The organism is Aromatoleum evansii (genome assembly GCF_012910805.1).
GTDB classification, from domain to species: domain Bacteria; phylum Pseudomonadota; class Gammaproteobacteria; order Burkholderiales; family Rhodocyclaceae; genus Aromatoleum; species Aromatoleum evansii.
The window spans coordinates 1-111,171 of the sequence record NZ_WTVK01000014.1 but is presented as its reverse complement, the minus strand read 5'-3'; the positions used below and the strand labels follow the sequence as shown (position 1 = coordinate 111,171).

Annotated in this window: 116 protein-coding genes and 4 tRNA genes (1 of these 120 only partly in view); 93 read left to right on the top strand and 27 right to left on the bottom strand. The window is 66.4% G+C overall.

The annotated features are described in order from the left end of the window. Both GO615_RS09390 and GO615_RS09385 read left to right on the top strand, forming a co-directional pair. Positions 1-888, top strand: the 3' portion of a protein-coding gene (locus GO615_RS09390) for a CaiB/BaiF CoA transferase family protein (protein WP_169127266.1). 279 nt of this gene lie to the left of the window's left edge; only the last 888 of its 1,167 coding nucleotides appear in the window; its start codon lies beyond the left edge, outside the window; it ends in the stop codon at positions 886-888. 65 nt (positions 889-953) lie between these two features. Then, on the top strand, positions 954-1,844 hold the full coding sequence (locus GO615_RS09385) for an AEC family transporter (protein WP_169127264.1): 891 nt from the start codon (positions 954-956) through the stop codon (positions 1,842-1,844). 52 nt (positions 1,845-1,896) lie between these two features. Here the strand turns inward: GO615_RS09385 and GO615_RS09380 are convergent, their stop codons facing one another. The 3 genes from GO615_RS09380 to GO615_RS09370 form a co-directional block, all read right to left on the bottom strand. Next, the gene (locus GO615_RS09380) at positions 1,897-2,334 is read right to left on the bottom strand and encodes a PhaM family polyhydroxyalkanoate granule multifunctional regulatory protein (RefSeq protein WP_169127262.1); all 438 of its coding nucleotides are present in this window, start codon (positions 2,332-2,334) and stop codon (positions 1,897-1,899) included. An 84-nt stretch (positions 2,335-2,418) separates the two neighbouring features. Continuing rightward, positions 2,419-4,344, bottom strand: coding sequence for an ATP-binding protein (locus tag GO615_RS09375; RefSeq protein ID WP_169127260.1), 1,926 nt, complete (start codon positions 4,342-4,344; stop codon positions 2,419-2,421). Then, positions 4,341-5,288: an ABC transporter substrate-binding protein gene (locus GO615_RS09370; protein ID WP_169127258.1), complete on the bottom strand. Its 948-nt coding sequence runs from the start codon at positions 5,286-5,288 to the stop codon at positions 4,341-4,343. The genes GO615_RS09375 and GO615_RS09370 overlap by 4 nt, the downstream gene beginning before the upstream one ends. A 335-nt stretch (positions 5,289-5,623) precedes the next feature. Between GO615_RS09370 and GO615_RS09365 the strand changes: the two genes are divergently transcribed. Beyond that, on the top strand, positions 5,624-6,253 hold the full coding sequence (locus GO615_RS09365) for a response regulator (protein ID WP_169127256.1): 630 nt from the start codon (positions 5,624-5,626) through the stop codon (positions 6,251-6,253). A gap of 33 nt (positions 6,254-6,286) precedes the next feature. Here the strand turns inward: GO615_RS09365 and GO615_RS09360 are convergent, their stop codons facing one another. From GO615_RS09360 to GO615_RS09345, 4 genes are all read right to left on the bottom strand, one after another. Continuing rightward, positions 6,287-6,994, bottom strand: a complete 708-nt coding sequence (locus GO615_RS09360; RefSeq protein ID WP_169127254.1) for a P-loop NTPase family protein — start codon at positions 6,992-6,994, stop codon at positions 6,287-6,289. A 96-nt stretch (positions 6,995-7,090) separates the two neighbouring features. Continuing rightward, positions 7,091-7,846: a class I SAM-dependent methyltransferase gene (locus GO615_RS09355; protein ID WP_169127252.1), complete on the bottom strand. Its 756-nt coding sequence runs from the start codon at positions 7,844-7,846 to the stop codon at positions 7,091-7,093. Between the two features lie 58 nt (positions 7,847-7,904). Next, a complete protein-coding gene (locus GO615_RS09350; protein ID WP_169127228.1) occupies positions 7,905-11,477 on the bottom strand; it encodes an indolepyruvate ferredoxin oxidoreductase family protein in 3,573 nt (1,190 codons plus the stop codon). Between the two features lie 103 nt (positions 11,478-11,580). After that, positions 11,581-12,987 (bottom strand): FAD-binding oxidoreductase, encoded by a 1,407-nt coding sequence (locus GO615_RS09345; protein ID WP_169127226.1) that lies wholly within the window; start codon positions 12,985-12,987, stop codon positions 11,581-11,583. A 175-nt stretch (positions 12,988-13,162) separates the two neighbouring features. Between GO615_RS09345 and GO615_RS09340 the strand changes: the two genes are divergently transcribed. The 47 genes from GO615_RS09340 (at position 13,163) to galE (ending at position 46,324) form a co-directional block, all read left to right on the top strand. After that, a tRNA-Tyr gene (locus GO615_RS09340) sits at positions 13,163-13,247 on the top strand. A gap of 62 nt (positions 13,248-13,309) precedes the next feature. Continuing rightward, positions 13,310-13,383 (top strand) — tRNA-Gly (locus tag GO615_RS09335). 26 nt (positions 13,384-13,409) lie between these two features. Further along, positions 13,410-13,484, top strand: a tRNA-Thr gene (locus GO615_RS09330). Between the two features lie 68 nt (positions 13,485-13,552). Beyond that, positions 13,553-14,743, top strand: a complete 1,191-nt coding sequence (gene tuf, locus GO615_RS09325) for an elongation factor Tu (RefSeq protein WP_169127224.1) — start codon at positions 13,553-13,555, stop codon at positions 14,741-14,743. Positions 14,744-14,817: 74 nt separating this feature from the next. After that, a tRNA-Trp gene (locus GO615_RS09320) sits at positions 14,818-14,893 on the top strand. A 26-nt stretch (positions 14,894-14,919) separates the two neighbouring features. Next, complete coding sequence (secE, locus tag GO615_RS09315; RefSeq protein WP_169127222.1) at positions 14,920-15,267, top strand: preprotein translocase subunit SecE; 348 nt, start codon at positions 14,920-14,922, stop codon at positions 15,265-15,267. A gap of 2 nt (positions 15,268-15,269) precedes the next feature. Continuing rightward, positions 15,270-15,803 carry a transcription termination/antitermination protein NusG gene (nusG, locus tag GO615_RS09310; RefSeq protein ID WP_169127220.1) on the top strand — a complete coding sequence of 178 codons (534 nt, stop codon included), beginning with the start codon at positions 15,270-15,272 and terminating at the stop codon, positions 15,801-15,803. Positions 15,804-15,907: 104 nt separating this feature from the next. Beyond that, positions 15,908-16,339, top strand: a complete 432-nt coding sequence (rplK, locus tag GO615_RS09305) for a 50S ribosomal protein L11 (protein ID WP_018987811.1) — start codon at positions 15,908-15,910, stop codon at positions 16,337-16,339. Between the two features lie 2 nt (positions 16,340-16,341). Beyond that, on the top strand, positions 16,342-17,040 hold the full coding sequence (gene rplA / locus GO615_RS09300; protein ID WP_169127218.1) for a 50S ribosomal protein L1: 699 nt from the start codon (positions 16,342-16,344) through the stop codon (positions 17,038-17,040). A 233-nt stretch (positions 17,041-17,273) separates the two neighbouring features. Then, the gene (gene rplJ / locus GO615_RS09295) at positions 17,274-17,774 is read left to right on the top strand and encodes a 50S ribosomal protein L10 (protein ID WP_018987813.1); all 501 of its coding nucleotides are present in this window, start codon (positions 17,274-17,276) and stop codon (positions 17,772-17,774) included. Between the two features lie 39 nt (positions 17,775-17,813). Continuing rightward, the gene (rplL, locus tag GO615_RS09290) at positions 17,814-18,188 is read left to right on the top strand and encodes a 50S ribosomal protein L7/L12 (RefSeq protein ID WP_169127216.1); all 375 of its coding nucleotides are present in this window, start codon (positions 17,814-17,816) and stop codon (positions 18,186-18,188) included. A 177-nt stretch (positions 18,189-18,365) separates the two neighbouring features. Then, a complete protein-coding gene (gene rpoB, locus GO615_RS09285) occupies positions 18,366-22,499 on the top strand; it encodes a DNA-directed RNA polymerase subunit beta (protein ID WP_169127214.1) in 4,134 nt (1,377 codons plus the stop codon). 41 nt (positions 22,500-22,540) lie between these two features. Beyond that, positions 22,541-26,767 carry a DNA-directed RNA polymerase subunit beta' gene (gene rpoC, locus GO615_RS09280; protein WP_169127212.1) on the top strand — a complete coding sequence of 1,409 codons (4,227 nt, stop codon included), beginning with the start codon at positions 22,541-22,543 and terminating at the stop codon, positions 26,765-26,767. A gap of 131 nt (positions 26,768-26,898) precedes the next feature. Then, positions 26,899-27,276 (top strand): 30S ribosomal protein S12, encoded by a 378-nt coding sequence (gene rpsL, locus GO615_RS09275; RefSeq protein ID WP_018987817.1) that lies wholly within the window; start codon positions 26,899-26,901, stop codon positions 27,274-27,276. Between the two features lie 32 nt (positions 27,277-27,308). Beyond that, complete coding sequence (rpsG, locus tag GO615_RS09270) at positions 27,309-27,779, top strand: 30S ribosomal protein S7 (RefSeq protein ID WP_018987818.1); 471 nt, start codon at positions 27,309-27,311, stop codon at positions 27,777-27,779. A gap of 107 nt (positions 27,780-27,886) precedes the next feature. Further along, positions 27,887-29,986, top strand: coding sequence for an elongation factor G (fusA, locus tag GO615_RS09265; RefSeq protein WP_169127210.1), 2,100 nt, complete (start codon positions 27,887-27,889; stop codon positions 29,984-29,986). 25 nt (positions 29,987-30,011) lie between these two features. Continuing rightward, positions 30,012-31,202, top strand: coding sequence for an elongation factor Tu (gene tuf, locus GO615_RS09260; protein ID WP_169127209.1), 1,191 nt, complete (start codon positions 30,012-30,014; stop codon positions 31,200-31,202). A gap of 62 nt (positions 31,203-31,264) precedes the next feature. Further along, the gene (rpsJ, locus tag GO615_RS09255) at positions 31,265-31,576 is read left to right on the top strand and encodes a 30S ribosomal protein S10 (protein WP_018987821.1); all 312 of its coding nucleotides are present in this window, start codon (positions 31,265-31,267) and stop codon (positions 31,574-31,576) included. A 115-nt stretch (positions 31,577-31,691) separates the two neighbouring features. Next, positions 31,692-32,336: a 50S ribosomal protein L3 gene (gene rplC, locus GO615_RS09250; protein WP_169127207.1), complete on the top strand. Its 645-nt coding sequence runs from the start codon at positions 31,692-31,694 to the stop codon at positions 32,334-32,336. 11 nt (positions 32,337-32,347) lie between these two features. Beyond that, positions 32,348-32,968, top strand: coding sequence for a 50S ribosomal protein L4 (gene rplD / locus GO615_RS09245; RefSeq protein ID WP_169127205.1), 621 nt, complete (start codon positions 32,348-32,350; stop codon positions 32,966-32,968). Then, a complete protein-coding gene (rplW, locus tag GO615_RS09240; RefSeq protein WP_169127203.1) occupies positions 32,965-33,270 on the top strand; it encodes a 50S ribosomal protein L23 in 306 nt (101 codons plus the stop codon). Before rplD ends, rplW begins: the two co-directional genes overlap by 4 nt. A gap of 5 nt (positions 33,271-33,275) precedes the next feature. Further along, complete coding sequence (gene rplB, locus GO615_RS09235; RefSeq protein WP_169127201.1) at positions 33,276-34,103, top strand: 50S ribosomal protein L2; 828 nt, start codon at positions 33,276-33,278, stop codon at positions 34,101-34,103. Between the two features lie 10 nt (positions 34,104-34,113). Then, a complete protein-coding gene (gene rpsS / locus GO615_RS09230) occupies positions 34,114-34,389 on the top strand; it encodes a 30S ribosomal protein S19 (RefSeq protein ID WP_053420931.1) in 276 nt (91 codons plus the stop codon). Positions 34,390-34,398: 9 nt separating this feature from the next. After that, positions 34,399-34,728, top strand: coding sequence for a 50S ribosomal protein L22 (rplV, locus tag GO615_RS09225; protein ID WP_018987827.1), 330 nt, complete (start codon positions 34,399-34,401; stop codon positions 34,726-34,728). Between the two features lie 9 nt (positions 34,729-34,737). Then, positions 34,738-35,532, top strand: coding sequence for a 30S ribosomal protein S3 (gene rpsC / locus GO615_RS09220; protein WP_169127199.1), 795 nt, complete (start codon positions 34,738-34,740; stop codon positions 35,530-35,532). Continuing rightward, the gene (gene rplP / locus GO615_RS09215; RefSeq protein ID WP_050418483.1) at positions 35,532-35,945 is read left to right on the top strand and encodes a 50S ribosomal protein L16; all 414 of its coding nucleotides are present in this window, start codon (positions 35,532-35,534) and stop codon (positions 35,943-35,945) included. The genes rpsC and rplP overlap by 1 nt, the downstream gene beginning before the upstream one ends. 2 nt (positions 35,946-35,947) lie before the next feature. Further along, entirely contained in the window at positions 35,948-36,142 is a 195-nt protein-coding gene (gene rpmC / locus GO615_RS09210; protein ID WP_169127197.1) for a 50S ribosomal protein L29, read from the top strand. Beyond that, the gene (gene rpsQ, locus GO615_RS09205; protein WP_169127195.1) at positions 36,139-36,408 is read left to right on the top strand and encodes a 30S ribosomal protein S17; all 270 of its coding nucleotides are present in this window, start codon (positions 36,139-36,141) and stop codon (positions 36,406-36,408) included. The genes rpmC and rpsQ overlap by 4 nt, the downstream gene beginning before the upstream one ends. 148 nt (positions 36,409-36,556) lie before the next feature. Then, positions 36,557-36,925, top strand: coding sequence for a 50S ribosomal protein L14 (rplN, locus tag GO615_RS09200; RefSeq protein ID WP_121430165.1), 369 nt, complete (start codon positions 36,557-36,559; stop codon positions 36,923-36,925). Positions 36,926-36,937: 12 nt separating this feature from the next. Then, positions 36,938-37,255, top strand: coding sequence for a 50S ribosomal protein L24 (gene rplX / locus GO615_RS09195; RefSeq protein WP_169127193.1), 318 nt, complete (start codon positions 36,938-36,940; stop codon positions 37,253-37,255). Between the two features lie 9 nt (positions 37,256-37,264). Next, positions 37,265-37,804 (top strand): 50S ribosomal protein L5, encoded by a 540-nt coding sequence (gene rplE, locus GO615_RS09190; RefSeq protein ID WP_169127191.1) that lies wholly within the window; start codon positions 37,265-37,267, stop codon positions 37,802-37,804. A 7-nt stretch (positions 37,805-37,811) separates the two neighbouring features. Beyond that, entirely contained in the window at positions 37,812-38,117 is a 306-nt protein-coding gene (gene rpsN, locus GO615_RS09185) for a 30S ribosomal protein S14 (RefSeq protein ID WP_121430162.1), read from the top strand. 12 nt (positions 38,118-38,129) lie between these two features. Next, positions 38,130-38,525, top strand: coding sequence for a 30S ribosomal protein S8 (gene rpsH / locus GO615_RS09180; RefSeq protein ID WP_018987836.1), 396 nt, complete (start codon positions 38,130-38,132; stop codon positions 38,523-38,525). Between the two features lie 9 nt (positions 38,526-38,534). Further along, positions 38,535-39,068, top strand: coding sequence for a 50S ribosomal protein L6 (rplF, locus tag GO615_RS09175; protein ID WP_169127189.1), 534 nt, complete (start codon positions 38,535-38,537; stop codon positions 39,066-39,068). 12 nt (positions 39,069-39,080) lie between these two features. After that, complete coding sequence (gene rplR, locus GO615_RS09170; RefSeq protein WP_050417521.1) at positions 39,081-39,434, top strand: 50S ribosomal protein L18; 354 nt, start codon at positions 39,081-39,083, stop codon at positions 39,432-39,434. A 12-nt stretch (positions 39,435-39,446) separates the two neighbouring features. After that, positions 39,447-39,971: a 30S ribosomal protein S5 gene (rpsE, locus tag GO615_RS09165; protein WP_169127187.1), complete on the top strand. Its 525-nt coding sequence runs from the start codon at positions 39,447-39,449 to the stop codon at positions 39,969-39,971. Between the two features lie 3 nt (positions 39,972-39,974). Next, entirely contained in the window at positions 39,975-40,157 is a 183-nt protein-coding gene (gene rpmD / locus GO615_RS09160; protein WP_015437566.1) for a 50S ribosomal protein L30, read from the top strand. 1 nt (position 40,158) lies between these two features. Then, on the top strand, positions 40,159-40,596 hold the full coding sequence (gene rplO, locus GO615_RS09155) for a 50S ribosomal protein L15 (RefSeq protein ID WP_169127185.1): 438 nt from the start codon (positions 40,159-40,161) through the stop codon (positions 40,594-40,596). A 14-nt stretch (positions 40,597-40,610) separates the two neighbouring features. Beyond that, positions 40,611-41,936: a preprotein translocase subunit SecY gene (gene secY / locus GO615_RS09150; protein ID WP_169127183.1), complete on the top strand. Its 1,326-nt coding sequence runs from the start codon at positions 40,611-40,613 to the stop codon at positions 41,934-41,936. A 3-nt stretch (positions 41,937-41,939) separates the two neighbouring features. Then, positions 41,940-42,158 carry a translation initiation factor IF-1 gene (gene infA / locus GO615_RS09145; RefSeq protein ID WP_015437563.1) on the top strand — a complete coding sequence of 73 codons (219 nt, stop codon included), beginning with the start codon at positions 41,940-41,942 and terminating at the stop codon, positions 42,156-42,158. Positions 42,159-42,179: 21 nt separating this feature from the next. Continuing rightward, the gene (gene rpmJ / locus GO615_RS09140; RefSeq protein WP_076603157.1) at positions 42,180-42,293 is read left to right on the top strand and encodes a 50S ribosomal protein L36; all 114 of its coding nucleotides are present in this window, start codon (positions 42,180-42,182) and stop codon (positions 42,291-42,293) included. A gap of 53 nt (positions 42,294-42,346) precedes the next feature. Then, positions 42,347-42,709 (top strand): 30S ribosomal protein S13, encoded by a 363-nt coding sequence (rpsM, locus tag GO615_RS09135; RefSeq protein ID WP_169127181.1) that lies wholly within the window; start codon positions 42,347-42,349, stop codon positions 42,707-42,709. Between the two features lie 12 nt (positions 42,710-42,721). Then, a complete protein-coding gene (gene rpsK / locus GO615_RS09130; protein WP_011237995.1) occupies positions 42,722-43,111 on the top strand; it encodes a 30S ribosomal protein S11 in 390 nt (129 codons plus the stop codon). Positions 43,112-43,125: 14 nt separating this feature from the next. Next, positions 43,126-43,755, top strand: coding sequence for a 30S ribosomal protein S4 (gene rpsD, locus GO615_RS09125; protein ID WP_169127179.1), 630 nt, complete (start codon positions 43,126-43,128; stop codon positions 43,753-43,755). A 39-nt stretch (positions 43,756-43,794) separates the two neighbouring features. Then, a complete protein-coding gene (locus tag GO615_RS09120) occupies positions 43,795-44,775 on the top strand; it encodes a DNA-directed RNA polymerase subunit alpha (RefSeq protein ID WP_169127171.1) in 981 nt (326 codons plus the stop codon). 27 nt (positions 44,776-44,802) lie between these two features. Beyond that, positions 44,803-45,207, top strand: a complete 405-nt coding sequence (gene rplQ, locus GO615_RS09115; RefSeq protein WP_169127169.1) for a 50S ribosomal protein L17 — start codon at positions 44,803-44,805, stop codon at positions 45,205-45,207. 97 nt (positions 45,208-45,304) lie between these two features. Then, positions 45,305-46,324, top strand: a complete 1,020-nt coding sequence (galE, locus tag GO615_RS09110) for a UDP-glucose 4-epimerase GalE (RefSeq protein WP_169127167.1) — start codon at positions 45,305-45,307, stop codon at positions 46,322-46,324. 41 nt (positions 46,325-46,365) lie between these two features. Here galE and GO615_RS09105 read toward each other — a convergent pair whose 3' ends face one another. Beyond that, positions 46,366-46,665: a hypothetical protein gene (locus GO615_RS09105; protein ID WP_169127165.1), complete on the bottom strand. Its 300-nt coding sequence runs from the start codon at positions 46,663-46,665 to the stop codon at positions 46,366-46,368. 111 nt (positions 46,666-46,776) lie between these two features. Continuing rightward, the gene (gene uvrA / locus GO615_RS09100) at positions 46,777-49,611 is read right to left on the bottom strand and encodes an excinuclease ABC subunit UvrA (protein WP_169127163.1); all 2,835 of its coding nucleotides are present in this window, start codon (positions 49,609-49,611) and stop codon (positions 46,777-46,779) included. A gap of 134 nt (positions 49,612-49,745) precedes the next feature. Here uvrA and GO615_RS09095 point away from each other — a divergent pair, with 134 nt between their 5' ends. The 13 genes from GO615_RS09095 to GO615_RS09035 all read left to right on the top strand — a co-directional run bounded on the left by GO615_RS09095 (position 49,746) and on the right by GO615_RS09035 (position 69,470). Further along, a complete protein-coding gene (locus GO615_RS09095; RefSeq protein WP_169127161.1) occupies positions 49,746-50,930 on the top strand; it encodes an MFS transporter in 1,185 nt (394 codons plus the stop codon). A gap of 24 nt (positions 50,931-50,954) precedes the next feature. Continuing rightward, positions 50,955-51,443, top strand: coding sequence for a single-stranded DNA-binding protein (gene ssb, locus GO615_RS09090; protein ID WP_169127159.1), 489 nt, complete (start codon positions 50,955-50,957; stop codon positions 51,441-51,443). 430 nt (positions 51,444-51,873) lie between these two features. Next, on the top strand, positions 51,874-54,027 hold the full coding sequence (locus GO615_RS09085) for a hydantoinase/oxoprolinase family protein (RefSeq protein WP_169127157.1): 2,154 nt from the start codon (positions 51,874-51,876) through the stop codon (positions 54,025-54,027). Between the two features lie 14 nt (positions 54,028-54,041). Then, positions 54,042-56,366: a hydantoinase B/oxoprolinase family protein gene (locus GO615_RS09080; RefSeq protein ID WP_169127155.1), complete on the top strand. Its 2,325-nt coding sequence runs from the start codon at positions 54,042-54,044 to the stop codon at positions 56,364-56,366. Between the two features lie 23 nt (positions 56,367-56,389). Continuing rightward, positions 56,390-56,896, top strand: coding sequence for an acetone carboxylase subunit gamma (locus GO615_RS09075; protein ID WP_169127153.1), 507 nt, complete (start codon positions 56,390-56,392; stop codon positions 56,894-56,896). 203 nt (positions 56,897-57,099) lie between these two features. Next, positions 57,100-58,119, top strand: a complete 1,020-nt coding sequence (locus GO615_RS09070; RefSeq protein ID WP_169127151.1) for a WD40/YVTN/BNR-like repeat-containing protein — start codon at positions 57,100-57,102, stop codon at positions 58,117-58,119. A 10-nt stretch (positions 58,120-58,129) separates the two neighbouring features. Beyond that, positions 58,130-60,505, top strand: a complete 2,376-nt coding sequence (locus GO615_RS09065) for an efflux RND transporter permease subunit (protein ID WP_169127149.1) — start codon at positions 58,130-58,132, stop codon at positions 60,503-60,505. 85 nt (positions 60,506-60,590) lie between these two features. Beyond that, a complete protein-coding gene (locus GO615_RS09060) occupies positions 60,591-62,210 on the top strand; it encodes a DUF1302 family protein (protein ID WP_211167015.1) in 1,620 nt (539 codons plus the stop codon). A 20-nt stretch (positions 62,211-62,230) separates the two neighbouring features. After that, a complete protein-coding gene (locus GO615_RS09055; RefSeq protein WP_169127147.1) occupies positions 62,231-63,559 on the top strand; it encodes a DUF1329 domain-containing protein in 1,329 nt (442 codons plus the stop codon). Between the two features lie 139 nt (positions 63,560-63,698). Then, positions 63,699-65,687, top strand: coding sequence for an AMP-binding protein (locus GO615_RS09050; RefSeq protein ID WP_169127145.1), 1,989 nt, complete (start codon positions 63,699-63,701; stop codon positions 65,685-65,687). Between the two features lie 26 nt (positions 65,688-65,713). Beyond that, on the top strand, positions 65,714-66,412 hold the full coding sequence (locus GO615_RS09045) for a CoA transferase subunit A (protein ID WP_169127144.1): 699 nt from the start codon (positions 65,714-65,716) through the stop codon (positions 66,410-66,412). Positions 66,413-66,414: 2 nt separating this feature from the next. Further along, positions 66,415-67,062, top strand: a complete 648-nt coding sequence (locus GO615_RS09040; protein ID WP_169127142.1) for a CoA transferase subunit B — start codon at positions 66,415-66,417, stop codon at positions 67,060-67,062. A gap of 362 nt (positions 67,063-67,424) precedes the next feature. Next, entirely contained in the window at positions 67,425-69,470 is a 2,046-nt protein-coding gene (locus GO615_RS09035; protein WP_169127140.1) for a sigma-54-dependent Fis family transcriptional regulator, read from the top strand. Positions 69,471-69,479: 9 nt separating this feature from the next. On the opposite strand, the gene GO615_RS09030 is transcribed toward GO615_RS09035, so the two are convergent. Further along, a complete protein-coding gene (locus GO615_RS09030; RefSeq protein WP_169127138.1) occupies positions 69,480-70,646 on the bottom strand; it encodes a MalY/PatB family protein in 1,167 nt (388 codons plus the stop codon). 115 nt (positions 70,647-70,761) lie between these two features. Between GO615_RS09030 and GO615_RS09025 the strand changes: the two genes are divergently transcribed. Next, entirely contained in the window at positions 70,762-71,727 is a 966-nt protein-coding gene (locus GO615_RS09025; RefSeq protein WP_169127136.1) for an MBL fold metallo-hydrolase, read from the top strand. A gap of 23 nt (positions 71,728-71,750) precedes the next feature. Here GO615_RS09025 and GO615_RS09020 read toward each other — a convergent pair whose 3' ends face one another. Further along, positions 71,751-72,416, bottom strand: a complete 666-nt coding sequence (locus tag GO615_RS09020) for a tetratricopeptide repeat protein (RefSeq protein ID WP_169127134.1) — start codon at positions 72,414-72,416, stop codon at positions 71,751-71,753. 100 nt (positions 72,417-72,516) lie between these two features. On the opposite strand from GO615_RS09020, the gene GO615_RS09015 reads away from it, so the two are divergent. The 6 genes from GO615_RS09015 (at position 72,517) to GO615_RS08990 (ending at position 78,834) form a co-directional block, all read left to right on the top strand. Continuing rightward, positions 72,517-73,338: a tRNA threonylcarbamoyladenosine dehydratase gene (locus tag GO615_RS09015; RefSeq protein ID WP_169127132.1), complete on the top strand. Its 822-nt coding sequence runs from the start codon at positions 72,517-72,519 to the stop codon at positions 73,336-73,338. Then, positions 73,335-73,721 carry a sirohydrochlorin chelatase gene (locus GO615_RS09010; protein ID WP_169127130.1) on the top strand — a complete coding sequence of 129 codons (387 nt, stop codon included), beginning with the start codon at positions 73,335-73,337 and terminating at the stop codon, positions 73,719-73,721. Before GO615_RS09015 ends, GO615_RS09010 begins: the two co-directional genes overlap by 4 nt. A 162-nt stretch (positions 73,722-73,883) precedes the next feature. Next, entirely contained in the window at positions 73,884-74,936 is a 1,053-nt protein-coding gene (locus GO615_RS09005; RefSeq protein ID WP_169127128.1) for an efflux RND transporter periplasmic adaptor subunit, read from the top strand. 12 nt (positions 74,937-74,948) lie between these two features. Then, positions 74,949-78,203 carry an efflux RND transporter permease subunit gene (locus tag GO615_RS09000; protein ID WP_169127126.1) on the top strand — a complete coding sequence of 1,085 codons (3,255 nt, stop codon included), beginning with the start codon at positions 74,949-74,951 and terminating at the stop codon, positions 78,201-78,203. After that, entirely contained in the window at positions 78,200-78,424 is a 225-nt protein-coding gene (locus tag GO615_RS08995; RefSeq protein ID WP_018987870.1) for a YgaP family membrane protein, read from the top strand. Before GO615_RS09000 ends, GO615_RS08995 begins: the two co-directional genes overlap by 4 nt. 98 nt (positions 78,425-78,522) lie before the next feature. After that, on the top strand, positions 78,523-78,834 hold the full coding sequence (locus GO615_RS08990) for a PilZ domain-containing protein (RefSeq protein ID WP_169127124.1): 312 nt from the start codon (positions 78,523-78,525) through the stop codon (positions 78,832-78,834). 21 nt (positions 78,835-78,855) lie between these two features. On the opposite strand, the gene GO615_RS08985 is transcribed toward GO615_RS08990, so the two are convergent. Further along, a complete protein-coding gene (locus GO615_RS08985) occupies positions 78,856-79,362 on the bottom strand; it encodes a disulfide bond formation protein B (protein WP_169127122.1) in 507 nt (168 codons plus the stop codon). 229 nt (positions 79,363-79,591) lie between these two features. On the opposite strand from GO615_RS08985, the gene GO615_RS08980 reads away from it, so the two are divergent. Together GO615_RS08980 and GO615_RS08975 are read left to right on the top strand one after the other, a co-directional pair. After that, positions 79,592-80,191: an FMN-dependent NADH-azoreductase gene (locus GO615_RS08980; protein WP_169127120.1), complete on the top strand. Its 600-nt coding sequence runs from the start codon at positions 79,592-79,594 to the stop codon at positions 80,189-80,191. A gap of 104 nt (positions 80,192-80,295) precedes the next feature. Further along, positions 80,296-81,189, top strand: coding sequence for a pirin family protein (locus tag GO615_RS08975; RefSeq protein ID WP_169127118.1), 894 nt, complete (start codon positions 80,296-80,298; stop codon positions 81,187-81,189). 244 nt (positions 81,190-81,433) lie between these two features. Here the strand turns inward: GO615_RS08975 and ybiB are convergent, their stop codons facing one another. Further along, the gene (ybiB, locus tag GO615_RS08970) at positions 81,434-82,354 is read right to left on the bottom strand and encodes a DNA-binding protein YbiB (RefSeq protein ID WP_169127116.1); all 921 of its coding nucleotides are present in this window, start codon (positions 82,352-82,354) and stop codon (positions 81,434-81,436) included. Positions 82,355-82,403: 49 nt separating this feature from the next. Between ybiB and GO615_RS08965 the strand changes: the two genes are divergently transcribed. Beyond that, a complete protein-coding gene (locus GO615_RS08965) occupies positions 82,404-83,288 on the top strand; it encodes a 2-hydroxy-3-oxopropionate reductase (protein ID WP_169127114.1) in 885 nt (294 codons plus the stop codon). After that, positions 83,288-84,169: an NAD(P)-dependent oxidoreductase gene (locus GO615_RS08960; RefSeq protein ID WP_169127112.1), complete on the top strand. Its 882-nt coding sequence runs from the start codon at positions 83,288-83,290 to the stop codon at positions 84,167-84,169. The genes GO615_RS08965 and GO615_RS08960 overlap by 1 nt, the downstream gene beginning before the upstream one ends. Before the next feature lie 325 nt (positions 84,170-84,494). Here GO615_RS08960 and GO615_RS08955 read toward each other — a convergent pair whose 3' ends face one another. Beyond that, the gene (locus tag GO615_RS08955) at positions 84,495-85,148 is read right to left on the bottom strand and encodes a class II aldolase/adducin family protein (RefSeq protein WP_169127110.1); all 654 of its coding nucleotides are present in this window, start codon (positions 85,146-85,148) and stop codon (positions 84,495-84,497) included. After that, complete coding sequence (mtnA, locus tag GO615_RS08950) at positions 85,145-86,212, bottom strand: S-methyl-5-thioribose-1-phosphate isomerase (RefSeq protein WP_169127108.1); 1,068 nt, start codon at positions 86,210-86,212, stop codon at positions 85,145-85,147. Before mtnA ends, GO615_RS08955 begins: the two co-directional genes overlap by 4 nt. Positions 86,213-86,444: 232 nt before the next feature. Here mtnA and GO615_RS08945 point away from each other — a divergent pair, with 232 nt between their 5' ends. The 8 genes from GO615_RS08945 to GO615_RS08910 all read left to right on the top strand — a co-directional run bounded on the left by GO615_RS08945 (position 86,445) and on the right by GO615_RS08910 (position 92,962). Then, complete coding sequence (locus GO615_RS08945; RefSeq protein WP_169127106.1) at positions 86,445-87,602, top strand: pyridoxal phosphate-dependent aminotransferase; 1,158 nt, start codon at positions 86,445-86,447, stop codon at positions 87,600-87,602. 155 nt (positions 87,603-87,757) lie between these two features. After that, complete coding sequence (locus tag GO615_RS08940) at positions 87,758-88,009, top strand: PP0621 family protein (protein WP_169127104.1); 252 nt, start codon at positions 87,758-87,760, stop codon at positions 88,007-88,009. 2 nt (positions 88,010-88,011) lie between these two features. Next, entirely contained in the window at positions 88,012-89,580 is a 1,569-nt protein-coding gene (locus tag GO615_RS08935) for a sensor histidine kinase (RefSeq protein WP_169127102.1), read from the top strand. After that, positions 89,577-90,971: a sigma-54-dependent transcriptional regulator gene (locus GO615_RS08930; RefSeq protein ID WP_169127100.1), complete on the top strand. Its 1,395-nt coding sequence runs from the start codon at positions 89,577-89,579 to the stop codon at positions 90,969-90,971. Before GO615_RS08935 ends, GO615_RS08930 begins: the two co-directional genes overlap by 4 nt. 198 nt (positions 90,972-91,169) lie before the next feature. Continuing rightward, a complete protein-coding gene (locus GO615_RS08925; protein WP_169127098.1) occupies positions 91,170-91,469 on the top strand; it encodes a nucleotidyltransferase domain-containing protein in 300 nt (99 codons plus the stop codon). Continuing rightward, positions 91,466-91,945: a hypothetical protein gene (locus tag GO615_RS08920; RefSeq protein WP_169127096.1), complete on the top strand. Its 480-nt coding sequence runs from the start codon at positions 91,466-91,468 to the stop codon at positions 91,943-91,945. Before GO615_RS08925 ends, GO615_RS08920 begins: the two co-directional genes overlap by 4 nt. A 295-nt stretch (positions 91,946-92,240) precedes the next feature. Then, entirely contained in the window at positions 92,241-92,540 is a 300-nt protein-coding gene (locus GO615_RS08915) for a nucleotidyltransferase domain-containing protein (protein ID WP_169127094.1), read from the top strand. Next, entirely contained in the window at positions 92,537-92,962 is a 426-nt protein-coding gene (locus GO615_RS08910) for a hypothetical protein (RefSeq protein WP_169127092.1), read from the top strand. Before GO615_RS08915 ends, GO615_RS08910 begins: the two co-directional genes overlap by 4 nt. Positions 92,963-93,039: 77 nt before the next feature. Here the strand turns inward: GO615_RS08910 and GO615_RS08905 are convergent, their stop codons facing one another. Both GO615_RS08905 and GO615_RS08900 read right to left on the bottom strand, forming a co-directional pair. Beyond that, complete coding sequence (locus GO615_RS08905) at positions 93,040-94,143, bottom strand: transposase (protein WP_169127090.1); 1,104 nt, start codon at positions 94,141-94,143, stop codon at positions 93,040-93,042. Positions 94,144-94,391: 248 nt separating this feature from the next. Next, positions 94,392-94,937, bottom strand: coding sequence for a pilin (locus GO615_RS08900; RefSeq protein ID WP_169127088.1), 546 nt, complete (start codon positions 94,935-94,937; stop codon positions 94,392-94,394). A 264-nt stretch (positions 94,938-95,201) separates the two neighbouring features. On the opposite strand from GO615_RS08900, the gene GO615_RS08895 reads away from it, so the two are divergent. The 4 genes from GO615_RS08895 to GO615_RS08880 all read left to right on the top strand — a co-directional run bounded on the left by GO615_RS08895 (position 95,202) and on the right by GO615_RS08880 (position 96,794). Continuing rightward, a complete protein-coding gene (locus GO615_RS08895) occupies positions 95,202-95,501 on the top strand; it encodes a toxin-antitoxin system TumE family protein (protein WP_169127086.1) in 300 nt (99 codons plus the stop codon). After that, positions 95,498-95,872 (top strand): HVO_A0114 family putative DNA-binding protein, encoded by a 375-nt coding sequence (locus GO615_RS08890; RefSeq protein WP_169127084.1) that lies wholly within the window; start codon positions 95,498-95,500, stop codon positions 95,870-95,872. Before GO615_RS08895 ends, GO615_RS08890 begins: the two co-directional genes overlap by 4 nt. Before the next feature lie 146 nt (positions 95,873-96,018). After that, positions 96,019-96,318: a nucleotidyltransferase domain-containing protein gene (locus GO615_RS08885; protein WP_169127082.1), complete on the top strand. Its 300-nt coding sequence runs from the start codon at positions 96,019-96,021 to the stop codon at positions 96,316-96,318. Then, on the top strand, positions 96,315-96,794 hold the full coding sequence (locus tag GO615_RS08880) for a hypothetical protein (RefSeq protein WP_169127080.1): 480 nt from the start codon (positions 96,315-96,317) through the stop codon (positions 96,792-96,794). The genes GO615_RS08885 and GO615_RS08880 overlap by 4 nt, the downstream gene beginning before the upstream one ends. Positions 96,795-96,825: 31 nt before the next feature. Here the strand turns inward: GO615_RS08880 and GO615_RS08875 are convergent, their stop codons facing one another. The 9 genes from GO615_RS08875 to GO615_RS08835 form a co-directional block, all read right to left on the bottom strand. Next, positions 96,826-97,062, bottom strand: coding sequence for a CopG family ribbon-helix-helix protein (locus GO615_RS08875; RefSeq protein WP_169127078.1), 237 nt, complete (start codon positions 97,060-97,062; stop codon positions 96,826-96,828). Then, positions 97,010-97,210, bottom strand: a complete 201-nt coding sequence (locus GO615_RS08870; protein WP_246262210.1) for a HepT-like ribonuclease domain-containing protein — start codon at positions 97,208-97,210, stop codon at positions 97,010-97,012. Before GO615_RS08870 ends, GO615_RS08875 begins: the two co-directional genes overlap by 53 nt. Positions 97,211-97,262: 52 nt before the next feature. Next, a complete protein-coding gene (locus GO615_RS08865) occupies positions 97,263-97,547 on the bottom strand; it encodes a nucleotidyltransferase family protein (protein ID WP_339379992.1) in 285 nt (94 codons plus the stop codon). Positions 97,548-97,769: 222 nt separating this feature from the next. Continuing rightward, the gene (locus tag GO615_RS08860) at positions 97,770-98,318 is read right to left on the bottom strand and encodes a hypothetical protein (RefSeq protein WP_169127072.1); all 549 of its coding nucleotides are present in this window, start codon (positions 98,316-98,318) and stop codon (positions 97,770-97,772) included. After that, complete coding sequence (locus tag GO615_RS08855; RefSeq protein WP_169127070.1) at positions 98,315-98,617, bottom strand: nucleotidyltransferase domain-containing protein; 303 nt, start codon at positions 98,615-98,617, stop codon at positions 98,315-98,317. The genes GO615_RS08860 and GO615_RS08855 overlap by 4 nt, the downstream gene beginning before the upstream one ends. Positions 98,618-98,802: 185 nt before the next feature. After that, positions 98,803-101,973, bottom strand: coding sequence for an efflux RND transporter permease subunit (locus tag GO615_RS08850; RefSeq protein WP_169127068.1), 3,171 nt, complete (start codon positions 101,971-101,973; stop codon positions 98,803-98,805). 158 nt (positions 101,974-102,131) lie between these two features. Then, positions 102,132-103,670, bottom strand: a complete 1,539-nt coding sequence (locus GO615_RS08845) for an efflux RND transporter periplasmic adaptor subunit (protein WP_169127066.1) — start codon at positions 103,668-103,670, stop codon at positions 102,132-102,134. Next, complete coding sequence (locus GO615_RS08840; RefSeq protein WP_169127064.1) at positions 103,667-105,034, bottom strand: TolC family protein; 1,368 nt, start codon at positions 105,032-105,034, stop codon at positions 103,667-103,669. Before GO615_RS08840 ends, GO615_RS08845 begins: the two co-directional genes overlap by 4 nt. A gap of 124 nt (positions 105,035-105,158) precedes the next feature. Then, positions 105,159-105,518: a copper-binding protein gene (locus GO615_RS08835; RefSeq protein WP_169127062.1), complete on the bottom strand. Its 360-nt coding sequence runs from the start codon at positions 105,516-105,518 to the stop codon at positions 105,159-105,161. 156 nt (positions 105,519-105,674) lie between these two features. On the opposite strand from GO615_RS08835, the gene GO615_RS08830 reads away from it, so the two are divergent. The 7 genes from GO615_RS08830 (at position 105,675) to GO615_RS08800 (ending at position 110,244) form a co-directional block, all read left to right on the top strand. Further along, positions 105,675-106,346: a heavy metal response regulator transcription factor gene (locus GO615_RS08830; protein WP_169127060.1), complete on the top strand. Its 672-nt coding sequence runs from the start codon at positions 105,675-105,677 to the stop codon at positions 106,344-106,346. Next, on the top strand, positions 106,346-107,827 hold the full coding sequence (locus GO615_RS08825; RefSeq protein WP_169127058.1) for a heavy metal sensor histidine kinase: 1,482 nt from the start codon (positions 106,346-106,348) through the stop codon (positions 107,825-107,827). Before GO615_RS08830 ends, GO615_RS08825 begins: the two co-directional genes overlap by 1 nt. Before the next feature lie 13 nt (positions 107,828-107,840). Continuing rightward, positions 107,841-108,311, top strand: coding sequence for a DUF411 domain-containing protein (locus GO615_RS08820; RefSeq protein ID WP_169127056.1), 471 nt, complete (start codon positions 107,841-107,843; stop codon positions 108,309-108,311). A 44-nt stretch (positions 108,312-108,355) separates the two neighbouring features. Beyond that, entirely contained in the window at positions 108,356-108,691 is a 336-nt protein-coding gene (locus GO615_RS08815) for a hypothetical protein (protein WP_169127054.1), read from the top strand. Further along, a complete protein-coding gene (locus GO615_RS08810; protein WP_339379991.1) occupies positions 108,681-109,127 on the top strand; it encodes a c-type cytochrome in 447 nt (148 codons plus the stop codon). Before GO615_RS08815 ends, GO615_RS08810 begins: the two co-directional genes overlap by 11 nt. An 89-nt stretch (positions 109,128-109,216) precedes the next feature. Next, positions 109,217-109,924: an AzlC family ABC transporter permease gene (locus GO615_RS08805; RefSeq protein ID WP_169127052.1), complete on the top strand. Its 708-nt coding sequence runs from the start codon at positions 109,217-109,219 to the stop codon at positions 109,922-109,924. Beyond that, a complete protein-coding gene (locus GO615_RS08800; protein WP_169127050.1) occupies positions 109,918-110,244 on the top strand; it encodes an AzlD domain-containing protein in 327 nt (108 codons plus the stop codon). Before GO615_RS08805 ends, GO615_RS08800 begins: the two co-directional genes overlap by 7 nt. A 6-nt stretch (positions 110,245-110,250) precedes the next feature. Here the strand turns inward: GO615_RS08800 and GO615_RS08795 are convergent. Beyond that, a partial coding sequence (locus GO615_RS08795) for a bestrophin family protein (RefSeq protein ID WP_246262207.1) occupies positions 110,251-111,171 on the bottom strand: 921 nt, incomplete at its 5' end.

Genomic DNA, 111,171 nt, shown 5'->3' with positions numbered 1-111,171 from the left:
GTCGAGGGCTTCCGCCCGGGCGTGATGGACAAGCTGGGCCTCGGCTACGACGCGCTCGCCGAGCGCAAGCCGAAGATCGTCGTGTGCAGCATCTCCGGCTACGGCCAGACCGGCCCCTACGCGCTGCGCGCCGGGCACGACATCAACTACATCGGCTACGCCGGCGTGCTCGACCAGATCGGCACCGCGGGCGGCGCGCCGGCGCTTTCCAACCTGCAGATCGGCGACCTCCTCGGCGGCACGATGTCCGCGCTGTTCGGCCTGCTCGTCGCGGTGCTCGACGCACGCGCCAGCGGGCAGGGGCGGCATGTCGACGTCGCCATGACCGACGCAGCGCTGGCGCACGCGATCTTCCCGCTCGCCGAAGTGCTCGCGCACGGCACCGTGCAGCCGCGCGGCGAGGATCTCCTTACCGGCGGCGTGCCGTGCTACGGCGTGTATGAAACCGCGGACGGACGCCACATGGCGGTCGGATCGCTGGAGGAGAAGTTCTGGCACCTCGTGTGCGACACCCTTGGCCGGCCGGACCTCAAGGCCGCGCACCTTGCGACGGGCGAAGAGGGCGCCCGCGCCCGTGGCGAGGTCGCGGCGATCTTCCGCAGCCGCACCCAGGCCGAATGGACGGCGCTCTTCGACGGCGTGGACTGCTGCGTGACGCCCATCCTGCGTCTAGAGGAAAGCCTCGAGAACCCGCAACTGCGCGCGCGGGGCATGGTCACCGAAGTCGACGGCGTGCGCCAGTTCGGTCCGCCCGTGCGCCTGTCCGGTTTCGAGCCCGGGCCGTTTGCGCCGGCGCCGCAGGCCGGCGCGGATAGCGATGCCGTGCTCGAGTCGCTCGGCCTCGACGCCGCGGAGATCGCGCGCCTGCGCGCTGCCGGCGTCATCTGAGCGTTGTCGGCAAGGGGGTAGAAACCGCAGTCGCGACGGCGTCCGGGGCAGGTTAAGCTTCGCCGATGCAAAGCCTGCTCCTGCTGCTCCCCGACTTTTCGCTGATCCTTCTCGGCGCCGTGCTGCGCCGCCACCTCGTCGACGGCGACGCCTTCTGGAGCGGCGTCGAGAAGCTGGTCTACTTCGTGCTCTTCCCCGCGCTGCTGTTCAACGCGCTCGCCACCGCGGACATCGACCCGGGCCGCGCGCTGCCCCTGTTCCTCGCGGGGCTCGGCACGATGTTCGCCGGCTTCGTCCTCGGCTGGCTCGGGCGCGGCCTGATGGGGCTCGATGCAATGGGCTTCGCGTCGCGCCTGCAATGCGCCTATCGCTTCAACACCTACATCGGCATCGCGATCGCCGGCAAGCTGCACGGCGCCGCGGGCATCGCACTGATGGGCGGCCTGTGCGGTGCGATGGTGCCTTTCGCCAACGTGATGGCGGTCGGCATGCTCGCGCGCCACGGCCAGGGCAGCCTGCTGCGCGAACTGTCGCGCAACCCGCTGGTCCTCGCGACCCTCGCTGGCCTGCTGTTCAACCTCGCCGGCTTCGACCTGCCCGCCCCGCTGACGTCCTTCCTCAAGCGCCTCGGCGATGCCGCGGTGGCGCTGGGGCTGCTCGCGGTCGGTGCCGCATTGCGCTGGGAGATGGTGGGTGGGCGCTGGACCGGCTCCGCATGGATCGTCGCGGTGAAACTGCTGTTCCTGCCCGCGGTGGCCTGGCAGATCGGTCGTGCGCTGGGGGTCGAAGGCGTCGCCTTCGACATGCTGGTGCTGTTCGCGGCACTGCCGAGCGCGAGCTCCGCCTACATTCTCGCGATGCGCATGGGGGGCGACGGTGCCGGCGTCGCGTGGTTGATCTCGGCGACGACGCTCCTCGCCGTTCCCTCGCTGACCCTGTGGCTGCACCTACTGTGACGGGCGGCGCAGTGTCCGGGGGCCGCGCCTGCGCGCCAGCCCCCGGGGCGGTTTATTTCTTTTCGCCGGACTTGCGCGCACCCTGGCCCGCATCGCCTCCCGTGGTGGCCGAGGCGGGCTTTGCCGCGCCCGCCGGCGCACCGCCAGCCTGGGTCCCGGCCATCGCCGCCCACGGCCACATCGCGGCCGAAGCGAACGGATTGGTCTGCGCCTCACCCGGTCCCTGAGCGCCCGGCTCGCGCGCCTGCTGGCTCATCGCCTGCACCGCGGCAATCGCCGCGCGCTGCACTTCGAGGCCCTGCGTGGTCATCTGCAGCATGCTGAGGTTCATCTTGAGCCAGTTCTCGACCGCCTTGAGGTCGGCGATGCGCTTGTCCAGTTCGCCCACATCCAGCGTCGGCGTGATCATGCCGGGCAGGGAGAAACCCATGTTGTTCCACATGCCGCGCACGAATTCGAGCGGATCCTTCGCCGAGTTGTCATTCGCCATGCCCCTCTCCCCTCAGATGAATACGTCTTCATATTACTCCTCCCGCGTATGGACGGGACGAGCGCCGATCGGACTGCAGCAAACCTAGTCGTCGCGTCCGGGCAGCCGGTTGAGCAGCGCCCGCAAGCGTGCCGGACGCACCGGCTTGTGCAGCAGGGGCAGCCCTTCCTCCTGTGCCTGACGCAGCGTGTCCGGCCCCGTGTCGCCCGTCACCAGCACCGCCGGGATGTCGGCGGCCTTCCATGCGCGCAGGCTGCGGATCACGTCGATACCGTTGAAACGGCCGTCGAGGCGGAAGTCGCTGATGATCAGTTCCGGGACGGTCCCGTCGCGGTTCAGCTGGTCGACGAGCGATTCCGCGTCGCCCGCCGCCACGACCTTGCAGCCCCAGGACGTGAGCAGGCTCTGCATGCTGCCGCGTGCCAGCGGATCGTCATCCACCAGCGCTACGTGCAGTCCGCCCAGGTCGCCGGGCATGCGCTCGGTCTCGGCCCCGGCGGGGGGCGCTTCGGGCTTGGCGAGCGGGACTTCCACCGCGAACACGGAGCCTCGGCCGGGGCTGGAGCGCAGCGTCAGGCGATGGTGGAGCAACTCGGTCAGACGCCGCACGATGGGCAGGCCGAGTCCCAGCCCCTTGTCGCGCGAGCGCTCGGGGTTATGCAGCTGCACGAACTCCTGGAAGATCGCCTCGTGGGACTCCTCGGGGATGCCGACGCCGTTGTCGCGCACCTCGATGCGCAGTCTGTCGCCGCGCCGGCGGCAGGCCACCAGCACGCGACCTTTGCGCGTGTAGCGCACGGCGTTGCTCACGAGGTTGCTGAGGATGCGTTCGAACAGCACGGGGTCACTGCTGATCCACGCATTGGTGGGCCGCGCCTTCAACTCCAGGTCGCGGGCGTCGGCGCCGGGGCGCTCGTCGGCGGCGATGCGATCGAGCAGCGGCTGCAGGGGGAAGGCGCGCACGTTCGGCTGCACCACATCCGCGTCCAGGCGCGAGATGTCCAGCAGGCTGTCGAGCAGATTCTCCATCGCCGCGGCCGAGGCGGCGATGCGCTCGACGAGCCGCCGCACGTCGGGGGCATGCTCATGCTGCGCCAGTTCCGCGATGAAGAGCCCCAGGGCGTGCATCGGTTGGCGCAAGTCGTGGCTCGCCGCGGCGAGGAAGCGCGACTTCGACAGCGTTGCGCGTTCCGCCTGGTCCTTGCTCTCGCGCAGCTCGGCCGTCGCCTCCGTGATCTGGCGACTCATGTCGTCATGAGCGCTGGCGAGCTGGGCAGCCATCTGGTTCACCCCATCGGTGAGCGTGCGCAGCGTGCCGCCGCCCACGAGCGGAACGCGAGCGGAGAACTGCCCCCTGCCGATGCGCTCCACCGTCACCGCCACCTGGCGGATCGGGCCGGTCACGCCCCGGCTCATGTAGTTCGCCAGCATCATGCTGCCCAGGAGCACCAGCACGATCACGACGCTCCCCGTCAGCAGAAGTTCGCGTTGGCGGTCGTCGAGGCGCGCGCGCGACATGTCGACGATCACCGCGCCCAGCATCGGTGGTGGTGCGGCTGCGGGGCCTGCTCCCGGCGCCTGACTGGACAGATCGTCGTCGAGGTCGAGCGTGCTCGGAACGACCGGTTCGATGATGCGCAGCGTCTGCGGCGTGTCGAGCAGGCGTCGCGCCGGCGCCAGCTGGGAGAGCACCGGTAGCGACTTGTCCAGGTAGCCGCTGCGCGCCAGCGCCTCGCCGCCGCGATCCACGATCAGTACGCCCGTCACGTCGTCCTCGGCCAGCATCGCCGACGCCAGTCGGTGCAGCGTTTCGCGGTTGCCCGAGAACAGCGCGTACTCGCTCGCGGCCGCGAGCTGGCGCGCAAATGCCTGCCCGCGGGCATGGTAGGCCTCCTCGTGGTCCGCGACGCGCGAACGCGTGTAGAAGGCGGTCAGCACGATGGCCAGCACCAGCATCGGCAGCACCGCCACCAGCATCACCCGTGCACGCACGCCCCATGTGTCGATCACGGCTTCACCTCCGGGCGGCCTTCGCGCTGGCGCAGGCGGGCGGCGATGCGCTCCGGCGAGTCCAGTTCGATCGCCAGCGAACGTGCGACATTGGGATTCGTCGCGATCTCGAACTCGCGCGGTGCCTGCGGCGGCGGCAAGCCTCCGCCTTCAAGGACGTGACGCACCGCGTCGGCCGCCTGGCGGGCGATCTGCGCGGGCGTCGAATACAGCGCCAGCAGCGCTCCCGCGCGGACATAGGCGGGCGAAAAGCCCACCAGCGGTGCGCGGTGGCGATAGCTCGTCAGGAGCACGTTCTGGATCGTGTAGCTGTTGAACAGCGTGGCGTCGGGCAAGGCCAGCAGGACGGCGGGTTCGTCGAGCAGGCGTTCCAGCGCAGGGTAGATCTCGTCGACAGAGGATATCTTCTCTATAGTCGCCCGCAGTTGCTGTTCCCGCGCCACCGCAGCCAGTCGGCGCGCAAGTTCGTCCGAGGCGGGGCTCGCGAGCATGGCCACCGCGGGTTTGTGCGGAAGGGCAATGTTCAGCAGCGCGATCTGCCGGTGCACGGGTTGGTCGAGAAAAATCGCGGAATACCGACCCGCGCGTGGTCCGTACTGGATGAGGTCGAACGCGTCGCGCGGGATCAGCGTGTGCAGCACCGGCGCCGAAGGGCTGCGGATCCCCACCGCCTTTGCCGCCTGCGTGCCGATGGTGACGACGATGCGCGCATCGGCCAGGGCCGTGCGTTCGAGGTCGCGCAGGCCGAAAACCGCCACGTCGCCATCGGGAAGATCCTGGGCCAACGCAGTGCGCAGCGCGACGAGGGTTTCCTCATGGGCGCCGCTGCGTTCGGCCGTGACCACCACCACGCGCGAGCCGGCGAATGCGCGACCGCAACAGACCGCAAGGATCGCAAGCGCGAGCACCATGGCGCGCAGGAGACGATCGCTGAACCGCAACATCGGCGCTTCAGCGGGCTCGTCCGGCGAGCGTGGCCTCACTCGCCGGTGCGCGTAAACGACGGGTTGCGCCCGTGCCCGCGGATGTTGCGACAGGCGCCTGCCAAAGTTTGGCTCGATGCCAAATTCGTATGCTCATCGGGTGGTTCTGGTTGTCGTGTGTCCGCCATGACCATGAGTGATGTCCGTTTGGCGTGCGCTAAATTGGGGTTGCCGGCATATAACAAGGTAATTTTCCCCGATTTTTGCGCACGAGGGGGGAAAATGCTCCTATCATTTGCGGCACGCACCGCGTGCTATCCTCACACCTTTGTGATCGCAGCATAGCGGAGCGCCTTGTGACCCGGATTCTCATTGTCGAAGACCATGCCCTTGTCCGTGAAGCCATGGCGCAGACCCTTGCACGCCTTGAGCCCGGCGTCGAGTGTGTGGAGGCGAAGGGTTCTGAGGACGCGCTCGCCAAGCTGGAGGCCGGCGCCGACTGGGATCTGGCCGTCATCGACCTGATGCTGCCGGACCTCAACGGTTTCTCGCTGCTGGGGGTGCTCGCGAAGCGCTTCCCCGACGTTCCCACGATCGTCGTGTCCGCGCTCGACGACCCGGCGTCGATCCGGCGTGCAATGAAGGGCGGGGCGTCCGGCTTCGTCTCCAAGGCCGATTCCGGCGACACGCTGCGCGCAGCGGTGCGTTGCGTTCTGGATGGCGGTGTTTACGCGCCCGACATCGCCACGGACGCCGCCTCCAAGCGCTCGGGTGCTCCCGTGAGCGAACGCTTCGGCTTGACCGCAGGGCAGACTCGCGTGCTCGAGCTCCTTGCCCAAGGAAAGACCAATCGCGAAATCGCCGACCTGCTCGGCCTGTCCGAGGGCACCGTCAAGGTGCACATGTCGGCGATCTTCCGCGCCCTAAACGTCAGCAGCCGCGCCCAGGCGCTGATCGTCATCGCCCGCCACGGCTCGCGGCTCTGACGCGCTGCCGGCCCGCGCCAGCAGCATTTCCGCTCAATGGGGGCGCCGGTTCGCCTGTAGGCGCATCGGCATGTCGGCTGCCGACAGCCGGCCGCTCAGTTGCGGCTCGTCGATGTCGTCCGCTGCCGTTTCCGCATGTTCCATGTCCATGAGTTCGAGCACCTGTCGCGCCAGCGCGCGGCACGCGTTCGCGACCGCGGTTGGCAGGTGTTCCGGAATCTGCTTCTGCAGCAGCAGCTTGGTGCCCGATAGCGCGAGCACCGGATTGAGGATGCGGTGGCGGTACGCCCCCATCAGCTGCGCGACGCTGCGATCGACCGCCTCGCGCTGCCACGCGTTGGTCGGCCACTGCGTCGGCACCGCATAGGCGCGCGGGAACATCTCCAGGTCGCGTACGACGGTGCGAATGTCCTCATGCGACTCGCGGAAGGGCAGCAAGACGATGTCCGACATCGCGTACAGCTTGCGGTCCATCTCCGTGCGGTTGCCGCCGCCGTCGATCACGCCCAGCCAGCCGTCGAGTGAGCGCAGCTTGTCGACGACCTTGGTGAGCGCCTCGCGCGTGCGCGCGTCCGCGGTAATGTAGCGCCGCCCCGCTGGGCTCAGCGGTTCGCGCGACGTGTCGGTCAGCACGCACGCCGCGCGGTGGCCCAACAGGCCCAGCCCCTGCGACAGCATGTGCGAAAGGGTGGTCTTGCCCGTACCGCCCTTGTTACCGATCACACAGATGATTTCAGCCATGCCGGTGTTCCTCACTCGCGGCCCCCACGCCGCACGATTGCATTATCGGTTCGGGAGCTTGCGTGCAAGGGGCGAAAAAGCGCCCGGATACGCCCGCTATTTCGACGCCCGCCTGTCCGTCACGCGATACACGTACAGCCGCGTCGCCCTCCCGTCGCCGACCTCCACGACCTCGTCCGGTCTACGGCCGGGAATCGGAAAACTGTTGCTTACGACGAGCGCGCCGGGTGCGAGTTCCTGCGCTGCCTTGTTCCACACGCGCGCCATCGGGACCGGCGAAAGGAATGCATAGACGACGTCATAGGAGGCCCACGACTCCGCGAAGAAATCCCCGCGCCGGACCGAGATCCGGTCCGCCGCACGGCCGAGCAGGCGGCTCAGCAGCCACGGTGCGGGTGCGGCTTCCACGCCGTCGAAGCGGCCGTCGGGGCGCAGGCGTGCCAGCCCGCGCAGCAGCGAACCCGTGCCACTGCCCAGATCCAGCACGCGCACCGGCCGTCCGGCCGGCAACAACGCCGCCAGTGCGCCGATCGTCGCGTGGTTCGAGAGATAGAGCGGCACCTGCGTGCGGAAGCTCGTCCAGAACACCAGGAGCAGCAGCATGAACGCCGCCAGATACCACGCCGGCGCAATGTCCGCCCGCCCGGCAACGACCAGCAGCGGCGCGAACGCAGCATGGATGAGCAGCCACCAGCGCGCGCTGCGCATCGCCACCGCAGCGACCATCGCGCATAGCGCCTGCGTGCCGGCGAGGGCCCAGATGCCAGGCGGCAGCCACCCTGCGCGAGCCAGCAGGATGGCGCAGGCCCAGCCGGCAAGCTGGGCGAACAGGGCTTTGAGCGCGGGCGGCATGGCGGGGTGGGGGATGGCGCGGGAGCCCGATCATACCGCGCCCCGTGGTGCCGCCCCCTCAGGCCGCCGCGGTGATGGCCGCCTGGCGCGCACCGGTGGGCTCGCGCCAGGCGGCCAGCAGTTCGGTTCGCCTCGCCGCGGCCAGCTCCATGTTGCGCGCCTTCACATGCCCGTATCCGCGGATTTCGTCGGGGATCCGTGCGATCTCCACCGCAGCGGGCAGGCGCAGGAAGGACAGTGTCTCGAGCAGTTCGAGCACGTCGCGCTCGTATTGCACGATCAGCGCCCGCTCGGCACGGCGCTCGGCGCTGTAGCCGAAGATGTCCCACGCCGTGCCGCGCAGGTGCCGCAGCCGCGCCAGCCAGCGGAAGGCCTTCATCATGCCCGGGCCGTAGGCCTTCTTGCGCAGCCTGCCCGTGTTCGGGTCCGGCCGTGCGAGCAGCGGCGGGGCGAGATGGAAGCGCACCTCGTAGTCCCCCTCGAAGGTCGCCTCGACGCGCGCCCAGAAGGTCGGATCGGCGTAGAGGCGCGCGACCTCGTACTCGTCCTTGTATGCCATCAGCTTGAAGAGGCCGCGTGCCACCGCCTCCGTCAGGCGCAGGGGTGCGCGCTCGCCGGCCGCGCGCGCCTCGGCGGTCCGCACGCGCTCGACGAGGCCGCGGTAGCGCGCCGCGTAAGCCGCATCCTGATACGCCGTGAGCGTCTCCTCGTGCACGGCGATCAGTCCGTCGAGCGTCTCCGTCCGGATCGGAACGACCTGCGCCGGCTCCAGCACCCGCGCAACCGTTTCCGGCTCGGCCGCGGCGCGGCGCCCCCACGCGAAGGCCTGCGTGTTCATCGCGACGGCGACCCCGTTGAGCTCGATCGCCCGCAGCAGCGCGGCGCACGTGACGGGCACCATGCCTTTCTGCCATGCATAGCCGAGCAGGAAGGCGTTCGTCGCGATGGCATCGCCCATCAGTGCCGTGGCGATCCGCTGCGCATCGATGAAGTCGGCCGCCGGTTGCGCGGCGCTGTCGCCGACCGCCTCGCGGATCGCGCGCTCCATGCGTTCGATCGGGAAACTCCAGTCGGGATTGCGTGCGAACTCCGAGGTCGGCGTCTCCGCGGTGTTGATGATCGCGCGCGTGCGCCCGGCCGCCATCTTCGCCAGCGCCTCGACGCTCGCCGTCACGACGAGATCGCCGCCGATCACCGCCTGCGCCTCGCCCGCCGCGATGCGCACCGCGTGCAAGTCCTCCGGTCGGTCCGCGACGCGGATGTGGCTGAACACCGAGCCGCCCTTCTGCGCGAGCCCGGTCATGTCCAGCACCGTCACCCCCTTGCCGTCGATGTGTGCCCCCATGCCGATCAGCGCGCCGATCGTCACCACCCCCGTGCCGCCCACGCCGGTCACGAGGATGCCGAAGGGCGCAGTCGTTCCCGGCAGCTCCGGTTGCGGCAGCGCGGCGATCCATGTGTCGTCCGTCGCCTGCGCACTGCCCTTGCGCAAACGCCCGCCCTCGATCGTGATGAAGCTCGGGCAGAAGCCCTTGAGGCACGAGAAGTCCTTGTTGCATGCCGACTGGTCGATCTGGCGCTTGCGCCCGAAGGGGGTCTCGACGGGCACCACTGCCATGCAGTTCGACTGCACCCCGCAGTCGCCGCAGCCCTCGCATACCGCCTCGTTGATGAACACGCGACGTGCCGGATCGGGGTAGGTGCCACGTTTGCGCCGGCGCCGCTTCTCTGCCGCGCAGGTCTGGTCGTAGATCAGCGCCGTGACCCCCGGAGAGGCGCGCAGCTCGCGCTGCACGGCGTCCAATTCGTCGCGGTGACGCAGCGGCACGTGGGGGATGTCCGACGGTCCGTAATGGCGTTCGGTGCCGTCGGTCACCACGACGATGTTGCTCACCCCCTCGGCCTGCAGCTGGCGCACGATCTTCGGCACCGTAAGTCCGCCGTCCAGCGGCTGTCCGCCGGTCATCGCCACCGCGTCGTTGAACAGGATCTTGTAGGTGATATTCACGCCCGCCGCGACCGCCTGGCGGATCGCCAGCAGGCCGGAGTGGAAGTAAGTGCCGTCGCCGAGGTTGGCGAACACGTGCGGCTCGTGCGTGAACGGCGCCTGCCCGACCCACGGCACGCCTTCGCCCCCCATCTGCGTGAAGGTGCCCGTGCGCCGGTCCGGCATCCACGTCGCCATGTAGTGGCAGCCGATGCCGGCCACTGCGCGGCTGCCCTCCGGCACGTTCGTCGACGTGTTGTGCGGGCAGCCGGGGCAGAAGGTCGGCACCCGGTCGATCGCGAAGAAGCGCTCCGACAACGCCTTCTCCTTCTCCTGCAGGAAGGCGAGTCGCGCCTCGATCCGCGCCGACGTGAAGAAGCGTCCCACGCGCGCCGCAATCACCCGCGCGATCATCGCCGGCGTCAATTCGCCCGCGGCCGGGAGCAGCCATTCGCCGTGATCGACGCCCCCGCCTTCCTGGGGGATCATCGCCCACTCGCCCTTCTCGTCGAACTTCCCGACCACCCGCGGGCGCACGTCTTCGCGCCAGTTGTACAGCTCCTCCTTCAGCTGGTACTCCAGCAGCTGGCGCTTCTCCTCGATGACGAGGATCTCGTCCAGTCCCTCCGCGAAGCGCCGCACCCCCTCCGCCTCCAGGGGCCACACCATGCCCACCTTGTACAGGCGGATGCCGATCTCGGCCGCCAGTGCCTCGTCGATGCCCAGGTCGTCGAAGGCCTGGCGCACGTCGAGATACGACTTGCCGCAGGTGATGATGCCCAGCCGCGGCGCCGGCGAGTCGATCACGATGCGGTTGAGCCCGTTGGCGCGGCAGTACGCCAGCGCCGCGTACAGCTTGTAGTGCAGCAGGCGCTTCTCCTGCACCAGCGGCGGATCCGGCCAGCGGATGTTGAGTCCGTCGGGCGGCAGCGCGAAATCGGTGGGGATCGCGACCGCCACGCGGTGCGGATCGACATCCACCGACGCCGAGGTCTCCACCGTGTCGGCGAGCGCCTTGAACGCCACCCAGCAACCCGAATAGCGCGACAGCGCATAGCCGTGCACGCCGAAGTCGACGTACTCCTGCACCCCGGCGGGCGCCAGCACCGGCATCATCACCGCCTTGAAGAAATGGTCGGTCTGGTGCGGCAGCGTCGAGGACTTCGCCGCGTGGTCGTCGCCTGCCACCACCAGCACGCCGCCATGCGGCGAGGTGCCGGCCGCATTTGCATGGCGGAACACGTCTCCGCTGCGATCGACCCCGGGCCCTTTGCCATACCACATCGCGAACACGCCGTCGTACTTCGCCTGCGGCGACAGGTTTACCTGCTGCGTGCCCCACACCGCGGTGGCCGCGAGATCCTCGTTCACGCCCGGCTGGAAGACGATGTCGTGGCTGGAAAGATGCGCCTTCGCCTTCCACAGCGTCTGGTCCAGCCCGCCCAGCGGCGAGCCCCGGTAGCCGGACACGAAGCCCGCGGTCTCCAGTCCCGCGGCCCGGTCGCGTTCCTTCTGGATCATCAGCAGGCGCACCAGCGCCTGATAACCCGTCAGATACACGCGCCCCGAGGTCTGCGTGTACTTGTCCTCGAGGCTGACGTTCCTCACCGTCGCTGCGTCGCTGCGGGGATCGGCTACGGCCATGGCGACTCCTTGCGCAAGAACTGCGTTTCCGGAACACCGCGCGGACAGGTCGCCGCGAACCGGTCCAGCCTAGTCGCTCGCGCCGGGCATGGCAATGGGGTGTTCAGCGCGCGGGCACGACCTTGCCCGGATTCATCAGGTTGTCTGGATCCAGCGACAGCTTCAGTGCCCTCATCGCACCGACTGCGGCGTCGCCATGCTCGGCGACGAGGAAGTCCTGCTTGCCGAAGCCGATGCCATGCTCGCCCGTGCAGGTTCCGTCCATCGCCAGTGCGCGCTCGACGACCTTGCGGTTGAGCGCCTCCGCGCGCGCGATCTCATCCGGACTCTCCGGATCGACCAGGATGACCGTATGGAAGTTGCCGTCCCCGACATGCCCGACGATGGGCGCGATCAGGCCGCTCGCGGCGATGTCCTCGCGTGCGCCGGCGATGCACTCGGCAAGCCGCGAAATCGGCACGCACACGTCGGTGGTGACGCCACGGCAACCGGGACGCAGATTGATCGACGCGAAATACACGTCGTGGCGCGCCGCCCACAGCCGGCTGCGGTCCTCGGGGCGCGTCGCCCACTCGAAATCCTGGCCGCCGTTCTCGCGTGCGATCTCCTGCACCGTCTGCGCCTGCTCCTCGACGCCCGCCGCGGAGCCATGGAACTCGAAGAACAGCATCGGCGCCTCGCGCAGGCTCGTCTTGCTGTAGCGGTTGATCGCCTGCACCGTCAGCGTGTCGAGCAGCTCGATACGCGCCACCGGCACCCCGAGCTGGATCGTCTGGATCACCGTGCGCACCGCATCATCGACGTCCGGGAACGCGCACACCGCCGCCGACACCGCCTCCGGCAGCGGATGCAGGCGCACGGTGAGCTCCGTGATCAGTCCCAGCGTGCCCTCCGAGCCGACCATCAGCGCCGTCAGGTCGTAGCCCGCCGAAGACTTGCGCGCGCGACCGCCGGTGCGGATCACGCGCCCGTCCGCGAGCACCACCTCCAGCGCCAGCACGTTGTCGCGCATCGTCCCGTAACGCACCGCATTCGTCCCCGAGGCGCGCGTCGATGCCATTCCCCCGAGGCTCGCATCGGCGCCGGGGTCGACCGGGAAGAACAGCCCCGTGCCATGCAGCGCCGCGTTGAGCTGCTTGCGCGTGATGCCGGGCTGCACCACCGCATCCATGTCGTCGCCATGCACGGCCAAGACCCGGTTCATCTGCGAGAAATCGACACTGAGTCCGCCATGCAGCGCGAGCACGTGCCCCTCGAGCGAGCTTCCGACCCCGAAGGGCACGACCGGTACGCGATGCGCGTGGCACGCGCGCGCGATCTCCACGACCTCCTCGGTCGTGTGCGGCCACACCACGGCGTCCGGCAGCATGTCCGGGAAGTGCGACTCGTCGTGCCCGTGATGCGCACGCACGGCCGCCGCAGTCGAAAAGCGCTCCCCGAAACGGGCGTGCAGCGCCTCGATGAAACTGGCGGGTAGCGGCGTGTGCGAACCGGGGGCGGGATGCGTCATTGCTTCGACTCCATCAAAAGGATGTGCGCCATCTTCCCCCATTTCCATCTCAGGCGGCACGACGCGTCGCCGCATCGCCACCCGTGCCGGCACGCCCAAACCTTGCCCTCTGAAAAAAAGTTCAAATGATGTTTGACACGCAAGAAATGATCCCCTATAGTGCGCGTCTCCGTTTGGAGGGGTTCCCGAGCGGTCAAAGGGATCAGACTGTAAATCTGACGGCACTGCCTTCGAAGGTTCGAATCCTTCCCCCTCCACCAAGTTTTCGACCGGCTCGAAATTCGAGTCGGTTAGGGTGTAAAGCGTTTCGTCTGCGTTGTATGCGGGTGTAGCTCAATGGTAGAGCAGAAGCCTTCCAAGCTTATGACGAGGGTTCGATTCCCTTCACCCGCTCCAGGCTTGGTGCGCTAAGGTTTTACGGAGCCCATGTAGCTCAGTGGTAGAGCACTCCCTTGGTAAGGGAGAGGCCACGTGTTCAATCCACGTCATGGGCACCACGGTTTTTCGTGTTGTTGTGGTCGATCTGTTCGGTCCGGTTTTCTGAATCTGTCAAAGAGGTACTGGCATGGCTAAGGGTAAGTTTGAGCGGACGAAACCGCACGTAAACGTTGGGACGATCGGCCACGTTGACCATGGCAAGACGACCCTGACCGCAGCGATCACGACGATCCTGTCGTCGAAGTTCGGCGGCGAGGCGAAGGCCTACGACCAGATCGACGCAGCGCCGGAAGAGAAGGCGCGCGGCATCACGATCAACACGGCGCACGTCGAGTACGAGACTGCCACGCGTCACTACGCCCACGTCGACTGCCCGGGTCACGCCGACTACGTCAAGAACATGATTACCGGCGCCGCGCAGATGGACGGCGCGATCCTGGTCGTGTCGGCCGCTGACGGCCCGATGCCGCAGACCCGCGAGCACATCCTGCTTGCCCGTCAGGTCGGCGTGCCGTACATCATCGTGTTCATGAACAAGTGCGACATGGTCGACGACGAGGAGCTGCTCGAGCTCGTCGAGATGGAAGTGCGCGAGCTGCTGTCGAAGTACGACTTCCCGGGTGACGACATTCCCATCGTCAAGGGCTCCGCGCTCAAGGCGATCGAAGGCGACAAGGGCGATCTGGGCGAAGGCGCCATCATGAAGCTGGCTGAGGCGCTGGACAGCTATATCCCGACCCCGGAGCGCGCGATCGACAAGCCCTTCCTGCTGCCGATCGAAGACGTGTTCTCGATCTCGGGTCGTGGCACCGTCGTCACGGGTCGTGTCGAGCGTGGCATCGTCAAGGTTGGTGAAGAAGTCGAAATCGTCGGCATCAAGCCCACGGTCAAGACCATCTGCACCGGCGTCGAAATGTTCCGCAAGCTGCTCGATCAGGGCCAGGCGGGCGACAACGTCGGCGTGCTGCTGCGCGGCACCAAGCGTGAAGATGTGGAGCGTGGTCAGGTCCTGTGCAAGCCGGGCTCGATCAAGCCGCACACCCACTTCACGGGCGAAGTGTATGTGCTGTCGAAGGAAGAGGGTGGCCGTCATACCCCGTTCTTCAACAACTACCGTCCGCAGTTCTACTTCCGTACGACCGACGTGACCGGTTCGATCGCGCTGCCGGAAGGCACCGAGATGGTCATGCCGGGTGACAACGTGTCGATCACGGTCAAGCTGCTGGCCCCGATCGCCATGGAAGAAGGTCTGCGCTTCGCGATCCGCGAAGGTGGTCGTACCGTTGGTGCCGGTGTCGTCGCCAAGATCATCGAGTAATTGCGGCTGAAAACCGAAGCAATTGCCTGATCGAAGGCGTCCTGCGAGTCGGGGCGCCTTGTAGTCTCTGCTGCAGGGGTATAGCTCAATTGGCAGAGCGTCGGTCTCCAAAACCGAAGGTTGGGGGTTCGATTCCCTCTGCCCCTGCCACTCATTTCCGGGTTTTCAATATCTAGATGGCCGATAAGATCAAGTTCGCGCTGGCTCTCGCCCTGCTCGCAGCCGGCGTGGTCGGCTTTTATCTGCTTTCCGAGCAGGCGATGGTGTTGCGCGTGCTGTCGGTGCTTGCCGGCGTGGCTGCAGGTGCGGCTGTCGCGTGGCAGTCCGAGCCGGGGCGCCGTTTTGGCGAATTCGCGCGCGAGGCGATCACCGAGGCGAAGAAGGTCGTATGGCCTTCGCGCAAGGAAACCGTGCAGACGACCGGAATGGTGTTTGCCTTCGCCGTGGTGATGGCAGTTTTTCTGTGGTTGACCGACAAGAGCCTCGAGTGGGTGCTCTACGACCTGATTCTGGGCTGGAAGTGATCATGACGAAGCGCTGGTACGTGGTGCATGCCTATTCGGGCTTCGAGAAGTCTGTCCAACGCGCGCTCGTCGAGCGCATCGCTCGCGCGGGGATGCAGGATTCCTTCGGGCAGATCCTCGTTCCCGTCGAAAAAGTCATCGAGATGAAGAGTGGCCAGAAGAGCATCTCCGAAAGGAAGTTCTTCCCCGGCTACGTGCTCGTCGAGATGGACATGAACGACGAGAGCTGGCATCTGGTCAAGTCCACGCCCAAGGTTACCGGTTTCGTCGGCGGCACCGCGAACAAGCCCACTCCGATTTCCGAAAAGGAAGTCGAGAAGATCATGCAGCAGATGCAGGAAGGCGTCGACAAGCCCCGTCCGAAGGTGCTGTGGGAGATGGGCGAAGTCGTGCGCGTCAAGGAAGGCCCGTTCACCGACTTCCACGGTTCCGTGGAGGACGTCAATTACGACAAGAGCAAGCTGCGCGTGATGGTGACCATCTTCGGTCGCGCCACGCCGGTCGAGCTGGATTTCAGTCAGGTCGAGAAGACCTGATGCAGGTGGGCCGCAAGGCCCGCAGTTGCCCGCTTCGTGCGGGCGAAAGCGAGGAGCGTCGGCTGCGGCCGGCGCGCTTGTACTCATACTAGGAGCTAGCCGCGATGGCAAAGAAAATCATCGGCTATATCAAGCTGCAAGTGCCAGCTGGTAAGGCCAACCCCAGTCCCCCGATCGGCCCTGCGCTTGGTCAGCGCGGTCTGAACATCATGGAATTCTGCAAGGCGTTCAACGCCAAGACCCAGGGCATGGAGCCGGGTCTGCCGATTCCCGTGGTGATCACCGCGTACGCGGACAAGAGCTTCACCTTCATCATGAAGACCCCGCCTGCGACGGTCCTCATCAAGAAGGCTGCCGGCATCAAGTCCGGTTCGGCCAAGCCGCACACCGACAAGGTCGGTTCGATCACGCGTGCGCAGGTCGAAGAGATCGCCAAGGCCAAGATGCCTGACCTCACCGCTGCGAACATGGACGCCGCCGTGCGTACGATCGCCGGTTCCGCACGCAGCATGGGCATCACGGTGGAGGGTCTCTGATCATGGCTAAGCTTTCGAAACGAGTTCAGGCGCTGCGCGCCAAGGTCGACCGCAACCGCGTCTACCCCGTCGCCGAGGCCCTCTCGCTGGTGAAGGAATGTGCGACCGCCAAGTTCGACGAATCGGTCGATATCTCGGTCAACCTCGGCGTCGATGCGCGCAAGTCGGACCAGGTCGTGCGCGGCTCCGTCGTGCTGCCCGCTGGTACCGGCAAGACCGTGCGCGTGGCCGTGTTCGCCCAAGGCGACAAGGCTGAAGCCGCCCGTGCTGCTGGCGCCGATGTCGTCGGTTTCGACGACCTCGCCGAGCAGGTCAAGGGCGGCACGATCGACTTCGACCTCTGCATCGCCACGCCCGACGCCATGCGCGTCGTCGGCCAGCTGGGCCAGATCCTCGGTCCGCGCGGCCTGATGCCGAACCCGAAGGTCGGTACCGTGACCATGGACGTCACCACCGCGGTCAAGAACGCCAAGGCGGGTCAGGTGCAGTACCGCACCGACAAGGCCGGCATCGTGCATGCCACCATCGGCCGCGCATCGTTCTCGATCGAGGCGCTGCAGCAGAACCTCGGCGCACTCGTCGAGGCTCTGCAGAAGGCCAAGCCTGCCGCATCGAAGGGCGTTTACCTGCGCCGCGTCGCCGTGTCGAGCACCATGGGTGCCGGCGTGCGCGTCGAGCCGTCGAGCATCACTGCAGCCTGATCGGGCTGCACAAAGAACTTTGGGACGCCCCGCGCGCAAGTGCGGGGCGGATCGTCAAAGACCGCAGGTGTGGTCGCTTCGGCGACCGCTTAAGCATCCCCGGATGGCCTGCGCAGACGGTGTGCCCAGAACAGGATTCTGGCCGATTCGTCGGCCGCGCTCCTGATCCAGGTCGCCGTGGGTGCGAACCGCGAATTGCGGTTCGTGTGTGGACTTGAAAGGAGGAAAGACCTGTGGGTCTCAATCTCGATGACAAGAAAGCCGTAGTGGCAGAGGTGTCGGCACAGGTGGCCAACGCTCAGACCATCGCGGTGGCCGAGTATCGCGGCATTGAAGTGGGTGATCTCACTGTGCTGCGCGCGAAGGCCCGCGAAGCTGGCGTTTACCTGCGTGTGCTGAAGAACACCCTGGTGCGCCGTGCGATCGCCGAAACCCCGTTCGCCGGGTTGTCGGATCAGCTGACCGGTCCGCTGATCTATGGCATTTCGGAAGATCCGGTTTCCGCAGCCAAGGTGCTGAACGACTTCGCCAAGGGCAACGACAAGCTGGTGCTCAAGGCCGGTTCCTACGCGGGCAAGACGCTCGACAAGGCCGGCGTGCAGGCGCTCGCGTCGATCCCGAGCCGCGAAGAGTTGCTCGCCACGCTGCTGGGCGTCATGCAGGCGCCGGTTTCCGGCTTCGCTTGCGCGATGGCCGCCCTCGCCAAGAAGCGCGAGGAAGAGGCAGCTGCCTGACCGTTTTCCGAAAAAGTTTCGATTTAGGAGTGATTTGACATGGCTATCAGCAAAGAAGACATCCTCGAAGCCGTTGGCTCGATGACCGTTATGGAACTGAACGACCTCGTGAAGGCGTTCGAAGAGAAGTTCGGCGTGTCGGCTGCCGCGATGGCGGTTGCTGCCCCGGCCGGCGGCGCTGCCGCTGCCGTCGTTGAAGAGAAGACCGAATTCGACGTCGTCCTGCTTGCCGCCGGCGACAAGAAGGTCGAAGTGATCAAGGTCGTCCGCGCCGCCACCGGCCTGGGCCTGAAGGAAGCCAAGGACCTCGTCGATGGCGCCCCGAAGACCGTCAAGGAAGGTGCCCCGAAGGCCGACGCCGAGGCGATCAAGAAGCAGCTCGAAGACGCTGGCGCGAAGGTCGAGATCAAGTAATACCGAGTTGTCTCTCGGGGCTGGCGCTCATCCGGGCGCCAGCCCTTTCGTGCTTTGTAAATCCAAGAAGCCAGAACCCAGCGCGAGATATGGTGTCCACTAGCCTATCGCCTGGCCCGACCTCCTCGGGGCGCTGTGTTCTGTCTCTTTGACGTCCGACCTCTACCCGGAGCATCCATGGCGTATTCCTACACCGAAAAGAAACGTATCCGCAAGAGCTTCGCCAAGCGCGCGGCAGTGCTGAACGTACCTTTCCTTCTCGCCACCCAAATCGAGTCGTTCGCCTCGTTCCTGCAGGCTGAAACGCCGCCGATGACGCGCCTGAACCAGGGTCTGCAGGCCGCTTTCACGTCGATCTTCCCGATCGTCAGCCACAGCGGGAACGCGCGGCTGGAGTTCGTGCAGTACATGCTCGGCGAGCCGGCGTTCGATGTGACCGAGTGCCAGCAGCGCGGCCTGACCTTCGCGTCGCCGCTGCGCGCGCGCGTGCGTCTGGTGATTCTCGATCGCGACGCGCCCAAGGAGACGGTGAAGGAAGTCAAGGAACAGGAAGTGTACATGGGCGAGATTCCGCTCATGACCTCCACCGGGTCGTTCGTCATCAACGGCACCGAGCGCGTCATTGTGTCGCAGCTCCACCGTTCCCCCGGCGTGTTCTTCGAGCACGACCGCGGCAAGACGCACTCTTCGGGCAAGCTGCTGTTCTCGGCGCGCATCATCCCCTACCGTGGCTCCTGGCTCGACTTCGAGTTCGACCCGAAGGACTGCCTGTTCTTCCGCGTTGACCGTCGCCGCAAGATGCCCGCGACCATCCTGCTGCGCGCCATCGGCATGACGCCGGAGCAGATCCTCGAGACCTTCCACGATTTCGACACGTTCCATTTCAAGGGTGAGGAGATCGCGTTCGAACTCGTGCCCGATCGCCTGCGCGGCGATGTCGCGAAGTTCGACATCACCGATACCAGCGGCGGGATCATCGTCGCACGCGACAAGCGCATCACCGCCAAGCACATCCGCGAGCTCGAACAGGCCGGCATCAAGACCATGGTCGTGCCTGAGGACTTCATGCTGGGCCGTATCGTCGCGCGCAACGTCGTCGATCCCGAGACCGGCGAACTGCTCGCACGCGCCAACGACGAGATCACCGAAGACCTCCTCGGCAAGCTGCGCGACGCCGGCGTCAAGGATCTGCAGACGCTGTACGTCAACGACCTCGATCGTGGTCCCTACATCTCGCAGACGCTGCGCATCGACGAGACCGCCGACCAGTGGGCGGCGCGCGTCGCGATCTACCGCATGATGCGTCCGGGCGAGCCGCCCACCGAGGAAGCCGTCGAGGCGCTGTTCCAGGGGCTGTTCTACTCGGAAGAGCGCTACGACCTGTCGTCGGTCGGCCGCATGAAGTTCAATCGCCGCGCCTACCCCGAGAAGATCGAGGACAAGGCGCCGGGCTGGCTCAAGCGCTTCTACGAGACCGTTGGTGCCCGCGGTGAAGAAGGTCCCGCAACGCTGTCCAACGAGGACATCCTCGCGGTGATGAGCGTGCTGGTCGAGCTGCGCAACGGGCGTGGTGAAATCGACGACATCGATCACCTCGGCAACCGGCGCGTGCGTTCGGTCGGCGAACTCGCCGAGAACCAGTTCCGCGCCGGTCTCGTGCGCGTCGAGCGCGCCGTCAAGGAGCGCCTGTCGCAGGCCGAATCCGACAACCTGATGCCGCACGACCTGATCAATGCCAAGCCGATCTCGGCCGCGATCAAGGAGTTCTTCGGCTCCAGCCAGTTGTCGCAGTTCATGGACCAGACCAACCCGCTGTCCGAGATCACGCACAAGCGCCGCGTCTCGGCGCTCGGCCCGGGCGGTCTGACGCGCGAGCGTGCCGGCTTCGAGGTGCGCGACGTGCACCCGACGCACTACGGCCGCGTGTGCCCGATCGAGACGCCGGAAGGTCCGAACATCGGCCTGATCAACTCCCTGGCGGTCTACGCGCAGACCAACCGTCACGGCTTCCTCGAGACGCCGTATCGCAAGGTTTCGGACGGCAAGGTGACCGACCAGATCGACTTCCTCTCGGCGATCGAGGAAGGCCAGTACGTGATCGCCCAGGCGAACGCCGATATCGGCGACGACGGCACCCTGCAGGGCGACCTGGTTTCGTGTCGTCACAAGGGTGAATTCACGCTGGCGACTTCCGACCAGGTCCAGTACATGGACGTCGCGCCGGGGCAGATCGTGTCCGTTGCGGCCTCGCTGATCCCGTTCCTCGAGCACGACGACGCGAACCGTGCGCTGATGGGCGCGAACATGCAGCGTCAGGCCGTGCCCTGCCTGCGCCCGGAGAAGCCGCTGGTCGGCACCGGCATCGAGCGCACCGTGGCGGTCGACTCGGGTACGGCCGTGCAGGCGAAGCGTGGCGGCGTGGTCGACTACGTCGACGCCAACCGGATCGTGGTGCGTGTCAATGACGACGAAACGCTCGCGGGCGAAGTCGGCGTCGACATCTACAACATGATCAAGTACACGCGTTCGAACCAGAACACCAACATCAACCAGCGTCCGATCGTCAAGGTCGGCGACCTCATCGGCAAGGGCGACGTCATCGCCGACGGCGCCTCGACCGACCTCGGCGAGCTCGCGCTCGGCCAGAACATGCTGGTCGCCTTCATGCCGTGGAACGGCTACAACTTCGAGGACTCGATCCTCATCTCCGAGCGCGTCGTCGCCGAGGACCGCTTCACCTCGATCCACATCGAGGAGCTGACCGTCGTTGCGCGCGACACCAAGCTCGGGCCCGAAGAGATCACGCGCGACATCGCGTCGCTCGGTGAAGCACAGCTGTCGCGTCTGGACGAGTCGGGCATCGTGTACATCGGTGCCGAAGTGGATGCCGGCGACGTCCTGGTGGGCAAGGTCACGCCCAAGGGCGAGACCCAGCTGACCCCCGAAGAGAAGCTGCTGCGTGCGATCTTCGGCGAGAAGGCTTCCGACGTTAAGGACACCTCGCTGCGCGTGCCGTCCGGCATGAACGGCACCGTCATCGACGTGCAGGTGTTCACCCGCGAGGGCATCGAGCGTGACAAGCGCGCGCAGTCGATCATCGACGACATGCTGCGCAGCTTCAAGACCGACCTTGCCGACCAGATGCGCATCGTCGAGCGCGATGCGTTCGCGCGTATCCGCCGCCTGATCACCGGCCAGAAGGCCAATGGCGGACCGAAGAAGCTCGCCAAGGGTGCCGAGATCACCGCCGAGTACCTCGATTCGCTCGAGTTCTACCACTGGTTCGACATCCGCATGGCGGACGAAGAGCTGGCGACCCAGCTCGAAGCGGTCCGCGAGGGCCTGGAAAAGACCCGCAAGGACTTCGAGCAGGCATTCGAGATCAAGAAGAAGAAGCTCACCCAGGGCGACGAACTGCCCCCGGGCGTGCAGAAGATGGTCAAGGTCTACCTCGCCGTGAAGCGTCGCCTGCAGCCTGGTGACAAGATGGCGGGTCGTCACGGTAACAAGGGTGTGGTGTCGCGCATCGTCCCGGTCGAGGACATGCCGCACATGGCCGACGGCACGCCGGTCGATATCGTGCTGAACCCGCTGGGCGTTCCGTCGCGTATGAACATCGGCCAGATCCTCGAGACCCATCTCGGCTGGGCCGCAAAGGCACTCGGCAACCGGATCGGGCAGATGGTGCGTGCGAACACCGCGGCCGCGGAGATTCGCGATCTGCTCGAGCAGGTCTACAACACCAAGGGCCATCCCGAGGACCTCGCCAGCCTCGACGACAAGGAAGTCGTCGAACTCGCCTCGAACCTGAGCAAGGGCGTGCCGTTCGCGACCCCGGTGTTCGATGGCGCGAAGGAAGAGGAGATCGAGGCCATGTTCGCCCTCGCGGGCATCGAGTCCGGCGGGCAGGTCACGCTGTTCGACGGCCGTACCGGCGAAGCCTTCGACCGCAAGGTGACGGTCGGCTACAAGCACGTGCTGAAGCTGCACCACCTCGTCGATGACAAGATGCACGCACGCTCGACCGGCCCGTACTCCCTCGTTACCCAGCAGCCGCTGGGCGGCAAGGCGCAGTTCGGTGGCCAGCGCTTCGGTGAAATGGAAGTGTGGGCGCTCGAGGCCTACGGTGCGGCCTACACGCTGCAGGAAATGCTCACCGTGAAGTCCGACGACGTCACCGGCCGTACCAAGGTGTACGAAAGCATCGTCAAGGGCGAGCACAAGATCGACGCCGGCATGCCCGAGTCCTTCAACGTGCTGGTGAAGGAAATCCGCTCGCTCGCGATCGACATCGATCTGGACACGTACTGAACCGGGTGAATGCCCACGAAGCCACCCGGACGGAGTGATTTATGAAAAGCCTGCTCGCTGACCTGTTCAAGCAAACCCTGCCGAACGAAGACCAGTTCGACGCGATCACCATCGGCCTCGCATCGCCGGACAAGATCCGCTCGTGGTCCTACGGCGAGGTCAAGAAGCCCGAGACCATCAACTACCGCACCTTCAAGCCCGAGCGCGACGGCCTGTTCTGCGCCAAGATCTTCGGGCCGGTGAAGGATTACGAATGCCTGTGCGGCAAGTACAAGCGTCTCAAGCATCGCGGCGTGATCTGCGAGAAGTGCGGCGTCGAGGTGACGCTGTCGAAGGTGCGCCGCGAGCGCATGGCGCACATCGAACTCGCGAGCCCGACCGCGCACATCTGGTTCCTGAAGAGCCTTCCCAGCCGCCTCGGCATGGTGCTCGACATGACCCTGCGCGACATCGAGCGCGTGCTGTACTTCGAAGCCTTCGTCGTCGTCGAGCCCGGCATGACCCCGCTCAACCGCGCCCAACTGCTCACCGAGGACGACTACCTCGCCAAGGTCGAGGAGTACGGTGACGAGTTCGACGCGCTGATGGGTGCCGAGGGTATCCGCGGCCTGCTGCGTACGCTCGATGTCCAGCTCGAGATCGAGAAGCTGCGCGGCGACCTCGAGACGACCAACTCGGAAGCCAAGATCAAGAAGTTCTCCAAGCGCTTGAAGGTGCTCGAGGCCTTCCAGCAGTCGGGCATCAAACCCGAGTGGATGATTCTCGAGGTTCTGCCGGTGCTGCCGCCGGACCTGCGTCCGCTCGTGCCGCTGGACGGTGGCCGCTTCGCGACCTCCGACCTCAACGACCTGTATCGCCGCGTCATCAACCGCAACAACCGCCTCAAGCGCCTGCTCGAGCTCAAGGCGCCCGAGATCATCGTGCGCAACGAAAAGCGCATGCTGCAGGAAGCCGTCGACTCGCTGCTCGACAACGGCCGCCGCGGCAAGGCGATGACCGGTGCGAACAAGCGTCCGCTGAAGTCCCTCGCCGACATGATCAAGGGCAAGGGCGGCCGCTTCCGTCAGAACCTGCTGGGCAAGCGCGTCGACTACTCGGGCCGTTCGGTCATCGTGGTCGGCCCGCAGCTCAAGCTGCATCAGTGCGGCCTGCCCAAGCTGATGGCGCTCGAGCTGTTCAAGCCCTTCATCTTCAACAAGCTGGAGCTGATGGGTCTGGCGACGACCATCAAGCAGGCGAAGAAGATGGTCGAAAGCCAGGAACCGGTGGTGTGGGACATTCTCGAAGAGGTGATCCGCGAGCATCCGGTCATGCTGAACCGCGCGCCGACCCTGCACCGCCTCGGTATCCAGGCCTTCGAACCGGTGCTGATCGAGGGCAAGGCGATCCAGCTGCACCCGCTCGTCTGCGTCGCGTTCAACGCCGACTTCGACGGTGACCAGATGGCCGTCCACGTACCGCTGTCGCTCGAGGCGCAGATGGAAGCGCGCACGCTGATGCTGGCGTCGAACAACGTGCTCTCGCCCGCCAACGGCGAACCGATCATCGTGCCGTCGCAGGACATCGTTCTCGGTCTCTACTACGCCACCCGCGAAGGCGTGAACGCGCTGGGCGAGGGCATGGCGCTGTCGGATGTCGGCGAGCTCAAGCGCGCCTACGAGTCCAAGCAACTCTCCCTGCATGCCCGCGTGTCGGTGCGCCTGAAGGAAATCGAAGTCGGCGCCGACGGCGAACGCCGCGAGAAGATCACCCGCTACAACACCACTGCGGGCCGCGCGATGCTGTCGGAAATCCTGCCGCCCGGACTGCCGTTCAGCGTGATCGACAAGCCGCTGAAGAAGAAGGAGATCTCGAAGCTCATCAACGCGTCGTTCCGTCGCTGCGGCCTGAAGGAGACGGTCGTGTTCGCGGACAAGCTGATGCAGTTCGGCTTCCGTCTTGCGACCCGTGCCGGCATCTCGATCGCGGTCAAGGACATGCTGGTGCCGACCCTGAAGGACTCGCTGATCCACGCGGCCGAGCAGGAGGTCAAGGAGATTGCCCGCCAGTACACCTCGGGTCTCGTGACGGACGGCGAGCGCTACAACAAGGTCGTCGATATCTGGGGTCGCGCGGGTGACCAGGTCGCCAAGGCGATGATGGACCAGCTCGGCCAGGAAGATGTCGTCAATCGCAAGGGCGATACGGTCAAGCAGGAGTCGTTCAACTCCATCTACATGATGGCGGACTCGGGAGCGCGCGGTTCCGCTGCGCAGATCCGTCAGCTCGCCGGCATGCGCGGCCTGATGGCGAAGCCGGACGGCTCGATTATCGAGACGCCGATCACGACCAACTTCCGCGAAGGCCTGAACGTTCTGCAGTACTTCATCTCGACGCACGGTGCCCGTAAGGGTCTGGCCGACACCGCGCTGAAGACCGCAAACTCCGGTTACCTGACGCGTCGTCTGGTCGACGTCACCCAGGATCTGGTCGTCACCGAAGACGATTGCGGCACGCGCGACGGCTTCGTGATGAAGGCCCTCATCGAGGGCGGCGAAGTGATCGAGCCGCTGCGCGAGCGTATCCTCGGCCGCGTTTGTGCCGAAGATGTCGTAAATCCCGACTCGCAGGAGACGGTGATCGAAGCGGGCACGCTGCTCGACGAGAATGCCGTCGATCTCATCGAGAGCCTCGGCATCGACGAGGTGAAGGTTCGCACCGCGCTGACCTGCGAAACGCGCTACGGCCTGTGCGGCAAGTGCTACGGTCGCGATCTGGGGCGCGGAAACCTCGTGAACGTCGGCGAGGCGGTGGGGGTCATCGCCGCTCAGTCGATCGGCGAGCCGGGCACCCAGCTCACGATGCGTACCTTCCACGTGGGTGGTGCGGCGTCGCGGGCCGCAGCAGCCAGCGGCGTCGAGTCGAAGTCGGCCGGTACCGTCCGTTTCGCCGGCAACATGCGCTACGTTTCGAATGCTAAGGGCGAGAAAGTCATCATCGCCCGCTCCGCGGAGATCGTCGTTGCCGACGACATGGGGCGCGAGCGCGAGCGGCACAAGCTGCCGTACGGCGCGACCCTGCTCGTCGACGATGGCGGCACGATCAAGGCCGGCGTCATGCTCGCGACCTGGGATCCGCACACCCGTCCGATCGTCACGGAATACTCCGGTACCGTGAAGTTCGAGAACGTCGAGGAAGGCGTCACCGTCGCGAAGCAGATCGACGAAGTGACGGGCTTGTCGACCCTGGTCGTGATCGACGGGAAGCGCAAGGCGGGTTCCTCGTCCAAGGGCGTGCGCCCGCAGGTCAAGCTCCTCGACGAAAACGGCGAGGAAGTGAAGATCGCCGGCACCGACCATTCCGTGGCGATCACCTTCCAGGTCGGCTCGCTGATCACCGTCAAGGACGGCCAGATCATCGGCGTCGGCGACATTCTCGCCCGTATTCCCCAGGAATCGGCAAAGACCCGCGACATTACCGGCGGTCTGCCGCGTGTGGCAGAACTCTTCGAAGCCCGTCCGCCGAAGGATGCCGGCGTGCTCGCCGAATACACGGGTACCGTGTCGTTCGGCAAGGACACCAAGGGCAAGCAGCGTCTCGTGATCACCGAAGCCGATGGCACGGCGCACGAGTTCCTGATCCCGAAGGACAAGCACGTGATGGTGCACGATGGCCAGGTCGTCAATAAGGGCGAACTGATCGTCGATGGTCCGGCGGACCCGCACGACATCCTGCGCCTGCAGGGGATTGAGGCGCTGGCGCGCTACATCATCGACGAAGTCCAGGACGTGTATCGTCTGCAGGGCGTGAAGATCAACGACAAGCACATCGAGGTCATCGTTCGTCAGATGCTGCGTCGCGTGGTCATTACCGACGCGGGCGATACCAAGTTCATCCGCGAGGAGCAGGTGGAACGGTCGGAAGTGCTCGACGAAAACGACCGCGTGGAAGGCGAAAGCAAACTCCCGGCGCAGTACCAGAACGTCCTGCTGGGTATCACGAAGGCTTCGCTGTCGACCGATTCGTTCATCTCCGCCGCGTCGTTCCAGGAGACGACGCGCGTGCTGACCGAAGCGGCCATCATGGGCAAGCGTGACGAACTGCGCGGGCTCAAGGAAAACGTCATCGTCGGCCGGCTCATTCCCGCCGGTACCGGTATGGCGTACCACCGCAACCGCCGGGCGCAGTCGGCGGGCGAGGATCTCGCAGCCGAGCATGCATGGGCGGCGATGCAGGAACAACCGTCGGAAGTGCCCGACGGCGTCTCGCAAGATGTGCAAGCCGGTTGACTTTTGCCGGCTTGTCGGGATAACATCCGGCCTCTTTTTGTGGACTGACCAATCGTAGTCAGCCTCAGCCGGAATCAACCGCCCGGGGCGGCCTTTGGGGCCGTCCCGGTATAATGGAAAATTCTCAAGCTATGCCAACAATTAATCAGCTCGTCCGCAAGCCCCGGCAACTTGCAGTCGTCAAGAGCAAAGTGCCGGCGCTCGATGCATGTCCGCAGAAGCGCGGCGTCTGCACTCGCGTCTATACCACCACGCCGAAGAAGCCGAACTCCGCGCTGCGTAAGGTCGCGAAGGTTCGCCTGACCAACGGCTTCGAGGTCATCTCGTACATCGGTGGTGAGGGCCACAACCTCCAGGAGCACTCGGTGGTCCTGATTCGTGGTGGTCGTGTGAAGGACTTGCCGGGTGTGCGCTATCACATCGTGCGCGGTTCGCTGGACCTGCAGGGCGTCAAGGATCGCAAGCAGTCGCGCTCGAAGTATGGCGCCAAGCGTCCGAAGAAATCCTAATTGTCGGCATTCAGAAATAGCTAGAGGTTGTCATGCCCCGTCGTCGCGAAGTACCCAAGCGTGAAATTCTGCCGGATCCGAAGTTCGGCTCGCAGGACGTTTCCAAGTTCATCAACGTGATCATGCAGTCCGGCAAGAAATCGGTTGCCGAGCGCATCGTCTATGGTGCTTTCGAGCACATCTCGGGCAAGGCCGGGAAGGACCCGCTGGAGGTCTTCTCGTCGGCGGTTGCGAACGTCAAGCCGGTGGTCGAGGTCAAGAGCCGTCGCGTTGGTGGTGCAAACTACCAGGTTCCGGTCGAAGTGCGTCCGTCCCGCCGTATGGCGCTGTCGATGCGCTGGCTGCGCGAAGCTGCGCGCAAGCGTGCCGAGAAGTCGATGGCCCAGCGTCTCGCCGGCGAGCTTCTCGAGGCCGCCGAAGGTCGTGGCGCCGCGATGAAGAAGCGCGAGGAAGTGCATCGCATGGCCGAGGCAAACAAGGCCTTCTCGCACTACCGCTTCTAAGCAGATTCGGATGGCGGTTAATCGGGCCCTGGCAAGGGCTCGATTGTTTTGTAACAAGACACTTGGACTTTCGCGCCTGGCGCGAATTCTGGAAGGCAGGATAAACCGTGGCTCGCAAGACTCCCATTGAGCGCTACCGCAACATCGGTATCTCCGCTCACATCGACGCCGGCAAGACAACGACGACCGAGCGCATTCTTTATTACACCGGTGTGAACCACAAGATCGGTGAAGTTCATGATGGCGCTGCGACCATGGACTGGATGGAGCAGGAGCAGGAGCGGGGTATCACCATCACCTCGGCCGCGACGACCTGCTTCTGGAAGGGCATGGACCTGTCGTTCCCCGAGCACCGCTTCAACATCATCGACACCCCGGGACACGTGGATTTCACGATCGAGGTCGAGCGCTCGATGCGCGTCCTCGATGGTGCGTGCATGGTCTACTGCGCGGTCGGTGGTGTTCAGCCGCAGTCCGAGACCGTGTGGCGCCAGGCGACCAAGTACAAGGTGCCGCGTCTCGCGTTCGTGAACAAGATGGATCGCCAGGGTGCGAACTTCTTCAAGGTGTACGAGCAGATGCGTACCCGCCTGAAGGCGAACCCGGTGCCCATCGTGATTCCGATTGGCGCCGAAGAGTCGTTCGCGGGTGTCGTCGACCTCGCTCGGATGAAGGCGATCTACTGGGATGAGGCCAGCCAGGGCATGAAGTTCGAGTACCGCGACATTCCGGCTGAGCTGCAGGCTGATGCCGAAGAGTGGCGTGAGAAGATGGTCGAAGCGGCTGCCGAGGCCAGCGAGGAGCTCATGAACGAGTACCTCGAGAATGGCGATCTGTCGGTCGAGAAGATCAATGCCGGTCTGCGTCAGCGCACCATCGCGTGCGAGATTCAGCCGATGCTGTGCGGCACCGCGTTCAAGAACAAGGGCGTGCAGCGCATGCTCGACGCGGTTATCGAGCTGCTGCCGTCGCCGGTCGACATTCCGCCGGTTGCAGGCACTGATGACGACGAAAAGCCGGTCGTGCGCAAGGCGGATGACTCCGAGAAGTTCTCGGCGCTGGCGTTCAAGCTGATGACCGACCCGTTCGTCGGCCAGCTGACCTTCGTGCGCGTGTACTCCGGTGTTCTGCAGTCGGGCGAGACCGTGCTGAACTCGGTCAAGGGCAAGAAGGAGCGCATCGGTCGCATCCTGCAGATGCACGCCAACGAGCGCCACGAGATCAAGGAAGTGCTCGCCGGCGACATCGCTGCGTGCGTGGGCCTGAAGGAAGTGACCACGGGTGAAACCCTGTGCGACCCGAGCGCGCCGATCATCCTCGAACGCATGGTCTTCCCGGATCCCGTGATTCACGTCGCGGTCGAGCCGAAGACCAAGGGTGACCAGGAAAAGATGGGTATCGCGCTGGGCCGTCTGGCTGCAGAAGACCCGTCCTTCCGTGTCCGTACCGACGAGGAGTCGGGCCAGACCATCATCTCCGGCATGGGCGAGCTGCACCTCGAGATCATCGTCGATCGCATGAAGCGCGAATTCAACGTCGAGGCGAACGTCGGCGCGCCGCAGGTGGCATATCGCGAGGCGATCCGCAAGGCGGTCGAGCAGGAAGGCAAGTTCGTCAAGCAGTCCGGTGGTCGTGGCCAGTTCGGTCACGTCTGGATCAAGCTCGAGCCGAACGAAGCCGGCAAGGGCTACGAATTTGTGGATGCGATCAAGGGTGGTGTGGTTCCGCGCGAATACATCCCGGCGGTCGACAAGGGTTTGCAGGAAACCCTCCCGAACGGCGTGCTGGCCGGCTTCCCGGTCGTCGACGTGAAGGTCACGCTGTTCGATGGCTCGTACCACGACGTCGATTCGAACGAAAACGCGTTCAAGATGGCGGCGTCGATGGCGTTCAAGGACGCGATGCGCAAGGCCAGCCCGGTTCTGCTGGAGCCGATGATGGCGGTTGTGGTCGAGACCCCCGAGGACTACATGGGTAACGTCATGGGCGACCTGTCCGGCCGTCGTGGCATCGTGCAGGGTATGGATGACCTGCCTGGTGGCATGAAGGAAGTGAAGGCAGAGGTGCCGCTGGCCGAGATGTTCGGTTATGCCACCCAGCTGCGTTCGCTGTCGCAGGGGCGCGCGACCTACTCGATGGAATTCAAGCACTACTCCGAGGCGCCCAAGAGCGTTGCGGAGGCAGTGATCAGCAATCGTAGCAAGTAACAGAACTCAAGCGAGGATTCTCACAATGGCTAAAGGCAAGTTTGAGCGGACGAAACCGCACGTAAACGTTGGGACGATCGGCCACGTTGACCATGGCAAGACGACCCTGACCGCAGCGATCACGACGATCCTGTCGTCGAAGTTCGGCGGCGAGGCGAAGGCCTACGACCAGATCGACGCGGCGCCGGAAGAGAAGGCGCGCGGCATCACGATCAACACCGCGCACGTCGAGTACGAGACTGCTACGCGTCACTACGCCCACGTTGACTGCCCGGGCCACGCCGACTACGTGAAGAACATGATCACCGGCGCCGCGCAGATGGACGGCGCGATCCTGGTCGTGTCGGCCGCTGACGGCCCGATGCCGCAGACCCGCGAGCACATCCTGCTTGCCCGTCAGGTTGGTGTGCCGTACATCATCGTGTTCATGAACAAGTGCGACATGGTCGACGACGCCGAGCTGCTCGAGCTCGTCGAGATGGAAGTGCGCGAGCTGCTGTCGAAGTACGACTTCCCGGGCGACGACATCCCCATCGTCAAGGGCTCCGCGCTCAAGGCGATCGAGGGCGACAAGGGCGATCTGGGCGAAGGCGCGATCATGAAGCTGGCCGAGGCACTCGACAGCTACATCCCGACGCCCGAGCGCGCGATCGACAAGCCCTTCCTGCTGCCGATCGAAGACGTGTTCTCGATCTCGGGTCGTGGCACCGTCGTCACGGGTCGTGTCGAGCGCGGCATCGTCAAGGTTGGTGAAGAAGTCGAAATCGTCGGCATCAAGCCCACGGTCAAGACCATCTGCACCGGCGTCGAAATGTTCCGCAAGCTGCTCGACCAGGGCCAGGCGGGTGACAACGTCGGCGTGCTGCTGCGCGGCACCAAGCGTGAAGACGTCGAGCGTGGTCAGGTCCTGTGCAAGCCGGGCTCGATCAAGCCGCATACCCACTTCACGGGCGAAGTGTACGTGCTGTCGAAGGAAGAGGGTGGCCGTCACACCCCGTTCTTCAACAACTACCGTCCGCAGTTCTACTTCCGTACGACCGACGTGACCGGGTCGATCGCGCTGCCGGAAGGCACCGAGATGGTCATGCCGGGTGACAACGTGTCGATCACGGTCAAGCTGCTGGCCCCGATCGCCATGGAAGAAGGTCTGCGCTTCGCGATACGCGAAGGTGGTCGTACCGTTGGCGCCGGTGTCGTCGCCAAGATCATCGAGTAATTTTCCCGCTCAACATCCCCGGGGCGAGTGCCCGGGGTTTTTGCTCTTTTAAGGACTGCAACATGCAAAACCAGAAGATTCGTATCCGCCTCAAGGCTTTCGACTACCGTCTGATCGATCAGTCGGCGCTCGAGATCGTCGACACCGCGAAGCGTACCGGTGCCGTCGTTCGCGGTCCTGTGCCGCTGCCGACCCGGATCGAGCGCTTCGACCTTCTGCGTTCGCCGCACGTCAACAAGACTTCGCGCGACCAGTTCGAAATCCGCACGCACCAGCGCCTGATGGACATCATCGATCCGACCGACAAGACCGTCGATGCGTTGATGAAGCTGGACCTGCCGGCCGGTGTCGACGTCGAGATCAAGCTGCAGTAAGTCTTCCGCGCTTGCGGAGTGTCAAAAAAGGCCGGTATAATCCGGCCTTTGCGCCTTTTGGTGCAATTCATGTGATAGGGCCCGGTCAATCGTAACCGGGGATCAGGAGAAAAAAATGAGTCTAGGCCTTGTAGGACGCAAGGTTGGCATGACTCGCATTTTTGCCGAGGACGGTCGTAGCGTCCCGGTGACGGTGCTTGACGTTGCCAATAATCGCGTTACCCAAGTCAAGACGCCTGAAAGCGACGGCTATGCCGCGGTTCAGGTGGCTTTCGGCAAGCGCCGTGCGAGCCGCGTCAATAAGGCGCTCGCCGGGCATCTCGCCAAGGCTGGCGTCGAAGCCGGTCACACCCTTCGCGAATTCACTGTCGAGCCGGCGCAGCTGGCGAGCCTGAAGGCAGGCGACGTGATCAGCGTGGAGCTCTTTGCGGTCGGTCAGAAGGTCGATGTGACCGGTACCTCGATCGGTAAGGGCTTCTCGGGTGTCATCAAACGTCACAACTTCTCGTCGAACCGTGCCTCGCACGGTAACTCGGTGTCGCACAACACGCCGGGTTCGATCGGTATGGCGCAGGATCCGGGTCGCGTTTTCCCGGGCAAGCGCATGGCCGGTCAGTACGGCAATGTGACCCGCACGACGCAGAGTCTCGAAGTGGTCCGCGTCGATGTCGAGCGTCAGTTGCTCCTGGTCAAGGGGGCTGTGCCGGGTTCGAAGGGCGGCGACGTGATCGTCCGTCCGGCCGTCAAGGCCCGTGGCTGAGCGAGGACGTGATGGAACTTAAAGTATTGAACGATCAGGGTGTGCAGGCGGCGACGCTGCAGGCTTCTGACGCGCTCTTCGGGCGCGACTATAACGAGGCGCTGATCCACCAGGTCGTCGTTGCCTATATGGCCAACGCACGCTCGGGTAATCGTGCGCAGAAGGGGCGCTCCGAGGTTCAGAAGTCGACCCGCAAGCCGTGGCGTCAGAAGGGTACGGGCCGTGCTCGTGCCGGTATGGCGTCGAGCCCGTTGTGGCGCGGCGGTGGTCGTATCTTCCCGAATTCCCCGGAAGAGAATTTCACGCAGAAGCTGAACCGCAAGATGTATCGCGCCGGCGTAGCTTCGATCCTGTCCCAGCTGGCGCGCGAAGACCGTCTGGCAGTGGTCGAGAATTTCAGCGTCGAGGCGCCGAAGACCAAGCTTCTGTCGCAGAAGCTGAAGGGCATGGGGCTGGATTCCGTGCTGGTGATCACGGATCAGTTCGACGAGAACCTGTTCCTGTCGTCGCGCAACCTGCACAAGGTGCTGGTGCTCGAGGTCAGCGAGACGGATCCGGTGGCCCTGGTTCACTACGATCGCGTGATCGTGACCAAGGGTGCGCTGGCCAAGATGGAGGAGGCCTGGCAATGAGCGGATTTAGCCAAGAGCGTCTGATGCAGGTGCTGCTCGCGCCCCAGATCTCCGAAAAGGCGACGTTTATCGCCGACAAGAACGAGCAGGTTGTCTTCAAGGTCGCCTCGTGCGCGACCAAGCCCGAGGTCAAGGCTGCGGTCGAGCTGCTCTTCAAGGTCGAGGTCAAGTCGGTCCAGATCGCGAACGTCAAGGGCAAGGTCAAGCGCTTCGGCAAGACGATGGGTCGCCGCAAGGGCTGGAAGAAGGCATTCGTTTGCCTCAAGCCTGGCCAGGAAATCAACTTCGCGGCCGGGGAGTAATAGTCATGGCACTGGTAAAACTCAAGCCTACGTCTGCCGGCCGTCGCGCGATGGTCAAGGTGGTGAATGCGGATCTCTACAAGGGTCGTCCGCTTGCATCGCTGGTCGAGAAGCAGTCGAAGAACGCCGGTCGTAACAACAACGGCCACATCACCGTTCGGCACAAGGGAGGCGGTCACAAGCAGCACTACCGCCTCGTCGATTTTCGTCGCAACAAGGATGGCATCGCGGCGCGCGTCGAGCGCATCGAATACGATCCGAACCGTTCGGCGAACATCGCCCTGGTCTGCTACGCCGACGGCGAGCGTGCATACATCATCGCCCCCAAGGGTCTGGAAGTCGGTGCTCAGGTGATGAGCGGTGCCGAGGCTCCGATCAAGCCGGGCAATGTCCTGCCGATCCGCAATATTCCTGTCGGTTCGACGATTCACTGCGTCGAGATGATGCCGGGCAAGGGTGCGCAGATCGCGCGCGCTGCCGGCACTTCGGTGCAGCTCCTGGCGCGTGAAGGCGCCTATGCCCAGATTCGTCTGCGCTCCGGCGAGGTTCGCCGCGTGCATGTCGAGTGCCGTGCCGCGATCGGCGTGGTGGGCAACGAAGAGCATGGTCTGCGCAAGATCGGCAAGGCCGGTGCAAACCGCTGGCGTGGTATCCGCCCGACCGTTCGCGGCGTGGCGATGAACCCGGTTGATCACCCGCACGGCGGCGGCGAAGGCCGTACCGGCGAGGGCGGCGTTCCGCGCAGCCCGTGGGGTCAGCCTGCGAAGGGTTATCGCACGCGCAGCAACAAGCGCACCGATACCATGATCGTGCAGCGTCGTCACAAGCGTTAAGGGGTAACAGATGGCACGTTCAATCAAAAAAGGCCCGTTTGTCGACGCGCACCTCCTGAAGAAGGTCGACGCCGTTCGGGCGAGCAACGACAAGCGTCCGATCAAGACGTGGTCGCGCCGTTCCACGGTGCTGCCTGACTTCGTCGGTCTCACGATCGCGGTGCATAACGGCCGCCAGCACGTTCCGGTGTTTGTCTCCGAGAACATGGTCGGCCACAAGCTGGGCGAGTTCGCGCTGACCCGTACGTTCAAGGGTCATGCCGCGAGCAAGAAGGCGAAGAGGTAAGGAGTCACCATGGAAACCAAAGCAATCCTCCGCGGTGTTCGCCTGTCGGCCCAGAAGGGCCGGCTGGTTGCGGACCAAGTGCGGGGCAAGCCGGTTGATCAGGCCCTGAACATTCTCGCCTTCTCGCCGAAGAAGGGTGCGCAGATCATCCGCAAGGTCGTCGAGTCGGCGATCGCGAACGCCGAACACAACGATGGCGCAGACATCGACACCCTCAAGGTGAAGACGATCTACGTCGAGGAAGGTACGTCGCTGAAGCGGTTTACGGCGCGGGCAAAGGGGCGTGGCAATCGCATCCTGAAGCCGACCTGCCATGTCTACGTGACCGTCGGGGAGTAAGGGGTAAATATGGGTCAGAAAATTCATCCGACCGGATTCCGTCTGGCGGTCACCCGTGACTGGAGCTCGCGCTGGTTCGCTTCGAGCCGCGACTACTCCAAGATGCTGCACGAGGACATCAAGGTCCGCGACTTTCTGAAGAAGAAGCTCGCGCACGCGTCGGTTGGTCGCATCGTGATCGAGCGCCCGGCCAAGAACGCGCGAATCACCTTGTTCAGCGCGCGTCCCGGTGTCGTCATCGGCAAGAAGGGCGAAGACATCGAGCTGCTGAAGCGCGAACTGCAGAAGATCATGGGCGTGCCGGTGCACGTCAATATCGAGGAAGTTCGCAAGCCCGAAGTCGACGCGAAGCTCATCGCCGATTCGATCGCCCAGCAGCTCGAGAAGCGCATCATGTTCCGTCGTGCGATGAAGCGCGCGATGCAGAACGCCATGCGCCTCGGTGCCCAGGGCATCAAGATCATGAGCGCGGGCCGTCTGAACGGGGCCGAAATTGCCCGTACCGAGTGGTATCGCGAGGGCCGTGTGCCGCTGCATACGCTGCGTGCCGACATCGATTACGGTGTTTCCGAAGCGAGCACCACGTACGGCATCATCGGCATCAAGGTCTGGGTTTACAAGGGCGAGATGCTGGGCCGCAACGAGCGTCCGGCGGTCGTCGAGAATGAAAACGAGGCTCGCCGTGGCCGTCGCGGTGCGCCGCGCGGTGCCGAAGGTGGCGAGGGCCGTCCCGGTCGCCGTCCCGCTCGTCGCGGTGGCGCTGAGGGCCAGGCCAAGCAGCCGCAAGAAAGCAGGGGTGAATGATGCTTCAGCCGACGAGAAGGAAATACCGTAAGGAGCAGAAGGGCCGCAACACCGGCGTGGCAACGCGCGGTGCGAAGGTCAGCTTCGGCGAATTCGGTCTCAAGGCAATCGGCCGCGGTCGGCTGACTGCCCGACAGATCGAATCGGCACGACGTGCGATGACGCGCCACATCAAGCGGGGTGGTCGCATCTGGATCCGGATCTTCCCGGACAAGCCGATCTCGAAGAAGCCTGCCGAAGTCCGCATGGGTAACGGCAAGGGCAATCCGGAATACTGGGTCGCCGAGATTCAGCCCGGCAAGGTGCTGTACGAGATGGATGGTGTCGATGAGGCGTTGGCGCGCGAAGCGTTCCGCCTTGCAGCTGCGAAGCTGCCGCTCGAGACCGTGTTTGTTCACCGTCAACTGGGGTGATCATGAAAGCGAGCGAACTCCGCGCAAAGAGCGTCGGTGAACTGAATCAGGAAGTGCTTGAGCTGCTGAAGGCGCAGTTCTCGCTGCGTATGCAGCTTGCAACTCAGCAACTCGGCAACACGAGCCAACTCGGGAAGGTGCGCCGCGACATCGCGCGTGCGCGCACCGTTCTGCGTGAAAAGGCAGGGCAGAAATGAGCGAACAAATCGAAAAGGTGCGTCGCGCCCTCGTCGGCCGTGTCGTCAGCGACAAGATGCAGAACACGGTCACCGTGTTGGTCGAGCGTCGCGTCAAGCACGAGCTGTATGGGAAGGTGATTACGCGTTCGGCCAAGTACCACGCGCACGTCGAGGGCGGCCTTGCCGCCGCCGGCGACCTGGTTGAAATCGAGGAATGCCGTCCGATTTCCAAGACCAAGTCCTGGCGCGTTGCGAAGGTGCTTGAAAAAGCGCGCGTAATCTAAGCAGAGTACGGGCTACTGCTGTGGACAGCTTGGCAGGCAACTGCCAAGCTGTTATAATTTTCTTTCTTTGCTTTTCGCTCTTCGGGGCTCCCTACCCGTACGGGTTCCAAGACTGACCGCTGTAGCGGGGCAAGTTGGAGATAAATTCATGATTCAAATGCAGTCCATTCTGGACGTCGCCGACAATACTGGCGCGCGTTCGGTGATGTGCATCAAGGTCCTTGGTGGTTCCAAGCGTCGCTATGCCAGCATTGGCGACATCATCAAGGTTACCGTCAAGGATGCAGCGCCGAGGGGTCGCGTCAAGAAGGGCGACATCTACAGTGCCGTTGTTGTGCGCACCGCGAAGGGTGTGCGTCGTCCCGACGGCTCTCTGGTGAAGTTCGATGGCAATGCGGCCGTCCTGCTGAATAACAAGCTCGAGCCGATCGGCACGCGCATCTTCGGGCCCGTGACGCGCGAGTTGCGTACCGAGCGGTTCATGAAGATCGTCTCGCTGGCGCCTGAAGTGCTCTAAGGAGTTGTCGAGATGAACAAGATCCGCAAAGGTGATGAGGTTGTTGTCCTGACGGGCAAGGATCGCGGTCGTCGCGGTGTCGTGCTGCGTCGGGATGGCGACGAACATCTGGTCGTTGAAGGTGTGAATCGCGCGAAGAAGCACGTGCGTCCGAATCCGCTCAAGGGTGAAGTGGGTGGCATCATCGAGAAGGAGATGCCGCTGCACGTTTCGAACGTTGCGCTGTTCAATCCCGCGACCCAGAAGGGTGATCGCGTGGGTATTCGAGTGCTTGAAGATGGTCGCAAGGTGCGCTTCTTCAAGTCGAATGGCGAACTGGTGAACGCGTAAGGAGTGGCGATGGCGCGCTTGCAGCAGTACTACAAGGAAACGATTGCTCCCGAGCTGCTGAAGCAGTTCGGGTACAAGTCGGCGATGGAAGTGCCCCGCATCACGAAGATCACCCTGAACATGGGTGTCGGCGAGGCGGTTGGCGACAAGAAGATTCTCGAGCATGCCGTTGGCGACATGCAGAAGATCGCCGGTCAGAAGCCGGTGGTGACCAAGGCTCGCAAGTCGATCGCGGGTTTCAAGATCCGTGACGGTTACCCGATCGGCTGCATGGTGACCTTGCGTGGCGAGAAGATGTTTGAATTCCTGGATCGTCTGGTGACGATCGCCATGCCCCGTATCCGCGACTTCCGCGGTATCGCGGGCAAGGGTTTCGATGGTCGCGGCAACTACAACCTGGGCGTCAAAGAGCAGATCATTTTCCCCGAGATCGAGTACGACAAGATCGATGCTCTGCGGGGTATGAACATCAGCATCACGACGACGGCCAAGTCCGATCAGGAAGCTCGCGCTCTGCTCGCGGCGTTCAAGTTCCCGTTCAAGAATTGAGGGTGTTATGGCAAAACTGGCTCTGATCAATAGAGAAGAGAAGCGCCGCAAGACGGTCGAGAAATTCGCCGCCAAGCGTGCCGCGCTGATCGCTCAGATCAACGATTTCAAGTTGCCTGAAGAAGAGCGCATGGCTGCTCGTCTGAAGCTGCAGCAGCTTCCGCGCAACGCAAGCCCCGTTCGCGAGCGCAATCGTTGCGCGCTGACGGGTCGTCCGCGCGGCGTGTTCCGTAAGTTCGGTCTGTGCCGCAACAAGCTGCGTGACCTCGCGTTCCGTGGCGAAGTGCCTGGCATGACCAAGGCGAGCTGGTAAGGAGATTATCGAATGAGTATGTCCGATCCGATCGCCGATATGCTGACCCGCATCCGCAATGGTCAGCAGGCTCAGAAGCAGAGCGTGTCGATGCCCAGCTCCAAGCTGAAGGTGGCGATCGCCAAGGTCCTGCAGGACGAAGGCTACATCGACGGCTATGCCGTCCGCGATGCCGAAGGCAAGGCGCAGCTGGATGTGGTGCTGAAGTACTACGCCGGGCGTCCCGTCATCGAGCGCATCGAGCGTGTCAGCCGCCCCGGTCTGCGTGTTTACAAGGGCAGTGACGATCTGCCGCGCGTTTTGAACGGTCTCGGTGTTGCAATCGTGTCGACGCCGCGGGGCGTCATGACCGACCGTGCGGCACGTGCCGGGCGCGTGGGCGGCGAAGTCATCTGTTACGTCGCTTAAGGGGGTCTCATGTCTCGTGTAGCTAAGAATCCGGTGGCGATCCCCCAGGGCGTGGACGTGACCGTCGCGGGCGGTGAGGTTTCCGTGAAGGGGCCGCTCGGTACCGTGAAGCAGTACATCGGCAATTCCGTGTCGGTTCAGCGTGAAGGCGATGCGCTCGTGTTTGCAGCCGTTGGTGGTGCTGCCAACGGTCGTGCGATGTCGGGTACCGTGCGTGCGCTCGTCAATAACATGGTTACCGGTGTGACGAAGGGTTTCGAGCGCAAGCTCAACCTCGTCGGCGTCGGTTACCGTGCTCAGGCGCAGGGCGACAAGCTCAATCTGACGCTCGGCTTTTCCCATCCTGTCGTGCATCAGATGCCGGCAGGCGTGAAGGTTGAAACGCCGACGCAGACGGAAATCGTCATCAAGGGCATCGACAAGCAGCAAGTCGGTCAGGTCGCTGCCGAAGTGCGTGCATACCGCGCTCCCGAGCCCTACAAGGGCAAGGGCGTCCGCTACTCGGACGAGGTGGTCGTGCTCAAGGAAACCAAGAAGAAGTAAGGGCGGTTCGATATGAACAAGAAAGTGGTTCGTCTGCGTCGCGCTCGTAAAACCCGAGCCAAAATCGCGGAACTGAAGGCGGTTCGTCTGACTGTGTTCCGTTCCAATTCCCACATCTATGCCCAGATCATCGACGGTTCCGGCGCGCGCGTGCTCGCTGCTGCCTCCACGGTCGAGGCGGACGTGCGTTCGCAACTGTCGCATGGCGGTAACAAGGCTGCTGCCGTGATCGTCGGCAAGCTGATTGCCGAGCGTGCGAAGGCCGCGGGTATCGAGTCCGTCGCGTTCGATCGCGCCGGCTTCCAGTATCACGGTCGCGTCCAGGCGCTGGCCGAGGCCGCCCGCGAAGGCGGTCTCAAGTTCTAAGCGAGGAATCGTATGGCTAAGCAACAAAGCAAGCGTCCGCAGGCTTCCGAGGAGCGTGACGACGGCCTGCGCGAGAAGATGGTCGCCATCAACCGCGTGACCAAGGTCGTGAAGGGCGGTCGTATCCTCGGTTTCGCGGCGCTGACGGTGGTTGGCGACGGTGATGGCGGTATCGGCATGGGCAAGGGCAAGTCGCGTGAAGTGCCCGTGGCCGTGCAGAAGGCCATGGACGAGGCTCGCCGCAAGATGGTCAAGGTCTCGCTCAAGAACGGCACGCTGCAGCATTCGGTGATCGGCAAGCATGGTGCCTCGTCGGTCCTCATGCAGCCGGCGCCGAGCGGTACCGGCATCATCGCCGGTGGCCCGATGCGCGCGGTGTTCGAAGTCATGGGCGTGACGGACGTGACCTGCAAGTGCATCGGTTCGTCGAATCCGTACAACGTCGTCCGTGCAACGCTGAACGGTCTCCTGGCGATCAACACGCCGGCCGAGATCGCCGCCAAGCGTGGCAAGAGCGTCGAAGAAATTCTGGGGTAAGCCATGGCCGAGAAAACGATCAAGGTTACGCTGGTCAAGAGCGTGATCGGTACCAAGCAGTCGCACCGTGCGACGGTGCGCGGACTCGGTTTGCGTCGCCTGAACCACACCGTCGAGCTTCAGGACACGCCTGAAGTGCGCGGCATGGTGAACAAGGTGTCGTACCTGGTGAAGTGTGAGGGTTGAGATGCGTCTGAATACGATTAAACCCGCGACTGGTTCGAAGTTCGCAGGCAAGCGCGTCGGACGCGGCATCGGCAGCGGCCTCGGCAAGACCTGCGGTCGCGGTCACAAGGGCCAGAAGTCCCGTGCCGGCGGCTTTCACAAGGTCGGCTTCGAGGGTGGTCAGATGCCGCTGCAGCGTCGCCTGCCGAAGCGTGGTTTCGTCTCGCTGACGGGGTCGCGCAACGCCGAGGTGCGTCTGTCCGAACTGGACAAGCTGCCGGTCGAGGATATCGACCTGCTGGTGCTGAAGCAGGCCGGCGTCGTGGCTGCCGATGCGCTGTCCGCAAAAGTCGTGCTGTCGGGTAGCATCGCTCGCAAGGTCACGCTGCGCGGCGTCGCTGCCACGAAGGGTGCCCTTGCGGCCATCCAGGCGGCCGGCGGTTCGGTCGTTACCGAGTAAGAAGGCAATCCGCTGTGGCCAATCCCGCTGCCACCCTGGGAACGCCCGGTCGTTTTGGCGATCTTAAGCGCCGACTGCTTTTTCTGGTCGGTGCGCTGATCGTCTATCGGATCGGCGCGCATATCCCGGTGCCTGGAATCGATCCGAGTCGGCTGGCTGAGCTGTTCCAGTCGCAGTCGGGCGGAATCCTGGGCGTCTTCAACCTGTTCTCGGGCGGCGCGCTGTCGCGCTTCACGATCTTCGCGCTGGGGATCATGCCGTACATCTCGGCGTCGATCATCATGCAGCTGATGACCGTCGCGGTGCCCACGCTCGAAGCCCTGAAGAAGGAGGGCGAGGCAGGTCGGCGCAAGATCACGCAGTACACGCGCGCCGGTACCCTGGTGCTTGCGCTGGCACAGTCGCTGGGGATCGCGATCGCGCTCGAAGGGCAGGCCGGGCTGGTGCTGGATCCGGGCTTCACCTTCCGCTTCGTGACGGTGGCGACGCTCGTGACGGGTACGATGTTCCTGATGTGGCTGGGTGAGCAGATCACGGAACGCGGGCTCGGCAACGGTATCTCGCTCATCATCTTCGCCGGCATCGCCGCGGGGCTGCCGAGTTCGATCGCCGGTTTGTTCGAGCTGGTGCGTACCGGGGCCATGCATCCCTTCACCGCGCTGCTGATCTGCGTGCTGGTGGTTCTGGTGACGGCGTTCGTGGTCTTCGTCGAGCGTGGGCAGCGCAAGATCCTGGTGAACTACGCCAAGCGTCAGGTCGGCAACAAGATCTACGGTGGGCAAAGCTCGCATCTGCCGCTGAAGCTGAACATGGCAGGGGTGATTCCGCCGATCTTCGCTTCGAGCATCATCCTCTTCCCGGCGACGTTGGGCCAATGGTTCGGCTCGTCGGAAAGCATGATCTGGCTGCGTGACCTGTCGGCCAAGCTGGCGCCGGGGCAGCCGGTCTACGTGATGTTGTACGCGGTGGCGATCGTCTTCTTCTGCTTCTTCTATACCGCGCTCGTGTTCAATGCACGCGAGACCGCGGACAACCTTAAGAAGAGCGGGGCGTTCGTTCCGGGTATCCGGCCGGGTGATCAAACCGCGCGTTACATCGACAAGATCCTGACGCGCCTGACGCTGGTGGGGGCGGTATACATCACCCTCGTCTGCCTGCTGCCGGAATTCCTGATCCTCAAGTGGAATGTGCCGTTCTACTTCGGTGGTACTTCGCTGCTGATCATCGTCGTGGTGACGATGGACTTCATGGCGCAGGTTCAGGCGTACGTGATGTCGCACCAGTACGAGAGTCTGCTGAAAAAGGCGAACTTCAAGGGGGCGGGCCTTCCGATCCGGTAAGTTATGGCGAAGGAAGACGTCATCGAGATGCAGGGTGAGGTTACCGAGAACCTCCCCAATGCAACGTTCCGCGTTCGGCTCGAAAACGGACACATGGTCCTCGGCTACATCTCCGGCAAGATGCGGATGCATTACATCCGCATCCTTCCGGGTGACAAGGTCACCGTGCAGCTGACGCCGTATGACCTGACCAAGGCCCGGATCGTGTTCCGGACCAAGTAATCAAGAAACAGGAGCAAGGAAATGAGAGTTCAGGCTTCGGTTAAGCGGCTCTGCCGCAACTGCAAGATCGTTCGCCGCAAGGGTGTGGTCCGCGTCATCTGCGCGGATCCGCGTCACAAGCAGCGCCAGGGTTGATCTTCGGACAACCTGGGATTAACATTTAATGTTTAGCTTTTTGGGGTAATCGAATGGCCCGTATTGCTGGGGTAAACATTCCCAATCACAAGCATGCCGAGATTGCGCTGACCGCCATCTATGGAATTGGCCGTTCGCGTGCTCAGAAAATCTGTGATTCCGCCAACGTCGCGCGTTCCGTCAAGGTAAAGGATCTCACCGAGTCGGACATGGAGCGTCTGCGTGACGAGGTTGGCAAGTTTGTCGTCGAGGGCGATCTTCGCCGTGAAGTGACGATGAATATCAAGCGCCTGATGGACTTGGGTTGCTATCGTGGTGTCCGTCACCGTCGCGGCCTTCCGCTGCGCGGTCAGAGGACCCGGACTAACGCCCGCACCCGCAAGGGACCGCGCAAGGCGATCGCCGGCAAGAAGTGATAAGGACTGATAATGGCTAAAACTGCTGCGAAAGTTCGCAAGAAGGTCAAAAAGAACGTTGCCGAGGGTATCGCGCACGTTCACGCGAGCTTCAATAACACCATCATTACGATTACCGATCGTCAGGGCAACGCCCTGTCGTGGGCAACGTCGGGCGGCGCGGGCTTCAAGGGCTCGCGCAAGAGCACGCCGTTTGCCGCCCAGGTTGCCGCCGAAGCCGCCGGCAAGGCCGCGCAGGAATGCGGCGTCAAGAACCTGGAAGTGCGCATCAAGGGGCCCGGTCCGGGCCGCGAATCCGCTGTTCGCGCCCTGAACGCGCTGGGTATGAAGATCTCCAGCATTACCGACATCACGCCGATTCCGCATAACGGCTGCCGTCCGCCGAAAAAGCGTCGTATCTGACAAGGAGTTGAAACGTGGCTCGTAATCTGGATCCCAAGTGCCGTCAGTGCCGTCGCGAAGGCGAGAAGCTGTTCCTGAAGGCCGAGAAGTGCTTCACCGACAAGTGCGCGATCGAGCGCCGCTCGTATGCTCCTGGCCAGCATGGCCAGCGTTCCGGACAGCGTCTGTCCGGCTATGGCGTTCAGCTGCGTGAAAAGCAGAAGATCCGTCGCCTGTACGGTGTTCTGGAAGCGCAGTTCCGCAAGGTCTACGCCGAGGCGGACCGCCGTCGCGGCCAGACCGGCGAGAACCTGCTGCAGCTGCTCGAAGGTCGCCTTGATTCCGTCGTCTACCGCATGGGTTTCGGCGGCTCGCGCGCCGAAGCTCGTCAGCTGGTCCGTCACAACAGCATTCTCGTGAATGGCAAGCGCGTCAATATCCCGTCGTACGTCGTGCGTCCGGGCGAGACGGTCGAGCTCACCGAGAGCGCGCGCGGCCAGCTCCGCGTCAAGGCCGCCCTCGAGGCCGCCGCCGCACGTGGTTTCCCCGAGTGGCTGGAAGTCGATGCGAAGGCCGGCAAGGGCGTGTTCAAGGCTTACCCGCAGCGTTCGGAGCTGCCGCCGACGATCAACGAAGGTCTCGTCGTCGAACTGTACTCCCGCTAACGGGCTCGCCTGAAGACTCAAAGATCCGAGGAACTGCTGATGCAAAGCAATTCACTGCTGAAACCCCGCATCATCGACGTCCAGTCCGTGTCGCCCGTTCAGGCGCGCGTGACGATGGAGCCGTTCGAGCGTGGTTTCGGTCATACCTTGGGGAATGCGCTGCGGCGCATCCTCCTTTCCTCGCTGCCGGGCTATGCGCCGACGGAAGTCTCGATTGAGGGCGTGCTGCACGAGTACTCGACCCTGGACGGGGTGCGCGAGGACATCGTCGACCTGTTGCTGAACCTGAAGGGCGTGGTGCTGAAGCTGCACAACCGTGGCGAGGCAACCCTGCGTCTTTCGAAGTCGGGTGACGGTGTGGTCACCGCGCGCGACATCGAAGCGAGCCACGACGTCGAGATCATCAACCCCGATCACGTGATCGCGCATCTTGCACCGGGCGGCAAGCTCGAGATGCACATCAAGGTCGAGGAAGGGCGTGGATATGTGCCGGGCAACGTTCGTCCGGTTGCCGGCGAGAGCAAGAGCATCGGGCACATCGTGCTCGACGCTTCGTTCAGCCCGGTTCGCCGTGTGAGCTATCTCGTCGAAAGCGCCCGCGTCGAGCAGCGTACCGACCTCGATCGCCTGGTTATCGACATCGAGACCAACGGAGCAGTGGACCCCGAAGAGGCGATCCGTTACGCCGCGCGCGTGCTGATGGATCAGCTGTCGGTGTTCGCGGATCTCGAGGGTACGGCGCCGGTGGCGGAAGTGACCGCTGCGCAGGTGATCGGCCCCGTGCTGCTGCGTCCTGTCGATGACCTCGAGCTGACCGTGCGGTCCGCCAACTGCCTGAAGGCCGAGAACATCTACTACATCGGCGATCTGATCCAGCGTACGGAAACCGAGCTGCTGAAGACCCCGAACCTCGGCCGGAAGTCGCTGAACGAAATCAAGGAAGTGTTGGCCTCGCGTGGGCTTACGCTCGGCATGAAACTGGAAAACTGGCCGCCGGCCGGGCTCGAGAAGCTCGGTTGAGTCGGCACAGTTGAGTGAGGAATAAAAATGCGTCACCGCAACGGTCTTCGCAAGCTTAACCGTACCAGCGCGCATCGTCAGGCCATGTTCCGCAACATGGCAAATTCGCTGCTGCGTCACGAAGTCATCAAGACGACCCTGCCCAAGGCCAAGGAACTGCGCCGCGTGGTCGAGCCGCTGATCACCCTGGGCAAGAAGCCCAGCCTGTCGAACCGTCGCCTGGCGTTCAGCCGTCTGCGCGATCGCGACATGGTCGTGAAGCTGTTCGACGAGCTGGGCCCGCGCTTTGCTGCCCGTAACGGCGGCTATCTGCGCATCCTGAAGTTCGGCTTCCGCGACGGCGACAACGCGCCGATGGCGCTGGTCGAACTGCTGGATCGTCCCGCCGAGGGCGATGTGGCTGCTGATGTGCAGGAAGCCGCAGCTGCGTAAGTATTCGCAACGCGACCATCGTGTCATCGAAAATGGGCCGTCTGACGGCCCATTTTTTTTGTGGGTCGGTATGTGATGTGCGTTTGGGAGGATTGCCTTGAGTACGGTGCTGGTGACTGGCGGGGCCGGGTATATCGGCTCGCATACGTGTGTGGCCTTGCTGGAGGCGGGGCACGACGTCGTGGTCGTCGACAATCTGTGCAACAGCAAGCGCGCGGCGCTGGATCGCGTGGAGCGGATTGCAGGCAGGGCCTTGCGCGGGTTTTATTGCTCTGACGTGCGTGATGCGGGCGCATTGGCACGGGTGTTCGCCGAGCAAAGCGTGGATGCCGTGATCCATTTCGCCGCACTGAAGGCCGTGGGTGAGTCCGTGGCGAAGCCGCTCGCGTATTACGAGAACAACATCGGCGGGCTGCTCGTGCTCCTCGAAGCGATGGATGCTGCGGGGGTGCGGCGACTGGTGTTCAGTTCCTCGGCGACCGTTTATGGGGATCCGGCGTCGGTGCCGATCCGGGAGGACTTTCCGGTCGGTGCGACGAACCCGTATGGGCGCACGAAGCTCATGTGCGAGGACGTGTTGAGGGATCTCGTCGCGGCGGATGCGCGCTGGCATGTCGCGCTACTGCGGTATTTCAATCCGGTCGGTGCGCATCACAGCGGGTTGATCGGCGAGGATCCGAACGGGATCCCGAACAACCTCATGCCTTATGTGAGCCAGGTCGCAGTCGGGAAACTGAAGGAGTTGCAGGTGTTCGGCGGGGATTACCCGACGCCTGACGGGACCGGGGTGCGCGACTATATCCATGTCGTCGATCTCGCCGCCGGGCACGTCGCGGCGGTCGAGCGCATGGAAGGGCTGCCCGGGGTGAGTTGTGTGAATCTCGGGACCGGGCGCGGGTACAGCGTCCTGGAGGTTGCGCGGGCATTCGAGCGCGCGTCGGGTCGGACGGTGCCCTTCCGCATCGTGGCGCGTCGGCCGGGCGACGTCGCGGCGTGCTGGGCCGATGCCAGCCAGGCGGAGAAGGTGTTCGGGTGGCGGCCACGATACGATCTCGATGCGATGTGCCGCGACGCCTGGCGGTGGCAGTCGCAGAATCCCGGAGGGTATCCTGGCTGAGGGGCAATCAGGACGTCGGCGCCCGCCGGGAGGGCGCCTGCCTACCAGGATTTGCGCAAGCGATTGCGGTACTGGACGTCGTGCGGAAGGACTTTCTGCATGGGCTCGAGGTGGGCTGCGACGATCTCGCAGGCCTTCGCCAGCGTCTCGGGCGTCAGTTGCGGGAGTTCGCTCGGGCGCGCGGTGAGGCGCACGACCTGGTCGATCGCGCGTTTGCGCTGCTGTTCCTCCGCCGCTTGATAGACGCCCAGGCCGGCGTCCAGAAGGGTCTTGAGGATCTTTACACGACGGTCGATGCGGTCGAGGAAGACGGCCTGGACGTCGTTCGGGACTGCGGGCATGAGCTTCTCCTTGATTTTGCGGGCGGGGCCTCGCGGCGACCGCCGTATTGTCCGGAATACTCTTGGCGGGCTTGCTTCAAATTGTAAGCGCGATCATCGGCGCGTTCGCGTTCAGGTGCATGAAGGCGGGGCGAGCATCCGCTTGAGGTAGCGGCCGGTGTGACTGTCGGGGTGCGCGGCGAGCGCTTCGGGCGGGCCGCTGCACAGGATGCGGCCGCCACGGTCGCCGCCCTCGGGGCCGAGGTCGATGAGCCAGTCGGCGGTCTTGATGACGTCGAGGTTGTGTTCGATGACGACGATGGTGTTGCCGTGGTCGCGCAGGCGGTGGAGCACGCCGAGCAGGAGTTCGATGTCGCGGAAGTGCAGGCCCGTCGTGGGTTCGTCGAGGATGTAGAGGGTGCGGCCGGTGTCGCGCTTGGAGAGCTCCAGCGCAAGTTTGACGCGCTGGGCTTCGCCGCCGGACAGCGTGGTGGCGCTCTGTCCGAGGCGGATGTAGCCGAGGCCGACGTCCATCAGGGTTTCGAGCTTGCGCGCGACCGTCGGAACGGCGCGGAAGAATTCGAGCGCGTTCTCCACCGTCATGTCGAGCACTTCGTAGATGGTCCTGCCCTTGTAGCGGATCTCCAGCGTTTCGCGGTTGTAGCGCTTGCCGTGGCACACGTCGCAGGGGACGTACATGTCGGGCAGGAAGTGCATCTCCACCTTGATCATGCCGTCGCCCTGGCAGGCTTCGCAGCGGCCGCCCTTGACGTTGAAGGAGAAGCGGCCGGGGCCGTAGCCGCGCGCGCGCGCGTCGGGCACGCCGGCGAAGAGCTCGCGCACGGGCGTCAGCAGGCCGGTGTAGGTCGCGGGGTTGGAGCGCGGGGTGCGGCCAATGGGGCTCTGGTCGACGTTGATGACCTTGTCGAAGTGGTCGAGGCCGTGCACGGCCGCGAACGGCGCCGGTTCGGTCGTCGAGCCATAGAGGTGTCTGGCCGCGAGGGCGTACAGGGTGTCGTTGATGAGGGTCGATTTTCCGGAGCCGGAAACGCCGGTGATGCAGGTGAACAGGCCGACCGGAATGGTGAGTTCGACGTTCTTGAGGTTGTTGCCGGTGCAGCCCTCGAGCCGCAGCTGGAGCTCGGCATCCGGGGGGGCTCGGCGTGCCGGGAGGGGAATGGTGTAGCGGCCGGCGAGGTAGGCGCCGGTGAGCGAGGCGTCGCTCGCGACGATCTCGGCCGGGGTGCCGCGCGCGACGATTTCGCCGCCGTGCACGCCGGCGCCGGGACCCATGTCGACGACGTAGTCGGCGCAGCGGATGGCGTCCTCGTCGTGCTCGACGACGATGACGGTGTTGCCGAGGTCGCGCAGCTGGCGCAGCGTGCCGAGCAGGCGGTCGTTGTCACGCTGGTGCAGGCCGATCGAGGGTTCGTCGAGGACGTACATGACGCCGGTGAGGCCGGAGCCGATCTGGCTGGCGAGGCGGATGCGCTGCGCTTCGCCGCCCGAGAGCGTGTCGGCGGAGCGGTCGAGCGAGAGGTAATCGAGGCCGACGTTGATCAGGAAGCTGAGGCGGTCGGAGATCTCCTTGACGATCTTGGCAGCGACGAGGCCGCGGTGGCCGGTGAGGGCGAGACCGTCGAAGAAGGCCTTGCATTCGCCCAGCGGCATGCGGCTGACTTCGTGCAGCGAGCGGTCGCCGATGAGGACGTGGCGCGCTTCGGTGCGCAGGCGTGTGCCGTGGCAGCTCGGGCAGGCCTGCGTGGCGCGGAGCTTGGCGAGTTCCTCGCGTACGGCGGTGGAGTCGGTCTCCCGGTAGCGGCGATCGAGGTTGGGGACGATGCCTTCGAAGGGGTGTTCCTTCGCGACCATGCGACCGTTGTCGGAGAGGTAGCGGAAGGCGATCTTGTGGCGGCCCGAGCCGTGCAGCACAACCTGGCGGACCTCGTCGGGCAGGTCGCCGAAGGGGGTGTCGATGTCGAAGCCGTAGTGGTCGGCGAGGCTTGCGAGCATCTGGAAGTAGAACTGGTTGCGCCGGTCCCAGCCGCGGATCGCGCCGGCGGCGAGCGAGAGCTCGGGGTGGGCGACGACGCGCGCGGGGTCGAAGAACTCGACCTGGCCGAGGCCGTCGCACTTGGGGCAGGCGCCGGCGGGGTTGTTGAACGAGAAGAGGCGCGGTTCGAGTTCGGCGAGCGCGTAGCTGCACACCGGGCAGGCGAAGCGGGCGGAGAAGAGGTGCTCGGTGCCGCTGTCCATCTCGACGGCGATGGCGCGGCCGTCGGCGTGCGTGAGGGCGGTCTCGAAGGATTCGGCGATGCGGCCGCGCTGGTCGGCGCGGACCTTGAGGCGGTCGATGACGACTTCGACGGTATGGCGGCGGCCTTTCTCGAGCGCGGGCATGGCGTCGAGTTCGGCAATGCGGCCATCGACGCGTACACGCACGAAGCCCTGCGCGCGCAAGTCGGCGAAGAGGTCGCTCTGCTCGCCCTTGCGGTGCGCGACGACGGGCGCGAGGATCATCAGGCGCGTGTCTTCGGGCAGGGCGAGGACGTGGTCCACCATCTGCGAGACGGTCTGCGCCTCCAGCGGGTGTTCCGGGTGGTCGGGGCAATGCGGGGTGCCGGCGCGCGCGTAGAGCAGGCGCAGGTAGTCGTGGATCTCGGTGATCGTGCCGACCGTGGAGCGCGGGTTGTGGCTGGTGGCTTTCTGCTCGATCGAGATCGCCGGCGACAGGCCCTCGATCAGGTCGACGTCCGGCTTCTCCATCAGCTGCAGGAACTGGCGCGCGTAGGCCGACAGGGATTCGACGTAGCGGCGCTGGCCCTCGGCGTAGAGCGTGTCGAAGGCGAGCGAGGACTTGCCGGAGCCGGACAGGCCGGTGATCACGGTGAGCCGGTTGCGCGGCAGCTCAAGGCTGATGTTCTTGAGATTGTGGGTGCGGGCGCCGCGAATGCGGATTTCGTCCATGGGCCGGGCTGACGAAGGGTAACGTGCCACTATACGAGAGAACACCGGCGCAAGCCAAACCGGCGGGCGGCGAGTGCTAGAATCGCGCTTTTGCCCCAGCCCCGAGACCGATGGCCCGACCCGAGCACGATCCGATGACCCCCGCAGAACGCCGGGCGGGCGCGAGCCTGGCCGCGATTTTCGCGCTGCGCATGCTCGGGCTGTTCCTGATCCTGCCGGTGTTCTCGGTGCACGCGCATCAGATTCCTGGCGGCGACAACCTGACCCTCGTGGGCCTGGCGATCGGCGCGTATGGCCTGACGCAGGCCTTCCTGCAGATGGCCTACGGTGCGGCCTCGGACCGCTTCGGGCGCAAGCCGGTGATCGTGTTCGGACTCGTGCTGTTCGTGATCGGCAGCGCCGTCGCGGCGGTCGCCAGCGACATCGGGACGGTGATCGCGGGACGGGTGCTGCAGGGTGCGGGCGCGATTTCGGCGGCGGTCACTGCGCTCGCGGCGGACCTGACGCGCGACCAGCACCGCACCAAGGTGATGGCGATGATCGGCTCCAGCATCGGGCTGGTGTTCGCGCTGTCGATGGTGGCGGCGCCCATTCTGTATAATGTCATTGGCATGGGTGGGATCTTCTGGCTGACGGCCTTGCTGGCGGCTGCGGCGATCGGTGTGGTGCTGTACGTGGTGCCGGCTGCTCCGCCGGTGCCGCGTGCGCCGACCGGGCTGTTCGGCGAGGTGTTCCGCGACGGCCAGCTGATGCGCCTGAACATGGGGGTTTTCGTGCTGCACCTGATCCAGACGGCGATGTGGGTGATGGTTCCGGCTGCGCTGGTGAGCGGTGCGAATCTGCCGCTGCCGGAGCACTGGAAGGTCTATCTGCCGGCCGTGGTGCTGTCGTTCGCGGCGATGGTGCCGGCGGTGATCGTGGCGGAGCGGCGCAACCGCATGAAGCAGGTGTTCGGCACCGCGGTGGCGCTGCTGGTGGTCGTGCAGGCGGGGCTTTTCGCCTTTGGCGGCAGCGCCGTGACGCTCGGCCTGTGGCTGACGCTGTTCTTCGTCGCCTTCAACGTGCTCGAGGCGATCCTGCCGTCGTGGATCTCCAAGGTGGCGCCGGCGCACGCGAAAGGCACGGCGCTGGGCCTGTACAACACGCTGCAGTCGATCGGGCTGTTCCTCGGCGGGATGCTGGGGGGGTGGCTGGCCGAGCAGTTCGGCAGCGGCGCCGTGAACCTCGTGTGCGGCGTGCTCGCCGTGATCTGGCTGCTGCTGGCAGCCTCAATGAATCCGCCCGCCCGCCGTGTGACGCCGGCGTCGGCGGCACACTAACCTGAAACATCGGAGGAGAACCTCATGGCTTCCCTGAACAAAGTCATCCTGATCGGCAACCTGGGCCGCGATCCGGAAACCCGCTATGCGCCGAGCGGCGACGCGATCTGCAACATCACCGTGGCGACGACCGAGACGTGGAAGGACAAGCAGAGCGGCGAGCGCAAGGAGGCGACCGAGTGGCACCGCGTGGTGTTCTTCGGGCGGCTGGCCGAGATCGCCGCGCAGTACTTGCGCAAGGGCAGCCAGATCTACGTCGAGGGGCGCCTGCAGACGCGCAAGTGGCAGGACAAGGACGGGCAGGACCGCTACACGACCGAGATCCGCGGCGACGAGATGAAGATGCTGGGTTCGCGTCAGGGTGGCGGCGGTGGCGATGCGCCGATGGGCGGCTACGATGCACCGGCCGCTGCGCCAGCGCGCCAGGCTCCGCAGCAGGCGCCGGCGCAGAAGGCGCCGAGCCAGTCGAGCGGTGGCGGCTTCGGCGATTTCGACGACGACATTCCTTTCTGATCGCCCCCCCGACGCGTCGCTCGCCGACGCCTGCAACACCCGACGCGAGGTCCCTGTGGCCTCGCGTTTTCTTTTGTGCCGTGCGCACGCACGGCGCTGCTGTGTGCGCATTCGGCCGGCGCAAATGAGTCGCGCCGCTCGCGCGGTCGCGTTCCGTTTTTCCTCCCTTCCCCGCGACGCATCGTCCGGACGCACCGAGCGGTGACCGGTGCGTCCGTCCGACTTCCGTACGGTCATCCATTTTCTGGTCGTACGTCTCGCGTCTCGCTTGTTGTTGCGGTGCAGGAGGCGTGTGGCGTTTCTCCTCCATTTTCGGGCACGTCGCGCTGCTGCGTTGCAGCGGGCGGGAATTGGCACGGCCGCTGCAATGGGTACTGCGGGGGCCGGCAGCATCGGCGACTCGACAATCCAGGAGATGATGGAGACAAACATGGAAGTCCAACAGGCAGCATCACAGGTACAGGTGATGGGCATCGATGCCGGCGGCACGATGACCGATACCTTCTTCGTGCGCGCCGACGGTCGTTTCGTCGTCGGCAAGGCTCAGAGCAACCCCGGGGACGAATCGCTGGCGATCTTCAATTCGTCGCAGGACGCGCTGGCCCACTGGGGGCGCGAGGTCGACGACGTCTATCCGGAGCTCGTGACCTGCGTTTATTCGGGCACCGCGATGCTCAACCGCATCCTCATGCGCAAGGGGCTCGACGTTGGCCTGATCTGCAACAAGGGTTTCGAGCAGATCCACTCGATGGGCCGTGCGCTGCAAAGCTACCTCGGCTACGCGCTCGAGGACCGCATCCATCTCAACACCCACCGTTACGACGAGCCGCTGGTGCCCGTTTCACGCACCCGCGGCGTGACCGAGCGTACCGATGTGCAGGGCAAGGTCGTGATCCCGCTGCGCGAGGAAGAGGTGCGCCAGGCGACGCGCGAGCTGGTCGAGGCTGGCTCGCAGGCGATCGTGATCTGCCTGCTGCAGTCGCACAAGAACGAGGTGAGCGAGCAGCGCGCACGCGATCTGGTCCGCGATGAACTGAAGAAGCTGAAGGTCGACATTCCGGTATTCGCGTCGGTGGATTACTACCCGTCCCGCAAGGAAAGCCACCGCATGAACACCACCATCCTCGAGGCCTACGGCGCTGAACCGTCGCGCCAGACGCTGAAGAAGGTCAGCGACCGCTTCAAGAAGCATGGTGCGAAGTTCGACCTGCGTGTGATGGCGACGCACGGCGGCACGATCTCGTGGAAGGCGAAAGAGTTGGCGCGCACCATCGTGTCGGGCCCCATCGGCGGCGTGATCGGCTCGAAGCTCCTGGGCGAGTGCCTGGGTGACGAGAACATCGCGTGCTCCGACATCGGCGGCACCTCGTTCGACGTCGCGCTGATCACCAAGGGCAGCTTCGCGATCAAGTCGGACCCGGACATGGCGCGCCTGGTGCTGTCGCTGCCGCTGGTGGCGATGGACTCGGTGGGCGCGGGGGCGGGCAGCTTCGTGCGTCTCGACCCGTACAGCAAGTCGATCAAGCTGGGGCCCGACAGCGCCGGCTACCGCGTCGGCACCTGCTGGCCGGAGAGCGGGCTGGACACGGTGTCGGTGTCCGACTGCCACGTCGTACTGGGTTACCTGAACCCCGAGAACTTCCTCGGCGGCGCGATCAAGCTGGATGTGCAGCGCGCGCGCGACCACATCAAGGCGCAGATCGCCGATCCGCTGGGGCTCTCGGTCGAGGATGCGGCCGCAGGCGTGATCGAGCTCCTGGACCTGACGCTGTCCGAGTACCTGCGCGCGAACATCAGCGCGAAGGGCTACAACCCGGCCGAGTTCACGTGCTTCTCGTACGGCGGTGCGGGCCCGGTGCACACCTACGGCTACACCGAAGGGGTGGGCTTCAAGGACGTCGTCGTGCCGGCCTGGGCAGCGGGATTCTCGGCCTTCGGTTGCGCGTGCGCGGACTTCGAGTATCGCTACGACAAGTCGGTCGACCTCGGCGTGGCCCAGTTTGCGAGCGATGCGGACAAGGCGGCGGCCTGCGCGAGCCTGCAGGATGCGTGGGAAGAACTGGCGGTCAAGGTCATCGACGAGTTCGTGATCAATGGCTACAAGCCGGAAGACGTGCTGCTGATCCCCGGCTACAAGATGCAGTACATGGGCCAGCTGAACGACCTCGAGATCGTCTCGCCGGTGTCCTCCGCGGCGACGGCGGCGGACTGGAACCAGATCATCGAGACCTTCGAGAACACCTACGGTCGCGTCTATGCCAATTCGGCGCGCTCGCCGGAGCTGGGCTTCTCGATCACCGGCGCGATCCTGCGCGGCATGGTGGTGACGCAGAAGCCGGTGCTGCCGGAAGACCCGGACTGCGGGCCGAACCCGCCGAAGGAAGCCTATCTGGGCACCCGTCCGTTCTACCGCCACAAGCGCTGGGTCGAGGCCGCGCTGTGGAAGATGGAAGCGCTCAAGGCCGGCAACCACATCGTCGGGCCCGCGATCATCGAATCGGACGCGACGACCTTCGTGGTGCCCGACGGCTTCGAGACGACGGTCGACAAGCACCGCCTGTTCCATCTCAAAGAAGTGAAGTAATCGAGGAGACCGCCATGAACATGATGACAAACAAGGAACTCGGCTTCGCCGACCTGCTGAAGAACGGCCAGACGCTGAAGCAGTTCCGCGACGGGATCATCGAGCGCACCAAGGCCACCGGCTACTACAACGGCCAGGAGAAGCTCGAATTCCGCGACAGCGACCCGATCGGCTACGAGAAGCTGTTTTCCAAGCTGCGCGGCGGCCTCGTGCATGCCCGTGAGACGGCGAAGAAGATCGCGGCGAGCCCGATCGTGGAGCAGGAAGGCGAGCTGTGCTTCACGCTGTACAACGCCGCGGGCGACTGCGTGCTGACTTCGACCGGCATCATCATCCACGTCGGCACGATGGGCGCGGCGATCAAGTACATGATCGAGAACAATTGGGAAGGCAATCCCGGCATCAATCCCGGTGACATGTTCACGACCAACGACTGCGCGATCGGCAACGTGCACCCGTGCGACATCGCGACGATCGTGCCGATCTTCTGGGAAGGGCGGCTGATCGGCTGGGTCGGCGGCGTGACGCACGTGATCGACACCGGCGCGGTGACGCCGGGCTCGATGTCCACCGGCCAGACGCAGCGCTTCGGCGACGGCTACATGATCACCTGCCGCAAGACGGGCATCAACGACGAGCCGCTGCGCGACTGGCTGCACGAGTCGCAGCGCTCGGTGCGCACGCCGAAGTACTGGATCCTCGACGAGAAGACCCGCATCGCCGGCTGCCACATGATCCGCGAGCTGGTCGAGGAGGTGATCCGCGCCGACGGCATCGAGGCCTACGAGAAGTTCGCCTTCGAGGTCATCGAGGAGGGCCGCCGCGGCCTGATGAGCCGCATCAAGGCGATGACGCTCCCGGGCAAGTACCGCAAGGTGTCCTTCGTCGATGTGCCGTACAAGCACGAGGACGTGCAGGTGTCGAACGCCTTCGCCAAGCTCGACTCGATCATGCACTCGCCGTGCGAGATGACGATCAAGCCGGACGGCAAGTGGAGGCTGGACTTCGAGGGCGCGAGCCGCTGGGGCTGGCATACCTTCAACGCGCACCAGGTGGCCTTCACCTCGGGCATCTGGGTGATGATGTGCCAGACCCTGGTGCCGACGCAGCGCATCAATGACGGCGCCTACTACGCGACCGAGTTCCGCCTGCCCAAGGGCACGTGGTGCAACCCGGACGATCGTCGCACGGGACATGCCTACGCGTGGCACTTCCTGGTCTCTGGCTGGGCGGCACTGTGGCGCGGCCTCTCGCAGTCCTACTTCAGCCGCGGCTATCTGGAAGAGGTCAATGCGGGCAACGCCAACACCTCGAACTGGCTGCAGGGCGGCGGCATCAACCAGGACGGCGAGATCCACGCGGTGAATAGCTTCGAGGCCTCGAGCTGCGGCACTGGCGCCTGCGCGGTGAAGGACGGCCTGAATCACGCCGCGGCGATCTGGAACCCGGAAGGCGACATGGGCGACATCGAGATCTGGGAGATGGCCGAGCCGCTCCTGTATCTGGGCCGCAACGTGAAGGCCAACTCCGGCGGCTACGGGAAGTACCGCGGCGGTTGCGGCTTCGAGACGCTGCGCATGGTGTGGAACGCCCAGGACTGGACGATGTTCTTCATGGGCAACGGCTTCATGAACAGCGACTGGGGGATGATGGGCGGCTACCCGTCGGCGACCGGCTACCGCTTCGAGGCGCACAAGACGGGGCTGGAGCAGCGCATCGCGATCGGCGACTCGCTGCCGCTGGGCGGCGACCTCGACCCGACGCGTCCGGACTATGAGCGCCACATCGACGCAACCGCGGTGGTCAAGCGTGACAAGCAGTGCATGACCACCGAGGACTGCTACGACAACCACGACCTGTACCTGAACTACCTGCGCGGCGGGCCCGGCTTCGGGGATCCGATCGATCGCGAGCCGAAGGCGATCGAGAACGACCTGAACCAGAAGTTCCTGCTGCCGGAGTACGCGCAGAAGGTCTATGGCGCGGTCTTCACGCAGGACGCGAAGGGCGTGTTCACGGTGGATCCGGCGAAAACGCAGGCCCGGCGTGCCGAAATCCGCAAGGAGCGTCTGGCGCGCGCGCTGCCGACCCGCGAATGGATGAAGGAAGAGCGCGAACGCATCGTCAATAAGCATGCGGCGGTGCAGGTGCAGCACATGTTCGCGACGAGCTTCGCGCTGTCCGAGAAATTCACGAACGAGTTCAAGGCTTTCTGGAACCTGCCGGCCGACTGGCAGCTGACGGAGACCGAGCTCAACGTGCCGACCTACGGTTCCAAGCACCGCATGGACCTGTCCCTGCTGCCCGACGTCACGACCGTCGTCCAGGTCGAAGAGTAATCACCGAATCGAGGAGTTGGAAAATGTCTACCTATACCAATGAACAGGTCGCACACCTCGTTGAGGGCTCGCTCGACTGGGAAACCACTTTCCGCATGCTGTCGATGCCCAAGGACAACAGCCGCTTCGAGCAGTACCTGAAGGCGCTGCAGGCCAAGGTCTCGTTCCCCCACAAGATCGTGCTGCCGCTGGGGCCCCACCTCTACATCGTGCAGGACGCGAAGACCAAGCAGTGGGTCACGATGTGCGACTGCGGCCACGACTTCGGCGATTACCGCGAGAACTGGAAGCTGAACGCGGCGATCTACGTGCGCGACACCGAGGAGGCGATGACCGAGGTGTATCCCAAGCTGATGGCGCCGGATACGCAGTGGCAGGTGTATCGGGAGTACTACTGCCCGACCTGCGGCACGATGCACGACGTCGAGGCGCCGACCCCGTGGTACCCGGTGATCCACGACTTCGAGCCGGACATCGAGGCGTTCTACAAGGAATGGGTGGGTCTGCCCGTCCCTGAAAAAGCGGCCTGAGCCGTCACTGCCGGGCGGTAGGCCCGGCGCCTGCGGGCCGGTGCCTCCATGACGGAGGCGCCGGCCGGGGCACCCCGGGGCCAGGCTGGCCCCGACATCTTCCCGAATTCCCCGACACCCATGCGGAGCGCGAGCCCTGCAGGGACTCGGCTACGCAAAAAAACGAAAGTCACGCGCCGGGCCACGGCGTGGAGGAGAGAGTGATGCTGCGTCGATTGAGGAAATATGGAGGCGGCGCCCGTGGCGTCGTCACGTTGATGACGTCGTCCGCGCCGCTGGTGATCGTCGGCGGCCTGCTGTACGCCGGGCTGTTCGTGAAGGCCGAGGCGGTCGTGCAGAAGGTCGAGCCGCCGGCGATCGAACGGCGCGACAGCTTCTACGGCGTGGCGGCGCCGGACGAGCGCACGGTCTGGGCGGTCGGAGCGGGCGGCAAGATCGTGCGCAGCGAGGACGGCGGCCACTCCTGGACACGCCAGCCGTCGGGGATCGATGCGAACCTCCAGGGCATCGCCGCGTGGGACGCGCAGGACGCCGTCGCGGTCGGCAATGACGGCATCGTGCTCGTCACCCATGACGCCGGCGCGAGCTGGACCCGTGCCGAGGTTCCGTCGAGCGGCAATCCCAACAAGTTCTTCCGCGTGCGCCTTGCCAACGGCGCGGCGTGGGCAGTCGGCGAATACGGCGCCTTGCTGCGCTCCGACGACCGCGGTGCGACCTGGAAGCGCGTGCTGCCCGAGGAGGACCGCGCCTGGAACGACGTGGCCTTCGTCGGCGACGCGGGCTGGGTGGTCGGCGAGTTCGGAGCGCTGATGAAGAGCGCCGACGGCGGTGCGACATGGCAGGCGGTCGAGATGGCGAACAAGGTCAGCCTGATGAGCGTGGCCTTCCGCGACGCGGACAACGGCGTGGCGGTGGGGCTCGCCGGCACGCTCCTCGTCACTTCCGATGGCGGCGCGAGCTGGCAGCAAGTGCCCGCGCTGACCCGGGAGCATCTCTACAGCGTGGTGTGGGACGACGGCCGCTGGCTGGCGGTCGGTGACAAGGGCGTGATGGCCAGCGCCGACGCCGGTGCGGCGCAGTGGCAGCTCGGGCGCGTGGCCGAAGGCGACGTGTCGTGGCGCACCCAGGTCGCGCGCGCCGGCTCTCGCTATTTCCTCGCCGGCAGCAATCTCGCCGTGCTCGACGATGGCGCGCTGAGCGTCGCCGGCCACAAGCGCATGTGAGGGCACGGGGATGAAGAACACGACTTTCGGCAAGGTCGACGCGGCCTTCGCCTTCCTCATCCGCTTCCGCGCGCTGGTCGTCGCCGCGGTCGCCGTGGTTACCTTGGCGATGGGCTGGCAGGCGAGCCAGATCGAGGTGAAGACGATCTTCAGCGATCTGCTCCCGCGCAACCATCCGTACGTGGAGGTGAACCAGCGCTTCAGCAAGACGTTCGGCGGTTCGAACATGGTCAGCATCATGCTCGAGGTGGAGCAGGGCGACATCTTCGATCCGGTGGTGCTCGGCAAGGTGCAGAAGCTCACGGTCGACCTGCAGCAGGTCGAGGGCGTCGATACCTACCAGATCATTTCGCTGGCCTCGAAGAAGATCAAGGAGGTGCGCGCATCGACCGAAGGGGTCGAGTCGCGGCCCCTGATGTGGCCCGACCTGCCGCAGGGCGCGGGAGAGCTCGCGGCGCTGAAGGCGGCGGTGCTCAACAACCCGCTGGTGTACGGCCCTTACGTGTCGACAGACCTGAAGGCGACGCTCGTGACGCTGGACTTCAGCGACGGCAACATGGACTACACGCGCGCCTTCAACCAGCTGATGAAGCTCGTCGGCGAAGCCGAGGGCGACGGCGTGAAGGTGCGCATCGTCGGCGAGCCGGTGCTCTACGGCTGGGTGAACCACTACCTGCAGGAGACGCTGACGATCTTCTTCGCCGCCGTCGCCGCGCTGGTCGTGCTGCTGTGCCTGATCACGCGCACCTGGCACGGCACGGTGCTGCCGCTGCTCGCCGGCCTCGTCAGTGCGATCTGGGCGCTGGGTGCCGCGCGCCTGATGGGCTTCCACCTCGACCCGCTGGTCGTCGTCGTGGCCTTCCTCATCACCGCGCAGGCGATCTCGAACTCGGTGCAGCTCATCGCGCGTTTCGACGACGAGACACGGCAGGGCACGCCGAGCGCCGCGGCCGCCGCACGGGCCAGCGCACGCAACCTGTTCAAGCCCAGCATGCTCGCGATCGTGGCCGATGCCGGCTGCGTGCTGGTCGTTGCGCTGACGCCGATCCCGCTGCTGCAGAAGATCTCCTTCATCGGCACGGTGTGGGTGCTCACCATCGCCGTAAGCGCGCTGGTCCTCACGCCGGTGATGCTGTCGTGGTTCGGCTCGCGCCAGCGCTTCATCCACCCGGTGAACATCAACCCGCTGCTGATGCGCATCCTCGGGATCTGCTCGGCGATCGTGACGACGCGCTGGCGCTACGCGGTGCTGGGCATGGCCGCTGCGGTGTTCGTCGTGTCGGGGCTGTACGCCTTCAACCTGAAGGTGGGCGACGCCAACCCCGGCTCGCCGATCCTGTGGCCCGAATCGGACTACAACCGCGACGCGGCCGAGATCAACCGCCAGTTCCAGGGCTCCGACCGCATGTTCGTCGTCGTCGCCGGCAAGGAGCCGGGGGCGCTGCGCGAACCCGAGGTGCTGTCGAGCATGACGCGCTTCCAGAAGTACATGGAGGCCCAGCCGGAGGTCGGCGGCAGCATCTCGCTTGCGGACATCCTGCCGCAGGTGAACCGCGTGCTGCGCGAGGGCAATCCGATGTACCAGGAGCTCGGCAAGAGCACAGAGGAAAACGCCGAGCTGATGTACATGTTCGTGTCCGGCTCGGACCCGGGCGACATGGACCGCTACGCCGATGCCGACGCGAAGAACGGGGCGGTGACGCTGTTCTTCCGCGACCACCAGGGCGAGACGATCCGCACCGCGGTGGCGCGGGTGCGCGACTACGTCGCCGAGCATCCGGTGAAGGGCGCGGAGTATCTGCTGGCGGGCGGGCTGGTCGGCGTGCTGGCGGCGGTGAACGAGGTGATTCTCGCCGGGCAGATCGAGGCCATCGCGCTGGCGCTGCTGGTGCTGGTGGTGTGCTGCACGATCACCTACCGCTCCACGGTCGCAGGGGTGTTCTTCATGATCCCCGTGCTGCTGTCGAACACGATCACCTTCAGCTATATGGCGTGGCAGGGCATCGGCATGAACATCAACACGCTGCCGGTGGTCGCGCTCGGCATCGGGCTGGGCGTCGATTACACCTTCTACATCGTCGATGGCATCCGCGAGAACCTGCACCGCGCGCACAACGTCGAGCGCGCGATCGTCAATGCGCTGATGGGCCCCGGCAAGGGCGTGCTGATCACGGCGATGACGCTCATCACCAGTGTCGTGCTGTGGCACTTCTCGTCGCTGCGCCTGCAGGCCGACATGGGCGTGCTGATCGCGTTGTGGCTGTTCATCTCGGCCTTCAGTGCGCTCTTCATCATGCCGGCCCTCGTCTATGTGTTCCGTCCGGAATTCATCGTCGGCAGCAAGCGCCGTCCCATCGAGCAGGCCGAACCCGTGCTGGTCGGCTGATCCACCCCCGCGGACGCGACGGGATCCCCGCCGCGTCCGTCCATGACCCCTTCAGAGCAGTGACAAAACGACAAGGAGCGAGGAGATGAGGAGCAAGGGAGTAACAAAGATCAGGGCGTCGGCGCTGGCGGTGGCCGCGGCCCTCGCCGGGCTGGCGGGCGGCCCCGCCCGGGGCGCCGATGCGAGCACGAATTACGAGCTTGCGGCGCTGCCCGGTGGCGAGGGCACGATGAAGTCCTGGGCTGCCGACGACTTCAGTTTCAACCTGTCCGGCTACGCGCGCGGCTGGGTGTCGGTGAACCTGGAGGACCAGCCGGAGCTGAAGGCGATCGGCGAGAAGAGCAAGGGCAAGCTGTCGATGGTGCGCGGTTCGCTGCTGCTCGACGCGGACGCCAAGACCGGGCCGATCAAGTGGAAGGCGATCGGCCGCGTCGACCGCGAGTACAAGACCGACTATCTCGACGACCTGGAGCGCTTGCGCGAAACCAACGGCACCAACCGCGGCGGCCACGCGAGCAGCATCCTCGACAACTACAACCGCGGCGAGGTGCGCGAGTTCTGGGCCGAGATCCCGCTCGGCGAGCGCGTCACCGTGAAGGCCGGCAAGCAGCAGCTGGTGTGGGGCGAGTCGGACTTTTTCCATGCGATGGACCTCGTGCATGGCTACGACCTGTCGTGGCGTCTGTTCTTCGAGGGCGAGAACGAGGAATGGAGGAAGCCGCTGACGCTGATCTCGACCAAGATCCGCGTGCCCGAGGCCGACGGCATGCTGGCCGCCTACATCCGCCCCGGCGTCGACCGCTGCCAGGACATCGGCAACACCTACGATATCCAGGGCGGACGCTGGTTCTTCCAGCCCTACCGCGGCTTCGACCTCACCGCGGTCACCGACAAGGACTGTGACCACCCGGCAGGCGACTACCGCGACGTCACCGGCGGCGTGCGCTGGTCGGGCGAGGCCCTCGGCCTCAGCTACTCCTTCGCCTGGCTCACGACCTTCTCGGCCGACCCGGTCGCGAACTCCGCCTTCAGGCCGTACAAGAAGGCGCCGGAAGGGGCGGTGTTCGACCGGATCCACCCGCAGATCGACGTCTACGGGATGACCGTGAGCGGCTACAGCGCCACGCTGGATGCCGTGCTCAGCGCGGAGATGGCCTACACCAAGGATCAGCCCTACAACATCGGCACGGGCGCCTTCCTCAACCCGACGGTGCCCGGAAATGTCGGTATCGGCCTGGGCGGCGTGAAGTTGAAGGACACGCTGACGACGATGCTGCGCATCGACAAGGACCTCGATCTGCAGGGCGTTTTCGGCACCTCGCGGCCCTCGTTCTCGTCGATCCAGCTGTTCGACACGCAGGTGCTGAACTTCAAGGAGTCGGACGACCTCGTGCGCCTGTTCGCGTACGGCACGCCGCTCACCGAGCACAACACCATCCTGACCGCGTTCACGACGCTGAACTACCGCAACGACACGATCAACCCGGGCTTCGCGATCGGCTTCGACCTCAGCCACGGCGGCGGTTTCGCGATCCCCAGCGTGTCGCTGACGCTCAACGACGAATGGCTCGCGCGCATCGAGGCGGACATCTTCTGGACCGGCAACCGTTCCAACAAGGTCCAGTTCAGTGGCGAGCGTTCGCAGCTCTTCGGCTACTTCGACAACGCCAGCCAGCTCGTTTTCCGCTTGACCCGGCAGTTCTGAAAAAAGAGAGGAGACCCACCATGCAGAAAAATTTCACCTGTGCCGTCCGTCCCTCGGTGCGGCAACTCGCGGCAGGCACCGGCCTCGCCCTCACGGCGCTGTTCGCCGCAGCGGGCGCGCACGCCAAGGTGCTCGAGCCCGGCTTCATCATCACGAAGGACAACCTCGCGAGCGTCAAGGAGGACACCTTCGAGGGCAAGACCATAGCCAGCATGATCCCGGAGAAGCTCGAGTGGATGATCACGAACTACGGGCTCACCATCAAGATCGCGCACTCGAAGAAGATCGAGATGGACCCGAAGTACGTCGAGGCGACGAAGAAGTGGTCGAAGGAGGTCAAGTTCAATCCGGCCGACCGCACGATCACCGGCTGGAAGGCCGGCATGCCCTTCCCGCCGGAAACAATCAAGATGGACGACCCGAACGCGGGCGACAAGGTGATCTGGAACCTGCGCGCCGCGACCTACGGCGCGACGATGGACCTGCGTGACATCGCCTGGGTGTTCCTCGACGCGAAGAAGGGTTACGAGCGCGTGCAGGCCTTCCAGTCGCGGCGCTACTACATGGAAGGGCGGCTCGACGGCGGGCCGGTCTCGGTCGGCGACGGCGACATCTCGCAGAAGACCTACTTCGTCGCGCATTACCCGCAGGACATCCGCGGCCTGGGCACCTTCTCGGTGCGCTACAACCAACCCGACTCGGCCAAGCCGGACGACTCCTATGCCTACCTGAAGTCGGTGCGGCGCACGCGGCGCCTCTCCGGCGGCGCATGGATGGACCCGATCGGCGGCACCGACCAGCTCTACGACGACTGGGACATCTGGGACGCGTGGCCGACCAAGTACACCCAGAACAAGCTCGTGGAGAAGCGCTGGGTGCTCGCGATCGCGCACAGCCCGGAGGTTAGCGTCGACACCGCGCAACCGTGGAGCGAGCCGCAGAAGCGCTTCCCGCGCATCAACATGGCCGAGCCGCCGTTCGCCAATCCGGCGAAGGACGTCGAATGGGAGCCGCGCGAGGTGTACGTCGTCGAAGGCACGCCGCCCGCCGAGCATCCGTACAGCAAGAAGGTCGCGTACATCGAGGTGGACTTCCCGCGGCCCTACCTGGGCTACGCGCTCGATCGCAAGGGTGAGTTCTGGAAGATGTTCATCTTCCAGAACCGGCCGGACGTGGGCGACGACGGCTACAAGGCGGTGATGCCGGTCGTCGGCCACATCATCGACGTCAAGCGCGGTCACGCGACCAACTGGTCGTCCAACATGAAATCCAACCCGAAAGGCGTGAAGGACACCGACGTGTCGCTGAACGTGCTGGAGGAGGTCGCGACCGGGGCTGGCAGCCGCTGAGGTCGCCTTCCGCCGCCCGCGCCGGTACCGCAGTCTCCCCCTTGGTCCGCCCCAGCCCAATTTCGGGGCGGACATTTTTCTCGCGGGGGCAGCGCCGGCGAAGCGGGTGGTGGCGATCAGGACAAGGGAGCACTTCGACATGCAGACATACCAGGCCACAGGCTGCGAATGGCGCACGACGCAGCTGGCGCAGTTCATCGCGCGCCACGGCGACCGCGACCTCGACGCGTTGCGCGAGCGCGCCGCCCGGGACCCTCGACGCTTCTGGGACCAGGTGCTCGACGCGATCGATCTGCGCTGGGTGAGGCCTTACCGGCAGACGCTCGACCTTTCAGGCGGCGTCATGTGGCCCAAGTGGTTCGTCGGCGGGCGGTTGGACCTCGTCGACAACCTCGTCGGCAAGCATGCGCGCGCGACGCCGACCAAGATCGCGATCCGCTGGGAGGGCGACCGTGGCGAACTGCGCACGATCAGCTATGCCGAGCTCGCGGCCGAGGTCGAGCGCGTCGCGGCGGGCCTGCGTGCGCTCGGAGTGGGCGAGGGCGACCGCATCGCGCTTTACCTGCCGATGATTCCCGAAGCGGCCGTGATGATGCTCGCGGCGACCCGCATCGGCGCGATCTTCATCCCGTTCTTTTCCGGCTATGGCGCCGACTCGGTCGCACAGCGCGTGCAGGACTGCGACGCGCGCCTGCTCGTGTGCGCCAACGGCTACTACCGCCGCGGCAAGCGCGTCGACATGCTCGCCGACGCCCGCGCGGCGGTGCGCGAGTGCCCGTCGCTGCGCCACCTCGTGATCGTCGACCGCCTCGGTACGGGGCTCCGCGCGCAGGAGGGGGAGGGGACGGACGACTGTATCGAGTTCGACTACCGCCGCCTGCCCGTGTCGGTGTCGACCTGCCCGCTGACGGCCTTCCCCGCCGACCAGACGCTGATGCTGATCTACACCTCCGGCACGACGGGCAAGCCCAAGGGCGTCGTGCACACGCACGCCGGATTCCCGGTGAAGGCCGCGCAGGACCTGATGATGGCTTTCGACCTGCGGGCCGACGACACGCTGATGTGGGTCACCGACATGGGCTGGCTGATGGGGCCGTGGATGGTCTATGGCGGCCTGATGCTCGGCGCGACCCTCGTCTTTTACGAAGGCACGCCCGACTACCCCGACGCGGGCCGCCTGTGGCAGGTGGTCGAACGCCATGGCGTCACGCACTTCGGCCTGTCGCCGACACTCGTGCGCCTGCTGATGGCGAACGAGGGCAGCGTACCGGAGCCGGCCGCGATCGAGCGCCTGCGGGTGTTCGGCTCGACCGGCGAGGCGTGGAACGAGGCGCCGTGGCTGTGGCTGTACGAGCAGGTCGGCCGCTCGCGCCGGCCCATCATCAATTACTCGGGCGGCACCGAGATCGGGGGCGGCATCCTCGCCTGCTTCCCCGGCCTGCCGCAAAAACCGGGTTCGTTCAACGGACCGATCCCGGGCGTGGCGGCCGACGTGATGGATGCGGACGGTCGTCCCTTGCGCGGCAGCGTCGGCGAACTCGCCATCCGCGCACCGTGGCCGGGCATGACCAACGGCTTCTGGCGCGACCCCGCGCGCTATCGCGAGGCGTACTGGTCGGTGTGGCCGGACGTGTGGGTGCATGGCGACTGGGCGCGCGTGGATGAGGACGGCCACTGGTTCGTGCACGGGCGCAGCGACGACACCATCAAGGTCGCCGGCAAGCGCGTCGGCCCCGCCGACTTCGAATCGGCGCTGGTGTCGCATCCGCTCGTCGTCGAGGCCGTCGCGGTCGGCGTGCCCGACGAGATCAAGGGCGAGGCGGTGGTGTGCTTCGTCACGGTCGCGGACGGCGCCGCGGAGGCCGCGCGCCCCTGGCCGGACCTCGAGGCCGAACTCGTCGAGCATGTCGGACGCCAGCTCGGCAAGCCGCTGCGCCCGGCGCGGGTGCACCGCGTCGTCGCGATTCCCAAGACGCGCAACGGCAAGACGGTGCGGCGCGTGATGCGCGGCGCCTATCTCGGCACGGGACTCGGCGACCTGTCGTCGATCGAGAACCCCGGGGCGATCGACGCGGTGGGGGCACTCGGACGCGCCCTGCGCGAGGCCTCCGCGGCAGTGCAGGCATGAGACATGACCATCAAGAGGAGGACATCATGAGCAAGGTATTTACGGACGCGGCCACCGCCTTGGCCGACGTCGTGCGCGACGGACAGACCGTCGCGGTCGGCGGTTTCGGACTGTGCGGCATCCCCGAGATGCTGATCCACGGACTGCGCGACTCGAAGGCCAAGGGCCTTACGGTGATCAGCAACAACGCCGGTGTCGACGGCATCGGCCTCGGCCTGCTGCTCGAATCGCGGCAGATCCGCAAGATGGTCGCGTCCTACGTCGGCGAGAACGCCGAGTTCGAGCGCCAGCTGCTCTCCGGCGAGCTCGAAGTCGAGCTCACGCCGCAGGGCACCCTCGCCGAGAAGCTGCGCGCCGGCGGGGCCGGCATCCCGGCCTTCTACACCCGCACCGGCGTCGGCACGCTCGTCGCCGAGGGCAAGGAGGAGCGCGACATCGACGGCAAGCGCTACCTGCTCGAGCGTTCGCTCACGGCCGACATCGCGCTGGTCAAGGCGTGGAAGGCCGATCGCGCGGGCAACCTCGTGTATCGCAAGACCGCGCGCAACTTCAACCCGGTCGTCGCCACGGCGGGCCGCATCACCGTGGCCGAGGTCGAGGAGCTGGTCGACACCGGCACGCTCGACCCCGACCACATCCATACCCCCGGCGTCTTCGTCCAGCGCATCGTCGTCAATCCGCGCCCCGCGAAGCACATCGAACAACGCACGACACGGCAGGAGTGATCATGGCCTGGACCCGCAACGACATGGCGCGCCGCGCCGCGCAGGAACTGCGCAGCGGCTTCTACGTGAACCTCGGCATCGGCATGCCGACCCTGGTCGCCAACCACATTCCGCCGGGCATGGATGTGTGGCTGCAGTCGGAGAACGGCCTGCTCGGCATCGGCCCGTTCCCGACCGAAGCCGAGGTCGACGCCGACCTCATCAACGCCGGCAAGCAGACCATCACCACGCTCGCCGGCAGCAGCATCTTCAGCAGCGCGGACTCCTTCGCGATGATCCGCGGCGGTCACATCGACCTCGCGATCCTCGGCGCGATGCAGGTCAGCGAGCACGGCGACCTCGCGAACTGGATGATCCCCGGCAAGCTCGTGAAGGGCATGGGCGGCGCGATGGACCTCGTCGCCGGCGTGCGCCGCGTGATCGTGATGATGGAGCACTGCAGCAAGGACGGCGCGCCCAAGATCCTGCGCCGCTGCGAGCTGCCGCTCACCGGCGTCGGCGTCGTCAACCGCATCATCACCGATCTGTGCGTGCTCGACGTCACGCCGAAGGGCCTACGCCTCGTCGAGACCGCCCCGGGGGGGGACGTCGAGGAGGTGCTGGCCTGCACCGGCGCGCCGATCGAGTCGGGCGAACCGGTAGCCGGCTGAACCGTCCGGCCGACCGTACGATATTCGAACGCCGTCCGGACGCAAGCGTCCGGAAATCGTACGGTCGGAGCAAGACGACTGCGGCCGGGCGGGGCAGTCGCCCCCGGCCGGGATCGGGGCATTTCGCCCGCACCTGCATTCCGCGCGGCAGGTGAAAAAACAATTTAAGCAAATCCTGTTTCTGGCACCTCCTTTGCTATTCTTGTTAAACGCGAGCACCACCTTGCACGCGTATTTGCCGGAGATTCCACGTACCACAAAACACACACAACGCGCTGTCGCCTGCAGAACCTACAGGACTTGTCCAAACGGCCGCGCATGACGCGGCTCGCAGCGATCGGCGCAACAGGAGGAGAGACTTGATGACACGGGTGCCCGAAGGGCAGATGTTTTCCGACCCGGGTAGCGACGCCGCCGTGATGGCGGCGTGGGAACGCTTTCTCGACGGCGAAAGCCGTCCGTCCGACTCATTGCGCGCGCTCGTCGACCGTTCGTGGCAGCGCTGCCAGGAGCAAAACGTCGATCCCGACAAACGCAGCGCGCCGCCTCCGGTCGACGAGTCGATGCTGGAGTCGATGAAGGAGCATCACGGCGAACTGCTGCAGGCCAGCGCCCCGATCATGGCCTGTGCGCGCGATTTTCTCGCGGAAACCGGCACCGTGATGGCGCTCGCCGACACGAGCTGCACGATCCTGACGATGGAGGGCGACAACCCGACCATCGGGACCGCAGAGAGCATCCATCTGTTGCCGGGCGTCTCCTGGAGCGAACGCATCTGCGGCACGAACGCGATCGGCACGGCGCTCGCTGTGGGCGAGCCGGTGCAGATCCACTCGGCGGAACATTATTGCGCCGGCATCAAGCGCTGGACCTGTTCGGCCACCGTGATCCGCCACCCGCACGACGGCGAGATCATCGGCGTCGTCGACGTCTCGGGCCTGTCCGAGAGCTACAGCCGCCAGAGCCTCGCGCTGGTCGTGACGACCGCAAGCCGCATCGAGAACAAGATCGCGATGCGCGAGATGGAGCGGCGCTACCACCTGCTCGAAGCCTCGCTGCAGCGCTGGTCCAACGGCACCGACGGCCTCGTGCTGTTTGACCGCCGGGGGTACCCGGTGCGCGCCAACGAGATCGCCCAGGCGGCGATGACCTCGCTGGGCGCCGACCTCGACCTGTCCGCGCCGCGCCGTGTCACCGCACTGGCGATCGGCGACAACGGCGAACTCGTGCGCACGCCGGCGCTGCCCGCCTGGCTGCGGCCCGAATGGCTCGAGCCGGTATACGGCGCACAAGGGCAGCGCCTGGGCACCCTGCTCGTGTTGCCCCTGCCCCGCATCGGGCGCGCGATCTCCGGGGAAGGCGCACGTCGCCTCGTCAGCGAGCCGGCGGTGGCGGCGAACGACATGCCCTCCGGCTTCACCTCCATCATCACCCGCGACCCGGCGCTGCGCGAGGCCGTGCGCAAGGCCGACCAACTCGCGCGCTCCAAGGTGCCGGTGCTGCTGCTGGGCGAGACGGGCGTCGGCAAGGAAGAGTTCGCCCAGGGACTGCACAAGGCCAGCCCCTTCCGCGACGGTCCTTACGTCGCGCTGAACTGCGGCGGCCTGTCGCGCGAACTCCTCGCCAGCGAACTCTTCGGCTATGTCGACGGCGCCTTCACCGGCGCGCGGCGCGGCGGAATGGTCGGCAAGATCGAGGCCGCCAACGGCGGCACGCTGTTCCTCGACGAGATCGGCGAGATGCCGCTCGACCTGCAGCCGCACCTGTTACGCGTGCTCGAGCAGAGCGAGATCTACCGCCTGGGCGAAAACGTGCCGCGCAAGGTCAGCTTCCGCCTCATCGCCGCGACCCACCGCGACCTGCGCAAGGAAGTCGCCGATGGCCGCTTCCGCATGGATTTCTTCTACCGCGTCGCGGTGACCTCGGTGCGCATCCCGCCGCTGCGCGACCGCGTCGGCGACGTGCGCGAGCTCGCCCGGCACTTCGTCGAACGCTTCTCGAAGCAGCACGAGCTCGGACTACGCCGTCTCGACGAGGAGCTGCTCGCCCGGCTCGAGAGCTACAGCTGGCCGGGCAACGTGCGCGAACTGAGGAACGTCGTCGAGAGCGTGCTGCTGATGAGCGACAGCGAGTGCGTCGGCATCGACGCCTTGCCGCCGGAACTCCTCGGCATGGCCGACTCCCCGGTCAGCGCGCCGGTCGCGACCGCGCTTGGCGCACTCGCGACGAACGCGCCGGTCGGCAGCATCGCGGAAGGCGAGGCGGAGCTCATCCGCCGCGCGATCGCCGCTACCCACGGCAACCTCACGCGTGCTGCACGCGAGCTCGCCATCGCGAAGAGCACGCTGTACCAGAAGGTGAAGCTGTACGGGCTGGAGCGCGACATCGGGCGGGTGCGCGCGGGTTGAGCGGCGCGGCTAGGCCCGGGCCGCGTGGCGGGCGTGCAGCGCGCGCAGCATGCGCTGCAGCGCTTCCTCGAGCAGCGCGCGCGGGCAGCCGAAGTTAAGGCGCACGAAGCCGGGCATGCCGAAGGGGGCGCCGTCGGATAGCCCCACGCCGGCATCCTCGAAGAAGCGCATGGGGTTATCGAGCCCGGCGCCACGGCAGTCGATCCATGCAAGGTAGGTCGCTTCGGGCCGCGTCGTGGCGAGGCCGGGCATCGCGGCGACGGCCTCCATCACGAGGTCGAGGTTGCCGCGCAGGTAGTCGAGCAGGGCCGCGCGCCACGGGCCACCGTCACGGTAGGCGGCCTCGGCGGCGACGAGGCCGAGCAGGTTGTTGTGCGGGACGACGCCACGCATCTCGTGGCGGAAGCGCCGACGCAGCGCAGGGTCGGGGATGATCGCCAGTGCGCAGTAGAGCGCGGGGATGTTCCAGGTCTTGGACGGCGCCATCAGCGTGATCGTGCGCCGGGCGGTCGCTTCGTCGAGCGCGGCGATCGGGATGTGCGGCGTGGCCGGGTCGAGGACGAGGCCGCAGTGGATCTCGTCGGAGCAGATCACCAGGTCGTGCCGCTCGGCGAGGCCCGCGAGCCATTCGAGCTCGTCGCGGTCGAACACGCGGCCGACCGGGTTGTGCGGGTTGCACAGCATCAGCAGGCGGGTGCGCGCGGTGATGGCATTTTCCACGTCCTCGCGGTCCCATCCCCAGCGGCCGTTCTCCAGCCTGAGCGGGCGCGTGACCAGGCGCCGGTCGCTGTTTGCCGGCGCGGTGAGGAAGGGCGGATACACGGGCGTCGCGGTGAACACCTCGTCGCCGGCTTCGCCGGTCGCGCGGCACGCGAGGTTGAAGCCGGTGACGACGCCCGGCAGCCACACGATCCAGTCCGCCTCGATGTGCCAGTCGTGGTCGCGGGCGATGCCGTCGATGACGGCGTCCGACAGACCGGGCCAGGGGTCCGTGTAGCCGAACACGCGGTGGTTGATGCGTGCGCGGATCGCGTCGATAACCGGCGGCGGTGCGGGGAAGTCCATGTCCGCGACCCACAGCGGCAGCACGTCGCGTCCGGCGTAACGGCCCCATTTCTCGCCGGGGACGGCGCTGCGGTCGGGGACGTGGTCGAAATCGAATGACGCGGGGCTCATGGTTGCGGCTCCTTGGTGGCCGGATGGGCAGGTTGGGGAATTCCCGGCGGGAATTGTCCGCGGGCGAGGGATACAATTACACAAAACGATCCGCTGGCGTTGGAGGAAGACAATCGTGCAACACCTCACGGCCCACCCCGATGGCATTCTCGCGGTGGACTCCGGCTACTGCCACCCCGGCCTTGCGGCCATTCACCTGATCATCCACGAGGGGCGTGCCGCCGTCGTGGACACCGGCACCAATGCCTCGGCGCCGCGCGTGCTGGCGGCGCTGGCCGCTGCGGGGATCGTGCCCGAGCGCGTGCAGTGGGTGATCCTGACGCACATCCACCTCGATCACGCCGGCGGCGCCGGCAGCCTGATGTGCGCGTTCCCGAACGCGAAGCTCGTCGTCCATCCGCGCGGCGTGCGCCACATGGCCGATCCGGCGAAGCTGTGGGAAGGCACCTCCGCCGTGTATGGCGCCGAGCGCGCCTTCGCGCTGTACGGCCGCCTGGCGCCGGTCGCGGCCGAGCGGATCGTCGCGACCGAGGAGGACATGGTGCTCGAGCTGGGCACGCGCAGGCTGCGCATCCTGCACACGCCCGGGCACGCGAAGCACCACATCTGTATCTGGGACGAGACCGCGCGCGCCTTCTTCACCGGTGACACCTTCGGCCTGTCGTATCGCGAGTTCGACGTCGACGGCCGGCCTTCGGTGTACCCGACGACGACGCCGACGCAGTTCGATCCGGATGCGCTGCACGAGTCGATCGACCGGCTGGTGAGCTATCGGCCGGACGCGATGTATCTGACCCACTACAGCCGCGTGACCGGCGTGGATCGGCTTGCGGCCGACCTGCACCGGCTGATCGACACGCAGATCGCGGTGGCAAGGGCGGCGCGCGGCGAGGGGGTCGCACGTCACGTCGAGATCCTCGCGGGGCTGGAGCAGATCGTGCGCGAGGAGGCCGAGCGCCATGGCTGGCCGCTTCCGGAGGACGAGATGTTCGCCCTCTTGCGCACCGATCTCGAGCTCAATGCCCAAGGGCTGGGGGTCTGGCTCGACGATTGCGCGCTGCGCGAACTGAGCACCGCCTGATCCACCGGCCGCGGGGCCGCGGTTTACCGCTCTTCCTCGCGCGGCCGGTCCTGCAGCGCTTCGTACTTCGCCCGCGCGGCGGCGTCGCCCTGCAGCGCCGCCTGCGCGTACCAGTGCTCGGCCTGACGGAGATCGGCGGGCAAGCCGTCTCCCGCTTCGTACATAGACGCGACGATGTACTGCGCGCCCGCGTGTCCTGCGCGGGCGGCGGCGAGGTACCAGCGCGCGGCCGCGGCGAAATCGCGCCCCATGCCGTGCCCCACGTAGTACATGGTCGCCAGGCTGACCTGGGCTTCCGTGTGTCCCTGCTCGGCGGCGCGGCGGTACCACTCCGCCGCGGTGGGCAGGGATTTCGCGACGCCGCTGCCGCGGTCGTACAGCAGCGCGAAGTTGTACTGCGCCTGGGCGAGACCGGCGCCGGCCGCGCGCCTGAGCCAGCGCCACCCGGCGTCGGGTTCCGGTGCGGCGGTTTCCTTGCGGAACATCATCATCGCGAGGTTGAACTGCGCCAGGCGGTTGCCGGCCCGCGCAGCGCGCTCGAACAGCCGCGCCGCCTCGTCCAGCCGGCCCGCCTCGTAGGCGCTGACCGCGCTTTGCGCGAGCGACGCGGGCGGTGTGCTGTCGGCGTGGGCGGGTGCGGCGCCGAGCAGGCCGGCGGCCAGTAGCGTACGGCATGCCAGATGGCGCATCGTGGGTCCTCCATTGGCCCATTGGAGCGAAGGCGCGCGGGCGAGTTCATCGCGGCCGCGCTGCGGTAACATCCGCGCTTCTGCGTGAACGGTAATTGCCATGTCCGGCCCGAGTTTCGAATCCCCTGTCGAAGTCGATCGCGAGCGCCGTTTCGGCGGCATCGCCCGCCTGTACGGCGCCGATGCGCCCACACGCCTCGACGCCGCGCATGCGTGCGTGATCGGCGTGGGCGGGGTCGGCTCGTGGATCGCCGAAGCGCTGGCGCGCAGCGGGGTGGGGCGCATCACGCTGATCGACCTCGATCATGTCGCCGAGTCCAACATCAACCGCCAGATCCACGCGCTGGATCCGACGCTGGGGCAGGCCAAGGTGCTGGCGATGGCCGAGCGCATCCGTGCGATCAATCCGCATGCGCGCGTCGAGGTGGTCGAGGATTTCGTCACGCCGGACAACGCGACGGACCTGCTGCAAGGCTTCGACGTCGTCGTCGATGCGATCGACAACGTGCGCGCCAAGGTCGCGATCGTGCTGGTGTGCCGCCGCCGGCGTATCCCGCTGATCGTTGCCGGCGGCGCCGGGGGCAAGACCGATCCGGGCCGTATCCGCGTCGACGACCTGTCGCGTACCGAGCAGGATCCGCTGCTCGCCAAGGTGCGCAAGCGCCTGCGCAGCGAGCACGGTTTCCCGCGCAATCCCAAGCGCCCCTTCGGCATCGAGGCGGTGTATTCGTGCGAGCCGTTGCGGCTCGACGACCTCGCGTGCGACCTGCCGCACGGACCGCAGGGGCTCGCGTGCGCCGGCTACGGCTCCAGCGTCGCGGTGACGGCATCGGTCGGCATGTTCGCCGCCGCGCGCGCGATCGAACGTCTGCTGGCGCCGCCGGTCGACGCCAGTCCGGAAACTGTCGAGAGCGAATCATGAGCGAAACACATGCGGTGGTGCTGTTCGGGCACGGCGCCCGCGATCCCGAGTGGGCTCGGCCGATGCGGCGCACGCGCGATCACCTGCGCGCACAGGCGCCCGGGCTGCGCGTCGAACTGGCCTTCCTCGAGTTCATGGCGCCGACGCTGGACGAGGCGATCGCCGCGCTGGCTCATGACGGCATCCGGCGCATCACCGTCGTGCCGATGTTCATCGCCCAGGGCGGGCATCTGAAGAGCGACGTGCCCAGGCTCGTCGCCAGCGCGCGTGCGCTTCACCCCGGTTGCGAGATCACGCTCGCGTTGGCGGTCGGGGAGGCGGACGGCGTGATCGCCGCGATGGCGGACTACGCGCTGGGTTGCAGCGTGGCATCGCGGGACTGAGATGGAGTGGCTTCCGTGGGAGCGGCTTCAGCCGCGAAACGGATACGGATCAACGGCACGCGTTCGCGGCTGAAGCCGCTCCCACAAGAACGGACCCGACGGTAGCGGCGGGAAATGTTCCGGAGGCTTGACTCGGCTTAATATAAGAATAAACTTATATTCATGACGAGATATTCCATCATCCGGATCGCTTTGCCCGCGCTTGCGCTGGCCCTCGCAAACCTGGCGCAGGCGCAGGTGCCCACGCAGCGCATCGAGGCGCGGGCGGTCGGCCTGACCCATCCCGCCGAGGCCACGCTCGAAGCGGTGCATCAGGCCACACTCGCCGCGCAGGTGCCCGGCCGCATCGTCGAGCTCAAGGTCGACGCCGGCGACCGCGTCGCGAAGGGACAGGTGCTGCTGCGCATCGACGCCGCCGAGGCGAGCCAGGCGGTCGCCGGGGCCGAGGCCGGCATCGCGCAGGCGCAGGCTGGCCAGATCAACGCGAAGGCCGCGTACGAGCGCACGAAGAGCCTCGTCGAGCGCAAGTTCGTCAGTCAGTCCGCACTCGATCAGGCAAAGGCGTCCTACGACGCGGCCGAAGCCCAATTGCGCGCGGCGCGCGCAGGCCGTGGCCAGGCCGCGACGGTGCAGGGCTACACGACGATCGTCGCGCCGGTCGCGGGGCTGGTCGCGGCGCGCCATGTCGAGCAGGGCGAGATGGCCCAGCCGGGGCGGCAGCTCGTGACCGTATATGACCCCGCGGCGATGCGCGCCGTCGTCGACGTACCACAGCAGCGCCTCGCCGGCCTCGCAACTGGACAGATCAAGGCGCGCGTGGAGCTGCCCGATACCGGCCGCTGGCTCGATGCCGCGAGCGTCACGGTGCTGCCTGCCGCCGACCCGCGCACGCACACCGTGCGCGTGCGCGTGGACCTGCCCGCGAACGCCGAAGGGCTGGTGCCGGGGACCTTCGCGCGCGTGCATTTCGTGACGGGCGAGGGCACGCGCATCGCCGTTCCCGCCGGCGCGATCCTGCGCCGCGGCGAGCTGACCGGCGTCTATGTCGCCGACGGCAAGGGCGGCTTCGCGCTGCGCCAGATCCGTGCGGGGGAGCCGCTCGCGGACGGCAATGTCGAGGTGCTTGCCGGCCTCGTCGGCGGCGAAGAGGTCGCGCTCGATCCGGTGCAGGCCGGCATTGCCGCGCGCGCGGCGCGTGCCGGCGCGGCGCGCTGACGGAGGGCGACCATGAGCGCTCCGCTCGGCATCTCCGGCCGCATCGCCGGCGCCTTCCAGCGCAATGCGCTGACGCCGCTGCTGGCGCTGATCCTCCTGCTGATGGGCGTGTTCGCGACGCTGATCACGCCCAAGGAGGAAGAGCCGCAGATCGACGTGACCATGGCCAACGTGCTGGTGCCCTTCCCGGGCGCTTCGGCACGCGACGTCGAGGCGCTGGTGGCGCGCCCCGGCGAGCAGGTGCTGTCGCGCATGGCGGGCGTCGAGCACGTGTATTCGGTGTCGCGCCCCGGCATGGCGGTAATCACCGTGCAGTTCGAGGTCGGCGTGCCGAACCAGGACGCGCTGGTGCGCCTCTACGACACCGTGCATTCGAACAAGGACTGGCTGAGCCCGCAGCTGGGCGTGGGCGAGCCCATCGTCAAGCCCAAGGGCATCGACGACGTGCCCATCGTGAGCCTCAGCTTCTGGACGGCCGATCCCGCGCGCAGCGGCTTCGAATTGCAGCAGGTGTCGCGTGCGGTGGAGCTGGAACTGAAGCGCATCGACGGCACGCGCGACGTGACGACCCTCGGCGGCCCCGGCCATGTCGTGCGCGTGCTGCTCGACACGCAGCGCATGAACGCGCACGGCGTCACCGCGCAGGACGTGCGCGCCGCGCTGCAGCTCGCGAACGCCTCGCAGCCGGCCGGCAGCCTGGTCGCGGGCAACCGCGAGGTGCTGGTGCAGACCGGCACCTACCTGGAATCCGCGGAGGACGTGCGCAGCCTCGTCGTCGGCGTGCAGGAGCGCAAACCAGTTTACCTGCGCGACGTCGCGCGCATCGAGGACGGCCCGGAGCAGGCGACGCAGTACGTGTGGTTCGGCACCGGCGCCGCGGCGGCGCAGAAGGGCATCGCCGAGCAGGGCGCCTTCCCGGCGGTGACGCTGGCGGTGTCGAAGAAGCCCGGCGCGAACGCTGCCGACGTCGCCGATGCGGTGCTCGCGCGCGCCGACGGCTTGCGCGGCCAGCTGATCCCCGAGGGCGTCGAATTCACCGTCACGCGCAACTACGGCCAGACCGCCAACGACAAGGCCAACACGCTGATCGGCAAGCTGGTGTTCGCGACCGGCGCGGTCGTGCTGCTGGTGTTCTTCGCGCTCGGGCGGCGCGAGGCGCTGATCGTCGGTGTCGCGGTCGGCCTCACGCTCGCGGCGACGCTGTTCGCGTCCTGGGCGTGGGGCTTCACGCTCAACCGCGTGAGCCTCTTCGCGCTGATCTTCTCGATCGGCATCCTCGTCGATGACGCGATCGTGGTCGTGGAGAACATCCACCGCTGGCACACCCTGGAGCCCGATACGCCGCTGTGGCAGCTCATCCCGCGCGCCGTCGACGAGGTCGGCGGGCCGACGATCCTCGCGACCTTCACGGTGATCGCGGCGCTGCTGCCGATGGCCTTCGTCACCGGGCTGATGGGGCCCTACATGAGCCCCATCCCGATCAACGCGTCGATGGGCATGTTCATCTCGCTGGCGGTCGCCTTCGTCGTCACGCCCTGGCTCGCGCAGAAGCTGTTGAAGTCGGTGGACGCGCATCACCACGAGGGCGAGGACAGGCTCACCGCCTGGCTCGACCGCCTGTTCCGCCGCACCATGACGCCGATGCTCGATCCGCTCAAGGGCGGCCGTGCGCGGCTCAAGCTGTGGCTCGCGGTGTTCGCGCTGATCGCCGTGTCGGTGGCGCTGCCGGCGGTGCAGCTGGTCGTGCTGAAGATGCTGCCCTTCGACAACAAGAGCGAATTCCAGGTCGTGCTCGACATGCCGGTCGGCACCCCGGTCGAGGAGACCGCGCGCGTGCTGCGCGAGATCGGCGAGCATCTCGGCACGGTCGAGGAGGTGTCCGACTGGCAGGCCTACGCCGGCACCGCGAGCCCGATCAACTTCAACGGCCTCGTGCGCCAGTACTACCTGCGCAGCGCACCCGAGATGGGCGACATCCAGGTGAACCTCGTCGACAAGAAGCACCGCAGCCGCAAGAGCCACGAGATCGCGGTCGCCGTGCGCGACGAGGTCACGCGCATCGCGCGCGAGGCCGGCGGCAACGCCAAGGTCGTCGAGGTGCCGCCGGGGCCGCCGGTGCTGTCGCCCATCGTCGCGGAAGTGTACGGGCCCGACTACGGCGGGCAGACCGCCGTCGCCGGCAAGGTGCGCGCCGCCTTCGAGGGCACGGCGGACATCGTCGGCGTCGACGACACCGTCGACGAGGCCGCGCCCAAGCTCGTGCTGCGCGTCGACCAGGCCAAGGCCGCGCGCATGGGCGTCGCGCAGGCCGACATCGTCGAGGTCGTACGTCTGGGGCTGGCGGGCGAGGACGTCACGCCGATCCACGGCGGCGACAACAAGTACGAGATCCCGGTGCGCATCCAGTTGCCGTCCGAGCGCCAGTCGAGCGTCGACGCGCTGCTCGCGCTCAAGGTGCGCGCACGCGACGGCACCCTGGTGTCGGTGTCGGAGCTCGTCACCGTGCAGGACACGGCGCGCGAGCAGGTGATCCATCGCAAGGACCTGCTGCCGGTGGTGTACGTCACCGGCGACATGGGCGGACGGCTCGATTCGCCGCTCTACGGCATGTTCGACATCCGCTCGCAGATCAACGGCATGGCCTTGGCCGGGGCTCCCGGCCTTGCTGGCACGCTCGGCGAATGGTTCATCCGCGCACCGGACGACGCCTATGCGGGCTACAGCGTGAAGTGGGACGGCGAATGGCAGGTCACCTACGAGACCTTCCGCGACATGGGTGCCGCCTACGCGGTGGGCCTGATCCTGATCTACCTGCTGGTGGTCGCGCAGTTCAGGAGCTACCTTGCGCCGCTCATCATCATGGCGCCGATCCCGCTCACCATCATCGGCGTCATGCCGGGCCACGCGCTCCTCGGTGCGCAATTCACCGCCACCTCGATGATCGGCATGATTGCGCTCGCAGGCATCATCGTGCGCAACTCCATCCTGCTCGTGGACTTCGTCAACCAGCAGGTGCGCGCCGGCATGGACCTCGGTGAGGCGGTGATCCGCGCCGCCGCGGTGCGCGCCAAGCCGATCGGCCTGACCGCGCTGGCGGCGATGATCGGCGCGCTCTTCATCCTCGACGACCCCATCTTCAACGGGCTGGCTATCAGCCTGATCTTCGGCATCCTGGTGTCCACGCTGCTCACGCTGGTGGTGATCCCGGTGCTGTATTACGCCGCGATGCGCAAGCGCGTCGCGCAACTGCAAGGAGAAACGCAATGACCCTGACCGTCAACCAGTTCGTCCGCATCTTCGCCGGCGCCTTCGTGCTGATCTCGCTCGCGCTGGGCGTCGAGGGCTCGCCGCTGTTCGTGAGCAAGAACTTTCTGTGGTTCACCGCCTTCGTCGGCGCGAACCTGTTCCAGAGCGGCTTCACGCGCTTCTGCCCGCTGGAGATCTTCCTGCGCAAGGCGGGGGTGCCGGACGGCGGCAGCTGCCGCTGATCTTCGGCATATCCGGGATGGGCCGTGAAAGGATGCGGCGCGGATGACGGTGGAAGGCTACAATCGGGCTGTCATCGAAGCGGAAGCCAGTCCGGCCCATGAACGATCGCGCATCCCACGTTGAACGGCGGCTCGACCGCCGCATCCCGCTCGGCTGTCCGGCGGCGATCCGCCTGAAGACGGGCGAGACCATCCATGGCGAATGCGTCGAAATCGGCGTCGGCGGGATGACGCTGCGCGCGCCCTACGTGCCCGGGCAGGCCGAGGTGCTGGAGGTGATGGTCTCGGTGCCCGGAAACGGCTCCGTCGCCCGTCCGCCGCTCGTCACGCGGCTGGAGGTCAAGCGCTGCCACGCGCTGGGGCAGGGCATGTACGAGATCGGCGGCACGACCGTGCGCGTCGTCGGCTGACGCGCCGCAGTCTTCAGGTTATCAGCCGCGCCCCTTCCCGCGCACGATCAGCGTGATCGCCCCGATCGCGACCAGCGTCAGCATCGCCAGCGACCAGTTTGCGATCGAAAGTCCCAGGAAGCTCCAGTCCACCTTGGAGCAATCGCCCGCGCCCTGGAAGATCATCGGCAGCGCGTCCGCGAGCGGGAAGCTGCCGAGCATGAATTCCAGGTCAGGCCCGCATTCGGCCACTTCCGGCGGATAGATCTGCATCCAGGTCTGGCGCGCCGCCACGCCCGCTCCCGCAAGCGCGGCGACGAGGATCAGCCCCGAATAGGCGCGCGTGCCGCTGCGGCCCGGATTGTGCAGACCTGCCACGAGCGCGAAAAGCGCGATGGCGATGAAGGCATAGCGCTGCATGATGCACATCGGGCACGGCTCGAGGCCGACGACGTGCTGCAGGTACAGGCCGAAGCCGAGCAGGGCCACGCAGGCGGCGAACAGTCCAAGGAAGAGGACGCGGGAGGACGGTGCGGATGAATTCATCATGGGCGAAGACGGGTGAATGAGGCGCGATTGTAGGTCAGTCCGGCGCATTCGTCCCCGGCGCCGGTGAAAAGTTCAGTCGCGATTGCGACCGCAAGGGGCGGGCGCGCAATCCCCGGTGGCGCGGGTGAGTGCGGATCTGGCAACAGTGAAGTGCAAATGTTCTGGTTTTTCCGCAACAATGCTTCCCCTAAAGTTGCCCCATCGACAAACCACTTCGATGGAGCAACGAATGAACATCCTGCAAGTCAATTCCAGCGCCCGTGCCGCTGCTTCCGCTTCCACCCGCGTTGCCAACAGCATCGTCGAGCGCCTGCGCGCCGCGAACCCCGGTGCCAGCCTCGTCGTCTGCGATCTCTCCAGCACCCCCCATCCCATCCTCGATGAAGCCGCGCTGGGTGCACTCTTCACGCCCGCCGAGCAGCGCACGTCCGAACAGGCCGCCCGCGTCGCGCTCGATGACGCGCTGATCGCCGAGATCCAGGCTGCCGACGCCGTCGTGCTGGGCGTGCCGATGTACAACTTCGGCGTGCCGGCACAGCTCAAGAACTGGATCGATGCGATCGCCCGCGCCAATGTGACCTTCCGGTACACCGCGAACGGCCCGGAAGGCCTGCTGAAGGGCAAGAAGGTGTACATCGCGTTTGCGCGCGGCGGCAAGTATCGCGGCACCGAGGGCGACTCCCAGGTGCCGTACCTGAAGACCGTGCTCGGCTTCCTCGGCATGACCGACATCAGCTTCGTCTTCGCCGAAGGCCTGGCGATGGGGCCGGAAGCGGAACAACAGGCCTTCGCCGACGCCCAACGCGACATCGAGGCGGCTTTCGCGTAAGTGTCTCGCTGCCTCGCACTCCCGGACGCCGGACGCATAGATCCGGTGCCGGGCAAGAAACAAATACAGAGAGCCCCCCCTGACCCCGACAGGAGAACCAGACCATGTCCGACACGAAACAGCAACGCAAGAGTGAAGAAGTCAGCCGCTCGCGCGGCGTCGAGCGCCTCGTGGCCGGGCAGGCCACCTCCGATGGCGCGGGCGTGAAGCTCACTCGCGTGCTGACCCAGCCGCTGCAGCGCCGCCTCGACCCCTTCCTGATGCTCGATGCATTCGGCAGCAACGATCCGGGCGATTACATCGCCGGTTTTCCGGACCACCCGCACCGCGGCTTCGAGACCGTCACCTACATGATCGCCGGCCGCATGCGCCATCGCGACAGCGCGGGCCACGAAGGCCTGCTCGAGAACGGCGGCGTGCAGTGGATGACCGCCGGCAGCGGCGTGATCCACTCCGAGCTGCCCGAGCAGGAAGAGGGCGTCATGGAAGGCTTCCAGCTGTGGCTGAACCTGCCCGGCCGCGACAAGATGTGCGCGCCGTGGTACCGGGACTTCGCCGCGGGCGAACTGCCGACCTTCACGACCGAGACCGGTGCCGCGGTGACCGTGATCGCCGGCGAGAGCCATGGCGTCGCGGGGGCGGTGACGCGTGACGCGACCGCGCCGCTCTACCTCGACATCCACCTGCCGGCCGGCGCCCGCTTCGCGCAGCCCCTGCCGGCCGGGCACAACGCCTTCATCTACGTGTATCGCGGCGAGGTCACGGTCGCCGGCACGCAGGTCGCGGTGCAGCGCATGGCGATCCTCGCCAACGATGCCGCCGCGGATGGGGTCGTGATCGAGGCGGGCGCGGCGCCGACGCGCGTGCTGCTGATCGCCGGGCAACCTCTCGGCGAGCCGATTGCGCAGTACGGTCCCTTCGTGATGAACACGCAGGCCGAGATCCACCAGGCGCTGGCTGATTACCGCGACGGGCGTTTCGCGCCGATCTCCGGCTGACCCCGAGCCGCGCCGCCTGTCCTGCGCCCGGCAGGAGAGGCTTTAGCTACGGCGGGAGTTTCCCCTCCCTGAGCTTTCGCCGCGGTTGAAGTCTCTCCTGCCGGGCGTAGGACTCTTGGCCACGCTCCGCTTCAGGTGGGAGCGGCTTCAGCCGCGAATCGGTGGTCTTGTATGTAACGCGGCCATTCGCGGCTGAAGCCGCTCCCACAGGATACCGGCCCCTCGCGTCACGAGAGCGCAGCGTTCAGGCCTCGGTTGCAAGCCGCACCAGCAGCGCGGCCTGGTCGAGCACCGGTTGTGGAATCGGCACCTTGCCCGCAAGCATCGCGCGGATCAGCGCCGCGTTCTCCTCCACGCCGGGCGCGTCCGGCAGCCCATCCAGCGGCGGCGCGCCGCCTTCCTCCGCGGGCCAGGCGAGCTCCGCGACGCCATCGCGGAACGCCTGCATCGCCGGTCGCCGGCGCGGGTTCGCGTAGGCCTCGCCTTCCGTGCCGCGCATCAGCATCGCCCGCCCGCCATCCACGACGAGGAACTCGTGCATGCGTTCGAGATACTCCGGATGCGTCACCGCGACCACCCGCACGCTGCGACCGATGCACGGGTCCACGAGCTTCGCCATCGTGTGGCCGCTGCCGCGCACGCCCAGGCGCAGGCGCAGGCTCAACAGGGCATCGAGCCCCGGTAGCAGCTCGTCGAGGCGCAGGCAGGCGATGCGCTTCTCGGCGAGCTCGCGGTGCGCGTCGCCGACACCGAGCGCGGGATGGATGCCGAGCGCCGCAAGCAGTTCGAACGGACTCACGCGCGACTCGAAATCGTGCCGCCCCTGGATCAGCACCGGCACCCCTTCGCGCGCGAGCAGCAGCGCGACGAGCGGCATCAGGTTGGCCTGGCGGCGCGCGCCGTTGTAGGTCGGCAGGATCACGCAGCGCGGGCCCGGCGGCACCGCGACTTGAGCGCAGCGGGCATCCATCGCGCGCTTGAAGCCCAGCAGCTCGTCGCGCGACTCGCTCTTGATGCGCAGCGACACGACGATCGCGCCGAGCTCCAGCTCCGGCACCTTGCCGTCCAGCATGTCGCCGAACAGCTGCTCCGCTTGCGCGGGGTCGAGGTCGCGCGCGCCCTTGGCGCCACGGCCGATTTCCTTGATGATGGGGGCGTAGGTCATGGCGAAGATTATGCGTCGCCATGCGCGTTCCAGCCACAGGAGAATCGAAATGGAAGTCGGATTCATCGGCCTCGGCCTGATGGGGCGCCCGATGGCGCTGAACCTGATGAAGGCCGGGCACAAGGTGCATGTGTGGAGCCGCCGGCGCGAGTCGATGCAGCCCTTGCTCGACGCGGGCGCGGGCGATTGCGCGAGCGCGGCGGAACTCGCCTCGCGCGCCGAGGTCGTCATCAGCATGGTCGCGGATGCGCCCGACGTCGAGCAGGTCGCGCTCGGCCCGCAAGGTGTCGCGGACGGCGCCCGTCCCGGCCTGATCTTCGTCGACATGAGCACCATCGCCCCGGCCGCGGCCCAGGCCATCGCCGCGAAGCTCAAGGCGCGCGGCATCGAGATGCTGGACGCGCCGGTGTCGGGCGGCGAGATCGGCGCGATCAACGCGACCCTCACGATCATGGTCGGGGGCGACGCGGCCGCGTTCGAGCGCGTGAAGCCCGTGTTCGAGGCGATGGGCAAGACCGTGTCGCTGATCGGCGCGAGCGGCGCCGGCCAGGTCGCCAAGGCGTGCAACCAGATCCTCACCGGCGTCGGCGTCGCGGCCGTGGCCGAGGCGATGAACTTCGCGCAGAAGAGCGGCGTGGATGCGGCGAAGGTGCGCGAGGCGCTGCTCGGCGGCTTCGCCTATTCGCGCGTGCTGGAGAACCACGGCCAGCGCATGCTCGACCGCAACTTCAAGCCCGGCTTCAAGGCGTGGATGCACCAGAAGGACCTGCGCATCGTGATGGAAGAGGCGCATCGCCTCGGCCTCGCGCTGCCGACCTCCGCCGCGACCGCGCAGATGCTCAACGCGATGGTCGGCAGCGGCCTGGGCGAGAACGACTCGATCGCGATGCTGAAGCTCCTCGAGCGCATGAGCGGCGGGGAGGGGCAGGACTGATGGAGGTCGGTTTCGTCGGCCTGGGCGCGATGGGGCGCCCGATGGCGCAGCACCTGCAGCGCGCCGGCCATCGCCTGCACCTGTGGGCGCGGCGTCCGGAAAGCGTCGCGCCCTTCGCCGGGACCGGCGCGGTCGTGCATGCGACGCCGGCCGAGCTCGCCGCGGCGACGGATGTCGCGTTCACGATCATCACCACCAGCGAGGACGTCGAGCGCGTCGCGCTGGGCGAGGGCGGTTTCGTCGAGGGCGCGCGGCCGGGCTGGGTGCATGTGGACATGAGCACGATCGCGCCGGGCACGACGCGCCGCATCGCCGCCGCGCTGGCTGCGCGCGGCGCGGCGATGCTCGATGCGCCGGTGTCGGGCGGATCGGTCGCCGCGGAGGCGGGGACGGTGGCGATGATGGTCGGTGGCGACGCGGCGGTGCTCGAGCGCGTACGCCCGCTGCTCGCAACCTTCTCCCGCGCGATCGTGCATGTCGGCGGCAACGGTGCCGGCGAGGTCGCCAAGGCGTGCAACCAGATGGTGATGGTCGCGGCGATCCAGGCCTGCGCCGAGGCCATGCTGCTCGCCAAGGCTCACGGCGTCGATCCGGCGAAGGTGCGCGAGGCACTGATGGGCGGCTCCGCGGCGTCGCGCATGCTCGACGTGATGGGTGACCGCATGATCCGGCGGGATTTCGCCGCCGGCATCGAGGCGCGCCTGCATCACAAGGACTTCGGCATCCTGATGGACGAGGCGGCGCGCCTCGGCGCTCCGCTGCCGATCGCGGCGCAGGTGGGGCAGCAGCTCAACGCGCTGATGGCGCAGGGCGGGGCGCATAGCGACACGTCCAGCCTGATCCGCGTGCTGGAGCGCGCATCCGGGCGCGGCGATGCGTGACGATTCACCTGCGGCGGAAGGCGCTTCGCTTTTCTGCCCTGCGCCGCAGGTGCTGATGTCCTTCGCCAGTCCGCGATGTGTCGGGGCTCGTGCCGAGGTCGGCAAATTTCGGGCGGGTGGATCGGCGGGATGCGCTTCGCTCCTCCCGCCCTACGATTCGCACCTCCAGCACGGATCGCCTTCGTCCCGGTCACCGTAGGTCGGGAGGAGCCGAAGGCGGATCCCGACATGCAGCCGTCGAGCGGGTGTCAGCGGCGGTCGGGAAATCGGCGACCGTTGGATCGGCGGGATGCGCTGCGCTTCTCCCGCCCTACGATTGGCTCCGTCAGCCCGCCCGCGGCTTGCCGTACCAGCGGAAGCGCTCCACGACCTCCGCCATCTCCGCGTCCGACAGGAGCACCGGCTCGCCGATCTGGCGGGTGCGCCAGTACTGCTCGCACAGCGTCTCGAACTCGATCGCCAGATCGAGCGCATTGTCGAGGTCGCGCCCGGACACGAGCATGCCGTGGTTGGCCATCAGGCAGGCCGAGCGGCCGTCCATCGCCGCGAGGATGTTGTCCGACAGGGCCTGCGTGCCGAAGGTCGCGTAGCGCGCGCAGCGCACGGTGTTGCCGCCGAAGCGCGCGATCATGTAGTGGAAGGGCGGGATCTCGATGCGCTGGCATGCGAGCGAGGTCGCGAAGGGCGCGTGCGCGTGCAGGATCGCCCCCACCTCCGGGCGTCGCGTATAGAGGTCGTGATGGAAGCGCCATTCGCTCGACGGCGCGACGCGCCCGCTGGCGCTGCCGTCCGCGGTGACGATCACCATGTCCTCCGGCGTGCAGGCAACGGGCGGCATGCCGCTGGGCGTGATCAGCATGCCGCCGTCGATGCGCACGCTGACGTTGCCGGCCGTGCCGGTGTTGAGTCCGGCCGCGCTCATCGCGTGCGCGGTCGCGAGGAGTCTTTCGCGTACCGCCAGTTCGACGGAAAGGCTCATCGCGTCGCTTCCGGATACAGGTCGCGCAGCCCCCCGGGGGCGCACACACCGCGCTCGGTGATGATGCCGGTGATGCAGCGGGCGGGCGTCACGTCGAAGGCGGGGTTGGCCGCGGCGGTGGTTTCGGGCGCGAGGCGCAGCGTCTTCACCGCGCCGTCGCAGTCCAGTCCGAGCACCGTGCACACTTCGCCCGGGCCGCGGTCCTCGATCGGGATCGCGCCGCCGTCGGCGCAACCGAAATCCACGGTCGAGAAGGGTGCGGCGATGTAGAAGGGCACGCCGTGCTCGCGCGCGGCGAGCGCCTTCAGGTAGGTGCCGACCTTGTTCGCCGCGTCGCCGTTGGCTGCGACGCGGTCGGCGCCGGTGATGACGACGTCGACCTCGCCGCGCGCGAGCAGGATGCCGGCCGCGTTGTCGGCGATGAGGCGCAGCGGCACGCCCGCTTCACGCAGTTCCCACGCGGTGAGCAGCCCCTGGTTGCGCGGGCGCGTCTCGCTGACCCACACCTCTACGGCAAGGCCAAGCGCCTTCGCCGCATACACGGGGGCGAGCGCGGTACCGGCGCCGCAGGTGGCGAGCCAGCCGGCGTTGCAGTGGGTCATCACGCGCAGCGGACGGTCGAGACCGGCGGCCAGGCGTTCGAGGATCGCGAGACCGTGTCCGCCGATAGCGGCACACATCTCGGCGTCGTCGCGGTGGATCGCCTCGGCCTCGCGCCAGGCAGCCGCGGGGCGTTCGGTCGGGACGAGGGGGTGCAGGCGCTCGCGCATCCGGCCGAGCGCCCAGTGCAGGTTCACGGCAGTCGGGCGGGTCGCGGCGAGGGTGGTCAGTGCATGCTCGAGGCGGGCGTCGCTGGCATCGGTGGCGAGGGCGATGGCGACACCGTAGGCGGCGGTCGCACCGATGAGCGGGGCGCCGCGCACCTGCATCGCGTGGATCGCGGTCGCGACCTCGTCGAGCGTGGCGAGGCGGCGCAGCTCGCATGCGTGCGGCAGCAGGGTCTGGTCGAGGATGACGACGGCGTCGCCGTCGCGGCGGATCGTGGGAATGGGCTGGGTGAACATGGGGGTATTCTAGCGTGTGGCGTTTGCGCCGGGCGTCGCTCCCGTAGGGCGGGAGGAGCCGAAGGCGTATCCCGCCATGCAACGGTCGGGATGCCATCGGGCCGTGGGATGGCGGGATGCGCTGCGCTCCTCCCGCCCTACGGTCCTGCTGTTCCTGCGGCCTTCGCCCTGATTGGTGATCCGTTTGTGCTCTGCCAGAATGCTCCGATCCACTGAACAAGACCCGCACACCATGCCGCATTTCCCTGCCCCCGTCGAATCCCGCCTGCCGAACGTCGGCACGACGATCTTCACCGTGATGTCGCGCCTCGCGCAGGAATGCGGCGCGATCAACCTGTCGCAGGGGTTCCCGGACTTCAATGCCGAGGACGTGCTGTTCGAGCGCGTCGCGCACTGGATGCGCACGGGACACAACCAGTACGCGCCGATGGCTGGCGTCGCGCCGCTGCGCGAGGCGATCGCGCGCAAGGTCTCCACGCTCTACGGCACCGCGTACGACCCCGAGGCCGAGGTCACGGTGACGGCCGGTGCGACGCAGGCGCTATTCACCGCGGTTGCGGCGCTCGTGCGCCCCGGCGACGAGGTCATCGTGTTCGAGCCGGTGTACGACTCGTACGCGCCGGCGATCGAGCTGCAGGGCGGGCGCGTCGTGCGCATGCAGCTGGCGGCGCCGGACTATCGGCCGGACTGGGGCGCGGTCGCCGAGGCGATCACGCCGCGCACGCGCATGATCATGATCAACAGCCCGCACAACCCGACCGCCACGGTATGGACGGCCGGCGACATGGCACGGCTGGCGGCGCTCACGCACGGCACCGGCATCGTCATCGTCTCCGACGAGGTGTACGAGCACATCGTCTTCGACGGCCTGCGCCACGAGAGCTGTGCCCGCCATCCGGAACTGGCCGCGCGCAGCCTGATCGTGTCGAGCTTCGGCAAGACCTACCACATCACCGGCTGGAAGGTCGGCTACGTCGTCGGCCCGCGCGAGCTGATGGCGGAATTCCGCAAGGTGCACCAATTCAACGTGTTCACGGTGAATACGCCGGTGCAACTCGCGCTGGCCGACTACATGGCGGACGCGTCGCGGCACGAGGGGCTGGCAGCCTTCTACCAGGGCAAGCGCGACTTCTTCCGTGAAGCGCTCGCCGGTTCGCGCTTCGAGCTGCTGCCCTCGTCCGGCACCTATTTCCAGCTCGCGCGCTACGGCGCGATCTCGGACGAGCCCGATACCGCCTTCGCGCAGCGGCTCACGCGCGTGACGGGGGTTGCGGCGATCCCCGTGTCGGCCTTCTTCGCCGACGGACGCGACGAGCACGTGATCCGCTTCTGCTTCGCGAAGAACGAGGCGACGCTGGCGGCGGCGTGCGAGCGCCTGCAGAAGGTGTGATGCGGAGTGCGTGCTAGACTCTCCCGCTTGGTATTCCCGTAACTGGTCCGGCATCCGCTACCGTTCGGGCTGAGCCTGTCGAAGCCCTGCCTGTGCCCTTCGACAAGCTCGGGGCGAACGGTGGTATCTGCCAGCCGCCTTGGTAAATCCGCATCGTGCGAAACCTGCTCCTCCTCGTCCTCGTCCTCGTCGGCATCTGGTGGGTGCGTCGCGCCCTGAACCGGCCGGGCGGCACTGACTCGTCGGCAGGCAAGCAGACCGGCGAGCGCAAGGGCGTGCCCGAGCGCATGGTCAGCTGCGATCATTGCGGCGTCCACGTCCCCGAGAGCGAAGGCGTGCGCGACGGCGATCGCTTCTTCTGTTGCGAGGAGCATCGCCGGATCGGCTCCGGGCGCCAGGAACCCTGAACATGCGTGCCGCCGCGGACGAACGCCGCGACCTCGCACGCCGGGGGCCGCTGCGCTACCTGAACCTCTTCCGCCTGATCCTCGCCGGGCTCTTCCTCGTCGCCGGCCTCGAGCTCAATCTGGGCTCGGATGCGCCGAGAATCTTCAATGCCGCGGCGTTTGCCTACCTCGCCGCCGTGCTGGCGCTGGGATTCCCCGATGCGGCACGCCGCTTCGGCGTAGACCGCATCATCACCGCACAGGCCGTGATCGACATCGCCGTCCTCGCGGTGATGATGTGGGCCAGCGGCGGCTACCGCAGCGGCATGCCCGTGCTGATGATGGTCGTCCTCGCCGGGGCGGGCCTCGTCGCCGAAGGGCGCATGGTGCTGTTCTATGCTGCGCTCGCGACCGTCGCCGTGCTGGCCGAAAACGTCTGGCGTTTCTTCGCCGGCGAGCGCGCGGCGGACTTCCTGCAGGTCGCCTTCGTATGCACCGCCTTCTTCGGCATCGCGATCACCGCGCGCTTTCTCGCGTTGCGCGCCAAGGCCAACGAATCGCTCGCGGTGCAGCGCGGCGAGGCGCTCGCCAAGCAGCAGGCGGTCAACGAGCGCATCATCCATGACATGCAGGACGGCGTGCTGGTGGTCGCGGCCGACGGCGTCGTCCGTCAGGCCAACCCGCGCGCGGCGGAGCTGCTCGGCCTCAGCAGCGTCGACGGCCTGCGCCTGACCGATGTCGATGAGAATTTCGCCGACGTGCCCGCCTGCTGCAGCGTTCCCGAAGGCAGCCTGCGGCGCCTCGGGCCGGCCGGCAAGCTGCTGCGCTGCCGTGCGGTCGGCGCGCAGGAAGACGCCGACGGGCGCAGCGCTGAGGGCGGCGAGACGGTGATCTATCTCACCGATTTCGAGGAGATCCAGACCCATATCCAGCAGCTCAAGCTGGCCGCCCTGGGGCGCCTCACGGCCAGCATGGCGCACGAGATCCGCAACCCGCTGTCTGCCGTCACCCAGGCTGCCGAGCTGCTGACGGAGGAAAAGCGCGGCGACGTCCAGGTCCGCCTCGTGCGCATCATCAACGACAATGCCCGCCGCATCGAGCGCATGATCCGCGACGTGCTGGCGCTGGGGCGGCGCGATGAAATGCTGCCCGAGGCATTGCCGCTGGCGTCCTTCGCGTGCGGGCTGCTGGACGAGTTCGCGCTGCGCGGCGGCGCCGAGCGCGAGGTCTTTGCGCTCGACATCCCCGACGATGCAACTTTCGCGATCGACCGCGCCCACATGCACCAGATCCTCGACAACCTGGTCGGCAACGCGCGGCGCTACTGCTCCGGCGCGCCCGGCTCCGTGCGTGTCTTCGCCCGTGTCGAAGCGGGTGGGCGGGTGGCCGTGCACATCGTCGACGACGGCCCCGGCATCGCCGAGTCCGACCGCCCGCGCATGTTCGAACCCTTCTTCACGACGCACCCCAAGGGCACCGGGCTGGGTCTCTACATCTCCCGCGAACTGGCCGAAGCCAATGGCGCCACGCTCGAATTGCGCGACAATGCGCCGGGCGCCCATTTCGTGCTCACCGGACGGAGTCAGCCATGAACACATCCGAACGACGCAACCGCCCTGCCGGAATCGATGTCCTCGTCGTCGACGACGAGGAGGACATCCGCGAAGTTCTGGAACTCTCGCTGCTGCGCATGGGCCTCGCGTGCGATAGCGCCGGAACGGTCGAGGATGCGCGCCGCCTGCTGGCCGAAAAGAGCTACCGCCTGTGCCTCACCGACATGCGCCTGCCGGACGGCGACGGGCTCGATCTGGTCGCGCACATCCAGTCGCACGCGCCGGGCCTGCCGGTCGCCGTCATCACCGCCTTCGGCAGCATCGAGACCGCCATCCGCGCCCTGAAGTGCGGCGCCTTCGACTTCGTCACCAAGCCGGTCGAGTTAAAGGCCCTGCGCGAGCTCGTCAGCCACGCGCTGAAACTACAGACCGCGGCATCGGCCCCCGCGCCCGGCGCTGGCAATGCGACGCGCACCCTCATCGGCACGTCGCCGGCGCTCGAGCACCTGCGCGCGCAGATCGCCAAGCTGGCGCGCAACCAGGCCCCCGTCTTCATCCAGGGTGAGTCCGGCACCGGCAAGGAAGTGATCGCCCGCCTCATCCACGAGCTCGGTCCGCGCGCGTCGGCGCCCTTCGTGCCGGTGAACTGCGGCGCGATCCCGCCCGAACTCATGGAAAGCGAGTTCTTCGGCCACCGCAAGGGCGCCTTCACGGGCGCCGTGTTCGACAAGGACGGCCTCTTCCAGGCCGCGCGTGGCGGCACCCTGTTCCTCGACGAGGTCGCCGACCTGCCGCTGGCGATGCAGGTCAAGCTGTTGCGCGCGATCCAGGAGCGCGCCGTGCGTCCCGTCGGCGCCCATGCCGAAGAATCCGTCGACGTGCGCATCCTGTCCGCCTCGCACCGCGACCTTGCCCAGCTCGTCGCCGACGGCAAGTTCCGCCAGGACCTCTACTTCCGCATCAACGTCATCACGCTGCGGGTGCCGCCGCTGCGCGAACGTCCGGAGGACATCCCCGAGCTGGCCGCGCACATCCTCGCGCGGCTCGCCGAGCGCGATGGCGTCCCGCCGCACCGCCTAGCGCCCGACGCCGCCGCAGCCCTCAGGCAGCACCCCTTCCCGGGCAATGTACGCGAACTGGAAAACCTGCTCGAACGCGCGTGCGCGCTGTGCGACGGCGACGAGATCGGCGCGGGTGACATCGACCTGCACCCGACCGAAGGCATCGCCCAGCCCTTGCGCCCATTCGGCGCCGCCGAAGCGTTTGTGGCCGAAGCGGATGTCGACAACGACGAGGACGGCGAGGACGAGCGCGTGCGGATCCTGCGGATGCTCGACGAAACGCGCTGGAACCGCTCGGAGGCCGCGCGGCGTCTTGGGATGACGCTCAGGCAGTTGCGCTATCGGCTGCAGAAGTGGGGGATGGAGTAGGGGAACGGGAGGCAGATCGAGGCTGCCCGTGCCTCTGTGTCTTCTTGGTCTTGCCTTAGTGCAAGCAGAGTGGGCGTCTCGCTGTTTCGAGGACGGGAAATCGCGTTCCGTTCCCTATTTCCACAGTTTCGACCCTGAATCCCTGCGTCGTGGCGCCGGATGTAGAATCGACCGGAGCGGTTTTCAAGGATCAAACATATGAGACTGAGTCCCGAGCAAGTGGCCGCTATCCGACAAACGGCTGCCGAGGTTTTCGGCGACGATGTGGGCGTGTGGTTGTTCGGGTCGCGTGTCGACGACAGCAAGAGAGGCGGCGATGTCGATTTGCTGCTGTCGCCCGTGTCGCTCGACGCGCGGGAACAGTTGCTGCGCAAGGTCCGCTTTCTTTCACGCCTGGAGCGCCGCCTTGGCGAGCGCAAGGTTGACGTCGTTATCGAGGGGCCGGGCGATACACGTCCGATCGTCCGTATCGCCCATCAAACCGGAGTTCGGTTATGACCCGCTCCCCCGAGTTGCTGGCGCTTCAGCAGGCTCTCGAAACTTGTCGATTGCATGAGGAGGGTTTGCGTGATGCGCTTGGAGACCTGGCGTTGCGTGCGTTGTGCCGCGGCGATCTTGCCTCGCTCGGAAAGGAAGATCGCCGTCTCCTCGATCAGTTTGCCTATCGCTATCTGCGACTTCAGGATGATCTAGGTGCGCGGCTCATGCCGGCGGTGTTACGTGCGCTGGGGGAGGAGGTTGCGTCGATGGCGGCGCTCGATCGTTTCGCCAGACTGGAGCAGTTGGGGTGGCTTCCGTCGGCCGAGGAGTGGTCCGATCTTCGGCGCGTGCGGAACGAGTTCGCACATGACTATCCCGAAACCGATGACGAGCGGTTTGCGCGGCTGCAACTTGCTATCGACTCCGCGCAACGGGCGCTGCAGATCTGGACTGGTTTTCGCGACAAGGTGCGGATGCGCTGGCCTGGTTTGTGAAAACGTGGGGGCGTGCGTGTCGAGAAGAACTGTCATCTGCTCTCCCTCGCATCGAGTTCGGCATCGAAACGCGGCTTCATGAAGTCATCCCCGATCCGTCCGGGCAGGTGTCCGGGGCGCCCGCCTGTGGTCGGAGGCACGAAACACAGTCGGGTTGGACTCCCGGCGCGGATCCGCAACGCAGCATGGCGGTGATTGCGCGCTAATTCAGCAACGAACTTGCAACTCAGGACAGTACCTAATCCCCTGTTTCCCCCGTCCTGGATGATCGCGATTCGATGCTAGACTTTGTCCCATGCGTCTTACCGAACAACAGCGATTGCAGATCAGGAAGGCAGCGAACCGCTCGCTCGGGGAGCAGGCGGAGGTCTGGCTGTTCGGTTCCCGCGTCGATGATGACGCCCGAGGTGGCGACATCGACCTGTACGTCGAACTGGATGGCGACGCGGCTGAGGTCCTGGAGCGTCAGTTGCGGTTTTATGCGACCCTGCAGCGTGAGCTCGGGGAACGGCGGATCGACATCGTTGTGCATCGCAAAGGAACGCCCTCCCGGCCGATCGACCGCGCTGCGCTGCGTCATGGGGTCAAGCTGTGACGGGCGCGATAGAGCGGCTGTGGTACCTGCTTGCGCTGGTCGGGCGCGAGGAAGAGCAGCTTCTGGGCGTGTCCTCGCGTCTGTTCGTCGGCAAGTTTTCGCGCATGCAGGACACGATGATGGACAAGCTCTTGCCGACCTTCCTCGTGGCTATTGGCGAGCGAAGCGCCACGGCATTGGACAACCTCAATCTCGCCCACAAGCTGCAATTCGTGACCGACCCGGACGCCTGGCTGGCGATGCGCCTGCTGCGCAACAAGCTCGTGCATGAGTACGTCGAAGATGTCGCAGAGTTGGCTGCGGCGCTCGTCAAGGCGAGAGACCTCACAGGTGAGCTGAGCCGGTCTTTCCGCGTGATTCGCGAATATGCGGGGCACAGTCTCCCCCCTCTCGCAGCGTCGGAAACCTCGACGGACGGTTAAACGAGTGCGAGTTGTGGGAGTGGCGCGGATCTGACGATCGTCCGGGCAAGAGGCGAGACGTGACGCCGGGGTTTTCGTCACGCTGCCTTGCGTTGAAACATCCCTCTGGCTGCAGCCATTCCCCTGAGGTACTTGACTTGGCGCGCCGCGCATAACTGCGTGAGGTTTCGCGGTGCGCCCACTGCACTGCCGAACTGCCGCATCAGGCTTGTCGCGCCGGTGATGAACTGATGCGGCTCGATGCCGAGTCGCTCCAGCAGCCTGGGCGTCTGTCTCGGGATCGCGCCGCGCTTGTCCGGACGAACGCAGCGGCCCGCGGTCTCGATAACTTCCAGGTAATCGCAAAACGCGAATGGGATCGCCGCGGACAGCCGGGCCGTGGCATCGAATGGCATCAAGGGCTGTTTCGGGAGCGAGGCCGGTCTTGTCTCGCCGTGTGGCATATCCGCTGAATCGGAAGCGTCGGCGGCGGACTCGGCCGAGGAGGGGGAGGCAGAAGGCCGGACGGTTGTCGGGGAGCCGGCGGAAGGGGCGCGCGTAAGTTCAGCGATGCGTTCCGCGACGGACGTGAACTCTGAACGTTCCGGGGTGTCCGCCATTTGTGCGCGAATGGGATTCAGGTCGACATAGGTCATCGCCGACAAGATGGCTTGTTCGTCCAGCAGCGCTTGGCTCTTGAAGCGTCCTTCCCAGAACCGCCCCGTGACGTCGTCTTCGGCGTTGGCCTGTCGGGCGATGGATTCATTGAGCACCCGCATGAACCACGACAGATCCGTCAGCCTCGACCGATATTTTTCGGCGAGTTGGTCAATGACATGCAAGGTGGTCGCGGTCGGTGTGTCGCTGCGGGCTGCCAGAAAGTCTCGCACGGCAGGCGGACCGTCGAAGAGCTGCGTCCAGCGCCGCAGCACCTCGTCGCGGGACCAGTTGGTGGCGCGTTCAGCGTCGACGCGGACGACGAGATGGAAATGATTGCTCATGACCGCATACGCGGCGACATCAATGGCGAAGACTGCGGACAGCTGCCTGATTCGATCAACGATCCAGCCGCGGCGGTGCTCGAAGCATCGACCGGTGTAATGGTCCTTGCCGCACAGGAACGCGCGCCGCACGCAGCGTGAGACGACGTGATACCAGGGCGTATCGGCGAGGCAGACGAGAGCGGTGCGCGGGCGAGTCAAGAGTCTTGCTCCTCGAGATATGTTTTAAGCATATCACGGAGAGGCAAACAAAGTGGGTGTCCCTTTGTTCCGCTTTGTTCTCCTTTGGGGCAAACAAAGTGGGTGTCCCTTTGTTCCTGTTTTAAGCATATCACGGAGAGGCAAACAAAGTGGGTGTCCCTTTGTTCTCCTAAAAGCAGAAGGGACCGCCGAGGCGGTCCCTTCTTTCATGCGGCGGAAGGCGCTTCGCTTTTCCGCCCTATACTAGATTACTTACACTCGTTCGGGACGAAGCGCGACAGAACCGGGTTCGTGACGGCGGCCACCGTCATGCCGCGAGCGGACGCGACAGCACTCGTTTCGGCCGCGCACGCCCAGTCGATCGAGCCGGTGTCGCCGTTGGTGAGTGCCGTGTCGATCGCAACGAAGGTTCCTGCTCCAGTTGCCATGAACGGGGTCAGGGTGAGCGTGTTGCTGGACGCCGACACGCCGCCGCCGACGTTGGCAGGGTTGTAGGTGATCGTGATCATGCCGGTAGTACCGTCGATCTGAACCGAGCTGACGTATTTGCCGGCTGCGCCTGCGCCGCCTGCCTGGGCGTTGAAGGCCCCGGCGGCGGCCGTCAGTTCTGCCGCAGTCGTCACGCTCTGTCCGACGATCGTCTTGGCATCCGAGGCCAGGGACAGACCTTCTGTAACACGCGCCCGCACCGTGTAATCCTGATACGCCGGCAGCGCCACTGCGGCCAAGATACCGATAATCGCCACAACGATCATCAGTTCGATCAGGGTGAAGCCTTGTTGAACCTTTTTCATGATGCTCTCCTTGATGGAAACCACGGAAAACCCGCTTGGTATCCCTAACGCAACCGCTGTGCCAGCTTTCCGGCGTTCGCCCGCCCGTCGCAAGAAATCCAAGCAAATACAACTGTTTGGCGCGACTTTTGGCGGGTCGCGCGCTGCGAGAGGCTGTCTGCCTTACCGTGACAATTGTCACAAACCATGTCAACGTCCGACTCGATGACGAGCGGGATTGTCAGAGGTTGACAGCTTAAGCTTGCAGCCATGATATGATCAATCATGGCTGAAATAAAGATCATCGATGAGTCCCACAAAATTTCCGACAGGCGCGGAAACGGGAAGCTGCGGCGAGAGGTGTGGGTCGACGACGCCACCCGGAAGATCACGCGTTACAACCTGGCCTACATCAACCACAACCTGCACTCCGGCGACAATGGGCGTGTCGTCGGCTACGACAATGCTCATGACTGGCATCATCGCCATTATTTCGGCGTCGTGGAACCTGTCGAATTCATCAGCTTCGAAGACATTGAAGAGCGTTTTGAACATGACTGGCTGGCCCTGAAGGACTACAAATGACCAAACTCACCATCAAGACCGGAACGGAAGAAGATTTCTTCAGGCGTGGTCGCGTGCTGGCCCGCGCTGCGGACCGCGGCGAACAGTTGCCTGATGAGCGCATCATCAGCTTTGAAGACCCTGCCGATGTGATGAAACTGATCACTGCAGCCCGGCTGGCGGTCTTCCGCGTCGTGAAGGAAATTCCGGGCTCGATCACGGAAATTTCGGCGCGGCTGCATCGGGATCGCAGTGCGGTGAAGCGGGATGTCGACGAACTGGAGCGTGCCGGGCTGGTGACCGTGACCGAGAAGATCCTTCCCGGCCACGGCCGGATGAAGGAGGTACGCGCCACCGCGAATCGGTTCAGCCTCCAGGCCGAGGTGTCTTGAAGCGACCTCCGGGATCGTGACGCCGGGCCAGTTCATCCGGATTATTGAAGGAGGCGCAGCATGACGACCTTGAGCATCCGCTTGCCCGAGTCGATTCACCACAACGCGAAGATCTACGCGGAGCGGGCGAGCCGGAGGCCCGTGCCATGCGCCTGAGCGCACAGCAGGCGGATGCCATTCATGACATTGCCTGCCAGCTCGGCGGGCCGCTGGCGCGCGTCCGGTTGTTCGGGTCGCGGCTCGACGATTCGGCGCGCGGGGGCGATCTCGACCTGTTTCTTGAGCTGCCGCATCCCGTTGAAAACCCGGCGCTCCTGAGTGCTCGCGTGGCGGCCCGTGTTTCGCGCCTGTTGCAGGGCCGCCGGGTGGACGTGGTGCTTGCGGCCCCCAATCTGAAACACCTTGCGATCCACGACATTGCGATCGAGGAGGGGCAGTTGCTATGACGCTCGACCCTGGCCTTGCCAGCCGTTTGCAGTTTCTCGTTCGCGTGGTGAGCAAGGAAGCACGGCATCTCGCTGCGACGGATCGACGTCTGTTCGCGGGCGGTTTTACACTCGAACATGCCGTTCGGCTCGAATCGGAGCCGGATCTTGCCGAACGTGTCGATGCCTTTGTCGGCCGCTTCAGCCGGCTGCAGGACACGGTGGGCGACAAGCTGTTACCTGTACTCCTGATTGCGCTGGGCGAGACGGCGGGGGCTGCCATCGACAACCTGGATCGCGCCGAGCGGCTGGGGCTGCTCGATTCGGCGGAGGATTGGATGGTGATGCGAAAGCTCAGAAACCAGATGGTTCATGAGTACGTGGAAGACCCGACGATCTTGTGTGGGGCGCTGCAGGCCGGACATGCATTTGTTCCGGCGCTCATTGGCGTGGCCGACAGGTTCGTTGCAGAGGCTGGTCGTCGCGGATGGGCGTGACTGTGGGGAAGAGCCGGCGCCGACGTCCACATCAGCGCGGTAGCGGTAGCGGGGTGTCGGTGCCCAAGCTGTCGGCCCATGCCTGCACGGCCTGATGGTCGATGACACACGCGCCATCAACGTCCGCCAAGGCCTCGCGGGTCAGGCGGTTGCGCTCCTCTTCCTGATCGATCCACGCAGCCAGGGCCTGCTTCATGATCCAGCCGCGCGAGCGTTCAAGGCGCGCGGCCATCAGGTCGACCTTCTCGCCAAGGCGTTGCGGGTTCATTGTCCTTGACCTGATCGCTGAGCCGTTGGCTCGACTCTGCAAGCGTCTGGAGATTTCTTACTACGGCATCCTGAACGAGTCGCGACGAGCGGAAAAGCGCCTCGTCGCCGCCGACATACTCGGTAATGCGTGAAATGCATTCCAACATGTGGGACAGGTAGACCCTGTCGGCCTCGGCACCCGGTTTCATTTCCGGCCCTTCATACCGGGCGCGCCTCCCGTAGCACGCGCGTTCGCATCGCGGGGTGTAGCGCACTTTCCGTGACGATATCGACGCGCCGGTGGAGCAAATCCTGCGCATCCATCAGGAGTGCGCCCAGTGCAAAACCCGAAGTTTCGGGGCCGGTTTCGACAAGCAGATCCACGTCGCTGTCGTCATCCGCGTCGTCCCGCGCCATGGAGCCGAAAACCTTGATGGAACGGATTCCATAGCGTTGTGCGAGTGCCCGCAATTCTTCGCGATGGGTTTCGATGAGTCGATGCACGCGCAACCTCGCTCCTGAGCGTTTCGGAGTGTGTTCGCAGTGTAACAGGGGCAGAACGGGGCGGCAGCAGCAGTTCGCCATCAGGCTCTGACTGGTTCCTGGGCCGAAACGGCCGGGCCAGACTCCATACCTCGCCGCAGCCGCCACTCCTGCATAAGCGCATAGATCGCCGGAATCACCCCCGGCAGGAATTTGGGGTCAGACCACGAATTCGACCTCCCATCAGCCGATCCGAGTCCCCCACTGTGCGGTGATGCGAGCGAATTCGGTCGAGAAGTCCGCGCTGACGGGTTGAATCTGAAGCGTTTGCGAGCATGTGTCGGTGAGCCGGCGCGCAGCGGCGTAAAGCATGGCGGTTAACTCGTGCAGAGCATTGAAATGCTCGGCAATGTCGTCGTAGTCCGTTTCGTAGTCGTGCGCGGCGAGATTGCGTGCGGCACGGCTGCGTTGCCAGTCGGAGGTGGAGTCGATCACGCCCAGTTTCTCGAAGAGCGCCAGTACCCTCAGGAAGCTGTCGGTGGGCTCCCCCATCAGCAAGGCGCTATGCCGCATTGCGGCAGCGAGGGTGTCCTGCAACTTGGCGAAGCGCTCGTTGATCGCGGCCAGTGATTCGAACAGGGCGACGTCCTTCTTGCGGCCAGCGAGTTGCGCGCCGTCGATCGGCCAAAGGTGTTTCGATTCCGATTCGTGCAGGAAGAAGACACAACGCTGGATCGCTTCGAGCAGGTTTGACAGGTGCTTGCGTTCGGCTTCGAGCAGATCGCGGCTCATCGGGGCATCTCCAGCCGGGTAGCGCGCGCCATCGCCAGCGCCTGGAATGGGGTCGCTTCGGCGTTGCGTGCGCGGGCGACGATATCGACCGGGATGTGCAGGGCGGTTTCCAGGCGGAGCTTGAGTTCCGCTCGCTGCAGCAGGGAGCGTCGCTCGGCGGTTTCGACGAGCACGTCGAGGTCACCACCGCGGCGGCGGTCGTCCAGGCGCGAGCCGAAGACGCTGACGGTGACGTCCTCCCCCATCACTTCACGGGCAATGCTCAGAACGATGGCAATTTGTTCGGGGGCGAGGCGCATCAGCGGGGCCTGGAGGCGGGAGACTCAGCTTATCAACATGGCAACCGATACCGTTCGGGCTGAGCCCTTCGACTTCGCTCAGGACATGCCTGTCGAAGCCCTGCCAATGCCCTTCGACGGGCTCAGGGCGAACGGAGGTATTCGATTGCCGCCTTAATAGTGCGGCAGACGGCAGGCCAAGTCCATCATACCGCGTGCTGCCGATGTTCGCCGACTCGATCTCCCGACCCCTGTTTCCGCCGCAGCTCCCATTCCTTCACCAGCGCATAGATCGCGGGAATCACCCCCAGCGTCAGGACCGTCGAGGACAGCATGCCGCCGACCATCGGCGCGGCGATGCGGCTCATGACCTCGCTGCCGGTGCCGGTGCCCCACATGATGGGCAGCAGGCCGGCAATGATGGCGACCACGGTCATCATCTTCGGGCGCACGCGCTCGACCGCGCCTTCCATGATGGCGTGGTAGAGGTCGTTGGCATCGGCCTGGCGGCCTTCGGCAAGGCGCCTGGCGCGGATGGCTTCCCAGGCGTGGTCGAGGTAGATCAGCATCACGACGCCGGTTTCGGCGGCGACGCCGGCGAGCGCGATGAAGCCGACCGCGACGGCGACGCTCATGTTGTAGCCGAGCCACCACATCAGCCAGATACCGCCGACCAGGGCGAAGGGGACCGAGAGCATGACGATCAGCGTCTCCGTGAGGCGGCGGAAGTTGAGGTAGAGCAGCACGAAGATGATCGCCAGCGTGAGCGGCACGACCACGACGAGTTTTTCCTTGGCGCGCTCCATGTACTCGAACTGCCCGCTCCAGGTGGCGTAGTAGCCGGGCGGGAAGTCGACCCTTTCGGAAACGGCCTTGCGGGCGTCGGCGACGTAGGAGCCGATGTCGCGGTCGCGGATGTCGACGAACACGTAGGCGGCGAGGAGCGCGTTCTCGGTGCGGATCGCCGGGGCGCCTTTCGTCAGCGAGACCTTGGCGAGCTGGCCGAGCGGCAGGTTTCCCCCGGCGGGCAGCGGCACGAAGACCTCGGCGGCGATGCGGCGCGGGTCGTCGCGCAGGTCGCGCGGGTAGCGCACGGCCACCGTGTAGCGTTCGAGGCCTTCGACGGTGGTGGTGACCGGGTCGCCGCCCAGCGCGGTGGCGACGACCATCTGGAAGTCGTCCATGGTGATGCCGTAGCGCGCGAGCTGGCTGCGGTCGGGGGTGATGTCGAGGTAGTAGCCGCCGGTGACGCGCTCGGCGTAGGCGCTGGTGGTGCCGGGCACCTCGCGCACGGCGGATTCGACTTCGCGCGCGAGGCGCTCGATGACGGCGAGGTCCTTGCCGAAGACCTTGACGCCGATCGGCGTGCGGATGCCGGTGGAGAGCATGTCGAGCCGTGCCTTGATGGGCATGGTCCAGGAGTTGGCGACGCCGGGGAACTTGAGCGCGGCGTCCATCTCGGCGATGAGCTTGTCGGTCGTCATCCCCGGGCGCCATTCGGATTCGGGCTTGAGGTTGATGACGGTCTCGAACATTTCCAGCGGCGCGGGGTCGGTGGCGCTGTTGGCGCGCCCGGCCTTGCCGTACACGGATTCCACCTCGGGGAAGGTCTTGATGATGCGATCGGTGGTCTGCAGCAGTTCGCCGGCCTTGGTGACCGACATGCCGGGCAGCGACGCGGGCATGTAGAAGAGCGTGCCCTCGTTGAGCGTGGGCATGAACTCGGCGCCGATACGCTGGGCGGGGAAAATCGTGATCGCCATCGAGATTGCGGCGGCGATCAGCGTCAGCCAGCGGTGGCGCATGACCCAAGTGATGATCGGGCGGTAGAGCCAGATCAGCGCGCGGTTCACGGGGTTCTTCGCCTCGGGCAGGATGCGGCCGCGGATGAAGAGCATCATCAGCACCGGCACGAGCGTCACCGACAGGAGCGCGGCGCCGGCCATCGCGAAGGTCTTGGTGAAGGCGAGCGGCGAGAACATGCGGCCTTCCTGGCCTTCGAGGGTGAATACGGGCAGGAAGGAGACGGTGATGATCAGTAGCGAGAAGAACAGCGCCGGCCCGACTTCCTTGCAGGCGCGGATCATCGCTTCGCCGCGCTCGGCGACGGTGGCGTTGTCGGGCAGGTGCTCGAGGCGCTTGTGGGCGTTCTCGATCATCACGATCGCGGCGTCGACCATCGCGCCGATTGCGATCGCGATGCCGCCCAGGCTCATGATGTTGGAGCCGAGACCGAGCGAGCGCATGGCGATGAAGGCGATGAGGATGCCGATGGGCAGCGTGATGATCGCGACGAGCGCGCTGCGCACGTGCATGAGGAACACGATGCACACCGCGGCGACGATCAGGCTTTCCTCGAACAGCGTCCATTTGAGGTTGGCGATCGCGCGCTCGATCAGCGCCGAGCGGTCGTAGACCGGGACGATGGAGGTGCCTTCGGGCAGCCCCGCCGAGATCTCGGTGATCTTCGCCTTGACGTTGGCGATCACGTCCAGCGCGTTCTGGCCGAAGCGCGCCATGACGATGCCGGAGGCGACTTCGCCCTCGCCGTTGAGTTCGGCGATGCCGCGCCGTTCGGCCGGCACCATCTCGACGCGGGCGACGTCGCGTACCAGCACGGGGGTGCCGCCCTCGCTCTTTAGGACGAGGTTGCCGATGTCTTCGGCGTTCCTGAGGTAGCCGCGCCCGCGCACCATGTATTCGGTCTCGGCCAGCTCGACGACGCGTCCGCCGACGTCGCGGTTGGAGGCGCGGATGACCTGTGCGACGCGGTCGAGGGGGATGGCGTAGCTCGCGAGCCGGTGCGGGTCGACGGTGACCTGGTATTCGCGCACGAAGCCGCCGAGGCTCGCGACTTCGGCCACGCCCTGCGCCTTGGTGAGCTGGTAGCGCACGTACCAGTCCTGCAGGCTGCGCAGCTCGGCGAGCGAACGGTCCTTGCCGGTGAGGGCGTATTGGTACACCCAGCCGACGCCGGTGGCGTCCGGGCCGATCTGCGGCGCGACGCCGGCGGGCATGCGGCCGGCGGCGGACGACAGGTACTCGAGCACGCGCGAGCGCGCCCAGTAGATGTCGGTGCCGTCCTCGAAGATCACGTAGACATAGGACGCGCCGAACATCGAGAAGCCGCGCACGACCTTGGCCTTGGGCACGGCCAGCAGCGCGGTGGTGAGCGGGTAGGTGACCTGGTCCTCGACCACCTGCGGCGCCTGGCCGGGGTAGTCGGCATAGACGATGACCTGCACGTCGGAGAGGTCGGGCAGGGCGTCGACGGGGGTCTTCTTCAGCGCATACACGCCGCCGGCGCTGACGAAGAGCGTCGCCAGCAGGACGAGGAAGACATTGCGTGCGGACCAGTCGATGAGGCGGTCGAGCATGTCAGGCCTCCGGGCTCGCGATGTGCGGATTGACGTAGGGCGGGAGTAGCAACGCGGATCCCGCCGAGCGGACGTCGGGGGGAGATGCACGCCGGAATGGCGGGATACGCTGCGCTACTCCCGCCCTACGCAGGCATCCTTTGGTCGGCTCGGCCATTTCAGTGCCCCTTGTGACCGGTGGATGCGGGTGTCGCCGCTTCGATGCGCGTGATCGCGAATTCGCCCGGCGCGCGCTGCTCGAACTCGAAGCGGATCGGGCTGCCCGGGGCGATGCCTTTGGCGACTTCGGGCGAGGCCAGGTTGAAGTCCATCGTCATTGGCGGCCACTTCAGCGCGGGAATCTCGCCATGCGTGATGCTGACGGTGTCGGCGGAGAGGTCGATGGCGTCGAGCGTGCCTTCCGCGGAATAGGTCGGTGCGGTGGCCGCACCGTTGTCCTGGCCCGCGGTGAAGCTCGCGAGCGCTGCGCGCAGGTTGCTCTCGGCGTCGATGAGGAAGTTGGCCGAGACGACGACGCGCTCGCCGGCGGCGATGCCGTCGAGAATCTCGATGTGATCGCTGCCCCGGCGGCCGACCTTGACGGCCTTGGGCAGGAAGCGGCCTTCGTCCTGGGCGACGAGCACGACCTGGCGTTCGCCGCTGTCGATCAGCGCCGAGGCGGGCACGGTCAGCACGGGGGCGGCCTTGCCGGTGGCGATGTCGGCGTGAGCGAAGAGGCCGGGGCGCAGCAGGCCGTCGGGGTTCGCCAGTTCGAGGCGCATCGGCGTCGTGCGCGTCGCGGCGTCCAGCGTCGGATAGAGGTAGGCGACCGTGGCGTCGAAACGGCGCCCCGGGAAGGCGTCGAGGGTCACGGTGGCGTGCTGGCCGGGTTTGACGCGCGCGAGGTCGCGCTCGTAGACGTCGGCGAGCACCCACACCGTGGAGAGATCGGCGATGCGGAAGAGGGCTTCGCCGGGCATGAAGCGCATCCCTTCGACTGCCTTCTTCTCCATGACGACGCCGTTGGCGGGCGAGGTGAAGGTGAGCCGCCCGTTTCCGGCCTTCGTTCCTTCCGGGAGCTTCATCTGCCAATTGGAGACGCGCGCGCGGGTCGCCTCCGCGAGGCGTTGCGCGGACGCGGCGGCGGCCGGGTCGCTGCTCGCGTCGCGCTGAAGGCGTTCGGCGATCTGCAACTCGGAGCCGGCCGAGACGAGTTCGGGGGCATACACGGAGAACAGCGCCTGGCCGCGGCGCACCGGGTCGCCGCTGGCGCTGACGTGCAGGCGTTCGATCCAGCCCTCGAAGCGCGGTGCGACGTCGACGACGCGGCGCTCGTTGATCGCGACGCGGCCGACGGCGCGCACCGGCTCGTCGAGCGTGCGCGGTTCCGCGAGCGCGGTGCGCACGCCCAGCGTCTGCAGGCGGGCCGGGCTCACGGTGACCGCGCCGGTGTCGTCGGGGCCGGCGTCCTCGCCTTCATAGACGGGGATGTAGTCCATCCCCATGGAGTCCTTCTTCGGCACCGGCGAGGTGTCGGGCAGGCCCATCGGGTTGCGGTAGTAGAGGATCTTCTTCCCGCCCGAGCCGTCCGCGGTTGGTGTCGCGTCGGCGGAGGCTGGGGCGGAATGCTCCGCATTGCGGGTGCCGGCGAAGTAGCCGGCGGCGAGCGCGATGGCGACCGCGATGGCGCCGAGGGTGAGTTGCGCGGCGGGTTTCACAGCGATTCTCCGACCAGTTTTTCGATTTCAAACAGGGCCATGTGCGCTTCGACCTCGGCCTGGAGCAGGCTCATGCGGGTGTCGACGAGCTGGCGCTCGGCCTCGAGCACGGCGTCGAAATCGACGCGGCCGGTCTCGAAGGCGCTCCGGGTGGCGTCGCGCGTGGCCTGCGCCTGCGGCAGCAGCGTGCCGCGCAGCAGGCGTTGCGTTTCCTGCGCGCTGGTGAAGGCCGCCCAGGCGGAGCCGATCTCGCCGCCGAGGCGGCTGGCGGTTGCTTCGCGCTTCGCATCGGCTGCGGCGACCATGTGTGCGGCCTCGCGCTCGCGGGCGCGGCGGGCGGATTGTTGCAACGGGATCATGACCTCGAACATCAGGTCCCAGGACTGGTCCTCGCCGCGCGGGCGGTTGTTGGTGAGGCCGATCGAGTAGTCGGGGTAGCGGTCGGCCCAGGTGCGCTCGCGTTCGAGGCGCGCGGCTTCGATCGCGTGCGCGTCGGCGGAGAGGGCGGGGTTGTTGGCGCGCGCCCGTTCGACGAGGGCGGGAAGCGGCAGCACGGCCGGCAGGGCGGACGGTTCCGCGGGGGCGGCAAGGGGCTCGTGCGGGGCGCGCGCGAGGAGACCGTTGAGCGCCGCGGCGGCGGCGCGGCGGCGCTGTTCGATGCCGACCTGCGCGAGGCGCTGGCTGGTGATCTCGCGCTGGGCGCGCAGCACGGCCTGCTGCGGCGCGAGGCCCTGGCGGTAGCGCGCGAGGGTCGCTTCCTCGAGGCCGCCGAGGAGCGCGAGCGATTCGCGCGCGAGCGCGGCCTCCCGGTCGGCGGCGTAGTAGCGCAGCCACGCCTGCTTGATCGTCAGTGCGAGGTCCAGCCACTCGGCGTCGAGGCGGGCCGTGGCCTCGTCGGCCTTCGCCGCCGCCGTCCGCGTCTGCAGCTCGCGCTTGCCCCAGCCGGGCAGGGGCTGGATGAAGCGGTAGCGGGTCTCGCCGACCTGGCCGGGCACCAGCGTCGTGCCGCCGCCGCGCATCTCGTTGGTGAAATCCATCAGCTCGACCTGGAAGTTCGGGTCGGGCAGGGCGCCGGCGGAGTCGACGCGCTCGCGCGCGGCCGCGGTCTCGGCGCGCTGGGCGGCGAAGGCGGGGTTCGTGCCGCGGGCGTGCTGCAGGAGACCGGCGATGTCCGCGCCGAGCGGGGTGGCCGGATCTGCCGCAGTGGCGGCGGCCGGTGCGACCGGGAAGCTGCGGGCGGCGGGCGGGGCCGGTGGCGTGCCGGCGCCCTGGGCTTGGACCGTCGCTGCGACGGCCAGCAGGCCAGGGATCAGCAGCGCGGCGGCCAGGGCCCGCCGCTGCGTTCCCGCGTTGGACGAGTGCATCGTCGGGACTCCGCGAAGGTGTTGTTATTTGCGGCGGCGGGGCGGCCGCCGAGTCGTTCGTCGCGCGGTCGTCCGCCCCGGAGCGGGGGGGCGTCCTGCGAGTCGCCGGAACGTCCGGCGTATCCTACTTGGTGACTTCCAGCTGCGTGACGCTGAACACGCCATCGACGCGTTCGGCGGTGAAGCGGACCTTGTCGCCGGTCTTGACCTTGTCGAGCATCGCGGCGTCGGTGGCGCGGAAGGCCATCGTCATCGCCGGCATGCCGAGGTTGTCGAGCGGGCCGTGGGCGATGGTGATCTTCGCCGCCGCCTTGTCGATCTTCTTGACCGTGCCTTCGCTCATCCGGGCGGCTGACACGCTCGCCGGCGTGGCGGCCTGCGCCATGTGGTGGCTGTGGCCGGCGTCATGGCCGCTTTGTGCGAGCGCCGGGGCGGCGGAGGCGGCGAAGAGGCCGAGGGTTGCGAGCAGAAGGGTGGTTTTCATGTGGAGGGCTCCATGCAATGCAGGAATTGGAGGCAGTATGAAAAGGGCGTGGAAACAGAAAGCTGACCCCGGGGTTACATCTTTGTAATCTTGCGTCTTGCCCGGCGCGCGCGGGCACAATGCGTTCCGTGGTGTGTTGGTGGCAAGGAGCCAGCGGTGAAGATCCTGATCGTCGAAGACGAGGCCAAGACCGGTGATTATCTCAGGCAGGGACTGTCCGAGGCGGGCTTCGTCGTCGATCTCGCGCGTGACGGCATGGATGGCCTGCACCTCGCGCTGACCGGCGAGTACGAACTGATGGTGCTCGACGTCATGCTGCCGGGCCTCGACGGCTGGAGCGTGCTGCAGACGGTGCGCCGCGCGGGGCGCGAGATGCCGGTGCTGTTCCTGACCGCGCGCGACCAGGTCGAGGACCGCGTGCGCGGGCTGGAGCTGGGGGCGGACGATTACCTCGTGAAGCCTTTCGCGTTCTCCGAGCTGCTCGCGCGGGTGCGCACGCTGTTGCGGCGGGGAAAGTCGAAGGAACCGGAGACGCTGCGTGCGGCCGACCTCGAGCTGGACCTGCTGCGCCGGCGCGTGACGCGCGCGGGGCAGCGGATCGACCTCACCGCGAAGGAGTTCGGCCTGCTGGAGCTGCTGCTGCGCCGGCAGGGCGAGGTGCTGCCGCGCTCGCTGATCGCCTCGCAGGTGTGGGACATGAACTTCGACAGCGACACCAACGTGATCGAGGTGGCGGTGCGCCGGCTGCGCGCCAAGGTCGACGACCCCTTCGAGCCCAAGCTGATCCGCACCGTGCGCGGCATGGGCTACGTGCTCGAGACGCCCTGATGCCGAAGCTGTCGTTGACGCTGCGCCTGACATTGCTCTTCGGCGGGCTTTTCGCCGCGGTGCTGCTGGGTCTGGGCATCTACATCTCGGCGACGGTCGAGCGCCATTTCGAGGAGGGCGACCTCGTCGAGCTGCACGGCAAGCTCGAGCTCGCGCGCTCGGTGCTCGCCCAGGTGGGCGACGAGGCGGACTTCGCGAACGTCGCGCAACAGCTCGACAGCGCGCTGGTAGGGCACCATAGCCTGTCGATCGCGGTGCTTCGCGACGCAGGCCGCGGCGAGATCCTGTTCGCGTCGTCGGGGGCGGATTTCCCCGAGCCGGCGGCGCGCATCGATCCCGGTCCCGACCCGGTCGCCTATCCGCCGGCGCATACCTGGGAGCAGGGCGGCCATATCTATCGCGGGGTCGTCGCGAACGCGCGCACGGGCATCGCCGGGGCGCCCGCCGCCCGTGTCGTGGTGGCGATGGACATCGAGCACCACCGCATCTTCATGCGCGACTTCGAGCGTTCCCTGTGGTTTGCGGTGGCGCTGGCGATCGTCGCGACGGGCCTGCTCGGCGCGGTCGCGGCGCGAGGCGGGCTTGCGCCGCTGCGCAAGATGGCCGAGGTGGCGCGCGGCGTGTCGGCGCAGCATCTGACGGCACGCATCGACACGCGCCGGCTGCCGGTGGAACTGGAGGCGCTCGCGGGAGAGCTCAACGCGATGATGGCGCGCCTGGAGGAGGGCTTCCGCCGCCTGAGCGAGTTTTCGTCGGACATCGCGCACGAGCTGCGCACGCCGGTGAGCAACCTGATGACGCAGACCGAGGTCGCGCTCGGGCGTGCTCGCAACGCCGACGAGTATCGCGAGATCCTGCTGTCGAACCTCGAGGAATACGAGCGGCTCGCGCGCATGATCGCCGACATGCTGTTCCTCGCGCAGGCGGACAACGGCCTGCTGCCGCGGCCGGCCGAGACGCTGTCGCTCGCCGGGGAGGCGGGCGCGCTGGCGGAGTTCTACGAGGCGCTGGTCGAGGAGAAGGGCCTTCGCCTGGAAGTCGGCGGCGATGCGCGCGTGCAGGGCGACCGCCTGATGCTGCGGCGCGCGGTGTCGAACCTGCTGTCGAACGCGCTGCGCCATGCGGCGCCGGGCGGTGTCGTGCGCATCGCGATCGATACGGCCGGCGACGAGGCGCGGCTCGCGGTGAGCAACCCCGGCGAGACGATCCCGCCCGAGCATCTCGCGCGCATCTTCGACCGCTTCCACCGCGTCGACGCGGCGCGCACGCGCCAGGGCGACGGTGCGGGGCTGGGGCTCGCGATCACGCGCTCCATCGTCGAGGCGCATGGCGGCCGCATAGGGGTGGAATCCGCCGGCGGCCTCACCACCTTCACGCTCTACCTGCCGCTCGCGTCTGCCGATGCGCGTATCGCGGCAGCCGGGGCCCGCGGGGCGGAACCTTCGTCGCCCGCGTCGGGCCAAACATCGGCAACCGTCTGATGCAGAGGAAAACATGAAGTCGCACAAGCCGTCCCGTCCCGCCCGCCGTCCCCTCGCCCTGGTCGCCACGCTGGCGCTGGCCGCGGCCTTCGCCGCGCCGGTGCTCGCCACCGGAGAGGAGGTGGTGATGTACAAGGATCCCAACTGCGGCTGCTGCGGCAAGTGGGCCGAGCACATGCGCGCGGCGGGTTTCTCCGTGAAGGAGATCAAGAGCGCCGACATGGGCGCGGTCAAGCGCGAGGCGGGCGTGCCGCAGGCGCTGGGCTCCTGCCATACTGCGAAGGTCGGCGGATACTTCGTCGAGGGGCACGTGCCCGCCGCCGACGTGAAGCGTCTGCTGGCGGAGAAGCCCAAGGTCGCCGGCATCTCGGCGCCCGGCATGCCGCAGGGCTCGCCGGGGATGGAAGGTCCGTACCCGGCGGACCGCTACGACGTCGTGAGCGTCACCGCCGACGGCAGGACGCGGGTCTTCGCCAGCCATTGAGACTTCGTCAGCCCCGGACGCCCCGGGGTGCGGGAGAATGGAACATGCGCAGGAAGCTTGCCGCCGCCCTGGGGGCGGTCGTGTTGCTGACGACGAGTGCGGGGGTGTCCGCGCAGCAGGCGGGGACCGTCACCGGCGACCGTGCCGGCGACATGACGGCGGACCTGCTCATCGTGCGCCCGCTCGGACTCGTGGGGACGGTGATCGGCGCCGCGGTGTTCGTCGTCGCGCTGCCCTTCACGCTGCCGACGGGCTCGGCCGGCGATGCCGCGCATGAACTCGTCGGCAAGCCGTTCGAGTACACCTTCAACCGCCCGCTCGGCGACTTCCAGCACTGCGGGGCCGATCGCCACCCCTGCGGCGACCGGCGTGATCCGTAAGCCGCGCAAGGGGGCGTGTGCCGCGGCGCTCGCGGTGCTGCTTGCGGGGTGCGGCGGTGAGGATGGGATCGACCCGAAGGACGCGGCGCAGGTTGCGCGGGGAGAGCCGCTGTACCACCGCCACTGCGCTTCGTGTCATGGTGCGCAGCTCGAGGGGCAGCCCGACTGGCGCCAGCGCAGGGCCGACGGCCGGTTGCCGGCGCCGCCGCACGATGCGTCCGGGCACACCTGGCATCATCCGAACGAGCTGCTGGTGAACATCACGCGCGACGGCATGGTGCCGCCGTGGGCGCCCGAAGGCTACGCGAGCGACATGCCGGCGTTCGCCCGCGTGCTGTCCGACGACGAGATCCGCGCGACGCTGGCGTACATTCAGAGCACCTGGCCGGCCGAGGTGTGGGCCGCGCGCGCGCAGATGGCTCAGCAGCGGCGCTGATTTCGGAGCATCGCGCGAAGCTTGCCTGCCGACGCGGTGGCAGGACTGGTATCCTTAAGCGCTTTCCCGTTTCGGGTGAGCTTCCCCCAATGAACGAATCTTTCAAGCGCGGCGCCCGCGAGGGGTTCCGGCTGATGTTGCCGATGTCGGTCGGCCTGCTGCCGTGGGCGATCGTCACCGGTGTGGCGATGCGCTCGACCGGCCTGTCCGCGGCCGAGTCGATCGGCATGAACCTGATCGTCTACGCCGGCACGGCCCAGCTCGGCACGCTGCCCCTGATCGCCGCCGGCGCGCCGCTGTGGCTGATCTTCGTGACCGCGCTGGTGCTCAACCTGCGCTTCGTGATCTTCAGCGCGGCGCTGGCGCCGGCCTTCCATGGTGCGTCGTGGTCCAGGCGCCTGCTGTCGGGCTATCTGCTCGTCGACGGCCTGTTCGTGCTGTGCGCGGACCGCCTGCTGCGCAACGACGATCCGCACTGGCGCTGGGGCTTTTATGTCGCGCCGGCGATGCTGTGCTGGAGCATGTGGCAGCTCGGCGGGCTTGCCGGGGTGCTCGGGGCGGAGATCTTCCCCAAGGATTGGTCGCTGGAGTTCATGACGACGATCGCGCTGATGGTGATGCTCGTGCCGATGGTGAAACAGCGCGCGATGCTGGTCGCCGCGCTCGTCGGTGGCCTCGGGGCTGTGCTGCTGCGCGGCCTGCCGCTCAGGCTCGGCGTCATCGCCGGGATCGCCGTGGGCATCGCGGCCGGCTTTGCTGCAGAACACTGGGCGGAGCGGCGGAGACGGACATGGTAGAGGGCGTCTGGCTGTGGCTGACGCTGCTGGCGATCGGCTCGACGACCATCCTCACGCGCGGCAGTTTCGTGATCAGCGGCGAAGGCGCGCGCCTGCCGCCTGCGCTGCAGCGAGCGCTGCGCTATGCACCGGCCGCGGCGCTGTCGGCGCTGATCATGCCGGATCTGCTGCTCGATGCGGGTGCGTTCGATCCGGCGAACCCCAAGCTCGCCGCCGGGGTCGTCGTCGCGCTCGCCGCGGTGCGTTCGCGTAATCCGTGGCTGCCCTTCATTGGCGGCATGTGCGTGCTGCTCGTGCTGCGCAAGGGGTTCGGCTGGTAATTCGGTTCAGGTCAGCAGGCAGTTCGCGTCGGGCTGCGGCGCGGGCGGGGGCGCCTCGCCGAGCATCTCGCGCAGGCTGGCGTCTATGCCCGCCACCAGCGCGTCGAGCGCCAGATCGTTGGGCATGGTGCCGAAGGGGTCGTCGATCTCGTCGCTGAGCGCTTCGAGCGCGAAGAAGGTGTAGGAGACGAAGCACACGATCAGCGGCGTCATGATCCCGATCGAATCCACCAGGCCGAAGGGCAGCAGCATGCAGTAGAAGTAGGCGCTGCGGTGCAGGATCACCGAATAGGTGAAGGGCAGCGGCGTGTTGGCGATGCGCTCGCAGCCTCCCAGCGCGCCGGAGAGGTCGTTGAGCGACTGCTCCATCTGCTGCGCGGCGATGGCGTCGAGCTCGCCGGCCGCGCGCCGCTCGCGCAGCCATTCGCCCAGCCACAGCAGGATCAGCGCGGGGCCGAAGCGCGCGCTGCCCACGCGCTCGACGAGGTCCATGGGTAGCAGTCCGGCGAGATCGGTGTCGCGCGGACGCCCGCGCAGCTGGTTGCGCATCGCCGTGGCGAAACCGACCAGGCCGAGCACGAACGCGCGCTGCGCGTCGCGCGGCGTCGCGAGGTTGAGGGCCTGGCGTGCGAGGTTGCGCGCTTCGACGAGCACGGCGCCCCACAGCTTGCGCGCCTCCCAGTAGCGATCGTAGCTCGCGTTGATGCGGAAGCCGAGGAAGATCGCGAAGGCGACGCCCATGAGCGAGAACGGTGTCGCGGTGAGCGTGACCTTCCAGTGGAAGAGCTGACCGTGCAGCAGCACGACGGCGCAGGACAGCGCGAAGATGAACAGTTGCTGGGACAGGATGCGCGGGACGAGCGAGCCGCGGCGTACGAACAGCAGATGGACCCAGTGCGGGCGGGGGCGGACGATCACGGCTGTCTC

Excerpts from the sequence above, each read along its gene's own strand:
- GO615_RS09385 (WP_169127264.1), top strand. The coding sequence starts at position 954 with ATGCAAAGCCTGCTCCTGCTGCTCCCCGACTTTTCGCTGATCCTTCTC.
- GO615_RS09380 (WP_169127262.1), bottom strand. The coding sequence starts at position 2,334 with ATGGCGAATGACAACTCGGCGAAGGATCCGCTCGAATTCGTGCGCGGC.
- GO615_RS09370 (WP_169127258.1), bottom strand. The coding sequence starts at position 5,288 with ATGTTGCGGTTCAGCGATCGTCTCCTGCGCGCCATGGTGCTCGCGCTT.
- GO615_RS09360 (WP_169127254.1), bottom strand. The coding sequence starts at position 6,994 with ATGGCTGAAATCATCTGTGTGATCGGTAACAAGGGCGGTACGGGCAAG.
- GO615_RS09355 (WP_169127252.1), bottom strand. The coding sequence starts at position 7,846 with ATGCCGCCCGCGCTCAAAGCCCTGTTCGCCCAGCTTGCCGGCTGGGCC.
- GO615_RS09350 (WP_169127228.1), bottom strand. The coding sequence starts at position 11,477 with ATGGCCGTAGCCGATCCCCGCAGCGACGCAGCGACGGTGAGGAACGTC.
- GO615_RS09345 (WP_169127226.1), bottom strand. The coding sequence starts at position 12,987 with ATGACGCATCCCGCCCCCGGTTCGCACACGCCGCTACCCGCCAGTTTC.
- tuf (WP_169127224.1), top strand. The coding sequence starts at position 13,553 with ATGGCTAAGGGTAAGTTTGAGCGGACGAAACCGCACGTAAACGTTGGG.
- secE (WP_169127222.1), top strand. The coding sequence starts at position 14,920 with ATGGCCGATAAGATCAAGTTCGCGCTGGCTCTCGCCCTGCTCGCAGCC.
- nusG (WP_169127220.1), top strand. The coding sequence starts at position 15,270 with ATGACGAAGCGCTGGTACGTGGTGCATGCCTATTCGGGCTTCGAGAAG.
- rplK (WP_018987811.1), top strand. The coding sequence starts at position 15,908 with ATGGCAAAGAAAATCATCGGCTATATCAAGCTGCAAGTGCCAGCTGGT.
- rplA (WP_169127218.1), top strand. The coding sequence starts at position 16,342 with ATGGCTAAGCTTTCGAAACGAGTTCAGGCGCTGCGCGCCAAGGTCGAC.
- rplL (WP_169127216.1), top strand. The coding sequence starts at position 17,814 with ATGGCTATCAGCAAAGAAGACATCCTCGAAGCCGTTGGCTCGATGACC.
- rpoB (WP_169127214.1), top strand. The coding sequence starts at position 18,366 with ATGGCGTATTCCTACACCGAAAAGAAACGTATCCGCAAGAGCTTCGCC.
- rpoC (WP_169127212.1), top strand. The coding sequence starts at position 22,541 with ATGAAAAGCCTGCTCGCTGACCTGTTCAAGCAAACCCTGCCGAACGAA.
- rpsL (WP_018987817.1), top strand. The coding sequence starts at position 26,899 with ATGCCAACAATTAATCAGCTCGTCCGCAAGCCCCGGCAACTTGCAGTC.
- rpsG (WP_018987818.1), top strand. The coding sequence starts at position 27,309 with ATGCCCCGTCGTCGCGAAGTACCCAAGCGTGAAATTCTGCCGGATCCG.
- tuf (WP_169127209.1), top strand. The coding sequence starts at position 30,012 with ATGGCTAAAGGCAAGTTTGAGCGGACGAAACCGCACGTAAACGTTGGG.
- rpsJ (WP_018987821.1), top strand. The coding sequence starts at position 31,265 with ATGCAAAACCAGAAGATTCGTATCCGCCTCAAGGCTTTCGACTACCGT.
- rplC (WP_169127207.1), top strand. The coding sequence starts at position 31,692 with ATGAGTCTAGGCCTTGTAGGACGCAAGGTTGGCATGACTCGCATTTTT.
- rplD (WP_169127205.1), top strand. The coding sequence starts at position 32,348 with ATGGAACTTAAAGTATTGAACGATCAGGGTGTGCAGGCGGCGACGCTG.
- rplW (WP_169127203.1), top strand. The coding sequence starts at position 32,965 with ATGAGCGGATTTAGCCAAGAGCGTCTGATGCAGGTGCTGCTCGCGCCC.
- rplB (WP_169127201.1), top strand. The coding sequence starts at position 33,276 with ATGGCACTGGTAAAACTCAAGCCTACGTCTGCCGGCCGTCGCGCGATG.
- rpsS (WP_053420931.1), top strand. The coding sequence starts at position 34,114 with ATGGCACGTTCAATCAAAAAAGGCCCGTTTGTCGACGCGCACCTCCTG.
- rplV (WP_018987827.1), top strand. The coding sequence starts at position 34,399 with ATGGAAACCAAAGCAATCCTCCGCGGTGTTCGCCTGTCGGCCCAGAAG.
- rpsC (WP_169127199.1), top strand. The coding sequence starts at position 34,738 with ATGGGTCAGAAAATTCATCCGACCGGATTCCGTCTGGCGGTCACCCGT.
- rplP (WP_050418483.1), top strand. The coding sequence starts at position 35,532 with ATGCTTCAGCCGACGAGAAGGAAATACCGTAAGGAGCAGAAGGGCCGC.
- rpmC (WP_169127197.1), top strand. The coding sequence starts at position 35,948 with ATGAAAGCGAGCGAACTCCGCGCAAAGAGCGTCGGTGAACTGAATCAG.
- rpsQ (WP_169127195.1), top strand. The coding sequence starts at position 36,139 with ATGAGCGAACAAATCGAAAAGGTGCGTCGCGCCCTCGTCGGCCGTGTC.
- rplN (WP_121430165.1), top strand. The coding sequence starts at position 36,557 with ATGATTCAAATGCAGTCCATTCTGGACGTCGCCGACAATACTGGCGCG.
- rplX (WP_169127193.1), top strand. The coding sequence starts at position 36,938 with ATGAACAAGATCCGCAAAGGTGATGAGGTTGTTGTCCTGACGGGCAAG.
- rplE (WP_169127191.1), top strand. The coding sequence starts at position 37,265 with ATGGCGCGCTTGCAGCAGTACTACAAGGAAACGATTGCTCCCGAGCTG.
- rpsN (WP_121430162.1), top strand. The coding sequence starts at position 37,812 with ATGGCAAAACTGGCTCTGATCAATAGAGAAGAGAAGCGCCGCAAGACG.
- rpsH (WP_018987836.1), top strand. The coding sequence starts at position 38,130 with ATGAGTATGTCCGATCCGATCGCCGATATGCTGACCCGCATCCGCAAT.
- rplF (WP_169127189.1), top strand. The coding sequence starts at position 38,535 with ATGTCTCGTGTAGCTAAGAATCCGGTGGCGATCCCCCAGGGCGTGGAC.
- rplR (WP_050417521.1), top strand. The coding sequence starts at position 39,081 with ATGAACAAGAAAGTGGTTCGTCTGCGTCGCGCTCGTAAAACCCGAGCC.
- rpsE (WP_169127187.1), top strand. The coding sequence starts at position 39,447 with ATGGCTAAGCAACAAAGCAAGCGTCCGCAGGCTTCCGAGGAGCGTGAC.
- rpmD (WP_015437566.1), top strand. The coding sequence starts at position 39,975 with ATGGCCGAGAAAACGATCAAGGTTACGCTGGTCAAGAGCGTGATCGGT.
- rplO (WP_169127185.1), top strand. The coding sequence starts at position 40,159 with ATGCGTCTGAATACGATTAAACCCGCGACTGGTTCGAAGTTCGCAGGC.
- infA (WP_015437563.1), top strand. The coding sequence starts at position 41,940 with ATGGCGAAGGAAGACGTCATCGAGATGCAGGGTGAGGTTACCGAGAAC.
- rpmJ (WP_076603157.1), top strand. The coding sequence starts at position 42,180 with ATGAGAGTTCAGGCTTCGGTTAAGCGGCTCTGCCGCAACTGCAAGATC.
- rpsM (WP_169127181.1), top strand. The coding sequence starts at position 42,347 with ATGGCCCGTATTGCTGGGGTAAACATTCCCAATCACAAGCATGCCGAG.
- rpsK (WP_011237995.1), top strand. The coding sequence starts at position 42,722 with ATGGCTAAAACTGCTGCGAAAGTTCGCAAGAAGGTCAAAAAGAACGTT.
- GO615_RS09120 (WP_169127171.1), top strand. The coding sequence starts at position 43,795 with ATGCAAAGCAATTCACTGCTGAAACCCCGCATCATCGACGTCCAGTCC.
- rplQ (WP_169127169.1), top strand. The coding sequence starts at position 44,803 with ATGCGTCACCGCAACGGTCTTCGCAAGCTTAACCGTACCAGCGCGCAT.
- GO615_RS09105 (WP_169127165.1), bottom strand. The coding sequence starts at position 46,665 with ATGCCCGCAGTCCCGAACGACGTCCAGGCCGTCTTCCTCGACCGCATC.
- uvrA (WP_169127163.1), bottom strand. The coding sequence starts at position 49,611 with ATGGACGAAATCCGCATTCGCGGCGCCCGCACCCACAATCTCAAGAAC.
- GO615_RS09095 (WP_169127161.1), top strand. The coding sequence starts at position 49,746 with ATGACCCCCGCAGAACGCCGGGCGGGCGCGAGCCTGGCCGCGATTTTC.
- ssb (WP_169127159.1), top strand. The coding sequence starts at position 50,955 with ATGGCTTCCCTGAACAAAGTCATCCTGATCGGCAACCTGGGCCGCGAT.
- GO615_RS09085 (WP_169127157.1), top strand. The coding sequence starts at position 51,874 with ATGGAAGTCCAACAGGCAGCATCACAGGTACAGGTGATGGGCATCGAT.
- GO615_RS09080 (WP_169127155.1), top strand. The coding sequence starts at position 54,042 with ATGAACATGATGACAAACAAGGAACTCGGCTTCGCCGACCTGCTGAAG.
- GO615_RS09075 (WP_169127153.1), top strand. The coding sequence starts at position 56,390 with ATGTCTACCTATACCAATGAACAGGTCGCACACCTCGTTGAGGGCTCG.
- GO615_RS09070 (WP_169127151.1), top strand. The coding sequence starts at position 57,100 with ATGCTGCGTCGATTGAGGAAATATGGAGGCGGCGCCCGTGGCGTCGTC.
- GO615_RS09065 (WP_169127149.1), top strand. The coding sequence starts at position 58,130 with ATGAAGAACACGACTTTCGGCAAGGTCGACGCGGCCTTCGCCTTCCTC.
- GO615_RS09060 (WP_211167015.1), top strand. The coding sequence starts at position 60,591 with ATGAGGAGCAAGGGAGTAACAAAGATCAGGGCGTCGGCGCTGGCGGTG.
- GO615_RS09055 (WP_169127147.1), top strand. The coding sequence starts at position 62,231 with ATGCAGAAAAATTTCACCTGTGCCGTCCGTCCCTCGGTGCGGCAACTC.
- GO615_RS09050 (WP_169127145.1), top strand. The coding sequence starts at position 63,699 with ATGCAGACATACCAGGCCACAGGCTGCGAATGGCGCACGACGCAGCTG.
- GO615_RS09045 (WP_169127144.1), top strand. The coding sequence starts at position 65,714 with ATGAGCAAGGTATTTACGGACGCGGCCACCGCCTTGGCCGACGTCGTG.
- GO615_RS09040 (WP_169127142.1), top strand. The coding sequence starts at position 66,415 with ATGGCCTGGACCCGCAACGACATGGCGCGCCGCGCCGCGCAGGAACTG.
- GO615_RS09035 (WP_169127140.1), top strand. The coding sequence starts at position 67,425 with ATGACACGGGTGCCCGAAGGGCAGATGTTTTCCGACCCGGGTAGCGAC.
- GO615_RS09030 (WP_169127138.1), bottom strand. The coding sequence starts at position 70,646 with ATGAGCCCCGCGTCATTCGATTTCGACCACGTCCCCGACCGCAGCGCC.
- GO615_RS09020 (WP_169127134.1), bottom strand. The coding sequence starts at position 72,416 with ATGCGCCATCTGGCATGCCGTACGCTACTGGCCGCCGGCCTGCTCGGC.
- GO615_RS09015 (WP_169127132.1), top strand. The coding sequence starts at position 72,517 with ATGTCCGGCCCGAGTTTCGAATCCCCTGTCGAAGTCGATCGCGAGCGC.
- GO615_RS09010 (WP_169127130.1), top strand. The coding sequence starts at position 73,335 with ATGAGCGAAACACATGCGGTGGTGCTGTTCGGGCACGGCGCCCGCGAT.
- GO615_RS09005 (WP_169127128.1), top strand. The coding sequence starts at position 73,884 with ATGACGAGATATTCCATCATCCGGATCGCTTTGCCCGCGCTTGCGCTG.
- GO615_RS09000 (WP_169127126.1), top strand. The coding sequence starts at position 74,949 with ATGAGCGCTCCGCTCGGCATCTCCGGCCGCATCGCCGGCGCCTTCCAG.
- GO615_RS08995 (WP_018987870.1), top strand. The coding sequence starts at position 78,200 with ATGACCCTGACCGTCAACCAGTTCGTCCGCATCTTCGCCGGCGCCTTC.
- GO615_RS08990 (WP_169127124.1), top strand. The coding sequence starts at position 78,523 with ATGAACGATCGCGCATCCCACGTTGAACGGCGGCTCGACCGCCGCATC.
- GO615_RS08985 (WP_169127122.1), bottom strand. The coding sequence starts at position 79,362 with ATGATGAATTCATCCGCACCGTCCTCCCGCGTCCTCTTCCTTGGACTG.
- GO615_RS08980 (WP_169127120.1), top strand. The coding sequence starts at position 79,592 with ATGAACATCCTGCAAGTCAATTCCAGCGCCCGTGCCGCTGCTTCCGCT.
- GO615_RS08975 (WP_169127118.1), top strand. The coding sequence starts at position 80,296 with ATGTCCGACACGAAACAGCAACGCAAGAGTGAAGAAGTCAGCCGCTCG.
- ybiB (WP_169127116.1), bottom strand. The coding sequence starts at position 82,354 with ATGACCTACGCCCCCATCATCAAGGAAATCGGCCGTGGCGCCAAGGGC.
- GO615_RS08965 (WP_169127114.1), top strand. The coding sequence starts at position 82,404 with ATGGAAGTCGGATTCATCGGCCTCGGCCTGATGGGGCGCCCGATGGCG.
- GO615_RS08960 (WP_169127112.1), top strand. The coding sequence starts at position 83,288 with ATGGAGGTCGGTTTCGTCGGCCTGGGCGCGATGGGGCGCCCGATGGCG.
- GO615_RS08955 (WP_169127110.1), bottom strand. The coding sequence starts at position 85,148 with ATGAGCCTTTCCGTCGAACTGGCGGTACGCGAAAGACTCCTCGCGACC.
- mtnA (WP_169127108.1), bottom strand. The coding sequence starts at position 86,212 with ATGTTCACCCAGCCCATTCCCACGATCCGCCGCGACGGCGACGCCGTC.
- GO615_RS08945 (WP_169127106.1), top strand. The coding sequence starts at position 86,445 with ATGCCGCATTTCCCTGCCCCCGTCGAATCCCGCCTGCCGAACGTCGGC.
- GO615_RS08935 (WP_169127102.1), top strand. The coding sequence starts at position 88,012 with ATGCGTGCCGCCGCGGACGAACGCCGCGACCTCGCACGCCGGGGGCCG.
- GO615_RS08930 (WP_169127100.1), top strand. The coding sequence starts at position 89,577 with ATGAACACATCCGAACGACGCAACCGCCCTGCCGGAATCGATGTCCTC.
- GO615_RS08925 (WP_169127098.1), top strand. The coding sequence starts at position 91,170 with ATGAGACTGAGTCCCGAGCAAGTGGCCGCTATCCGACAAACGGCTGCC.
- GO615_RS08920 (WP_169127096.1), top strand. The coding sequence starts at position 91,466 with ATGACCCGCTCCCCCGAGTTGCTGGCGCTTCAGCAGGCTCTCGAAACT.
- GO615_RS08915 (WP_169127094.1), top strand. The coding sequence starts at position 92,241 with ATGCGTCTTACCGAACAACAGCGATTGCAGATCAGGAAGGCAGCGAAC.
- GO615_RS08900 (WP_169127088.1), bottom strand. The coding sequence starts at position 94,937 with ATGAAAAAGGTTCAACAAGGCTTCACCCTGATCGAACTGATGATCGTT.
- GO615_RS08895 (WP_169127086.1), top strand. The coding sequence starts at position 95,202 with ATGGCTGAAATAAAGATCATCGATGAGTCCCACAAAATTTCCGACAGG.
- GO615_RS08890 (WP_169127084.1), top strand. The coding sequence starts at position 95,498 with ATGACCAAACTCACCATCAAGACCGGAACGGAAGAAGATTTCTTCAGG.
- GO615_RS08885 (WP_169127082.1), top strand. The coding sequence starts at position 96,019 with ATGCGCCTGAGCGCACAGCAGGCGGATGCCATTCATGACATTGCCTGC.
- GO615_RS08880 (WP_169127080.1), top strand. The coding sequence starts at position 96,315 with ATGACGCTCGACCCTGGCCTTGCCAGCCGTTTGCAGTTTCTCGTTCGC.
- GO615_RS08875 (WP_169127078.1), bottom strand. The coding sequence starts at position 97,062 with ATGAACCCGCAACGCCTTGGCGAGAAGGTCGACCTGATGGCCGCGCGC.
- GO615_RS08870 (WP_246262210.1), bottom strand. The coding sequence starts at position 97,210 with ATGTTGGAATGCATTTCACGCATTACCGAGTATGTCGGCGGCGACGAG.
- GO615_RS08860 (WP_169127072.1), bottom strand. The coding sequence starts at position 98,318 with ATGAGCCGCGATCTGCTCGAAGCCGAACGCAAGCACCTGTCAAACCTG.
- GO615_RS08855 (WP_169127070.1), bottom strand. The coding sequence starts at position 98,617 with ATGCGCCTCGCCCCCGAACAAATTGCCATCGTTCTGAGCATTGCCCGT.
- GO615_RS08850 (WP_169127068.1), bottom strand. The coding sequence starts at position 101,973 with ATGCTCGACCGCCTCATCGACTGGTCCGCACGCAATGTCTTCCTCGTC.
- GO615_RS08840 (WP_169127064.1), bottom strand. The coding sequence starts at position 105,034 with ATGCACTCGTCCAACGCGGGAACGCAGCGGCGGGCCCTGGCCGCCGCG.
- GO615_RS08835 (WP_169127062.1), bottom strand. The coding sequence starts at position 105,518 with ATGAAAACCACCCTTCTGCTCGCAACCCTCGGCCTCTTCGCCGCCTCC.
- GO615_RS08825 (WP_169127058.1), top strand. The coding sequence starts at position 106,346 with ATGCCGAAGCTGTCGTTGACGCTGCGCCTGACATTGCTCTTCGGCGGG.
- GO615_RS08820 (WP_169127056.1), top strand. The coding sequence starts at position 107,841 with ATGAAGTCGCACAAGCCGTCCCGTCCCGCCCGCCGTCCCCTCGCCCTG.
- GO615_RS08815 (WP_169127054.1), top strand. The coding sequence starts at position 108,356 with ATGCGCAGGAAGCTTGCCGCCGCCCTGGGGGCGGTCGTGTTGCTGACG.
- GO615_RS08805 (WP_169127052.1), top strand. The coding sequence starts at position 109,217 with ATGAACGAATCTTTCAAGCGCGGCGCCCGCGAGGGGTTCCGGCTGATG.
- GO615_RS08800 (WP_169127050.1), top strand. The coding sequence starts at position 109,918 with ATGGTAGAGGGCGTCTGGCTGTGGCTGACGCTGCTGGCGATCGGCTCG.